The 90,310-nt window shown below is 69.9% G+C and carries 87 protein-coding genes and 4 pseudogenes (1 of these 91 only partly in view); 45 read left to right on the top strand and 46 right to left on the bottom strand.

The window, feature by feature from the left end; all coding sequences use genetic code 11:
• A pseudogene (locus tag ACFY04_RS33725) lies at nucleotides 1–1,471 on the top strand (phosphoketolase); the annotation flags it as partial.
• A gap of 109 nt (nucleotides 1,472–1,580) precedes the next feature.
• Here the strand turns inward: ACFY04_RS33725 and ACFY04_RS33720 are convergent.
• Both ACFY04_RS33720 and ACFY04_RS33715 read right to left on the bottom strand, forming a co-directional pair.
• The gene (locus tag ACFY04_RS33720; RefSeq protein WP_389122732.1) at nucleotides 1,581–2,111 is read right to left on the bottom strand and encodes a hypothetical protein; all 531 of its coding nucleotides are present in this window, start codon (nucleotides 2,109–2,111) and stop codon (nucleotides 1,581–1,583) included.
• A 381-nt stretch (nucleotides 2,112–2,492) separates the two neighbouring features.
• Nucleotides 2,493–2,777 carry an SHOCT domain-containing protein gene (locus ACFY04_RS33715; RefSeq protein WP_328793024.1) on the bottom strand — a complete coding sequence of 95 codons (285 nt, stop codon included), beginning with the start codon at nucleotides 2,775–2,777 and terminating at the stop codon, nucleotides 2,493–2,495.
• A 379-nt stretch (nucleotides 2,778–3,156) separates the two neighbouring features.
• Between ACFY04_RS33715 and ACFY04_RS33710 the strand changes: the two genes are divergently transcribed.
• Nucleotides 3,157–3,822, top strand: coding sequence for a class I SAM-dependent methyltransferase (locus ACFY04_RS33710; RefSeq protein WP_389122728.1), 666 nt, complete (start codon nucleotides 3,157–3,159; stop codon nucleotides 3,820–3,822).
• Between the two features lie 106 nt (nucleotides 3,823–3,928).
• On the opposite strand, the gene ACFY04_RS33705 is transcribed toward ACFY04_RS33710, so the two are convergent.
• Nucleotides 3,929–4,789 (bottom strand): universal stress protein, encoded by an 861-nt coding sequence (locus ACFY04_RS33705; RefSeq protein WP_319194432.1) that lies wholly within the window; start codon nucleotides 4,787–4,789, stop codon nucleotides 3,929–3,931.
• Complete coding sequence (locus tag ACFY04_RS33700; protein WP_389122726.1) at nucleotides 4,786–5,688, bottom strand: universal stress protein; 903 nt, start codon at nucleotides 5,686–5,688, stop codon at nucleotides 4,786–4,788. Before ACFY04_RS33700 ends, ACFY04_RS33705 begins: the two co-directional genes overlap by 4 nt.
• Nucleotides 5,689–5,950: 262 nt before the next feature.
• Here ACFY04_RS33700 and ACFY04_RS33695 point away from each other — a divergent pair, with 262 nt between their 5' ends.
• From ACFY04_RS33695 to ACFY04_RS33640, 12 genes and pseudogenes are all read left to right on the top strand, one after another.
• Complete coding sequence (locus ACFY04_RS33695) at nucleotides 5,951–6,646, top strand: CBS domain-containing protein (RefSeq protein ID WP_389122724.1); 696 nt, start codon at nucleotides 5,951–5,953, stop codon at nucleotides 6,644–6,646.
• 158 nt (nucleotides 6,647–6,804) lie between these two features.
• A pseudogene (locus ACFY04_RS33690) lies at nucleotides 6,805–6,957 on the top strand (alpha-ketoacid dehydrogenase subunit beta); the annotation flags it as partial.
• Entirely contained in the window at nucleotides 6,937–7,410 is a 474-nt protein-coding gene (locus tag ACFY04_RS33685) for a transketolase C-terminal domain-containing protein (protein WP_389122757.1), read from the top strand. The pseudogene ACFY04_RS33690 and the gene ACFY04_RS33685, both read left to right, overlap by 21 nt.
• A 1-nt stretch (nucleotide 7,411) precedes the next feature.
• Complete coding sequence (locus ACFY04_RS33680; RefSeq protein ID WP_389122721.1) at nucleotides 7,412–7,942, top strand: biotin/lipoyl-containing protein; 531 nt, start codon at nucleotides 7,412–7,414, stop codon at nucleotides 7,940–7,942.
• Between the two features lie 119 nt (nucleotides 7,943–8,061).
• Entirely contained in the window at nucleotides 8,062–8,736 is a 675-nt protein-coding gene (locus ACFY04_RS33675; RefSeq protein WP_389122755.1) for a 2-oxo acid dehydrogenase subunit E2, read from the top strand.
• Nucleotides 8,733–8,984 (top strand): acyl carrier protein, encoded by a 252-nt coding sequence (locus ACFY04_RS33670; protein ID WP_328793016.1) that lies wholly within the window; start codon nucleotides 8,733–8,735, stop codon nucleotides 8,982–8,984. Before ACFY04_RS33675 ends, ACFY04_RS33670 begins: the two co-directional genes overlap by 4 nt.
• Before the next feature lie 109 nt (nucleotides 8,985–9,093).
• Nucleotides 9,094–9,963, top strand: coding sequence for a universal stress protein (locus ACFY04_RS33665; protein ID WP_389122718.1), 870 nt, complete (start codon nucleotides 9,094–9,096; stop codon nucleotides 9,961–9,963).
• Between the two features lie 28 nt (nucleotides 9,964–9,991).
• Entirely contained in the window at nucleotides 9,992–10,678 is a 687-nt protein-coding gene (locus ACFY04_RS33660) for a CBS domain-containing protein (RefSeq protein WP_389122716.1), read from the top strand.
• A 238-nt stretch (nucleotides 10,679–10,916) separates the two neighbouring features.
• Nucleotides 10,917–11,525: a CBS domain-containing protein gene (locus ACFY04_RS33655; RefSeq protein ID WP_389122752.1), complete on the top strand. Its 609-nt coding sequence runs from the start codon at nucleotides 10,917–10,919 to the stop codon at nucleotides 11,523–11,525.
• A gap of 12 nt (nucleotides 11,526–11,537) precedes the next feature.
• A complete protein-coding gene (locus tag ACFY04_RS33650; protein WP_386089257.1) occupies nucleotides 11,538–12,164 on the top strand; it encodes a CBS domain-containing protein in 627 nt (208 codons plus the stop codon).
• A 9-nt stretch (nucleotides 12,165–12,173) separates the two neighbouring features.
• Complete coding sequence (locus ACFY04_RS33645; protein WP_386089255.1) at nucleotides 12,174–12,830, top strand: CBS domain-containing protein; 657 nt, start codon at nucleotides 12,174–12,176, stop codon at nucleotides 12,828–12,830.
• A gap of 77 nt (nucleotides 12,831–12,907) precedes the next feature.
• Nucleotides 12,908–13,783: a universal stress protein gene (locus ACFY04_RS33640; protein WP_389122712.1), complete on the top strand. Its 876-nt coding sequence runs from the start codon at nucleotides 12,908–12,910 to the stop codon at nucleotides 13,781–13,783.
• Nucleotides 13,784–13,807: 24 nt separating this feature from the next.
• Here the strand turns inward: ACFY04_RS33640 and ACFY04_RS33635 are convergent, their stop codons facing one another.
• Nucleotides 13,808–14,227 carry a CBS domain-containing protein gene (locus tag ACFY04_RS33635; RefSeq protein ID WP_389122709.1) on the bottom strand — a complete coding sequence of 140 codons (420 nt, stop codon included), beginning with the start codon at nucleotides 14,225–14,227 and terminating at the stop codon, nucleotides 13,808–13,810.
• Between the two features lie 335 nt (nucleotides 14,228–14,562).
• Between ACFY04_RS33635 and ACFY04_RS33630 the strand changes: the two genes are divergently transcribed.
• Nucleotides 14,563–15,438, top strand: coding sequence for a universal stress protein (locus tag ACFY04_RS33630; protein WP_389122707.1), 876 nt, complete (start codon nucleotides 14,563–14,565; stop codon nucleotides 15,436–15,438).
• A 27-nt stretch (nucleotides 15,439–15,465) separates the two neighbouring features.
• Complete coding sequence (locus tag ACFY04_RS33625; protein WP_389122705.1) at nucleotides 15,466–16,455, top strand: Acg family FMN-binding oxidoreductase; 990 nt, start codon at nucleotides 15,466–15,468, stop codon at nucleotides 16,453–16,455.
• 630 nt (nucleotides 16,456–17,085) lie between these two features.
• Here ACFY04_RS33625 and ACFY04_RS33620 read toward each other — a convergent pair.
• The 10 genes from ACFY04_RS33620 to ACFY04_RS33575 all read right to left on the bottom strand — a co-directional run bounded on the left by ACFY04_RS33620 (nucleotide 17,086) and on the right by ACFY04_RS33575 (nucleotide 26,778).
• Complete coding sequence (locus ACFY04_RS33620) at nucleotides 17,086–18,561, bottom strand: AAA family ATPase (protein ID WP_389122749.1); 1,476 nt, start codon at nucleotides 18,559–18,561, stop codon at nucleotides 17,086–17,088.
• 103 nt (nucleotides 18,562–18,664) lie between these two features.
• Nucleotides 18,665–19,540: a universal stress protein gene (locus ACFY04_RS33615; protein WP_389122703.1), complete on the bottom strand. Its 876-nt coding sequence runs from the start codon at nucleotides 19,538–19,540 to the stop codon at nucleotides 18,665–18,667.
• 248 nt (nucleotides 19,541–19,788) lie between these two features.
• Entirely contained in the window at nucleotides 19,789–21,153 is a 1,365-nt protein-coding gene (locus ACFY04_RS33610; protein ID WP_389122700.1) for a Ni/Fe hydrogenase subunit alpha, read from the bottom strand.
• On the bottom strand, nucleotides 21,150–21,968 hold the full coding sequence (locus ACFY04_RS33605) for an oxidoreductase (RefSeq protein WP_389122697.1): 819 nt from the start codon (nucleotides 21,966–21,968) through the stop codon (nucleotides 21,150–21,152). Before ACFY04_RS33605 ends, ACFY04_RS33610 begins: the two co-directional genes overlap by 4 nt.
• Before the next feature lies 1 nt (nucleotide 21,969).
• Entirely contained in the window at nucleotides 21,970–22,776 is an 807-nt protein-coding gene (locus ACFY04_RS33600; RefSeq protein ID WP_389122695.1) for an FAD/NAD(P)-binding protein, read from the bottom strand.
• Nucleotides 22,773–23,258, bottom strand: a complete 486-nt coding sequence (locus ACFY04_RS33595; RefSeq protein ID WP_389122693.1) for a cyclic nucleotide-binding domain-containing protein — start codon at nucleotides 23,256–23,258, stop codon at nucleotides 22,773–22,775. The genes ACFY04_RS33600 and ACFY04_RS33595 overlap by 4 nt, the downstream gene beginning before the upstream one ends.
• Nucleotides 23,255–24,424, bottom strand: coding sequence for a 4Fe-4S dicluster domain-containing protein (locus ACFY04_RS33590; RefSeq protein WP_389122690.1), 1,170 nt, complete (start codon nucleotides 24,422–24,424; stop codon nucleotides 23,255–23,257). Before ACFY04_RS33590 ends, ACFY04_RS33595 begins: the two co-directional genes overlap by 4 nt.
• A 42-nt stretch (nucleotides 24,425–24,466) precedes the next feature.
• Complete coding sequence (locus tag ACFY04_RS33585) at nucleotides 24,467–25,003, bottom strand: hydrogenase maturation protease (RefSeq protein WP_389122689.1); 537 nt, start codon at nucleotides 25,001–25,003, stop codon at nucleotides 24,467–24,469.
• Between the two features lie 372 nt (nucleotides 25,004–25,375).
• The gene (locus ACFY04_RS33580; protein WP_389122687.1) at nucleotides 25,376–26,242 is read right to left on the bottom strand and encodes a potassium channel family protein; all 867 of its coding nucleotides are present in this window, start codon (nucleotides 26,240–26,242) and stop codon (nucleotides 25,376–25,378) included.
• 101 nt (nucleotides 26,243–26,343) lie between these two features.
• Entirely contained in the window at nucleotides 26,344–26,778 is a 435-nt protein-coding gene (locus ACFY04_RS33575; protein ID WP_389122686.1) for a pyridoxamine 5'-phosphate oxidase family protein, read from the bottom strand.
• A gap of 231 nt (nucleotides 26,779–27,009) precedes the next feature.
• On the opposite strand from ACFY04_RS33575, the gene ACFY04_RS33570 reads away from it, so the two are divergent.
• From ACFY04_RS33570 to ACFY04_RS33560, 3 genes are all read left to right on the top strand, one after another.
• Nucleotides 27,010–27,474: a Crp/Fnr family transcriptional regulator gene (locus tag ACFY04_RS33570; RefSeq protein ID WP_389122684.1), complete on the top strand. Its 465-nt coding sequence runs from the start codon at nucleotides 27,010–27,012 to the stop codon at nucleotides 27,472–27,474.
• Nucleotides 27,475–27,519: 45 nt separating this feature from the next.
• Nucleotides 27,520–28,164, top strand: coding sequence for a CBS domain-containing protein (locus tag ACFY04_RS33565; protein ID WP_319194487.1), 645 nt, complete (start codon nucleotides 27,520–27,522; stop codon nucleotides 28,162–28,164).
• A gap of 114 nt (nucleotides 28,165–28,278) precedes the next feature.
• Nucleotides 28,279–29,007 carry a response regulator gene (locus ACFY04_RS33560; RefSeq protein WP_386120612.1) on the top strand — a complete coding sequence of 243 codons (729 nt, stop codon included), beginning with the start codon at nucleotides 28,279–28,281 and terminating at the stop codon, nucleotides 29,005–29,007.
• Nucleotides 29,008–29,020: 13 nt separating this feature from the next.
• Here the strand turns inward: ACFY04_RS33560 and ACFY04_RS33555 are convergent, their stop codons facing one another.
• The 15 genes and pseudogenes from ACFY04_RS33555 to ACFY04_RS33485 all read right to left on the bottom strand — a co-directional run bounded on the left by ACFY04_RS33555 (nucleotide 29,021) and on the right by ACFY04_RS33485 (nucleotide 47,527).
• Complete coding sequence (locus tag ACFY04_RS33555; RefSeq protein WP_389122682.1) at nucleotides 29,021–30,769, bottom strand: GAF domain-containing protein; 1,749 nt, start codon at nucleotides 30,767–30,769, stop codon at nucleotides 29,021–29,023.
• An 87-nt stretch (nucleotides 30,770–30,856) separates the two neighbouring features.
• The gene (locus tag ACFY04_RS33550; protein WP_107470136.1) at nucleotides 30,857–31,087 is read right to left on the bottom strand and encodes a DUF1918 domain-containing protein; all 231 of its coding nucleotides are present in this window, start codon (nucleotides 31,085–31,087) and stop codon (nucleotides 30,857–30,859) included.
• Between the two features lie 5 nt (nucleotides 31,088–31,092).
• Nucleotides 31,093–33,675, bottom strand: a complete 2,583-nt coding sequence (locus tag ACFY04_RS33545; protein ID WP_389122680.1) for a cation-translocating P-type ATPase — start codon at nucleotides 33,673–33,675, stop codon at nucleotides 31,093–31,095.
• Between the two features lie 7 nt (nucleotides 33,676–33,682).
• On the bottom strand, nucleotides 33,683–34,540 hold the full coding sequence (locus ACFY04_RS33540; protein ID WP_389122677.1) for a universal stress protein: 858 nt from the start codon (nucleotides 34,538–34,540) through the stop codon (nucleotides 33,683–33,685).
• Complete coding sequence (locus ACFY04_RS33535; protein WP_389122676.1) at nucleotides 34,540–35,442, bottom strand: universal stress protein; 903 nt, start codon at nucleotides 35,440–35,442, stop codon at nucleotides 34,540–34,542. Before ACFY04_RS33535 ends, ACFY04_RS33540 begins: the two co-directional genes overlap by 1 nt.
• Nucleotides 35,443–35,620: 178 nt before the next feature.
• On the bottom strand, nucleotides 35,621–35,920 hold the full coding sequence (locus ACFY04_RS33530; RefSeq protein WP_389122673.1) for a DUF1876 domain-containing protein: 300 nt from the start codon (nucleotides 35,918–35,920) through the stop codon (nucleotides 35,621–35,623).
• A gap of 21 nt (nucleotides 35,921–35,941) precedes the next feature.
• Complete coding sequence (locus ACFY04_RS33525) at nucleotides 35,942–38,695, bottom strand: cation-translocating P-type ATPase (protein WP_389122671.1); 2,754 nt, start codon at nucleotides 38,693–38,695, stop codon at nucleotides 35,942–35,944.
• Nucleotides 38,688–39,281, bottom strand: coding sequence for a hypothetical protein (locus ACFY04_RS33520; protein WP_389122669.1), 594 nt, complete (start codon nucleotides 39,279–39,281; stop codon nucleotides 38,688–38,690). The genes ACFY04_RS33525 and ACFY04_RS33520 overlap by 8 nt, the downstream gene beginning before the upstream one ends.
• Before the next feature lie 103 nt (nucleotides 39,282–39,384).
• Entirely contained in the window at nucleotides 39,385–39,888 is a 504-nt protein-coding gene (locus ACFY04_RS33515) for a flavodoxin domain-containing protein (protein WP_326586559.1), read from the bottom strand.
• Entirely contained in the window at nucleotides 39,885–40,343 is a 459-nt protein-coding gene (locus tag ACFY04_RS33510; protein ID WP_389122667.1) for an Hsp20/alpha crystallin family protein, read from the bottom strand. Before ACFY04_RS33510 ends, ACFY04_RS33515 begins: the two co-directional genes overlap by 4 nt.
• 50 nt (nucleotides 40,344–40,393) lie before the next feature.
• Nucleotides 40,394–42,841: a phosphoenolpyruvate synthase gene (ppsA, locus tag ACFY04_RS33505; RefSeq protein WP_389122666.1), complete on the bottom strand. Its 2,448-nt coding sequence runs from the start codon at nucleotides 42,839–42,841 to the stop codon at nucleotides 40,394–40,396.
• 385 nt (nucleotides 42,842–43,226) lie between these two features.
• A pseudogene (locus ACFY04_RS33500) lies at nucleotides 43,227–45,630 on the bottom strand (glycoside hydrolase family 65 protein).
• Nucleotides 45,627–46,385: an HAD family hydrolase gene (locus ACFY04_RS33495; protein ID WP_389122664.1), complete on the bottom strand. Its 759-nt coding sequence runs from the start codon at nucleotides 46,383–46,385 to the stop codon at nucleotides 45,627–45,629. Before ACFY04_RS33495 ends, ACFY04_RS33500 begins: the two are co-directional and overlap by 4 nt.
• Complete coding sequence (locus tag ACFY04_RS33490) at nucleotides 46,382–47,062, bottom strand: helix-turn-helix domain-containing protein (RefSeq protein WP_389122663.1); 681 nt, start codon at nucleotides 47,060–47,062, stop codon at nucleotides 46,382–46,384. Before ACFY04_RS33490 ends, ACFY04_RS33495 begins: the two co-directional genes overlap by 4 nt.
• Nucleotides 47,063–47,083: 21 nt before the next feature.
• Nucleotides 47,084–47,527, bottom strand: coding sequence for an alcohol dehydrogenase catalytic domain-containing protein (locus ACFY04_RS33485; protein ID WP_389122747.1), 444 nt, complete (start codon nucleotides 47,525–47,527; stop codon nucleotides 47,084–47,086).
• Between the two features lie 175 nt (nucleotides 47,528–47,702).
• Here ACFY04_RS33485 and ACFY04_RS33480 point away from each other — a divergent pair, with 175 nt between their 5' ends.
• The 3 genes from ACFY04_RS33480 to ACFY04_RS33470 all read left to right on the top strand — a co-directional run bounded on the left by ACFY04_RS33480 (nucleotide 47,703) and on the right by ACFY04_RS33470 (nucleotide 49,542).
• The gene (locus ACFY04_RS33480; protein ID WP_389122662.1) at nucleotides 47,703–48,314 is read left to right on the top strand and encodes an MBL fold metallo-hydrolase RNA specificity domain-containing protein; all 612 of its coding nucleotides are present in this window, start codon (nucleotides 47,703–47,705) and stop codon (nucleotides 48,312–48,314) included.
• Nucleotides 48,315–48,417: 103 nt separating this feature from the next.
• On the top strand, nucleotides 48,418–48,879 hold the full coding sequence (locus tag ACFY04_RS33475) for a cyclic nucleotide-binding domain-containing protein (protein ID WP_389122660.1): 462 nt from the start codon (nucleotides 48,418–48,420) through the stop codon (nucleotides 48,877–48,879).
• A gap of 9 nt (nucleotides 48,880–48,888) precedes the next feature.
• Complete coding sequence (locus ACFY04_RS33470; protein WP_389122657.1) at nucleotides 48,889–49,542, top strand: CBS domain-containing protein; 654 nt, start codon at nucleotides 48,889–48,891, stop codon at nucleotides 49,540–49,542.
• A gap of 14 nt (nucleotides 49,543–49,556) precedes the next feature.
• Here ACFY04_RS33470 and ACFY04_RS33465 read toward each other — a convergent pair whose 3' ends face one another.
• The 4 genes from ACFY04_RS33465 to ACFY04_RS33450 all read right to left on the bottom strand — a co-directional run bounded on the left by ACFY04_RS33465 (nucleotide 49,557) and on the right by ACFY04_RS33450 (nucleotide 52,456).
• Nucleotides 49,557–50,378, bottom strand: coding sequence for an ABC transporter permease subunit (locus ACFY04_RS33465; RefSeq protein WP_389122656.1), 822 nt, complete (start codon nucleotides 50,376–50,378; stop codon nucleotides 49,557–49,559).
• On the bottom strand, nucleotides 50,375–51,286 hold the full coding sequence (locus tag ACFY04_RS33460) for an ABC transporter ATP-binding protein (protein WP_389122654.1): 912 nt from the start codon (nucleotides 51,284–51,286) through the stop codon (nucleotides 50,375–50,377). Before ACFY04_RS33460 ends, ACFY04_RS33465 begins: the two co-directional genes overlap by 4 nt.
• Nucleotides 51,287–51,734: 448 nt before the next feature.
• Nucleotides 51,735–52,190, bottom strand: a complete 456-nt coding sequence (locus ACFY04_RS33455; protein WP_389122652.1) for a hypothetical protein — start codon at nucleotides 52,188–52,190, stop codon at nucleotides 51,735–51,737.
• On the bottom strand, nucleotides 52,151–52,456 hold the full coding sequence (locus ACFY04_RS33450; protein ID WP_389122650.1) for a hypothetical protein: 306 nt from the start codon (nucleotides 52,454–52,456) through the stop codon (nucleotides 52,151–52,153). The genes ACFY04_RS33455 and ACFY04_RS33450 overlap by 40 nt, the downstream gene beginning before the upstream one ends.
• 210 nt (nucleotides 52,457–52,666) lie before the next feature.
• Between ACFY04_RS33450 and ACFY04_RS33445 the strand changes: the two genes are divergently transcribed.
• From ACFY04_RS33445 to ACFY04_RS33435, 3 genes are all read left to right on the top strand, one after another.
• Nucleotides 52,667–55,081, top strand: coding sequence for a heavy metal translocating P-type ATPase (locus ACFY04_RS33445; protein ID WP_389122647.1), 2,415 nt, complete (start codon nucleotides 52,667–52,669; stop codon nucleotides 55,079–55,081).
• Nucleotides 55,082–55,128: 47 nt separating this feature from the next.
• On the top strand, nucleotides 55,129–55,554 hold the full coding sequence (locus ACFY04_RS33440; RefSeq protein ID WP_389122644.1) for a DUF6153 family protein: 426 nt from the start codon (nucleotides 55,129–55,131) through the stop codon (nucleotides 55,552–55,554).
• Nucleotides 55,555–55,630: 76 nt separating this feature from the next.
• Nucleotides 55,631–56,272 carry a DUF305 domain-containing protein gene (locus ACFY04_RS33435; protein WP_326586578.1) on the top strand — a complete coding sequence of 214 codons (642 nt, stop codon included), beginning with the start codon at nucleotides 55,631–55,633 and terminating at the stop codon, nucleotides 56,270–56,272.
• 165 nt (nucleotides 56,273–56,437) lie between these two features.
• Here ACFY04_RS33435 and ACFY04_RS33430 read toward each other — a convergent pair whose 3' ends face one another.
• The 3 genes from ACFY04_RS33430 to ACFY04_RS33420 all read right to left on the bottom strand — a co-directional run bounded on the left by ACFY04_RS33430 (nucleotide 56,438) and on the right by ACFY04_RS33420 (nucleotide 57,888).
• Nucleotides 56,438–56,863, bottom strand: a complete 426-nt coding sequence (locus tag ACFY04_RS33430) for a hypothetical protein (RefSeq protein ID WP_158711884.1) — start codon at nucleotides 56,861–56,863, stop codon at nucleotides 56,438–56,440.
• 385 nt (nucleotides 56,864–57,248) lie between these two features.
• A complete protein-coding gene (locus ACFY04_RS33425) occupies nucleotides 57,249–57,509 on the bottom strand; it encodes a DUF6119 family protein (protein ID WP_326593446.1) in 261 nt (86 codons plus the stop codon).
• A gap of 103 nt (nucleotides 57,510–57,612) precedes the next feature.
• Nucleotides 57,613–57,888 (bottom strand): isoamylase early set domain-containing protein, encoded by a 276-nt coding sequence (locus ACFY04_RS33420; RefSeq protein WP_326586580.1) that lies wholly within the window; start codon nucleotides 57,886–57,888, stop codon nucleotides 57,613–57,615.
• A gap of 512 nt (nucleotides 57,889–58,400) precedes the next feature.
• On the opposite strand from ACFY04_RS33420, the gene ACFY04_RS33415 reads away from it, so the two are divergent.
• The 4 genes from ACFY04_RS33415 to ACFY04_RS33400 all read left to right on the top strand — a co-directional run bounded on the left by ACFY04_RS33415 (nucleotide 58,401) and on the right by ACFY04_RS33400 (nucleotide 61,881).
• Nucleotides 58,401–58,877, top strand: a complete 477-nt coding sequence (locus tag ACFY04_RS33415) for a cupin domain-containing protein (protein WP_189970037.1) — start codon at nucleotides 58,401–58,403, stop codon at nucleotides 58,875–58,877.
• A 1,043-nt stretch (nucleotides 58,878–59,920) separates the two neighbouring features.
• The gene (locus ACFY04_RS33410; protein ID WP_389122641.1) at nucleotides 59,921–60,871 is read left to right on the top strand and encodes a 1-phosphofructokinase family hexose kinase; all 951 of its coding nucleotides are present in this window, start codon (nucleotides 59,921–59,923) and stop codon (nucleotides 60,869–60,871) included.
• 171 nt (nucleotides 60,872–61,042) lie between these two features.
• A complete protein-coding gene (locus ACFY04_RS33405) occupies nucleotides 61,043–61,243 on the top strand; it encodes a DUF5988 family protein (RefSeq protein WP_326586582.1) in 201 nt (66 codons plus the stop codon).
• Between the two features lie 302 nt (nucleotides 61,244–61,545).
• Entirely contained in the window at nucleotides 61,546–61,881 is a 336-nt protein-coding gene (locus tag ACFY04_RS33400) for a YnfA family protein (protein WP_389122639.1), read from the top strand.
• Here the strand turns inward: ACFY04_RS33400 and ACFY04_RS33395 are convergent.
• Nucleotides 61,809–62,372 (bottom strand): universal stress protein, encoded by a 564-nt coding sequence (locus ACFY04_RS33395; RefSeq protein WP_389122637.1) that lies wholly within the window; start codon nucleotides 62,370–62,372, stop codon nucleotides 61,809–61,811. The two genes, ACFY04_RS33400 and ACFY04_RS33395, sit on opposite strands and share 73 nt — an antisense overlap.
• A 296-nt stretch (nucleotides 62,373–62,668) precedes the next feature.
• On the opposite strand from ACFY04_RS33395, the gene ACFY04_RS33390 reads away from it, so the two are divergent.
• Nucleotides 62,669–63,031 carry an SAV_915 family protein gene (locus tag ACFY04_RS33390; RefSeq protein ID WP_389122635.1) on the top strand — a complete coding sequence of 121 codons (363 nt, stop codon included), beginning with the start codon at nucleotides 62,669–62,671 and terminating at the stop codon, nucleotides 63,029–63,031.
• A gap of 13 nt (nucleotides 63,032–63,044) precedes the next feature.
• Nucleotides 63,045–64,379, top strand: a complete 1,335-nt coding sequence (lysA, locus tag ACFY04_RS33385; RefSeq protein WP_389122633.1) for a diaminopimelate decarboxylase — start codon at nucleotides 63,045–63,047, stop codon at nucleotides 64,377–64,379.
• 94 nt (nucleotides 64,380–64,473) lie between these two features.
• Here the strand turns inward: lysA and ACFY04_RS33380 are convergent, their stop codons facing one another.
• Nucleotides 64,474–64,758 (bottom strand): hypothetical protein, encoded by a 285-nt coding sequence (locus ACFY04_RS33380; protein WP_389122631.1) that lies wholly within the window; start codon nucleotides 64,756–64,758, stop codon nucleotides 64,474–64,476.
• A 6-nt stretch (nucleotides 64,759–64,764) separates the two neighbouring features.
• On the opposite strand from ACFY04_RS33380, the gene ACFY04_RS33375 reads away from it, so the two are divergent.
• Entirely contained in the window at nucleotides 64,765–65,544 is a 780-nt protein-coding gene (locus ACFY04_RS33375) for a MerR family transcriptional regulator (RefSeq protein ID WP_389122629.1), read from the top strand.
• A gap of 205 nt (nucleotides 65,545–65,749) precedes the next feature.
• Here the strand turns inward: ACFY04_RS33375 and ACFY04_RS33370 are convergent, their stop codons facing one another.
• Nucleotides 65,750–66,940 (bottom strand): cytochrome P450, encoded by a 1,191-nt coding sequence (locus ACFY04_RS33370; RefSeq protein ID WP_389122627.1) that lies wholly within the window; start codon nucleotides 66,938–66,940, stop codon nucleotides 65,750–65,752.
• Nucleotides 66,941–67,123: 183 nt separating this feature from the next.
• Between ACFY04_RS33370 and ACFY04_RS33365 the strand changes: the two genes are divergently transcribed.
• On the top strand, nucleotides 67,124–67,798 hold the full coding sequence (locus ACFY04_RS33365; protein WP_389122625.1) for a helix-turn-helix domain-containing protein: 675 nt from the start codon (nucleotides 67,124–67,126) through the stop codon (nucleotides 67,796–67,798).
• 248 nt (nucleotides 67,799–68,046) lie between these two features.
• Here the strand turns inward: ACFY04_RS33365 and ACFY04_RS33360 are convergent, their stop codons facing one another.
• The 4 genes from ACFY04_RS33360 to ACFY04_RS33345 all read right to left on the bottom strand — a co-directional run bounded on the left by ACFY04_RS33360 (nucleotide 68,047) and on the right by ACFY04_RS33345 (nucleotide 74,871).
• Nucleotides 68,047–68,220, bottom strand: coding sequence for a hypothetical protein (locus tag ACFY04_RS33360; RefSeq protein ID WP_237545442.1), 174 nt, complete (start codon nucleotides 68,218–68,220; stop codon nucleotides 68,047–68,049).
• Nucleotides 68,221–68,295: 75 nt separating this feature from the next.
• Complete coding sequence (locus ACFY04_RS33355; RefSeq protein WP_389122622.1) at nucleotides 68,296–70,233, bottom strand: APC family permease; 1,938 nt, start codon at nucleotides 70,231–70,233, stop codon at nucleotides 68,296–68,298.
• A gap of 343 nt (nucleotides 70,234–70,576) precedes the next feature.
• Nucleotides 70,577–72,727 (bottom strand): potassium-transporting ATPase subunit KdpB, encoded by a 2,151-nt coding sequence (gene kdpB, locus ACFY04_RS33350; RefSeq protein WP_389122620.1) that lies wholly within the window; start codon nucleotides 72,725–72,727, stop codon nucleotides 70,577–70,579.
• Between the two features lie 257 nt (nucleotides 72,728–72,984).
• Nucleotides 72,985–74,871 carry an APC family permease gene (locus tag ACFY04_RS33345; RefSeq protein ID WP_389122617.1) on the bottom strand — a complete coding sequence of 629 codons (1,887 nt, stop codon included), beginning with the start codon at nucleotides 74,869–74,871 and terminating at the stop codon, nucleotides 72,985–72,987.
• A gap of 241 nt (nucleotides 74,872–75,112) precedes the next feature.
• Between ACFY04_RS33345 and kdpF (ACFY04_RS33340) the strand changes: the two genes are divergently transcribed.
• The 9 genes from kdpF (ACFY04_RS33340) (at nucleotide 75,113) to ACFY04_RS33300 (ending at nucleotide 85,777) form a co-directional block, all read left to right on the top strand.
• Nucleotides 75,113–75,202 (top strand): K(+)-transporting ATPase subunit F, encoded by a 90-nt coding sequence (gene kdpF, locus ACFY04_RS33340; RefSeq protein WP_389122616.1) that lies wholly within the window; start codon nucleotides 75,113–75,115, stop codon nucleotides 75,200–75,202.
• A 34-nt stretch (nucleotides 75,203–75,236) separates the two neighbouring features.
• Complete coding sequence (locus ACFY04_RS33335; RefSeq protein ID WP_389122614.1) at nucleotides 75,237–75,995, top strand: DUF4118 domain-containing protein; 759 nt, start codon at nucleotides 75,237–75,239, stop codon at nucleotides 75,993–75,995.
• Nucleotides 75,996–76,235: 240 nt separating this feature from the next.
• A complete protein-coding gene (gene kdpF, locus ACFY04_RS33330) occupies nucleotides 76,236–76,325 on the top strand; it encodes a K(+)-transporting ATPase subunit F (protein ID WP_033223114.1) in 90 nt (29 codons plus the stop codon).
• A 6-nt stretch (nucleotides 76,326–76,331) separates the two neighbouring features.
• Nucleotides 76,332–77,996, top strand: coding sequence for a potassium-transporting ATPase subunit KdpA (kdpA, locus tag ACFY04_RS33325; protein WP_389122612.1), 1,665 nt, complete (start codon nucleotides 76,332–76,334; stop codon nucleotides 77,994–77,996).
• A complete protein-coding gene (gene kdpB / locus ACFY04_RS33320; protein WP_389122610.1) occupies nucleotides 77,993–80,095 on the top strand; it encodes a potassium-transporting ATPase subunit KdpB in 2,103 nt (700 codons plus the stop codon). The genes kdpA and kdpB (ACFY04_RS33320) overlap by 4 nt, the downstream gene beginning before the upstream one ends.
• 7 nt (nucleotides 80,096–80,102) lie before the next feature.
• Nucleotides 80,103–80,819: a potassium-transporting ATPase subunit C gene (locus tag ACFY04_RS33315; RefSeq protein ID WP_389122608.1), complete on the top strand. Its 717-nt coding sequence runs from the start codon at nucleotides 80,103–80,105 to the stop codon at nucleotides 80,817–80,819.
• 120 nt (nucleotides 80,820–80,939) lie between these two features.
• On the top strand, nucleotides 80,940–81,629 hold the full coding sequence (locus tag ACFY04_RS33310; protein WP_389122606.1) for a response regulator: 690 nt from the start codon (nucleotides 80,940–80,942) through the stop codon (nucleotides 81,627–81,629).
• A gap of 58 nt (nucleotides 81,630–81,687) precedes the next feature.
• The gene (locus ACFY04_RS33305) at nucleotides 81,688–84,231 is read left to right on the top strand and encodes an ATP-binding protein (RefSeq protein ID WP_389122603.1); all 2,544 of its coding nucleotides are present in this window, start codon (nucleotides 81,688–81,690) and stop codon (nucleotides 84,229–84,231) included.
• 739 nt (nucleotides 84,232–84,970) lie between these two features.
• Nucleotides 84,971–85,777, top strand: coding sequence for an SDR family NAD(P)-dependent oxidoreductase (locus ACFY04_RS33300; RefSeq protein ID WP_389122602.1), 807 nt, complete (start codon nucleotides 84,971–84,973; stop codon nucleotides 85,775–85,777).
• A 682-nt stretch (nucleotides 85,778–86,459) separates the two neighbouring features.
• Here the strand turns inward: ACFY04_RS33300 and ACFY04_RS33295 are convergent.
• A pseudogene (locus ACFY04_RS33295) lies at nucleotides 86,460–86,888 on the bottom strand (response regulator transcription factor); the annotation flags it as partial.
• 577 nt (nucleotides 86,889–87,465) lie between these two features.
• On the opposite strand from ACFY04_RS33295, the gene ACFY04_RS33290 reads away from it, so the two are divergent.
• Complete coding sequence (locus ACFY04_RS33290) at nucleotides 87,466–88,278, top strand: GNAT family N-acetyltransferase (RefSeq protein ID WP_389122600.1); 813 nt, start codon at nucleotides 87,466–87,468, stop codon at nucleotides 88,276–88,278.
• A gap of 55 nt (nucleotides 88,279–88,333) precedes the next feature.
• Here ACFY04_RS33290 and ACFY04_RS33285 read toward each other — a convergent pair whose 3' ends face one another.
• The gene (locus ACFY04_RS33285) at nucleotides 88,334–89,896 is read right to left on the bottom strand and encodes a Na+/H+ antiporter (RefSeq protein WP_389122599.1); all 1,563 of its coding nucleotides are present in this window, start codon (nucleotides 89,894–89,896) and stop codon (nucleotides 88,334–88,336) included.
• A gap of 210 nt (nucleotides 89,897–90,106) precedes the next feature.
• On the opposite strand from ACFY04_RS33285, the gene kdpF (ACFY04_RS33280) reads away from it, so the two are divergent.
• Complete coding sequence (gene kdpF, locus ACFY04_RS33280; protein ID WP_326586603.1) at nucleotides 90,107–90,196, top strand: K(+)-transporting ATPase subunit F; 90 nt, start codon at nucleotides 90,107–90,109, stop codon at nucleotides 90,194–90,196.
• A 2-nt stretch (nucleotides 90,197–90,198) separates the two neighbouring features.
• A protein-coding gene (locus ACFY04_RS33275) for an ATP-binding protein (protein ID WP_389122596.1) crosses the window boundary here: on the top strand, nucleotides 90,199–90,310 show its 5' portion. The gene runs 2,459 nt beyond the window's last position; only the first 112 of its 2,571 coding nucleotides appear in the window; its start codon is at nucleotides 90,199–90,201; its stop codon lies beyond the right edge, outside the window.

Genomic DNA, 90,310 nt, shown 5'->3' with positions numbered 1-90,310 from the left:
CGAAGGCACCTGGCGGGCGCACCAGGTCCCGCTCGCCGGGGTACGCGAGAACCCCGCACACCTGAAGCAGCTGGAGGACTGGCTGCGCTCGTACCGGCCGGACGAACTCTTCGACGCAGACGGCCGCCCGACGGCGCAGGTCCTGGCCTGCGTCCCGGAAAGCGAGCGCCGCCTCGGCGCGGTCCCGTACGCGAACGGAGGCCGTCTGCTGCGGCCGCTGCCGATGCCGCCGCTCGACGCGCACGCCGTCCCCGTCGACAAGCCCGGCGGGACCCTCCACGAACCGACCCGCGTCCTGGGGCACTTCCTCACCCAGATCATGCGGGAGACGGCCGGGCGGCGGGACTTCAGGGTCGTCGGACCGGACGAGACCGCCTCCAACCGGCTGGACGACCTGTACGAGGCCACCGGCAAGGCCTGGCAGGGCATCACGGAGGCCACGGACCGAGATCTGTCCCGCCACGGCCGGGTCATGGAGATCCTGTCCGAACACGTCTGCCAGGGCTGGCTGGAGGGATACCTGCTCACCGGCCGCCACGGCCTCTTCTCCACCTACGAAGCCTTCGCGCACATCGTCGACTCCATGGTCGGCCAGCACATCAAGTGGCTGAAGACCTCGCGCAAACTGCCCTGGCGGGCGCCGATCGGGTCCCTCAACTACCTGCTCACCTCGCACGTCTGGCGCCAGGACAACAACGGCTTCTCCCACCAGGACCCCGGCTTCGTCGACCACGTCCTCAACAAGAGCCCGGAGGTCGTGCGGGTCTACCTGCCGCCGGACGCCAATACCCTCCTCGCCGTGGCCGATCACGCCCTGCGCAGCCGTGACCAGGTCAACGTCATCGTCGCCGGCAAACAGCCCTGCTTCGACTGGCTGCCGATCGACGCGGCCCGCACGCACGTGACGCGCGGCGCCGGCGTGTGGGAGTGGGCGGGTACCGACCACGGCTCCCGCGAGCCGGATGTCGTACTCGCCTGCGCCGGCGACGTGCCCACCATGGAGGTACTGGCCGCCGCAGCCCTGCTCCGCGAGCACCTCCCCTCGCTGGCCGTCCGCGTCGTCAACGTCGTCGACATCGCCCGCCTGATGCCCCACGAGGAACACCCCCACGGCATGACGAACGCCGAGTACGACGCGCTCTTCACCACCGACAGGCCGGTGATCTTCGCCTACCACGGCTACCCGTGGCTCATCCACCGCCTCGCCTACCGCCGGACCGGCCACCCCCGGCTACACGTCCGCGGCTACAAGGAATCCGGCACCACGACCACCCCCTTCGACATGGTCGTGCGCAACGACATGGACCGCTACCGGCTCGTCATGGACGTCCTCGACCGCGTCCCCGGCCTCGCGGGCCGCACCGAGGGCCTGCGCCAGGCCATGACCGACCAGCGCATCCGCCACCACGACTGGATCCGCAAGCACGGCACCGACCTGCCAGAAGTCGCGGACTGGTCCTGGCCGTACTGAGCGGCACGGGAACCAGTGCTGCACGTTCTGAGACGCCGGCACCCAGATGGGGTGCCGACGCCTCAAGCTCCCTCCCAGACCGCCCGCCTCCGGAGCGGCACCACGACCGTCAGCGCACGACCCCACCGTGGTGGGAGCACGTGCCCCTCCCCCTGGACCGGGAAGCCCAGCCGTCCCCGCAGAGCGTGCCCGGGTACACGGGCGCCGGCGTGACAGCCGGCGCAGAGGGCCTGCGCCCCGGCGTCACCGCGCAGTTCCCGGGGTCGCCGAGCCAATATCCCTGAGGAGATCCACTGGGACACGCTCCGTACGGAGTGGTGGACGGAATCGCTCCAGCCCGTACGAGGGCTCTCACCAAGACGTCCACGGCCGTCGCCGGTGGCGATGCCTGAGGCTCGACGGACGGTGCGTCGAACAACCCATGCTCCCATCGAAGAACCCTCACGCCGACGCCGTCTCCCATCGCCGGCCTGGCGACAGCCACATCCCTCTTTGCCTGCTTGCCGGGTTCGACCCTCCCGAGGTAAGCCGTCTCGGTGGCAAACACGGCCCCCTCCGATGTCGTGAACTGCAGCGTCACCTCGTACCAGGCCGCTCGGGTGGCGTGCGGATTGAGAACGCTGACTTCGATGAGCGACATGCCCGTTTCTGGGTCGGCGCACTTCAGCGAGCCAAGCGAGACCTGACTCGTTGGCCCGACATCTCTTGAGGGTGTGGCCGTGGCCGTACGCACCTCGGGTGGACAGAGGGTCTCTTGCTCCGGCCCTGCTGAGGTCCGCGCGCAACCCGTGGTGAGCAAGAAGAGGAACGCTGCTACCGATACTGACTTCGCGCCGCGCATGGTCTACCCGATTGCTGGGAGGAGGCAAAGGCCAGGCATTCCTACCACTCTGACTGCGCGATGCGCGCCGGGAACAACCCACTGCGCCACCTGAGAGGGATGGACACGAGCGGGATCAGGCGACGAACAAGATTCCGCAGGTCCTCAGTCGCGGCCTGCCACCCTCCCGGAAGGGTGGGTTCAGTTCTCTCCCGATCCAGGCCGGCCTTGACCCGGCCCGTGCGCACGCAGGGCGGTCAGACGTTGTTCGTACTCTTCCTCGTCGATCTCGCCTCGGGCGAACCGTTCGGCGAGCACCTGCTTGGCGGAAGGCGCAGCCGGGGGCTGCACTGGGCCCGAGGGGAAACGGTCGACACTGCGGAGGAGCAGCACGACTCCCGCGATGGCCAGGGCCACGAGGAGGACCATGCTGAACGACATGGCGACCCAGCCCCATCCGCCCATTCCGTGGTCGTACCAGAACATGGCTCACGCTCCTGTTGCGATGGTCTGGGACACGGCCCTCAGGGCATGTCCCCCATGTCCTCACTGTCCGTCGCCCCGTGTCGTCCGGGCATGGGCCGCTCGGGGTCACGACCAGGGCCGATAGGCCCATGCCCATGACCGTGTCTGCCCCCAGACGGGAAGCGGGGAACCGAACGGAGGCCGCAATGAGCACACCTTCCCGCCCTGGGCGCCACCGCAAGGTTGGCTCTTCACCACAGAAGTTGTGCCAGAAGCCGAGTATCGACAGCAATGACGGCCGTGGCGCAGCGGGCGGGCGCGGTGACGACATGGTGTCCCTCTAGGGTGGCCTGGCGGGGGCCGCTCGGTTCGATGCCGGCCTGGTGAGGAGGGCGTCAGCATGTCGGAGTCGGAGCAGGGGCTGGCCGATGTTCAGCGTGCGCACTGGCAGCAGACCTACGGCGATCATCCCGGCATGTACGGCGAGGAGCCGTCCGATCCAGCGGTCCATGCCGCTGCCGTCTTCAGGACCGTCGGTGCCCGGAAGGTGCTGGAGCTGGGTGCCGGCCACGGCCGTGATGCGCTGTACTTCGCCCGCCAGGGATTCTCCGTATTGGCCACTGACTTCAGCCCGGCGGGTCTGGAGCAGCTGCGCGAAGCCGCCGCGGCCCAAGACGTCGCGGGGCGGGTCACCACAGCGGTCCATGACGTCCGCGAGCCTCTGCCGCTCGCGAACACCTCGGTGGATGCCGTGTTCGCGCACATGCTGCTCTGCATGGCGCTGTCCACCCAGGAGATCCACGCCTTGGTCGCCGAGGTGCGACGGGTACTGCGGCCGGGCGGAGTCTTCGTCTACACCGTCCGTCACACCGGGGACGCGCACTACCAGGCCGGTGGCGGGCACGGAGACGACATCTGGGAACACGGCGGCTTCGCCGTCCACTTCTTCCCCCGCGACCTGGTCGACGCCCTCGCCAGAAGCTGGACTCTGGACGAGGTCGCCGCCTTCGAGGAGGGCGGCCTCCCCCGGCGGCTGTGGCGCGTCACGCAGACCGTCCCTCGGTGAGTACCGCCTGAGGGCTCAGCGCTGTCCGATCTCGGGTTCCGGTTCGACTTCTGTCGTACCGCCACGATGCTCGGTGCACCGGGCGGCAGGCGTCGTCACGCAGTCCTCACCGCACAGGAACCGTGATCACCGGGCAGTGCGCCCGGTGCAGCAACCCGTGGACGACTGATCCGAGTCGCATGCCCGTGTAACCGCCCTTGCCTCGACGGCCCACGACCACGGCGAGGGCGTGCTCGGCGGCACCGGCGAGCTCCTCCACCGGGTGCCCGGTCAGCACCTCGTGCGTCAACACGACGTCCGGGTACTCCTGCGACCAACCTGCCGTCGTCTCGGACAGCATGCGTCGTTGCCCCTGGAGCGCGGCCTCCTCGTCGTGGTGCAGGAACAGCGGTGGCTGCCACACCGACACGGCACGCAGCTTGGCCCCCCTGAGGTCGGCCTCTTCGAACGCAATCGCAAGGGCCGCCTTCGAGGACTCGCTTCCGTCGATGCCCACCACCAGGTAGGGCGGCTGTTGAGTGACGTGCTCGGCGTCGCCCACGACGACGACCGGACACTGCGCCTGCGCACTGACGGGGACGACCAGGGAGCCGGCGCTGAGGAACTCCGAGGTCCGGCTCAGGTGACGGGAGCCGAGCACGATCATGCGGGCCCGCCTCGACAGTCGACCGATCGCCGGAGCGGGGAACCCCTCGACGAGATCCACGACCGCTTCGACCTCCGGGTGTCGCTCCCTGCTCCAGGCGGCAGCCGCGCCGAGGGCGTCCGAGGCCTCCTGGTGCAGGGCGATGCTGCGCGGCGTGTCGTCGACGTGTTGCGTGTCGTGCTGGGGAGGTACGGCTACGACGAGTCGCAGCCGTAGCCGGCGTCGCCCGGCCTCGTCCACCGCCCAGGCCACGGGCAGACGCCAGTCCCTGGCCGGGTCGATGCCGACGACGATCTCCTGGTGTTCGCCCGCGTCGCTCACGATTCGCTCCCGTGCTTGTCCGTGTGGCGCGGAATGAGCTGCACGGGGCAGTGGGCATGGTGGACCAGGCTGTGCGTGACCCGCCCGAGGGTGGGCCCGAGGTAGCTGGGTGACCGTCGGCCGCCCATCACCAGCAAGTCCGCCTGGCGCGAGGCCTCAACCAGTACAGAAGCCACTGACGTGCTCTTGTCCGCGTCCACCTGCACGGTCAGGTCCGGGAACTCCTCGCGGATCCGGTCCGCCACGGCGTTCAGGTGATGGACCTGCTCGTTGGCGATTTCCTCCACGTCGTCGAGCAGGGTCACGACCTCGCCGACGGACTGCAGGATGTTCCACACGTGCAGCAGCCGTAGCGAGCCCTCGCGGATCTGTGCCTCGCGTGCGGCGTACCGTGCGCAGTCGAGGTCGTGTTCGTCGCGGACAGCGGCGAGCACCGCACCCGTGTCGGCGCCGTTCTCGGTGCCTCTGACGATGATGACGGGCGTCTTCGCTCCCGCTGCGGCCTTGAGGCCGACCGATCCGAGCATGAGGGAGCTGAAACCGCCCAGCCCCCGGCTGCCGACCACGATGGTGCCATCGGGGCCCGCGGCCTGGTGGAGGCTCGGGACAGGTGCCCTGCGGCTGAACTCGGCGTTGACCTGCAGGCCGGGAAACCGCTCCGTGACCGCGGCCGACGTGGCGTCCAGCAGTTCGCGACCCGCCTGGCGGACGCTTTCGATGCTCTTCGCCGAGACGTAGAGGACCCGGCCGTCGGTGTCGGACCCGTGCACGATGTGCAACGGACGCTCGCGGCGTACGGCCTCCGCCGCTGCCCACATCGCTGCCTGGCGGGCCGGTTCGGAGCCGTCGACGCCGACGATGACGGCGCCGAGTTCAGAGCTGCTCGTGGTGCCTTCCATGGTTCCTCCTCAGAGAGCCGCCAGGGGTCGGGCTCTCCGGTCGGCTCTTCGGGCTCCTCCGCCAGAAGGGGATTCAGTCCCCGGCGGGGACCAGTGGTCCTGGTTCACGCGATACCGCATCGCGGGTGCGGCACGGGGTCCGATCGGGCCCGGCTCCGGGCCATTCGGCCCTCCTCCTCTCGAGGCATTCGTCGGATCGTGGTTATCGGCGTCCTCCGGCCCTCCCGTCCGGGTGGATCGCTGTGACGGCAGGAGGTGCCTCATGAAGCACATCAAGGTCGGAGACCTGATGACCGACGAGGTCGTCTCGGTCCTGACGTCCACCCCTTTCAAGGATGTCGCCAAGCTGCTCGCTCAGCACGACATCAGCGGACTGCCGGTCCTCGACGACGAGGACCGAGTGCTCGGCGTCGTCTCCGAGAGCGACCTGATCGGTCGCGTAGCCTCCGATCACCCACCGATGGGCGAAGAGCCCGGTGCCGGCCGAGGTGGGGCCGTGTTCCCGTCCAAGGTGACGTTCACCGCTGGTGAGGCCATGTCCGCACCGGCCGTCACGGTTCACGCGGACGAGACCGCGGCAGGAGCCGCCCGGCTGATGGCCCGCCGAGGCGTGGAGCGGCTGCCGGTCGTGGACGACGAGGACCGCCTCGTCGGTATCGTCACCCGCCGCGACCTTCTCTGGCTCTTCCTGCGACCGGACTCGGAGATACGACACCGCGTGGTCGCGGACATACTCGTGGACACCATGGGGCTGGGCGCCGATGCGGTCACCGTCCACGTGGTCGACGGCATCGTGACGCTGGAGGGCCGGCTGGAGAGACAGAGCCAGGTTCCGGTCCTGATCCGCCTCACCAGCCAGCTGGACGGTGTGGTCGCAGTCGCCCCCCGCCTGACGGCCCGCATCGATGACTCCCTGCTCACCCCACCACACCGAAGCGCCCTGGGGATGTCTCTGTAACCGCGACGTCCGGTGTGGACCGTCCGGGGGACGCCCGGAAAGCCACGCGCCGCGTTTACGCCCGTCACCCAACGTGACGCTGTCTCCTTGAAGATTCCCAGGCGAGGAGAGGGACCCGGCCATGGATCACGTGATCATCCACAACCGGAGCAGGCCGGCAGCTCGGCGCCCAGCACTCTCACAGCCTCGAAGGCTGGTACGCCCACATCCCCGGCATCCGGGTGCTGGCCCCCGCGACGGTCGATGACGCGCGCCACATGCTCGCAGCAGCCCTCGCCGACCCCGATCCGGTGCTGATCTTCGAACACGGCAGCCTGTACAACGCGGAGGGCACCCTGGACGAGACCGTCGAAGCCGTCGAACTCGACACGGCGGCCGTACGCAGGTCAGGCACGGACGTCTCTGTGATCACGTACGGCGGCTCCCTGCCGAAGGCTCTGGCAGCCGCGGAAACCCTTGCCGGGGAGGGCATCAGCGCGGAGGTCGTGGACCTACGCACCCTGCGCCCCCTCGACGACGCCACCGTCATGGCATCCATCGGCCGAACTCACCGGGCCGTGATCATCGACGAGGCATGGCGCAGCGGCAGCCTGGCCGCGGAGATCTCATCCCGCATCACCGAGCAGGCGTTCTACGAGCTCGACGCCCCCGTTCAGCGCGTCTGCAGCGCGGAGGTCCCCATTCCCTACGCCCGGCAGCTCGAAGAAGCGGCGCTGCCCCAGCCCGCGACCATCGTGGACGCCGTCCGACGGACGGTGAGCTGACATGGCTGAATTCACCATGCCCTCCCTCGGCGCGGACATGGACGAGGGCACCCTCGTGGAATGGCTGGTAGGGCCCGGTGACACCGTCACAAAGGGCGATGTCGTCGCCGTCGTGGAGACGGCAAAGTCGACGATCGAGGTCGAGTGCTTCGACTCGGGAACGGTCGGTGCACTCCTCGTCGAACCGGGGACCACCGTGCCGGTCGGCACACGGATGGCCGTCATCGACTCGGGGGCCGAGCCTCTGGCCGCTGCCCCTGCGCCTGCGCCTGCGCCTGCGAAGCGGCCGACGGTCCCGGCCTCCGACCTGCAAGCCTCTCCCGGCCGCACCACGACCCGGGGCGGGGGCGACGTGTCCACGCCCTTGGTGAGGCACTTGGCCGAGCAGAAGGGCATCGACCTGTCGTCCGTGCACGGTTCCGGCAAGGGCGGACGGATCACACGTTTCGATGTCGAGCACACACCGGCGGAGGGCCCGCATCGGGTGAAGGCCTCGCCGGTCGGCTGGCCCGGTCGTCGGGCGTCGACCTGAGTGCCCTGAAGGGAACCGGGCGGGGCGGCACGATTCGGGCTGACGATGTACGCGCCGCCACGGGGAGCCCTCCGGCCTCTACGGTCGAAAGCCACGAACCGGCGCGCCGGTCGTCGGCAGTGGCCGAGCCCCAGCATCCGGCGCGCGCGGCGATCGCGGCTCTGATGAGCCGCGCCAACCGCGAGATCCCCCACTACTACTTGTCGACGACGATCGACCTGGCCGTCGCGATGGCGTGGATGCGCGACCGGAACCCGAGCAGGCCCGTGGTGGAACGGCTCGTGCCGGCGGCCCTGCTGCTCAAATCGGTTGCCCTGGCAGCACGCCAAGTGCCGGAACTGAACGGCTATTGGAAGGACGAGGCGTTCGTCCCCTCGCCTACTGTGCGGCTCGGTGTCGCGGTGTCCCTGCGCGGCGGCGGCCTGGTCGCACCGGCGCTGGCGGACGCCGACACCATGCCACTGCCGGAGCTGATGGCGGCGCTGAAGGGTCTGGTCTCGCGGGCTCGCAGCGGCCGTCTGCGGGCTTCGGAGACGGCAGATCCGACACTGACGGTGACCAACCTCGGCGATCAGGGGGTCGAGGCCGTTTTCGGGGTGATCTACCCACCTCAGGTCGCCCTCGTCGGCCTGGGGCGTGTCATCGAGCAGCCGGTGGCCGTGGACGGGATGCTCACGGTGCACCCGACCGTGACGGCCACGCTCGCCGCCGACCACCGCGCGAGCGACGGTGCGACCGGGGCGCGATTGCTGACGGCCATCGACCGTCTGCTCCAACGACCGGAGGAACTGTGAACCGTGACGAGGCCCTCGTACTGATCAAGGATGTCCTGACAGACGTGGTTCCCGGCGCCGACGCAGGCGCACTCTCGCCGGACGAGAACTTCCGGGAGAGCCTGGAAATGGACTCCCTGGACTTCCTCAACTTCATCGAGGCACTGAGCGAGCGCACCGGCCTCGCCCTGCCCGAGTCCGACTATCCGGCATTGAACACCCTGGACGGCTGTGCGGACTACGTCGCCTCGCGCGCCTCCATGGAGTAGCGGGGCTGATCGGCCCCATATGGGGCCACTCGGCCCCTCCTCGGTCATCGCGCCGCAGGCCACGCTGGAAGAGGACCGCGGCCCCGCGCCGCCCAAGGAGGTTCTGGCCATGAAGCACCATGTGACCGTCGGCGTGGACGGCTCTCCAGAGAGCCGGGCTGCGGCCCGTTGGGGCGCCCGGGAGGCGGCCTTGCGCGAAGTGCCGCTGAGGCTCGTCCACGCCGTCGACTGGCTGATCAGCCCTGCGGTACCGAGGCCGGGCCGCGAAGCGGCCGACCGTTGGGCCGACGAGGCGCTCACCGAGGCATTGGAGGACGTGCGACGCCGGCATCCCGGCCTGGAGGTCTCGACGAGATGCCTCTCAGGCAGGCCGGCGGCAGCCCTGGCCGCGGAGGCGGTGGACGCCGGGCTGCTCGTACTCGGCTCCCGTGGGGTGGGAGGCCTGGTCGGATTCCTCATCGGCTCGGTGAGCTTGTCAACACTTGTGGCCACCGAGACGCCTGTGGTGCTCGTACGCGTGTCGCACGCGCCCGAGGAGGCCTTGCCCATCCGGTACGGGGAGATCGTCCTGGGGATCGACATCCACGAGGCAGCGGACAAGGTCTTGACCTTCGCCTTCGAGGAAGCCGACCGTCGCGGCTGCGCCCTGCGTGCGATCCACGGCTGGAAGATGCCCTCCATGTACCAGTACGCGCCCTTCTTCGACCCGGAGAACGAGCGGGAGGTCGGCCGGAGTGTCACCGTGATGCTCGACGACATGCTGATGCCGTGGCGGCACAAGTTCCCGTCCGTGAGCGTCACCCACGAGGCGTTCATGGGCCCCGCCGGAGACCAGCTGGTCCAGGCCGCAGCGAGCGCGGACCTCGTCGTGGTGGGCCGCCATCAGCGCCACTCCCCGCTGGGGGCGCATCTGGGCTCCGTGGCCCATGCGGTCCTGCACCACGCCGCCGCCCCCGTCGCGGTCATCGCTCACGACTGACGGCCCTACTCACAAGGGAGATCGGACCATGTCTCATCGCACCGTCGCAGACGTCATGACCCGGAACGTGGCCACGGCGAGCCCCGAAGCCTCGCTCAAGACGGTCGCCCGGAGCCTCGACAACAACAAGGTCTCGGCCCTGCCCGTCGTGGACACCCGTCGCCATCCGATCGGCATCGTCTCCGAAGCCGACCTGCTTCGCAGGCAGGCCGGGCTGCCCGATACCGAAGGGCGCGACCCCATGCGCGCCGCGGCGCCCATGGACCGTGCCTCCATGGGCGCCCGGACCGCCGGCGATCTGATGTCCACCCCGGTCCTGACCGCCCGTCCGGAGTGGGGCATCGTCGAGACGGCCCGCTTCCTGCACGAGCGAGGTGTCAAGCGTCTGCCGGTGTTCGACGAGACCGGAACCCTTGTGGGCATCGTCAGCCGCACCGACCTGCTGCGCCCCATGCTCCGCCGTGATGACGCCATCCGCGACGAAATCGTCGACGACGTACTGGGCCGGACCCTCAGGATCACCCCGGGAGGCGTTGCGGTGGACGTAAGCGAAGGGGTCGTCTCCTTGAGCGGTCGGGTCGAGGAGCGGTCGACGATTCCGGTTGTCGAAAGGCTGTGCCGATCGGTCGACGGGGTCGTCAGCGTGGACCAAGCCCTCGGCTACGCGGTCGACGACCTGTCTCCGGTCGCCGACCCTCACCGTGCGACGCATTGACTCCTCAGGACAAAGGGCGGAAAGAGCCCGCCCGCTTCTCGCGGATCCCGATCGTGCGGTGCACGGCCGCCAGCCGCTTCTCCGCATCCTCTCAGGGACTCTTTCCGTCAATTTCATAAAAGCACGCCCGATACCTGAACAACAGGGCTGATCAGCCAGAAGTGACCCCCTGACGGCCCTACCGCCGACGGGCACAGGTGCCCACGCTCGGACGTATCAGGACTCCGCTTCTGGAGGCATCATGAAGCAGCTTCGCACCGTCGAGGACGTGATGACTCATGCCGTCATCTCCGTCGACCGCAGAACACCGTTCAAGGACATCGTGGAGGCCATGCGGCAGTGGCGGATCAGCGCTCTGCCCGTCCTGTCGGAGGAAGGACGGGTCGCCGGCGTGGTGTCCGAAGCGGACCTGCTGCTCAAGGCCCAGGGCGCGGACGAGTCCCGCGCAGTCAGCGCCGGGCAGCTGATGACCGTACCAGCGGTCACCGTGACCAAGGACGCCACCATCCCCGGCGCCGCCCGCCTGATGGCCCGCGGCCACCTCAAGCGGCTCCCCGTCGTCGACGGCGACGGCCGCCTCGTCGGCGTGGTCAGCCGGGGCGATCTCCTCAAGATCTACCTCCGCCCCGACGCGGACATCGCCGAGGAGCTCCGCCGGCTGATCATGGCCGAGCTCATCCCCGTCGGCTCGGCCATGGTGCAGGTCCACGTGGCCGACGGCATCGTCCAGCTGGACGGCTCCATCCCGGACCCGGCCCTCAAAGACGTGCTGGTCCGAGTCGCTCGCACCGTACCCGGGGTCGTGGACGTCACGGCCGTGCGCCTCGACACCGAAGTCCGCGCGTGAAGGAGGCCGACGATGAGGCACCGCAGCGTCGCCGACCTGATGACCCCGACAGCCGTCAGCGTCCGGCGCGGCACCCCGTTCAAGGAAATCGCCAGACTCTTGAAGGAGTTCGACATCTCCGCCGTACCCGTGGTGGACGAGGCCGAACGCCCCGTGGGCGTCGTCTCCGAAGCCGACTTGCTCCGCAAGCGCAGCTCCGGCAGCGGCGCGAACACCGCCGCCGATGTCATGACCAGCCCCGCCATCACCGCTCGGACCGAATGGAGCGTCGTCCGCGCAGCGCGGGTCATGCGGGGGCGCCAAGTCAAGAGACTGCCCGTAGTGGACGCCGCCGGCCGACTGATCGGCATCCTGAGCCGCAGCGACCTGCTTCAGCTCTTCCTGCGCAGGGACCACGCGATCCAGGAGGAAATCCTCGAAGACGTTCTGACCCGCACCCTCGGGCTCAGCCCGTCGTCGTTGACCGTCGAGGTCACCGACGGGCTGGTGACCCTCAGCGGGACCGTCGGCCGACGCAGCCTGGTCCCCATCGTGCTGCGCCTGTGTCAGAGCGTCGACGGCGTCGTGGACGTGGTCAACCGGCTCGACTACGAGCAGGACGACGTGTCGGTCGGCGCTGGGCCGACCGCGGAGCGGTAGGAGAAGAGCATGAAGCATCGGGAAGTCCGCGAGCTGATGACCCGCGAGGTCGTCACCGTCCCCAACAACGCCCCCTTCAAGGAGATCGCCCGCACCCTGACGGAACACAAGGTGTCGGCCGTCCCGGTCGTCGACCATTCCGGCCACCCGCTCGGCGTGATCTCGGAGCGGGACCTGCTGCCGAAGTCCGCAGGCCAAAGCGACTACTTCCGGTCACTTCCCGAACGGGAGGCCTGGCAGGAGGACAAGGCCGCGGGTACGCGTGCCGAGGAGCTGATGTCCTCGCCCCCCGTGTGCGCCAGACCGGACTGGACCGTCGCCGAAGCCGCCCGATTGATGGAAGCCCAAGGAGTCAAGCGGCTCCTGGTCGTGGACGACTCGGACGTACTGATCGGAATCGTCAGCCGACGGGACCTGCTGCGGATCTTCCTCCGGGACGACGAGGACATCCGTCACGAGATCATGGGTGATGTGCTCGAACTCGGCGTGCGTCAGAGCCCCTCAGCCATCACCGTGGCCGTCACCGACGGCCGGGTCGAACTGCACGGAACCGTCGACTTCAGGAGCCTCATCCCGCTCATCGAACGCCTCTGCCGGACCGTGGACGGCGTGGTCTCCGTAACCCAGCATCTCGGATACGCCATCGACGACACGAACTCAGTCTGAAGAAGCCGGCGCTCCGCCTCGACACGGGCGGAGACGAACTCCCTGACCGATGCGGACCCCTGCCGAGAGAAGCCATCATGAACGGTCGAATCGTCGTCGGCCTCGACGGATCCGCGGAAAGCCTCGCGGCCGCCCACTGGGCGGCGCGAGAGGCCCTCCTGCGCGGCGTGCCGCTCCACCTCGTCCACGCCGAGGAATGGTCATCTCCCCGCGACCGCCCGGTGCCGACGAGCGATGTACGCCGCCACTGGGCTCAGGCGCTGCTTAATGAGACCGCCGACGAACTGCGCGCGAGCCACCCCGAATTGGAGGTCGGTATCCGATCATTCGACGGCAGGCCGGCCGCCGAGCTCGTCGGCGTCGCGGCCGGCGCGGACATGATCGTCCTGGGCTCTCGGGGACTGGGCACCGTCACGGGCTTCGTCCTCGGTTCCGTCGGCATGGCGGTCATCCAGGCGACGGTACGGCCGGTGGTCATGGTGCGGGCGAGCGAGGACGCGGTGCCGCACCCCGACCACCGGCACGCAGCCCGTGAGCTGCTGGTGGGCGTTGACATCAGCCGGCCGTGCGATGCGCTGCTCACCTTCGCCTTCGAGGAGGCGGCGCGACGGGCCTGCGCCCTCCATGTCCTGCACAGCTGGTCACTGCCTCCGCTGGTGGGGTACGGCGCGGCGTACGACCCGAGAGTTCACGCCCAGCTCGAAATGAGCGCGGAGGCCTCTCTGGGCGACGTCCTGGGACCCTGGCGGGACAAGTACCCGGATGTCGGCGTCATCTCGCGCGCGAGCGCCGGGCACGCCGCTACAGAACTCGTCGAGAGGTCTTCCGAAGCGGGTCTCATCGTCGTCGGCCGCCTCATCCGAAAGTCCTCGATCGGCGCGCACATCGGACCGGTCACTCACTCGGTCCTTCACCACGCCAAGGCACCCGTCGCCGTCATCGCGCACGAATAGCGGTGCAAGACGACGCGCTGCGGCTTACCGCTCCGCGCAGATCGTCTCGACGAAGTGGCCTACCTGCTCCTCGGACAGGTGCCTGGCGAGATCGGCCTCGCTGATCATCCCGACGAGGCGGTGGTCGGCGATCACCGGGACACGCCGGATACGGTGATCCTGCATCGTCTGCAGCACCTGGCTCGTGTCAGCGCTAGCGTCGACCGTGATCGGCTTGCCCTGCGCGAGCTGCCCGGCTGTCATGTGGTGCGGGTCCTTGCCCTTGGCCAGGCACTTCAGCACGATGTCACGGTCGGTGATGATGCCGTGCAGACGGTCGTCGGGCCCGCAGATCGGCAGCGCACCGACGTCCAGTTCGCTCATCCGCCGGGCCGCGTCCATGAGCGTCTCGGTCTCCTGTACGCAGGTGGCACCGCTGTGCATGATGTCCCGTGCGGTGGTCATGGCTGCCTCCTCACGTGCGTATCCCTGTCCGCCTCCAGTCTGGGCTTGGGCCCAGCGCCGCGCTCGTCGACGCGAGATCATGGGGGCGTGGCTTCCCTGCGCCATGGAGAACAGCCCAAGGCCTTCCGGGCTCTTGCCGGACGCCGGGCCAGCCGACAGACCGCCTGACGTGACCGCCCTGGTTGATCAAGGCCCCAGACCTCTCGTCCACCGCACCGGAGACGGGGCCGGTCGGTCCCACGGGGGGCCGACCGGCCCCTCAACAGGAGACCGTCGGGCAGTCAGGCTGAAGTGGGCGGGAGAAGCGCCGACCCATGCAGAAGGAAATGGAGACCATGGCGAACCGAGTGACCGTCGGTCTCGACGGGTCCCCGGAAAGTACGGCGGCTGCCCGCTGGGCAGCCCATGAGGCCGAGCTCCGCGGTGCCTCCCTGGACCTGGTCCATGCAGAGGAATGGCTGGAGAATCCCCCCCTTCCCGTAACGACCACCGAGGAACGTCGGCAGTGGGCAGAGGCCGTCCTCCGCGACACCGCCGATGAGACGCGCCGCGTACATCCGTCCCTGAAGGTCGACACACGCCGAGTGGGCGGGCTGCCTTCCCTGGCGCTCACGCACGCCGCCGAGGACTCCGACATGCTCGTACTCGGCTCACGCGCGCTCGGCAGCATCGCGGGATTCCTCGTCGGGTCCACCAGCACTGCCACCCTCATCGAGGCCGTTCGCCCCGTCGTGCTGGTCCGGTCGGTGGACCGCGCGGGCAATCCGCCGGACGGCACCCGCGACCGCGGGCTCATCGTGGTCGGCGTGGACATCCACCAGCCCTGTGACAAGCTGCTCGCCTTCGCCTTCGAGGAGGCGTCGCACCGCCACTGCCCGCTCGTGATCATCCACGGCTGGTCGCCACCGCCCATCCTCAGCTACGCACCAGCCCTCGACCCGGGGGTCCAGCAGGAAATGGCCCACGGCATCACCACCGCACTGGACGAGATGATCAGCCCCTGGCACGAGAAGTACCCTTCGCTGCAGGTCGACTCCCGGGCCACCATCGGCCAGCCGGCGATTCAAATCCTCGACGCGGCCTCCACCGCCGCCCTCGTCGTCGTCGGCCGCCGTATCCGCCACTCCGCATTCGGCACTCACATCGGCCCCATCACACACGCCGTGATGCACCACGCGGTCTCGCCGGTGGCCGTCATCGCCCACGAGTGAGGCCCACCGCACAGGCAGGAAAGTCTCATGACCGCATCGCTTCCGAACCCGGCAGAGATTATTCCGCTCATCGAGGATGCTGTCACGGCTCCGTCCATGCACAACGCCCAGCCATGGAAGTTCCTCTACCGACCGGCCTCCGGGCTCATCGAGCTGTACGGCGACCCTGGCCGTGCCATGCCCCATGCCGACCCGGACCACCGCGCCCTCCATGTGGGCTGCGCCGCCGCTCTGTTCAACCTACGGGTGTCCGCAGCCTCGGCAGGCTGGGGCGCTGACGTACGGCTGCTGCCCGACCCGGACGTTCCGTGGTTGCTGGCCGCTGCCAACCTCCGGGAACCCGGGCCCACGGACAGCGAACTCGGAACCCTCCATCCAGCCGTACGGCGACGTCACTCCAGCCGTTTCCCTTTCGCGGAGGAGGAGATCGCTCCCGCACTATTGGACGGTCTGCGAGCCGCCGCCCTTCTCGAAGGGTGTCGCCTGGCCGTGCCGGACGCCTGGCACACCGACACGGTGTTGGGCCTGGTACACGACTCCGAGCATCGCGAGGAGATGGATCCCACGATGACGGCGGAGACGATGGCGTGGACACATGCCGACACTCCGGAAGGCCAGACCCGTCCAGACGGAATCTCCGTGGACGCATTCGGTCCGAAGCACGCGGGTCGCGGTGGGGTCGTGCGCGACTTCGGTCGCTCCCGGCGCGTTCCCGGGCGTGGGTGGGCCACCTTCGAGCAGAACCCGCACATCGTGCTGCTGGGTACTTCGGGTGACGGGCCCGAGGACTGGCTACGAGCAGGACAGGCCCTGCAGCGGGTTCTCCTTCAAGCCACCGCCGACGGACTGGTCACGTCCATGACTTCGCAGCCTCTCGAATGGCCCGCGCTCCGCTGGACGGTGCGCGATCCGGGCTCGGCGATGACCCATGTCCAGATGGTGATCCGGCTCGGCTACGGACCGCAGGGCCCGGTAACGCCCCGGCGCCCGGTGGCCGAGGTGCTGGACATCCGCTGAAACAGGAGATGAAGCTGCCTTGTGCCTCGGCACGTACCTCGGCGATCGGCCGCTTGTCCCGACAATCATGACTCTGGGTAGATACCCCGGGCCGTGGCCGCGGCGCCTGCCCGAACGGCTTCGACAGCGCTCTGGTGCACGGTCCGACTGGCTCGTTCGCTACAGGACAGGGGGCTTCCGGTCATGGTGCACCACTGGGGGGCACCGCCGTACTGCACCGCGATGTGGGCTTGTCCGTCCTTCCAAATGGTGCGTACGCTCACCTCGCCGGTGATGACCCCGGCCTCGTCGGTGCGGACGCCACCCGCGCCGGTGAACACTCCTGTGGTCGTCCACGTCGGTGTCATGTCCCGTGTCCCCTTCCTCCCCGCTTCGCAAGGACCCCACAGGGCCATGCTCCACCGGGCGGAAGGGGTGGTGCAGGGCTGAATGGCCCCCCGACCAGGGCCGCACGGCCCAAACAGCGCGGCACCTCCTGCGCGCAGATCCGAGGCCCAGGGCAGGGAAACGGTTCAGTCGGCCCGAGCCATGGCCATGTCTCGGGACTCGGCCATGCACGACATGCGGCAATGCTCCGGCAGGACGTCCGTCGCGGCGAGCGTGCCGCTGCACGCTGCATCGCCTCACGCCTCAGTCCGGTTCCATGTAGGGGCGGCGGAAGACCGGGGCCTGGCCGGCGCCGTACGGGCGTACGGCCGCCATCGCCTGGATGACCGCGGCCTCCAGAAGGCCGCCTGTGTCGATGGGGACGGCCTCCTCCCACGGCGGCTCCGCGGCTGCCATGGCCTTGGCCACCTCATGGGTGGCGTCGGACGCCCCGGGGGCGCGGGTGCTCAGGCGCGCTGCCGACACATCTCCCGGAGCCTGGCAGTGCAGGGCCACCAGGTCGGCGCTGGTGCGTCCGGCCATGAGCAGGGCGGCTTCACGCTGTCCGGCATCGGACCAGGTGGCGTCGAGGACGACGGACTCGCCCCGGGACAGCAGGGCGGACGCCCGGTCGAGCAGGGCCGCGTACGTCCTCGTGGTCCACTCGGGCGTGTACAGCCCTTCGCCGTAGTCGGAGGCCGCGGATTCCTCCGCCGACATGCCTGCCAGCTCCTTGCGGAGGCGGTCGCTGCTGAGCAGCGTGACGCCCAGGCGATCGGCCAATGCGCCGGAGAGCGTGGACTTTCCGCTGCCCGGGAGGCCGCCGACGAGGGTCAGGCCGACAGCGGAGGTACGCAGGTGGCGCAGCGTCGTGGTGACCAGTCGCCGCGCTGCCGCCTGCGCGCCGCGGGCGCCTTGAGCTGCCTGGATCAGGGACACCTTGGCACGGACGAACGCGCGGTAAGCGACGTAGTGGTGCCACAGGGACGGCGGTGCGGGGTCGCCGGAGTACTCGCTGTACTGGGCGAGGAAGAACGCCGCGGCCTCCGGGGCACCCGTCTGCTCCAGGTCCATGGCGAGGAAGGCCGCGTCGTCGAGACCGTCGACGTAGCGAAGGCGGTCGTCGAATTCCAGACAGTCCAGGACGCGGGGGCCGTCGTCGAGACAGAAGATGTCCTGGGCGAGCAGGTCGCCATGGCCGTCGACCACCCGCCCCTGCCCAATACGCGCGTCGAACAGTTTCTCGCGGCCGGCGAGATAGCGACGCACCAAGCGCTCGGTCTCCTCCACCCCGTCGAGCAGCTGGCCGTCTTCGGTCAGTCCCCTGACCTGCGTGAAGCTCGCTTCCCAGCGCGCGGACAGCGCGTCCCGCCTGCCCTGCTCGTCGATGTCCGGGCCGCGGAGCGCGTCCGCGTGACGGGAGGCGAGGAGGCGTGCGACAGACCGCAGGGCTTCGTCGACGTCGGCGCCTTGACTCACGAGCAGGGACAGGCGGCGTTCCGCCGGCATGCGGCGCATCACCACGAGAGGTTCGGGCGTGTCCGCGTCCGGTCCGCGAAATTCACCCAGGCCCAGGTAGACATCAGGGGCGAAGCGACGGTTGAGGGCGACTTCTCGTTCGCACACGGCCCGCCGGGCCGCCGTGGTCGTGTAGTCGAGGAACCCCAGGTCGACCGGCTTCTTCAGCTTGTAGGCGCGGTCACCGACGAAGAACAGGACCGCGGTGTGCGTCTCGCACACCTCTGCGCGCGGTAGTGGCGGAACCTGGAGGCCGGTGCCGGTCCGGAGCGCGGACGCGTCGGTCCGGTGCGCCGGCACCGGCGGCTCCTCGTGGTGGCTCGGCTCAGTCATGGGGAATGACAGCGACGGGGCAGCGCGCGTGATGGATCGCGGCGGTGGCCACGGAACCCAATGGGGGTGCCAGGGCAGGGCGGTGCCTGCGTCGGCCGACAACCAGTAGTCCTGCCCCCTCGGCGGTCCGGACCACGACCTTGGTAGGGCTTTCAAGACCGATACCGGGAGTTACCTCCACGCTCGGAAACTTCTCGCGCCAGCGGCGGAGAGCGTCACTCAGGACCTTCTGCGCGTCCTGCCTGATCTTCTCGGTCACGTCGTGGTCCACGCCCCAGGGAGCGTGAGCGTGGAGGGGCATGCTTCGGCCGTGGACGGCTTGCAGGGGAACGCCCCGTGCCGCGGCGGCGGCGAAGGAGAACGCGAGCAGGTCGTCGCACGGACCGTGCAATTTCAATGCCACCACTACGCCGCCTGAGGCACCTGGAGCGGACGGCGGACCCTCTTCGCGCGTCCCGGCGCGCACCAGGACCACCGGCCGCTCGGCCCGTGCCACGACGGGCATGCTGATGTCGCCCAGGAAATAGCTCTCGACGGGCTCCAGCCCTCGCGAACCGAGCACGGTCATCTCGGACTCTGCTGACGCTTTCAGCAGCGCCTCCTGAGCATCCTCGGCGACCAGGTTGCCGACGATGGTCAGGCCCGGGTGGCGCGCTTGGAGCTCCGCCTTCGCGTTGTGCACGATCCGCTTCGCCCAGTAGTTCTGATCCATCTCGGAGGGGAGGTGGGTCGGTTCCGGCGCCAGCAGGGGCCACGCGTGCAACAGGCGCAGCGTGAGTTTGCGGCGGTCGGCTTCGTCAGCGGCCCAGCGGGCAGCGGCGAGGCTCTCGGGTGAGCCGTCGAGGCCCACAGTGACGACTGGCTCCATGCCGGCTGCTCCGTCTGGTAGGTGACTGGAATGGCGGTGAGGTGTCCGGTTCCGGCCGGCCGGCCGGAGCCCTGTCGTCCCCGCGCTCGCGCTGGTAGCCGTGAAGCGACCGTAAGCGGTACTCGATGAAGCATCTGTGCCAACGCGCCGAGCACACGGCCGTATGTCATCCGAGGAGCACTTTGAAGCCTTCCACAGCGCGCAGGAGGCAGATGCGAGCCCGACCGTTGAGGTCACTCCTGGGGTGATCACTGAGTGTGCTCGATGTCCAGTTCCAGGAAGTGGGCCGAACACGAGATGCACGGGTCGTGGTTGCGGACGGCTCGCTCGCACAGCCGGGTGAGCTCGGCCTCGGAGCCCTCGCCCCGATCGAGGCCGGCTTGGACCAGCCGACGCAGGTCCTCCTCGATGGCGCCCTGGTTCTGGGCGGTCGGTGGCACGATGCGGGCGTCCGTGACACGCCCCCCGTCGTCGAACGCGTAGCGGTGGTAGAGCAGGCCGCGTGGCGCCTCCGTGGCACCGTGGCCGGTGCCGGCCCGGGCCGGCACCTCCACGTACGGGCTGGCCGGACGCTCGTACTCCGCGATGATCCGGAGGGCCTCTTCCACCGCGTACAGGACTTCCACCGCCCGGACGAGGATGCTTCGGTACGGGTTCCGGCAGACCTCTCCCCGCCCGGCACCCGCTCGCGACGGGGCGTCACCCAGTCCGGCCTCCCGTGCCGCTTGCAGGGCCAGCGGGGACAGCAGGTGGCCGCTGACCGCCCAGCGCGCCAGGGAGCCCGTGAGATGCCTACGGCCGTCCAAACGGGAGTGGAGGGCTGTGGAGTGGGAGACCTGCTCCTCGGCCAAGTGGTCGGTGAAGTCCCGCAGGGGGAAGCAGTAGGGCGGGAGCGTCTCGTCGTACGGGAGCACGGTGGGCACGCCGGACTCGATGGCGTAAGTGCCCTCCTCGGCGAGGGCGAGCAGGTCGGCGTCGCACTCGGCGTCCGGGAATTCGAAGCCGGCGACCCAGCGCACCGTGTCCCAGGCGTCGTCGAGGGCGGTGCGCAGCCGTTCTTCCAGGGGGCGGAGTTCGGCGCGGGTCGGGGCGCGGTGGAAGCCGCCGAGCCGGACGTTGACGGGGTGGATGGCCCGGCCTCCGAGCAGTTCGACCACGGCGTTACCGGTCTGCTTCAAGCGCAGTCCGCGCTTGACGTGCTCCAGATGGGAGCGGGACAGACCGATCACGTCGTCCTCGCCGAGGAAGTCCGGTGCGTGCAGCATGTGGATGTGCAGCGTCTGGCTCTCGATCCATTCGCCGCAGTACAGCAGTCGGCGCAGGGCGGCCAGTTGTCCGTCGACGACAACGCCGCACGCGTCCTCGATGGCACGGCAGGCACTCATCTGGTAGGCGACGGGGCAGATCCCGCAGATGCGGGAGGTGAGGTCGGGCGGCTCTGTGTGCGCTCTGCCCCGGAGGAAGGCTTCGAAGAACCGCGGTGGCTCGTAGATCTTGAGCCGCGCCTCGATGACTGTGCCGTGGTGGATCCTCAGGTGCAGCGCGGTCTCGCCCTCGACACGGGCGAGTGAGGGGATGCGCAGCTCCTGGGACCGGGGCGTGGGATCGCTCATCCGGGTCCTTCAGCGTCGGTCACGCCGGGCTGTCCTTGCTCCTCCACGGCGGTGAAGGCGGTCACGTTGAAGGTGTGCAGGAACCTGCCGATGTCTTCCTCGCTCATCCCGTCGCGCTGCATGAGCGGGACCAGCGCGGGAAGGTTCGTGGTTCCGGCCGGCCCGAAGCAGCCGTAGCAGCCGCGCCCGTAGGTCGGGCACAGGGCCCCGCAGCCCGCGTGCGTGACGGGGCCGAGGCAGGGCGTGCCGTGGGCGACGGTGACGCAGACGTTGCCGCGCCGCTTGCAGGAGAAGCAGACGCTGTGGTTCGGGATGGCGGGCTTGCGTCCGGCGAGGAAGGCGGTGATGACCTCGACGAGCTGGCCGCGGTCGATGGGACAGCCGCGCAGTTCGAAGTCGACGGGTACGTGGGCGGAGATCGGTGTGGAGGTCGCGAGGGTCTCGATGTAGTCGGGGCGGGCGTAGACGGTCGCCAGGTACCCCTCGACATCGGCGTAGTTCCGCAGCGCCTGCACGCCGCCGGCCGTGGCGCAGGCCCCGATGGTGACGAGGTGGCGGGCTTCGGCGCGGATGCGCCGGATGCGCTCGGCGTGCTCGGGTGTGCTGACCGACCCTTCGACGAGGACGAGGTCGTACGGGCCGGGAGCAGCGGCGCTGGACGCTTCCAAGAAGTGGGCGATCTCCAGTTCGGCGGCGATGCCGAGCAGTTCGTCCTCGCAGTCGAGGAGGGTGAGCTGGCAGCCGTCGCAGGAGGCGAACTTGAACACGCCGAGGCGGGGGCGGGCAGGGGGCTGGGGTGGGGTGGGGGTGCTCATCTCACAGTTCCCGGACGGTGAGCAGGGGCTCGGCCTGGTCGTAGCCGACGACCGGGCCGTCGCGGCAGAGCAACAGGGGTCCGAGCTGGCAGTGTCCGCAATGGCCGGTGGCACAGCGCATGTTGCGTTCGAGGGAGACCCGGATGCGGTCAGGACGTACCCCTTGGTGGATCAGCGCGCGTGCGGTCGCGCGCATCATCACCTCGGGACCGCAGACGAAGGCGACCGTCTCCGACGGTGTGAACCGGGCCTCGCGGAGCAGCGTGGTGACGATGCCGACCCGGCCGGTCCAGCCGCCGGAAGGCCGGTCGACCGTGACGGCGCCGAACGGCTTTTCCCAGGCGGGGAACTCGTCCCCGTACAGCAGATCGGCGGGGGTCCGGGCGCCCGCGAGGACGTTCAGCCGCCCGAAGGCGTGGGGCTCGGCCAGAACGGCGTCGACGAGGGGACGGAGCGGAGCGAGCCCGATGCCTCCGGCGATGACGAGCAGATCGTTGCCGTGAGCGGCGGCCGAGTCCCAGGCAGTGCCGAAGGGGCCGCGCACGCCGACCCACCCGCCGATCCGCAGCCCGCACAGTGCGCGGGAGACGGCCCCGACGGCGCGGACCGTGTGCGTCAGTCGGTGCCCGTCCGTGATCCGGGACACGGACACCGGGATCTCGCCGACACCGAACGCGTACAGCATCGCGAACTGGCCGACTGCGAAGGGCTTCAGGGCATCCGCGGCAGGCTCCAGTACGAGCGTGACCGTGTCGTGCGTCTCGTCGCGGCGGTCCACCACGCGGTAGGAGAGGGGCGTGAGCGTCATGGCACCGGCCCGCTCCCCTGCGGTCCCGGCGGTCCGTACAGGTCGAGCAGCCGGGTGCGGGTGGCTCGGAGCCGGTCGCCGATGGTCTCGGCGACGACGGTGACCAGCGACAGGCCCAGCGCCGTGTCCTCGGCGCACAGGTCGTGGACGGCCGCGGCATCGAATTCCCAGGCGCGGACGGGGTCCCGGGTCTCGGCCGCGAGGTGCCACTGCCGCGGCGGGCACAGCCATGACCAGCCAAGCAGGCTGCCCGCACCGATGGTCTCGACGACCACTCGCCCCCGGCCGGGCATGTGGACATCGAGCGCGACCGTGCCCGAGCGGATGATCCAGAAGCGGTCGGCCTTCTCCCCTTCCTCGAAGATCCGCGTGCCGCCCGGAAGAGCGACTTGCCGGGCGAGGGCCATCAGCTTCCCGCGGTGCTCCGCCGTCAGAGCGGCGAACACCTCCTCGCCGGGAGGCCCGCCCGGTTGCGAGGTCACGGCGTGTTCTCCCGCTGCGTGGCTTCCTGGTGCAGGGCGTGGGCTTCCTCGGTGAGGTCGATGCCCGTGGGACACCAGACGATGCACCGGCCGCAGCCGACACAGCCGGAGCTGTCGAACTGGTCGTGCCAGGTGCCCAGCTTGTGGGTGAGCCACTGGCGGTAGCGGCTGCGCGGGGTGGACCGGACCGGGCCGCCGTGGAGGAGCGAGAAGTCCAGGTCGTAGCAGGAGTCCCAGAGGCGCCAGCGCTCGGCGTGATCGCCGGTCAGGTCGGTGACGTCCTCCGTGGTGGTGCAGAAGCAGGTGGGGCAGACCATGGTGCAGTTGCCGCAGCTGAGGCACCGGGCGGTGACGTCGTCCCAGCGCTCCGCTTCCAGGTTGTCCCGCATCAGCGTGCGCAGGTCCACCGGCGGCATGGAGCGGCCCATGCGTTCGGCGGCGGCGCTCACCGCCTGGGTCGCAGCCGCTCGGGTGGAACCATCGGGGCTCCGGCGCGGTAGTTCCGCGAGGACCGCGGCTCCCTCCTCGCTCCCGCTCCGGCACAGGAAGCGGTGACCCGCATCGTCCACGACCTCGGTGAGGGCGAGGTCGTATCCGGCGTCCGCGGCCGGCCCGCTCCCCATCGAGACGCAGAAGCAGGTGGCACCCGGCTCGGTGCACTCGGCCGCGATCAGGAAGGCGCCCGTCCGCCGGGACAGGTAGGCGGGATCCCGGTACCTGCCTCCGCTCATCACACGGTCCAGGATCTGAATGGCACGCAAATCGCAGGGCCGCACGCCGAGGAACGCGTACGAGATGCTCTCCTGCTTCTCCTCACGGACGACCGGCGCACCGTCCGGGCCGCGGTCCGCCGACCACTGACGGACGCGCTGCGGATGCAGGAACGACTTCCACGACTGGGGTCCCGCGCTGTGCGCGAAGGCCGCCCCGTCCTCGCGGCGGCGGAGCCGGTACCGCCCCGCCTCCAACTCGACCCCCCACCCGTAGGGAAGCGCATCGGCGGATTCCAGCTCTTCGAGGACGATCGCTCCGTCGCGCACGGTCGGGCCGATCACCGTGCGGCCGCGCCGCTTCAGGACACGCACGAGCGCGGCCAGACCGTCGCGGTCGAGAACCGCCTCGTCCTGGTGGCCGAGGACGGCTCCGGCGTCCGAAGCGTCGGTCATGGTGCACCTCTCGGTCTCCACGTGCCTAGATCCGGCAGCATGTCAGACCAGCGGGCTCCCGGGTTCGAAGCTGGTCCGGCGAGTTCTCCAGCTGTACTGCCGGACGTCTTCCTCGATGCGCCGGACCAGATACGGCAGGGCGGCCGCCACCGCCGGCGTGAGCCCCGTGCCCAGCGAGCGGTCCGCTCCCTCGACCGCGTACACGATGAGGCGGCCCGGGCCGCACCCAAGGCTGTCGGCGAGACATAGGGCCTCGGCGAGCCCGAGCCCGTGCGTGCTCTGCCTGCCTGCGGAAGCCGGGTGCAGCATCTCGCCCGGGGCCACGCACCACCGGTGCGTTCGCCCGGGCTGTCCCGAAAGAGGGAAGCAGGCGTCGACGACGATGGTGAGGGCCGTGTTCTCCCAGAGGGTGATCAGCCTGCCGGGGTCTCCGTCGCACCGAGCGAGCCCGGTACCGGAGGGCAGCGGTCGTTGTGCGGCCCGTTCGCACAACAACGCGATGGCGGCCCACCCCACCCCGTCGTCGCGCCGGAACTCGTTGCCGACCCCGATGACCGCCGTACCGGCGAGCGGCTTCATACGTACCCGCTTCCTTCGTCGGGCGTCTCCAGGTACAGCCTGCCCTACGCGCGGGACGCGGTCCTGCGCCATGGGGCAAACGGCGCACGGCGCAGCCCCCTGCCCGGGGTCCTCGCCCGGTACCGCGAAGTACCGCTGAGCGACGAGGCCCGCAAGGAGACGGCGGAGCTGCTCATGACCGCTCCGGCCTCATCGTGCGACCAGGCGCGACCGTTGCGGAGGCGGCCTGGCCCGGCATGTGTCACCACGAGCACATCGCCGGTCCGGACCTCGACGGAGTCTTCCGGGCAGCGCGGTGTCGACGCCGCGGCGTCGAAACGGGGTGACGGTCGAGGTCGTCGTCCACGCCGGAAGACTCACGGCAGGGCGTGGTCACCGGTGCCCGTGGTCGCGCGCGAACGCGTCGAGAGCTTGCCTGGGCGGGCCATGGGTGTGCAGGAAGCGCTCGTCCAGGATGCTCGCGAGGTCTTCCAGGGCGGAACGCAACACCGTGGAGGCGAGCCGGACATCCCGGTGTCCGGCTTCCGAAGCCTCATCGGCGATGTCGAGGGCATAGCCGATCTGGTGGGCGAGGGAGGTCCGGTCGTCGCCGTCGTGGAAGTAGTAGGACTCCGAGTACTGGAGGAAGTCGACCGCTGCGACGGACAGCGCCGTGGCCAGGCTGTCCAGCATGGCGGCCCCGGCCGGGGAGTCGATCTGTTCCTTCGAGGGATGGGTACGGGAGAGGTGGGAGAGCCGCAATGCCAGCGCCCTGCGGCGCGCCAACGCCGGATAGATGCCGAGGATCCAGGAGACCGTCGCGGTCAGAAGGGCGAACCCGACCAGCGCCTCCAGGGGTGCGAGGAGGCGCAGCCACCCCTCGGCGGGTGCGACGTCACCGAGGCCGAGCGTGGAGAGCGTGACCAGCGAGACGTAGGTCGCGTCCAGCAGGCTCGCATGATCGTCGGGGTGCAACCCTCCCGCGTACACGAACGCCTCGGGCATGTGAGGCCAGTAGATCAGCGCCCAGCCCGCCGCCACGATCAGGGCCCACAGGGCGACGACGGACACCATGGCGAGCGGGCCGGCCAGGCCGGCTGCCGTGCGACGGGTGCCCAGGACGGACGAAAGCCGCCACAGTGTGGTCATGACCAGGCGGCTCAGCCCGCCGTGACGCGTCGGGTGCCACAGCGTGTGGAACACGTCCCGCAGGATCAGCAGGACCAGGGCCGCGCCCGTGACCGTCACCAGCCAATCCATCCGGCACCTCTTTTCCACCGCGTTTCGCCCAGGTTCGCGCACCTCCGTAGCCGCTGATCGCAGCCCACGCCGTCGCCAGGTGTCAGAAGCAGTGCCGGGCCTCACCCGGCGGCGGAAATCGGCCGAGGTTCCGGCCCCAGGCGAAACCCTGTGACGAGTTCGGCCCGGATGCGCAGCACGCCGGCCATCGGCTGGTTCGTCCACGGGTCGAGCAGCGCCTCAAGCCGTTCGGCGTCCTTGCGGTTCTCGACGAGCTCGGCGTAGCCGATCACCACGACACCCCAGCCGAAATGCGTGTCGGGGTCGATGGCGTCGGCTTCGTAGGCGAGGACGATGCCGGGTGTGCCGGGGATCGCCACCAGCGACGCGCGTGAAGCGCCTTCGTCGAGCCGGACGATCACGTCCTCCCCCTCGACCACGTGGTTCACCGGTCGGATGGCCGGCAGCGCCTGGTGGGTGAAGACGATGCGGCCCAGCGGCACGGTGCCCAGGAGCCGCAACGCTTCGGAGCGGTCCAGCTGCTCCGTGGACCGCATCGGGTCCAGGACGGGGCCGCGGTCGGGCCTCCAGGCGGTTTCGTGATCCATCACACGGCCCTCCGCTCCGACCGCATCGTGTCGGTGTCGGCTTCACCCAGCGTCCTTGCCTCCTCGCGTGCCGTGCCAGGGCCGAACGGTCCCCTGTCCTGCGGAATCGGGGGCTGGTCGGCCCATACCCAGCGCCTCTGGAGCCGCCCAGAATTGAATCGGAATCGACCGGAGGCCGCCATGAGGACCACTCCCCCTACAAAGATCGCCGGCGCGCTGCCGGCTGAGCACCGTTCCCGGCTGATGGACATCGCACGGGAGGTCAACTTCCCCGAGGGGGCGCGCCTCTTCAACGAGGGCGGCCGGGCGGACAGGTTCTGGATCGTCCGAACCGGCATCGTCGCCTTGGACGTGCATGTGCCCGGCAGACAGCCGGCAGTGATCGAAAAGCTCGGACCGGGCGAACTCGTGGGGTGCTCGTGGATGCTGCAGCCCAGTGCCTGGAGACTGGGCGCGGTGGCCACGACGCCGGTGCGCACGTACGAATTCGACGCCGCCACGGTGCGCACGATGATGGATACCGACCCTGCTTTCGGCTCCGCGATGGGCCACTGGGTCGCGCAGGTGCTCGCGCACCGGCTGCACGCCGCCCGTATCCGGTTGCTCGATCTCTATGCCCCGCACGGCAGTGGCAGCTATCTCTGACGGCCGGTGTCCCGCACCTGAACCCCCAGCAGTGAGGAGGGCGTCATGCCCGCGTCCCGGTACACCGTTAGCGACGTCATGACCCATACGGCCGTGGCCATCGGCCGTGAGGCTTCGTACAAGGAAATCGTCGAGCTGATGGACCAGTGGAAGGTCAGCGCCGTTCCCGTCCTGGAGGGCGAGGGGCGTGTCGTCGGAGTGGTCTCCGAGGCGGATCTCCTGCCGAAGGAGGAGTTCCGGCGGGACGACCCCCGGCTTCCCGATCAGATGGAAGAGGCTTCCAAGGCGGGGGGTGTGCTGGCCGAGGAGCTGATGTCGAGTCCGGCCGTGACCGTGCACCCCGACGCCACGCTCGCCGAAGCTGCCCAGATCATGGCCCGCAAGCACGTGAAGCGCCTCCCCGTGGTGAACGGCGTGGGGATGCTGGAGGGGGTCGTGAGCCGGAGCGACCTGCTCAAGGTCTTCCTGCGCACCGACGAGGAGATCGAGGAGGAGATCCGCGACGCGGTTCTCGCCGAGCTCGCTCCCCCGGTAGATCTACAGGCATCGGTGAAGGACGGCGTCGTCACCCTGCGGGGATCTCTCCGTAGTCGCGCCCTGGTGCCGCTGGTGGCCCGCGCCATCCGTGCCGTGGAAGGCGTGGTGGACGTCCGGATGGAGCTGGAAGGGCAGCCCGCCGGAGCTGCCTGAAACCCTTCACCGCCGCGCCGGCTCTGGGACGCACCACAAGGTGCGTCCGCCCGCTCCCCTGAGACAATGCGTACGACAAGACGTACGCACAGCCGATCGATTACAGGGGCGTACATGTCCGACGCATCAGCACCCTCTGTCTCGTCCGGGGCGCCCATCAGGGTCTTCCTCCTGGACGACCACGAGGTAGTACGCCGCGGCTTGCACGATCTGCTGGACGCGGAGCCCGACATCGACGTCATCGGCGAGGCATCGACCGCCGAGCAGGCATTGACCCGCGGGCCGGCGCTGCGCCCGGACGTCGCCGTGCTCGACGTCCGGCTGCCCGACGGCGACGGGATCACCGTGTGCCGCGAGTTGCGCTCGCGGATGCCGGATCTCGCCTGCTTGATGCTGACCTCGTTCGATGACGAGGACGCGCTGCTCGACGCGATCATGGCCGGAGCGGCCGGCTACGTCCTCAAGCAGATCAAGGGGTCGGACCTGGTTTCGGCCGTACGGACCGTGGCGACCGGACAGTCCATGCTGGACCCTGCGACGACCGCTCGGCTGATGCACTCGCTGAGGGACCCGGAGACCGTCAAGGCTCCGGACGACGATCGGCTGGCGGCTCTCTCCGAGCGGGAGCGTTCCGTGCTCGAACTGATCGGCGAGGGCCTCACGAACGCGCAGATCGCCAAGCGGCTGTACCTGTCCGAGAAGACGGTCAAGAACCACATCTCGCGGCTGCTGGGCAAGCTGGGGGTGGAGCGCCGGGTGCAGGCCGCCGTCATCGCCGCGCAGGTCCACGAACACGAACACGGGCGCGGGCACGAGCCGGAGCACGGCATGGGCCGGAGCTGAGTGTCGACGGGGGTCACCCGGAGGGTGGGAAGTCGCCTCCATCCAGCGGTACCCGCCATTCCAGTTTCGTCCCCCGCCCGGTCGACCCGTGCGCCGATACGGAGAGCTCGCCGCCCAGGCGTTCGGCCCTCTCGGCGAGATTGCGGAGCCCGCCGCGACGGCCTCCCTGTGCCACTCCCACTCCGTCGTCGGTGACCCGTACGGTCAGTACGCCCTCGACGGCCGAGAGGGAAACTTCCGCCCGGCCCGCCTTTGCGTGCCGTGCCACGTTGGTGAGCGCCTCCCCGATGACGGCGAGCGCCGCGTCCGCGGTCTCGAGGGGTACGTCGGTGTCGATCAGGCCCTCCATCCGCAGGGCCGGGGCGAAGCCGAGTGTCCGGGCGGCCTCCTCCACGGCTTGGACAGCACGCAGCCGCAGCTTCGGCGTAACCCCGGGCGCCTCGTGTTCGCGGAGTCCGAAGATCGTCGAGCGAATGATCTTGATGGTGGCATCCAGGTCGTCTACGGCTCGGGCGAGCCGTTCCGAAGCCTCGGGATGCTCGACGAAGCGTCGGGCGCTCTGCAGGGTCATGCCTGTGGCAAAAAGGCGCTGGATGGCGAGATCGTGCAGGTCGCGGGCGATGCGGTCGTGGTCCTCCAGCATGCTCATCTGCTCGGCGTCCCGGCGCCGGTCGGCGAGCTCCAGGGCCAGGGCGGCCTGGCCGGCAAAACCGGGCAGGGCTGCGATCTCGGCGCGGGCGAACGCCGGGCGGCCGCACCTGCGGGCCAGGATGAGGACGCCGCTCAGCTTCTCCTTGGTGCCGACCGTGACGGCGACGGCGGGGCCGAAGCCCTTCCAACGTTCCGGCTGCACGGTGATCCGGACCTCGGTTCCGACGTCGGCAACAGTGATCAGTCCGTCCTCCTCGCCGAGGGCGGCTGCTGCCAGGGTTCCCGCGCTGCTGGGCAGCACGATGCCGCGATGCGCCTCGGCGCCGTCTCCCAGCGCCAGCGAGCCGCGCAGTTCCCCGCCCTGGCCCACGAGGTAGAAGACACCGATGTCGGCTCCCGTGATGTCGCGGGCCCGCTCCAGCATGCCCTCCAGTACCTCCGCTTCGGCCAAGCCGGAGAGCAGAGCACTGGTGAAGTCGGAGCTGGCGGTAAGCCAGCGTTCCCGGAGACGCACTTCCTCGAAGAGGCGGGCGTTCTCGATGGCGATGCCGGCTGCCACCGCCAGCGTGGACAGGACCCCCTCGTCCTCCTCGTCGAAGTCGATGCCGCCGCGCTTCTCGGTCATGTAGAGGTTGCCGAACACGTCCTCGCGGACGCGGATGGGGACGCCGAGGAAGGAGTGCATCGGGGGGTGGTGGGCCGGGAACCCGTAGGAGGCGGGGTGATCGGACAACTCCGACAGCCGTAGGGTCTCGGGGTGGCGGATGAGTTCGCCGAGGATGCCGTGGCCGGAGGGCAGGTCGCCGATCTCGGCCCGGAGGTCGTCGCTGATGCCGACGGGGAGGAACTGGGCGAGCTTCTGGTCGTCGCCGATGACTCCGAGGGCGCCGTACTCCGCGTCCACCAGGACGACGGCGGCTTCGACGATGCCCCTCAGGACCTGCGGAAGGTCGAGCTCCCGGCCGACGGACATCACGGCTTCAAGGAGCCCGTTGAGCCGGTCCCTGGTGCCGCGCACTTCGTCGATGCGGACCTGGAGCTCTTCGAGCAGTTCGTCCAGCCGGAGCCGCGGCAGCCCCGAACGCTCGGCACCCTGCTCGTCCCCGCCCATGCGTTACCTCCAAGCGGCGCCCAGGGGAAGTCCGGCCTGCCTCTTCACCGTATCCCCGCCACCGCCTTCCCGCGCAGGCTGAAGGCGTCAGCCGGAGTCGTCGGTGCCGAGATGCCGGACGTGTGCGTCCGGTCCGGGGAAGAAGAGGGTCGTCCTGCCGGTGTCCGACCAGCGGACGTCGTAGGGCGGGGTGCCGTCGTCGTGGTGCAGACCGACGACTTCGCCGTCGCGACCCGCTTTGCCCACCGAGGGCCCGCCCACCACGATCTCGTCGCCCACGCGGGCGTGGGGACCGTGCTCGGACGTGTGCGCCTTCACGATCATCAGCTCCTTCGGAAAGCGTGCCGTGCGAGTCGGGCTGCCGCGAAGCCGCTCACGAGGGCGGCTGATGCCAGGGCAAGGCCCGGCCATCCAAGAGGTGCGGTCTCCAGAACCGACTGCAGCGGCGGGAGGTAGAGCGCTGCCGCCCCGAGCAGGGCGGAGGCGAGGACGGACAGGGGCAGGAAGAGGTTCTCCCGGGTCAGCAAGCGGGTTCGCAGGCCCAGCACGACGCCGAGCTGCGCAGCGAGCAGGGACAGGAAGAGGACGCTCTGCCAGGGCAGGTCCCAGGCCCGTGCGACCGTCCCGGCGGTGAGGCAGGCGGCTGTGACGACTGCGGCGAGCACCACGAGGCGCTGCCAGGCGCCCGCGCCGAGGATGTGCTGGCCGGACGGCCTCGGGGGCCTGTGCATCGCCTCCGGGTCCACCGGTTCGGCGCCCATGGCCACCCCGGTCAGGCCGTGGGTCAGGAGGTTGATCCACAGGATCTGGCCCGCCCGGAGCGGGAGCGGAAGACCGAGGAGGGGGCCGATCAGCATGACGAGGATCTCGGCGGCGCCGCCGGCCAGGCCATAGACGAGGAAGCGGCGGATGTTGTCGTAGACCCGTCGGCCCTCCTCGACGGCCGCCACCACGGTCGACAGGTCGTCGTCGGTCAGCACGAGGTCGGCAGCCTGGCGGGCGACTTCGGTCCCCCGCTGTCCCATGGCCACCCCGATGTCGGCGCGGCGCAGGGCGGGGCCGTCGTTGACCCCGTCGCCGGTCATGGCGGTGACGGCCCCCTTGGCCCGCCAGGCGTCGACGATGTCGAGCTTCTGCTGCGGATCGGTCCGGGCGAAGACGCGTGCGGCGGTGAGGTCGGCCACCCGGCCTGCCGCCAGATCGGGGCCGTTGACCACGGTCTCGTCATCGCTGTCCGCGCCGGACAGGCCCACGCGGACGGCGATCGCGCGTGCCGTGGCCGGGTGGTCTCCAGTGATCAGGACCGGGGTGATGCCGGCCGCGTGGCAAGCGGCGAGAGTGGCCGCTGCCGCGGGCTTCGGCGGATCGCTGATGGCGACCAGGCCCAAGAGCCTCAGCCCCGCCTCGGCCGTCTCCGCGTTATCCGGTTGCTCGGCGTGTTCGGCGGACGCCACGGCGAGCACCCGGTATCCGCGGGAGGCCAGGATCGCCGCCTGCTGCCGGGCGCCGGCCACCAGGTCGGTGCGGTCGGCGAGAACGGCTGCGTCCAGCACCACCTCCGGGGCACCTTTCAGGCACACCAGGGCGCCGCCGGACGGCAGGCGGTGGACTGTCGTCATGCGCTTGCGTCCACTGTCGAACGGGATCTCCCACGTCCTGGGGTGGGTGCGCCTGAGAAGCTCCGGCTCGTCGCACCCGGCCTTGACGGCGGCCGACAGGAGGGCGGCCTCCATGGGGTCGCCGACCGCGGTCCACCGGTCCTCGTGCGGGGGCTCTCCCTGGGGCGGCCGCAGGGAGGCGTCGTTGCAGAGCGACGCGGCCGTCAGCAGCTCCCGTACGGGGCCGAGCTCGGCCGCCGTCGGCTGCCTGCCCTCGACCAGGACGTCTCCCTGCGGTTCGTACCCCACTCCGAAGAAGTCGACCGCAGCCCGTGGCGTCCACACGTGCTGGACGACCATGCGGCCTTCGGTGAGGGTGCCTGTCTTGTCCGTGGCGAGGACCGTGACGGAGCCGAGGGTTTCCACGGCGGGGAGCCGACGGATGAGGGCGTGCCGGGCCGCCATGCGCCGGGCTCCCAGTGCGAGGGCCAGGGTCACGACAGCCGGCAGGGATTCCGGGACCGCTGCTACGGCGAGGCTGATGGCCGTCACCGCCATGATCCCGAGCGGCAGGCCCTGTACGAGCCCGAGGCCGAAGACCACCAGGCAGAGGGCCAGGGTGACGACGGCCAGGATGCGCCCCAGCGAGGCGAGACGGTGTTGCAGGGGTGTCGGCTCCCGCTTGGTGTCGAGGAGCGCGGCGATCCGGCCGAGCGCGCTGTCCGGGCCGGTGGCCCTCACCGTCGCCACACCCCGGCCTCGCACGACCACGGTCCCCGCGCCCACCGTCGAATCGTCCGCCTTGTCCACGGCGACGGATTCCCCGGTGAGCATGGATTCGTCGATCATGAGGGCGGACGCCTCGGTGACATCGGCGTCGGCCGCCACGATGTCGCCCTCGGCGAGGAGCAGGACATCGCCGGGCACCACGAGGGCGGCGGGGACCTCACGCGGGGCTCCGTCCCGCAGGACCCGTGCCTTCGGTGCCGACATCGCGGAGAGAGCGGCCACGGCGTGGTCGGCACGGGTCTCCTGCACGACGCCCACGGTTGTGTTGACGACGATTACCACGGCGATGACCACCGCGTCGGCGTGGTCGCCGATCGCGATCGTCAGTACCACCGCGCCCAGCAACACCATGATCAGCGGATCGCGCAGCTGGGCCAGCACCCTGGCGTACCAGGGTGTCGCCGGGGCGGGCGGGATCTCATTGCGGCCGTGCTCGGCCAGCCGACGTTCTGCCTCGAGGTCGGTGAGCCCGCTGAGCGTGCGTACCGGTGCCTCTGCGGTGGCCGGGGTCATAGCCATGGCGGTCCTATTCGGCCGGAACCGTGATCACCGGGCAGAACGCCCGGTGCAGCAGTCCGTGGACGACGGAACCCAGGCGCATGCCGGAGTAGCCTCCGCGTCCGCGGCGGCCCACCACCACGGCCAGGGCGTGCTCGGCGGCCTCCGCGAGCTCCTCCACCGAATGCCCGATCGGGATCTCGTGGGAGAGCTTCACATCCGGGTATTTCTGCGACCAGCCGGCCGTGGCCTCGGACAGCATCCGCCGCTGGGCCTGCAGTGCGACCTCCTCGTCGTGGAGCAGGAAGACCGGCGGCTGCCATACTGCGATGGCGCGCAGTGCGGCGCCGCGCAGGTCGGCTTCCTCGAAGGCCAGCGCGAGCGCCGCCTTCGAGGACTCGCTGCCGTCGATGCCCACGACCAGGTAGGGCGGCTGCTGGGTGATGTGCTCGGGGTTTCCGACCACGACGACCGGGCAGTGCGCCTGGGCCGTGACCGGGACCACCGTGGAGCCGGCGCTGAAGTGCTCCGCGGTCCGGCTCAGGTGGCGGGATCCGAGTACGAGCATGCGGGCCTGCTTGGACAGGCGGCCTATGGCGGGGACGGGGAGTCCTTCAATCAGGTCTGTGGCCACGGCGGCCCCCGGGTGCCGTTCCCTCGCCCAGTCGGTACCGGCCGCGAGGGCTTCCGAGCCCGCCTGGCGCAGGGCCGTGGTGCGAGGGGTGTCGTCGACGCGCCGTGTGTGGTGCGGAGGAGGCACGGCCACTACGAGTCGGAGCCCGAGCCCACGGCGGTGGGCCTCGTCCGACGCCCAGGCCAGGGGCAGGTGCCAGTCCCTGGCCGGGTCGATGCCGACGACGATCTCGCGGCGTTCGGCGGCGGCCATCACGATTCGTCTCTGTGCTTGTCCGTGTGGCGCGGGATGAGCAGCACGGGGCAGTGGGAGTGGTGCACGAGGCTGTGGGTCTGCCGCCCGAGGGTGGGTCCCAGGTACGCGGACGCCCGCCGTCCGCCCATGACCAGCAGGTCGGCGTGGTGGGAAGCCTCGACCAGGACACCGGCGACGGACACGCTCTTCTCGGCGTCCGCCCGCACGGTGAGGTCCGGGAACTCCTGGCGGATCTGCTCGGTCACCGCGGTCAGGTGCCGGACGTACTCGTCGGCGATCTCCGTGACGTCGTCCATCATGGTCACCACGCTGCCGACGGACTCGAGCACGTTCCACACGTGGAGCAGCCGCAGCTCGGCCTTGCGCAGCTCGGCCTCCCGCGCCGCGTGACGGACGCAGTCCAGGTCGTGCTCGTCACGGACCCCGGCGAGCACCGTCCCGCTCTCGGCGCCGCCGTCGGTTCCTCTGACGATGATAACGGGCGTCTTCGCGCCGGCCGCGACCTTCAGGCCCACGGATCCGAGCATGAGCGAGTTGAATCCGCCCAGCCCCCGGTTGCCGACCACGATGGTGCCGCGAAGGCCGGCCGCCCGGTGCAGGCTGGCGACGGGGTCGCCGCGGCTGAACTCTGTGGTGGCGACCAGACCAGGGTGCTGTTCCTTGACCGCGGTGGCAGTTTCGTCGAGCAGTTCGCGGCCGGCGCTGCGGACGCGCTCGATGGTCTCGGCGGATACGTAGAGGGCCCGGCCGTCCGTGTCGGCGCCGTACACGATGTGCAGCGGACGCCCGCGGCGTTCGGCCTCTGCCGCTGCCCAGAGCGCGGCCTGACGGGCGGGCTCGGAGCCGTCGACGCCGACGATGACGGAGCCGAGTTCCGAGCCGCTGACGGTGTTGTTCATGATGTCTCCTCGCCCGGGGCCAGTGGGGGTCTGTTCTCACGCTGACACCGCGGACCCCGTCAGGAAGAGGGCCGCTCAGGACCTTCATGGGGGCCAAAGGTCCCTGCCGAGGAAGGTGTGCAAGATCCCCTGATCGCCTTCGAACGCACTGGTCGGACCGGCCCCCAGTCCTTGCTGTTCACGCTCCGGTGTCCAGCCACCCGGGGTACGGCTTGAGGGACTCCGGGAGGGACGGGGCACTGGCGGGCCGCATGTCACCGTAGGCGGCTCGCTTCATCTGGAGGGCGAGATCCTCCATGGCGCGAGCGACCGCGAGTTCGTCGCCGATCTCCGGGACGTCGGTGTCCTCGGGTGCGCAGCGGGCGGTGCCGTGGCCCGTGAGCCTGTTCGTGCCCGTGTCGAGCTCCAGGCGGGCCTTGGTCGTGTGGTCCTCCTCGAAGAGGTAGAGACGGACCTTCCATTCAGCGGTGTGCGACATGGCGTGCCTCCGGTAAGGGTGTCAGGGCGTCGTGTGCCGGTGAGTGCGCCGGACCCATCGCCGCAGTTCGTCGGTGCCCCAGACAATGACGGGGAAGGTCGCGATGAGGGCGACGACGTCCAGTGGCAGGGCGGCGGTACCGAACAGGCCCTGCAGGGGCGGCGCGTACACGAGGGCCGCGGTGAAGGCGAGCTCGAAGGCGATGCCGGCCAGGAGCAGGGGGTTGGTGAACAGGCCGATGTCGCGCAGGGCCGCATGGTCGGTGCGGGCGGCGAAGGCGGTGCCGACCTGGCAGGTGACGATGCCGGCGAACGTGGCTGTGGTCGCGGTGACGTACGCGTGGTGCAGGGGGCTGCCCGTGCCGGTGGGGTCGCCCGGGTGCCAGCCCGCGCGCCACAGTACGTAGAAGAACGCGCCCATGACCAGGATGGCGGAGACGGTACCGAGGTAGCCCCAGCTGCGGATGAGCATGTCTCGGGAGATGACTCCTTGCGAACTCGGGCGGGGCGGGCGGCTCATGGTGCCCGGCTCGGCTCGTTCGCGGCCGAGGGCGAGGGCGGGGAGGGTCTCGGTGCCGAGGTCGATGGCGAGGATCTGCAGGACGGTCAGCGGGAGCGGGACCGTGCCGGCCGACAGCGCGAAGACCAGGAAGGGAACGACCTCGGGGGTGAGGTGGGCGAAGATGTAGACGATGAACTTGCGGACGTTGTCGTAGACGCGGCGGCCGGATTCGATCGCGGTGACGATGGTGGCGAAGTTGTCGTCGGTCAGCACCATGGTGGATGCCTCACGGGCCACGTCCGTGCCGGAGAGTCCCATCGCCACTCCGATGTGGGCCCGGTGCAGGGCGGGGGCGTCATTGACCCCGTCACCGGTCATGGCGACGATCTGCCCGTGGGCGCGCAGGGCGTCGGCCACCTTCAGCTTTGTCTCGGGTGAGGAGCGGGCGAAGACGACTTCGGTGTCCGCCGATGCGAGAAGCGCGTCGAGTTCGTGGTCGCCGATCGACTCGGACTGCGCCACCACCTGCAGACGAGGCAGGCCGATGCCGACTTCGCGGGCGACGGCCGCGGCGGTGGCGCCGTTGTCGCCGGTGACGATGTGCACGCGGAGTCCTGCCTCGTGGCAGCGCCGGACGGCGGCGGCGACTTCGGGGCGTGGCGGGTCGTACAGGCCGACGAGCCCGAGCAGGCGGAGTCCGGTTTCCGCGTCCTGGCGACGGGTCGGTACCTCGGCACCGGCCGGCAGTGTTCGGACGGCGACGGCCAGGACGCGCATGCCTTCGTGGGCGAGTTCCTCCGCCGCTGCGGCCGCGGACTGCGAACTGCCTTCCAGGGTTTGCAGCACCGTCTCCGGCGCGCCCTTGACGATGACGCGCAGACCGTGCACGCCATCGGCTTGGACGACGGACATCAGACGCAGCCTGGGGTCGAAGCGGAAGAGGGCGCGGCGCCCGGTGTCACGGCCGTCGAGGTCGACGGGAGCGGCGTGGGCGGCGTGGGCGGCGTGGGCGGCGTGGGCGGCGTGGGCGGCGTGGGCGGCGTGGGCGGCGTGGGCGGCGTGGGCGGCGGCACCTTCTACCAGAGCCGTTTCCGTCGGGTCGCCGTGAAGTTCGCCTTCTTCGCCGCGGGTGACCGTGGTGCACAGCGCGCTGGTGCGCATCAGCTCTCCGTCCCAGGGGCCGGGCTCCCTTCCGTGCTCCGGCGTCCACACGGCTTGGAGTCGCATGCGGTTCTGGGTGAGGGTTCCAGTCTTGTCGGTGCAGATGACGTTGGTGGAGCCGAGTGTTTCGACGGCGCTCAGACGTTTGATCACCGCTCCTTGGCGGGCGAGGACGCGTACGCCGACGGCGAGTGCGAGGGTGATGGTCGGCAGCAGGCCCTCGGGGACGTTGGCGACGAGGAGACCGATCGCGAACATGAGGGTGTCCGTCAGCGGCAGGCCCACGGCGACTCCGGCCGCCAGGAACACGCCGCCCATGGCGACCGCTACGGCGGCGATGAGCCAGGCGACCTTCTTGACCTGCTGTTCCAGGGGGCTGGGGTCGCGGCGGGTGCGCTGACTCAGTGCGGCGATGCGGCCGAGCTCCGTGTGGTCTCCGGTGGCGAACACGATCGCCTGGGCCTGGCCCCCGGTGCAGACGGTGCCGCTGAACACGAGGTTGGGTTCCTGCAGCAGCGGTGCTCCGATGAGTCCGGGGCCGGCGATGCGTTCGGCGGGGGTGGACTCCCCCGTCAGCATCGACAGGTCGACCTCGATGCCTCCCTCGGTCAGCCGTGCGTCGGCGGGAACCTTGGCGCCCTCTTCGAGAACGACCAGGTCGCCCGGCACCAGTTCTCTTGCCTCCACCGCCGAGGGCCGGCCGTCGCGGATCACCAGGGCGTGCTCGGGCAGGTACTTCGCGAGAGTCTCCACCGCCTGTTCGGCCTGCCGTTCCTGGAGGAGCGCGAACGCCGCATTGACGAGAACCACGGCGATGATGGCCCATCCGAGCACGGGGATGCCTGCGACGAACGCCAGCGCCGCGGCTGCCCAGAGCAGCAGGGCCAAGGGGTGGACCAGCTGCCGTACGAGTTCACGTCCCAGTGACGTACTCGCCTTGCGGCGGACCTCGTTGGGGCCGTAGACGGCAAGGCGGCGGGCTGCCTCGCGTGCGGAGAGTCCACTCGGCCCGGTGCCGAGTTCGCGCCTCAGGAGCGGCAACGGTTCCAGCGGGTCAGGGCTCGGGGGCAGCCCGACCGCGGGGGACGGGGGCCGGGTGGCTGCCTCAGTCATCGCCAGGTCCCTGTTCGGGCCGCAGCCTGCCGGACCAGCGCGGCTCCACGGCCTCCCACTCGTGCTCCCACTGGGCCAGTGTGCGGGTCTCGACGAGGTGGAGGCGAAGACGGATCACTGCTCCCGAGGCAAGGGCGAGCAGTCCGAAAGCTCCGGCTCCCGCAGCTGCGGCCGTGAACGCGCGTCGAGCTTCGGACGAAGGCGTTTGCGCTTCCGTGCCCGCGTCATCGACCCAGATCGTGACCGGCCGGCCTGCCGGAGTGCCGAGCGGGACGGAGATCGTGCCGGAGTGCTGGTGAGCGGCCGGGTACTCCCAGACGGCTGGTGCAACCACCCGCAAGTTGCCGCTGGAACGGCTGGAGACCGCGCGCTCCGCGGAGCCGACCGTCGTCGCCTCGATCCGGTGCCGGTGGCGGGCCGTCTCCCTGGCGGTCCGGCTTTCGGAGTCCCAGACGGCCGTCGTGACGACGACGCCGCAGAGCAAGGCGATCAGGAAGGACAGTACGACGACGACGCTCCAGCGGCGCCGGGTCCGGTCGACCGGCCGACGCAGCTCGTTCGGACGTCCGTCGAACAGCCGACGCACCCGACCGGCCCTCGCCGGACGCGATCGCGTGGGCCCGTCTCCGGGCGTGGCGGCCTCGGACATCGTGCACCTCCGCGCGCTCTGATCCTGCCCGGCCGGCCGCTCAGCGGGGAGCGGCGAGTTCGGCGCTGATGTGGTGGGCCCACGTCCGGATCCGCTCGGGATTGCGGAAGTCCCCGCCCTTGCCCGCACGGACCATGGCCCGGGCGATGAACCCGGGCGTACTGGAGGTGATGCTGCCGCCGAACGTGACGTGCTCGCGTGCGCCGAGGCGCTCCATCTCCCGGGCCACCGCCGGCACCGGCGCGATGTCGTGCTGCTCGGCGGAACTGTCGACGGGGCCGCTGCTGAACAGGTAGACCGGGCGGTGCTTGAGGAGGTGCTCGTTGCGTTCGGCGCAGCGCTTGGCCTTGCCGCTCCAGTGCCCGGCGTACAGGGCCCCTCCGAGCACCACGGCGTCGTAGCCGCGTACGTCGTCCACGTCGTCGGCGGGGACCACGACGGCGTCGAGGCCGTCCTCACGCAGGGTCCTGCCGATCTCGGACGCGATTCCGGCGGTCGCACCGTGCTTGGTGCCGTAGGCGACCAGGACGCGCTTGGAAGTCATGACGACTCTCCCTTGCCATCTGCTGTGGTGCGCTTGACGGGGATGCTGCGCCTGGACTCCTCGGGCGCGGCCGGCATCGGCACGCGCACGGTGAGTACGCCGTCCTCGTACGCTGCCTCGACCCCGTCGGAGGGGATCGGCCCGGGCAGGCGCACAACTCTCTGGAAGGAGCCGTAGCGGAACTCCGAGTGATCCTTCTCCTCCTTGCTCTCGGTGTGCTCGGCACTGACGGTGAGGGTGTCCCCCTCAACCGTGATCCGGATGTCCTTGTCGGGGTCCATCCCGGGAAGTTCGGCACGCAGCGTGTACTGCCCGTCCTTGTTGGTCACCTCGATCGCGATCGGGTGGGTGTCGAACGACGTCCGCCACAGCGGGAACCGGGGGAAGTCGGTGCCGAACCAGTCCCTCACGTCGGGGAACGGGCTGCGCCTGCGCTCTGGGTGCGTTCCTGGCATGGTGTGCTCCGTTCCGGCGCCTGGTCAGCGCCTTCCCGTGCTGCTTTCTTTCACTGTCGCGAGGGGGACGGCTGCTCCGCTTGGGGCCATCGGGTCCCGGATGGGGCCGTTCGGCCCTCCCCGTACCGGGCCAGTTCGGCGGCGGCCACGTGCTGCTTGACCGCGGCGAAGCTGTCCGGGGCGACGGAGATGGAGTCGATACCGGTCTTGACCAGGAACTCGGTGAAGGCGGGGTCGTCGCTGGGACGCTGGCCGCACAGGCCGACCGTGCGGCCGACGGACTGGGCGCGCGGGACGAGGGTCTCGATGCTGCGGGTGACGGCCGGGTCGGTCTCGTCGAAGACGTGGGCGAGGGCTTCGGAGTCGCGGTCGACACCCAGGGTGAGCTGGGTGAGGTCGTTGCTGCCGATGGAGAAGCCGTCGAAGCGTTCGGCGAAGTCCTCGGCCAGGATGACGTTGGCGGGGATCTCCGCCATGACGTACGCCTTCAGCCCGTTCTCCCCTCGTCTGAGGCCTTCCTCGCCCATGACCTCCAGGACCCGGTCGGCCTCTTCGAGGGTGCGGCAGAAGGGAATCATGACGATCACGTTCGTCAGGCCCATCTCGTCGCGGACCCGGCGCAGCGCCCGGCATTCGAGAGCGAATCCTTCCCGGTATCCGTCGCTGTAGTAGCGGCTCGCACCCCGCCAGCCGATCATCGGGTTGGCCTCGACCGGCTCGAACGGACGGCCGCCGAGGAGGCGTGCGTACTCGTTGGTCTTGAAGTCGCTGGTCCGTACGACGACGGGGGCGGGCCAGCGGGAGGCGGCGATCCGGGCGATGCCGTACGCCAGGCGGTCCGTGAAGTAGCGGGTGCGGTCGAGGTGGCCCTCGGTGAGTTGATCGACGGCGCAGCGGTCGGCGTGGTCCAGGCGTTCGGGGTGCAGCAGGGCCATGGGGTGGACCTTGACCTGGTGCGCCACGATGAACTCCAGCCGGGCCAGGCCGACACCGTCGGCCGGCAGGCGCCACCACCGGAAGGCGGCGGAGGGGTCGGCGAGGTTGAGCATGACGCGCGTCCGGGTGGCGGGGATGCCGGCGAGGTCGGTCTCGGTCTCCTCGTACGCGAGCAGCCCTTCGTAGACCTTGCCGCGTCCGCCTTCGGCGCAGGAGACGGTCACCTTCTGTCCGTCGGGCAGGGCCTGAGTCGCCCGGCCGGTGCCGACGACGGCGGGGACGCCGAGTTCGCGGCTGACGATCGCTGCGTGCGAGGTGCGGCCGCCGTGGTCGGTGACGATGGCGGAGGCACGCTTCATGATCGGTTCCCAGTCCGGGTCGGTGATGCCGGTGACGAGCACCCCGCCGGACGGGAAGCGGTCGAGGTCGACGGGAGTGTCCAGAACGACGACCGGTCCGCTGCCAATGGCTTCGCCCACGGCGGTGCCGTCCACGAGAGGCGTACCGGGCGTGGCCGTCAGGCGGCAGCGGCGCAGGGTGGAGGCGGCGCGGCGGGACTGTACGGTCTCGGGCCGGGCCTGGACGATCCACAGGTCTCCGGTGAGGCCGTCCTTGGCCCATTCCAGGTCCATGGGGCAGCCGTAGTGCCCTTCGACGGTCAGTGCCCAGTCGGCGAGGAGCCGGACCTCGGTGTCGGTCAGGACCCTTTGCGAGCGCTCCTCGGGGGTGGTGTCGACGGTCCGGGTCAGTCCGTGCTCCGCGTAGACCGCCTTCCGCCGCTTCGCTCCGACGCGTACGTCGATCAGCGGATCCAGCTCCGGGTCCTTCAGGCTGGGCTTGAAGACGGTGTACTCGTCGGGGTCGACCTGCCCGCTGACGACTGTCTCACCGAGCCCGAACGCCGCGCTGATGACGATGACCTCGGGGAATCCGCTCTCGGGGTCAAGGGTGAAGATCACGCCGGCGCCCGCCAGGTCCGAGCGGACCATGGTCTGGACGCCGACCGAGAGGGCGACCTGGAGGTGGTCGAAGCCCATCCGCTCCCGGTAGTCGATGGCGCGGTCGGTGTAGAGGGACGCGTAGCAGCGGTGCACCGACTCCAGCAGCCGGGCGGTCCCACGCACGTTCAGGTACGTCTCCTGCTGGCCGGCGAAGCTCGCCTCCGGCAGGTCCTCGGCGGTGGCACTGCTGCGCACGGCGACCTCCGGGTCCGCGCGTCCTTCGTCGCGCCCCAGCTGCTCGTACGCGGAGACGATCTCGGCCCGCAGCCCTGGGGGCAGCGGCTCGGCGAGGGTCATCGACCGGATCGCGGCCCCGACCTCGTCGAGCGCGGCGCCTTCGCGCAGGCGCACGATCTGTTCCTCGATCCGCCCGCGCAGTCCGTGTCCGTCGAGCAGCTCTCCGTACGCGTCGGCCGTCGTTGCGAACCCCGGGGGGACGCGCACACCGGCACCGGCCAGGTGGGCGGTCATCTCCCCCAGGGAGGCGTTCTTGCCCCCGACACTCCCGACGTCCTGTCGGCCGAGTTCCGCGAACGGAATGACGTGCCGTGTGCTTGCCATGACGACCTCCGGACTCAGTACGGGAGCGGGCGGCCGGACGGCGTGCGGAGGTCCAGCGGCGCGGGCTTGTGGGGCTGCTTCTTGTGGGGCTGGATACGGATGCGCTGCATCGTGGCCACCTCTTCCGGAAACGGAGCCTGGATCGGCATCGGGCTTCCACGGTCACGCCTGGAGGTGGCTGCGCCGCAGTGCCGAGTGGGACAGGAGCGAGGGGCCGACCTGCCCATGGCGGGCCGGGCAGGGGACCGCAGGGCTCATGCCCGACAGGCGCAGGCCGTGCAGGCGGCGGGCAAGTCCGAGACGACCACCGCCGACGTCTACGAGGCGACGATGGCGGTGCCGTGCCCGCGAGAGGGTGTGTGCGCTCCTGAACGGTGTTCACTGGTCAGCCGGCTTCCATGTGGAACCACCTCTGCCGACCTGCGGGCAGGTCCGCAGTCACGCCGTCGGGCAGGCACAGCGGAAGGGGAGGCGCCGTTCGGGATGAGGGGACCTCGATGCCCAGCTTTCCTGGGACGAACCGGATATGAATGCCGCGGTGACCCAGGCAGTCGACGGTGAAGGAGCAGCGCGGCACCTCCCGGAGCGGGACGGGGTCGATGCGCAGTCCGTCCGGGCCGACCTCGAGCCCCACGATGCCCCGTTCGATGAGGTCGAGGGTGCCGGCCATGGCTCCGAGGTGGATGCCTTCGCCGGTGGTGCCGCCCTGGATGTCCATCACGTCGCCGAGCAGTGCTTCCTCGCAGTACCGCCAGGCGTCGGGTCCCTTGTGGCGGGCCAGGACCCAGCCGTGGACGAGGCTGCTGAGCGTCGAACCGTGGCTCGTGCGCTGCAAGTAGTACGCGACGGTCGCCCGCCAGAGGTCGTCGTCGAGCCGGTGGCCGAGCCGGGCGAAGATGTCGTGCAGCTCGTCGGGGCGGAAGAGGTAGCCGAGCATGAGGGTGTCGCCTGCTTCGACGCCTGGTAGCGGTTCACCGTGTCGTCCTCGGACTCCAGGATCCGGTCGAGGCGGCGGATGTCCGTGTACCGAGCGCGATAGGCGTCCCAATCCAGCTCGGCCAGATCGCCGTAGCCCTCGAACTGGCTGGATGACATCGCCGTGCAAGGGGACGTGGAGACGGCGTGACACGTCCTCCCAGCGGTTCAACACCTCTGCATCGACGTCCAGTTGTTGCTCAAGTTGACGCATGCGCGTCCTCGGCAGCTCTGCGGCCAGCTCGAGTGCGCGGGCCAGCACCCATGCGGCGGTCACGTTCGTGTAGGCGTTGTCGTCTATCCCCGGAGTTGCGGCCCCGGGGTAGGCGTCGTGATATTCGTCCGGGCCCACGACCCCGCGGATCCGGTAGCGCTCCCGGTCGGTGTCGTAGTCGGCGGCCGCTCCCCAGTAGCGGGCGATGCTCATGAGCAGTTCGGCGCCGGGGCCCGTACAGGAAGCCGGTGTCACCGGTGGTCTGCGCATAGCGCCAGACGTTCCAGGCGATCGCGGAGCCCACATGGCGCTGGAGGTGGGAGTGGTCCGGGAGCCAGCGGCCGGAGCGCGGATTGAGGTGCAACGTCTGCGTTTCCTCGTGCCCCGAACTGGCGCTCTGCCAGGGGAACATCGCGCCCGGCCGCCCGGCCCGCCGCGCTGCGGCACGGGCCGCGGGCAGGCGCCGGTGGCGGTACATGAGCACGGCGCGTGCCACCTCGGGGAGGTGCAGGGTGAGGTAGGGGGTGACGAACAGCTCGTCCCAGAAGACGTGACCCCGGTATGCCTCTCCGTGCAGGCCTCTGGCGGGTACGCCAACGTCGAGCTCCGCCGTGTGCGGGGAGAGGGTCTGCAGGACGTGGAAGGCGTGGAGGCGGAGGATCCGGCCGGCCTCACCGGGCACCTTTACCTCGCCTCGGCTCCACAGGTCTTCCCAGGCGGCCTGGTGGTCGGCGAGCGCGGTCGCGAAGTCCGGTGCGTGCGTGACGTGTTCGACCGCAGACGTGAGCGGATCGCCCGCGGGTCGATCCAGCGAGCTGTAAAGGGCGGCTGCCTTGAGGACGACGACGGGATGTCCGCGGGAGATCGGCAACCGGAAGGTCTGCGCGGTCGCCGCCTCCGTGCAGCTCTGGTTCATGGCGGCCAGGGGGCGGGAGGATGTGCGTACCGCGATGCCGATCCGGGTGCGGAGCGATGTGGTCTCGCAGGAGAGCCAGGCGATGCCGTCCGCGCCGACGCCGGCGCGGTGGCCGGTGAGGTGGCGCCCGTTGAGGGCCCGGTACCGTGCTACGCCGGCATTGGTGACGTCACCGTCGAGTACGGACTGGATCTCGATGGTTCCGCGCCATCCGGACGCGCGGAAGGTGCTCTGCTGAGCGGCGAGGTAGGGGTCCGCCATGTGAACGAGCCGGGTGTGGGTGACGCCGAGCCGACGGCCGTGGCCGTCCTGGAACAGCATGCGGCGGGTGAGGGTCCCCGCGTGCAGGTCCAGAACGGCGCGGTGGTGGCGCAGGCTCGCGTCGTCGGGAGTGAGCCACTCCCCCGCCGGCCCGTCCTCCGGCAGGCAGCGGTAGCGCACCCGGGTCCAGTCGGGGAGGTTGACCATGTCCTCGTTGCCGACCTGTTTGCCGGCGACCTGCGAGGGGAGCCAGTTGTAGCAGCCCGCCGCGTAAGTGCCGGGATAGTGCACGGCGTCGGCGGGTGATTCGGGGGCGGCTCCGCGCGTGGCGAACCGGCCGTTTCCCAGCGTGCACAGGGCCTCGACGACCCGCTCCGTCTTCGGGTCGTAGCGGTCGAAAGTCCAGGTCCACGCGGTGTTCACGGCCGCGCTCCGGCAACGGTGTCGACGACGGCGGTGAGGTCATGGAGGACGACATCCGCGCCGCGATCCCGCAGGTTCGCTGCGGCGGACGTGCCGCCGGACCGGTCGAGGCCGATCACCAGGCCGAAGTGCCCGCGTCGGCCTGCCTCCACCCCCGCCAGAGCGTCTTCGGCCATCGCCGCGTCGGCCGGGTCCACGTGCAGCCGGCGTACCGCTTCCAGGAACAGGGCGGGGTCCGGCTTGCCCGCCAGGGTCAGCCGCTCGGCATCCGCGCCGTCCACGAGCACGTCGACGAGGGGGGTGATCGCGGCGGACTCCAGCAACGGGCGGGCATGTCTGGATGCGGAGACCGCGGCGCACCGCATCCCCTGGGCACGCAGCGCTTCAAGTGCGGGCCGGACTTCCGAGAACGCCTCGACGGCTCCGGCCTGGAGCGCTTCCGTGAACGCGCGCTCCTTCCGGGCGGCGACCGCCCACGCCGTACCGCACCCCGGCGGATCCGCGGCGTCGCCCGGCGGGAGCTCGATGCCGCGCGCGGTCAGGAAGGCGAGAGCGCCGTCGAGACGGGGTTTCCCGTCCACCAGTTCCCGGTACTCCCGCTCGGCGTCGAAGGGCGGCTGAGCTGCGTGGCCGGGGACGGCCGCCCAGGCGTCGAGGCAGCCGTCGAAAGCCGCCTTCCACGCTGCGGCGTGCAGCACGGCGGAGTCGAGAAGGACCCCGTCGGTGTCAAGGACGACGGCGCGCAGCGGGCTCACTGCCGGATCACCCGGCGCCCGGTGATCCGGATCGCAGTGAGCTTCATCCAGTGGGTCCGCGGACCACCGGCCCAGGGCAGGGAGTACGCGACGGCATCGAGCCGGCCGAGTTCCTCCGCATCGGTGACGCCTTCTGCCTCGCCCACGGCCATGACGCTCCAGCCCAGGCGCGTGACGTCGTCGATGCGGTCGACCTCGAAGGCCGCTTCCGTCCCGGCGGCCCGCGCGAGCACCGCGTCACCCGATGTCCTGAAGGCGATGTCGCGGCCCGCCACTACGTAATTGACCGGGAAGATGGCCGGACCGTCCGGAGTGAAGACGGCGATCCTGCCGACGCCGTGCGTGGAAAGCAGCCCCCGGCACTCGCCGTCGGACAACTCGACCAGCTCGGCGTCCCGCACGGCCGTTCCTCTGCCGGGTGGGTATTCCGTCGTCGCGCCGGAGAGTTCCGCCGTGGTCGTCCCCAGCGCGTCGGCGAGACGCAGGAGGGAGCCGGTCGCCGGCGCTGCCGCGTGTTCCTCCAGGTAGGTGATGTACGCGCCGTCAGCCCCGCAGCGCTCACCCAGTTGGTCCCGGGTGAGGCCGAGTTCCTCACGGCGCATGGCGATCCGCCGTCCGAGGTCCGTGCGTCCGGCCGGCGCCTCCGCGGCGCCCGGCCTGTGCTGGGTTCTACTCATCGTCTTCACGTCCTCTCGGTGTCACGGCCGGGTGGCCGGGACGGTGACGGCGTCGTGCCGGGCCCCACCGAGCGCGACCTTGAGGGCACCGGTGTCGCCCGCACGGGCTGCGCCGGCGATCGTGTGGCCCAGCACCCGCCCGCTGCTCCCGCAGCACTGGCCGTAGTGGCTCTCGCGGCAGAAGCGGCAGCGGCCGCAGGCCGAGATGCAGGAGACGAGCACCCGGTCCCCGGGCCGCACCGTAGGGACGTCGCCGCCGGTCTCGACGGCGGTGCCGACCGCCTCATGGCCGAGGATCCTGCCCGGGGTCCCCTCGGGCACGTCGCCCTTGACGACGTGCAGGTCGATACCGCAGATGGTGACGTCGTCGACACGAACGATCGCGTCGGCGGCGTCCTTGATGCCCGGGTCCGGTAGGCCCTGCCATGCGGTCTGTCCGGCGCCGTGGAAGACCAGTGCCTCCATGACGTCCCTTTCTTCCATTTCCCACCGCTTGAGGTGTCACCGCCAGGCTGGACCGGACTCGACCGGCCGCGCATGGGCCGATCGGTCCCCTGCCGGGGCCTGTCGGCCCCCTGCCGGCCCCCGCACCCGGTGCGATGGTGAGAACCGGATCCCGTTACCGAAGGGAGGGTCGGTCGTGTCCGAGACAGCCCAGCGCCCCGCCACCGCCTCGCCCAGACCCGCACTCCTGCGTCTGCTCGGTGCGGTACGCACGGTCACCGGCAGCAAGTTCCTCGTCGAGAGCGACCACGCCCGCATCCTGGTCGACTGCGGGCTCTTCCAGGGTTTCGCGGACCTGCGCCGTCGCAACTGGGAGAAGCCCGGCTTCGATGCCTCCGACCTCCACGCCGTGGTCGTCACCCATGCTCACCTGGACCACTGCGGCTATCTGGCGCGCCTGGTCCGGCACGGCTTCCGTGGTCCGATTCTGAGCACCGCCCCTACCGCCCGGCTCGCCGAGATCGTGCTCCGTGACAGCGCCCGCCTCCAGATGGAGGCAGCCGAGCACGCCAACAGCCACGGCTGGTCCAAGCACCGCCCCGCCAAGCCGCTCTACGACGACACGGACGTCCCCCACGCCGACGCCGACCAGATCATCGACTGGCTGCGCGCCGCCCCCGCCCCGCACACCACCTACCTGGTCCACGGGGAGGAAGCAGCGGCCGGGACCCTCCGGGACCGCATCGACCGCGAGCTGGGCTGGACGGCCGTCGTACCCAAGCCCGGGGAGGCCGTCCTGGTCCGCTGACCAGGGCCGTATGGGCCCTGCGGTATGCACCGCGAGGCACTCCCGCACCCCGAGGACCGGCGCGAGCCTGAAGGGGAAGGGCTGGAGGCACACCATGACCACCATGAACACTCTCCTGGGCGCGATGGAACCCGAAGCGCGTGAGGCCCTGCTCGCCCACGCCCACCGCGTGGACATCCCCGCCGGAACCCGCATCTTCAAGGAACGACAACGGGCCGACCGCTTCTGGATCATCGAGAACGGCACCGTCGACCTCGACATGCACGTCCCCGGGCACAAGGTCGCCGTCATCGACACCCTCGGTTCGGGAGATCTCCTCGGCTGGTCCTGGATGGTCCCGCCCTACGCCTGGCACCTGGGCGCCGTCACCACCCACCCCGTCCGCGCACTCGAATTCGACGCGGTGGCCGTACGGAAGCTCTGCGAAGAGAACCCGCCCGTGGGCCGTTGCATATCCACCGCTGTTGCCGCAGTCATCGCCCGTCGGCTCGACTCGGCCCGCACCCGGATCCTCGACCTGTTCGCACCCCACCACAGCGACATGCCCCTCGCCTACGCCCGCTGAGGACCAGCCATGACCTCCACCCCGTACACCGTCAACGACGTCATGACGAAGACCGTCGTCACCGTCACGCCCGCCGCCGAATTCAAGGAGATCGCCACCGCGATGGAGCGCTGGAAGGTCACCGCGGTCCCCGTCATCGAAGGCGAAGGCCGTGTCGTCGGCGTCGTCTCCGAGGCCGACCTCCTCACCAAGGAGGAGTTCCACGAACACGGACCGAGCCTCATCGAGCAGATGCGCCGCCTCGGCGACACCGCGAAGGCCGGATCGGTCCGCGCCGAGCAGTTGATGACGAGCCCGGCCGTCACCATCCGCCCCGACGCCACGCTCCCCCAGGCCGCCCGCCTGATGGCCGACCGCCGCATCAAGCGTCTCCCGGTCGTGGATGCCGATGGCACCCTCCTCGGCATCGTCAGCCGCGCCGACCTCCTGAAGGTCTTCCTTCGCTCCGACGACGACCTGGCCGCCGAAGTCCGCCGCGAGGTCGTCGAGCGACTCTTCCCGCTCTCGCAACGTGACATCACGGTTGAGGTGACGCACGGCGTCGTCACCCTGAGGGGAAGGACCCGCGACCCCCACCTCATCCCCGTGGCCACTCGCCTCGCCCGGGCTGTCGAAGGCGTCGTCGGTGTGCACTCCCGCCTCGAAGGCCCTGCATCCCCCTGACTGCTGTCCCTGCGCTACGGGGCCAGGTCCCGCCTCATCAGCAACGCGTGGCCCAGGATGAGCCCCACCACTCCGACCCCGACCAGAACGCCCAACTGCGGCCACAGCACGTGGCCCTGCGCCAGTGCGTCACCCGGTGTGTAGTAGTGGAAGGGACTGATGAACCGCAGGGGTGCCGCCTTGGACCAGGCCAGCGCGATGAAGTTCAGCGCGAAGCCGACCGCCCCGATCGCGATCGTCGCACCGATCACCTGGGCGCGCCGGCTCCCCCATGCGGACACGGCCAGGGCCGGTCCGGCCAGGCACAGCGCGAAGCCGCACCCCATCAACCCGGCGGCGAAGACACCGCTGAGCGGCACGTCCCGGTGGATGTCCGGCGACAGCCAGACGCCTGCCGCCACGGTCAGCGTCGCCGCGGCATTGAGGGCGAGAGCGGCAATCACCACGGCGGCCGTCCGCTCGGCCAGCAGTCGATTGCGGCTCACGGGACGCACCATGATCAGCTCGATCGTCCCGGATTCCACGTCGGCCGCCACCGCCGCCGCGGCCAGGGCGCCGATCGCGGTCAGCTGCATGGCGATCCAGAACGGATGCACCAGTCCGGCCCCGAGCAGCCCCGGATAGCTCGCGATCGACACGTCCCCGCCCGACCCGCTGAACGCGCGGTACGCCGACGGCGGGCCCTTCCCGCCCGCCGAGAACAGCTGCCCCGGCGCGATCGTGTTCGCCACCACCACGATCAGCGCCTCGAAGACGACCATCCCCACCACCAGGGCCATCAGCATCCGCCGGCGCCGATGCAGTGCCAGCCACAGCAGGGGCCACCGCGTCTTCACGGCGCTGCCCCCTCCGCCTTGCCGTTGCGGTACAGGTCCAGGAACGCCTCGTCCAGCCCCGCCTCCTCCACGAAGACGTCGGCCACCCCCAGGGTCAGCAGCTCGCGCAGTGCCCCCACCACCTCGCTCGGGGGTACGAGCAGCTCCACCCGGTCGCCTTCCCAGCGGGGCGCCCACTGCTCCGCGCGCCCCAGAGGGCGTGCCCCCTTCCCGTCGCCGAAGGTCAGGCGGATCCGCCGCGCACGCGCCTCCCGCAGGGCGGCCACGCTCTCCACCGTCACCAGGCGCCCGTCCCGGACGATCGCCACGCGTCCGCAGGCCCGCTGCACCTCCGGGAGGACATGGCTGGACAACAGCACGGTGCGGCCGTCGGCCGCTCCCTGCTCCATCAGCTCGAAGAACGTCTCCTGCACCAGGGGATCCAGCCCCTCGGTCGGCTCGTCCAGTACCACCAGCCGGGGATCGTGCTGCAGCGCCTGCACCAGGCCCAGCTTCTGCTTCATGCCGCGCGAGTACCCGCCGACCGTGCGGCGCAGGACCGCGGGCGTCAGTCCCAGCCACTCGCACAGCTCGGCCCGCCGTGTGCAGGGTCGGCCCTGGAGGGAACACATGAGGTCGAGGGTCTGCGCCCCGGTGAGCTCCGGGTACAGCCGCAGCTCACCCGGGAGATAGCCGAGTTCCCGGGCCACCCGGCGGTGATCGGCGAGCGGGTCCATCCCCAGCACCCGGACCTGCCCGGCGGTTGGGCGCAGCAAGCCCGTCAGGCACCTGAGGGTGGTGGTCTTGCCCGCCCCGTTCGGCCCGAGGAAGCCGAACACCTCGCCCGGACCGATGCCGAGTGTGAGTTCCTCCACCCCGACCACTGCCCCGTACCGCTTGGTCAGTCCTATGAGCTCGATCGCGTCCATGGCGCCCACCCCACCAGTCTGTGCCCTGGCCCGGACCGACGCGCAGTGAGCCGAGAACGGGCCCCACGGCGCCACCGAAAGTACCCCCGGGGGTACTAGTGCTACGCTCGAGATATACCTCCCGGGGGTAATTCTCGCGAGAAGCCATGCCCCCTGGCCTCGCGCGGTCCATGGTCGCCGCACCGGAGGTGACATCCGCGCCCGGGGGCCGGACGCGACGGAGGTCGCGCTGGGTCGTACTCCGCGAGCCCACGCAACGGGTCGGCCACGCGCCTCCATCCGATGGTCGCCAACCGGATGGTTGGTCGCGTACCAGCGGGCACATCATCCGGCCATCCGCGGGCAGCGCGATGAACGGATCTACAACCGATCCGACGCGGCAGGTACGCAAGCACACCGCAATCGTCCCTGGCTTCCCTCTCGGCGGCATCCCCATGAGGAACCCGCCTCATCCGGACCGCAGCCGGTGAATCCGTGTGCCGAACACGCGCCAGCGCCGCTCGTTGTCGCGCACGAGTGTTGCCGATTCCGCGAGGAGGTCCGCCGCTCGGTCGAGCAGCTCGGACGCCGAGTAGAGGTAGGCGGGGGCGTTCCGCTCGGACCGGAGGTCGGACCGCAGCGCCGCAGGAGAGAACGCGACCCGGTCCAACAGGTCAAGGGAGCGGCGCAGCAGCCTGGCCACTAGCGCCAGCAACCCCGCCGACTGCCAGTCGTTGGCGATGATGCGATGGCGCTCCCCGAGCAGATCGGCAAGCGCCGGATAGGCTGCCAGCAGGCCTACGGCCTCCCACGCCTGCTCCATGGCGTGCGCGAGCCAGATGCCGGTCTGGTCGCTGTCCTCCGCAAGCTCCCTGACATCCCGCTTCAGCCGCTGGAGCTCGACGGGCTCGTCCTCCCCTTCCATGAAGAGGATCCCCGACTCCGCGACGAGCCCGGGGCATTCAGATCCTCCGCACCGGCGAACGGATTCCCTGCCGACTCACCGACGTCGGTCACGCTCCACCGGCCTGCCAGCGACTTCAGTGCCCGGGACCTCGACTGAAGCTCGTCCGCCTGCCGCAACGGAGCCTGCGAGTAGAACTGCTCGTGTTCTCGATGGAACCGCGCGAGGTTGGCGATCACTTGCAACAGCGGTTCGGGAGGGATGGTCAGCGCCTCGTCCTCGGGCATGCGAGAAGTGTGCGCCCAGGACCCCGCCCACCCGAATGACAACACGCCGCCCGGTCAGGAGCAGGACCAGCGTCTCCCCGCTGCTGGTGCAGAGCAGGTCACGGCAGCGCCACCGGCTCCTGGCGCGGCAGCAGCCGTTGCGGCGCTCTCACCAGGAGCGCAGGCTTCTGTACAGGCGGAGCCGAACCCATCCGGGAGGCGAACGAGAGTATGGCGCACCCCGCAGACCACCGCACTACGGGCAAGGAGCGCAGCACGGCGGTGCTGGATGTGCGGGGCATGGTGCGCGCGAGCCAGCAGAGCACCGTCGCGGCCGTACTGGGCCGTCGGCCCGGCGTGCTCGACGTCGAGGTCAACCCGGTGGCGCAGTCGGCCACGGTCGTCTTCGACCCTCGGCGGACCTCGCTCGCCGAGCTGCGCGCATGGGTGACCGAATGCGGCTACCACTGCGCAGGCCAGTCGGTGCCCTCCCACATCTGCGATCCGATGCAGGAACCGGACCCGCCCGGCTTCACGGCTGCGCCGCAGCGCCCGCAGACGACGCCCGTGACTACAGCAGGCGCGCGCTCGCCCGACGAGGCGAAGGAGCACGACGGCCACGGCGAGATGTCTATGGCGGCGATGGTCGCCGACATGCGCCACCGCTTCCTGGTCGCGGTGGCGTTCTCCGTCCCGATCGTGGTCTGGTCGCCGATCGGCGAGGAGGTCTTCGGCTGGCACGCACCCGTTCCGTTCGGCTTGCGCCAGGACGTGTGGGCACTGTTGCTGAGCCTGCCGGTGATCTTCTACTCCTGCTCGATCTTCTTCGTCGGCGCAGTCCGGGCTCTGCGTGCCCGGACATTGGACATGATGGTGCTCGTGGCGGTCGCCGTCGGTGCCGGCTGGCTGTACTCGCTGATCGTCACCCTCACCGGGGGCGGGGACGTCTTCTACGAGGCGGCCACCGTGCTGGCCTCCTTCGTCCTGCTGGGCCACTGGTTCGAGATGCGTGCCCGCGGCGGTGCCAACGATGCCATTCGTACTCTCCTGGACCTCGCCCCGTCGAAAGCCGTGATTCTGCGGGACGGCGGGCCCGTGGAGGTCGCCACCGCCGAGGTGGTCGTCGGGGATCTGCTGCTCGTACGCCCCGGGACGAAGATCGCCGCGGACGGGGTCGTGGAGGAGGGTGAGAGCGAGGTCGACGAGTCGACCGTGACCGGGGAGAGCATGCCCGTGCACAAGGGCCCCGGCTCCCCGGTGGTCGGCGCCACCCTCAACGCCAACGGCACGCTGCGGGTGCGGGCGACCAAGGTCGGTGCGGACACGGCGCTGGCCCAGATCGTCAAGCTCGTCCAAGAGGCCCAGAACTCCAAGGCTCCCGGTCAGCGGCTCGCCGACCGGGCTGCCTTCTGGCTCGTGCTCGTCGCCCTCGTCGGCGGCGCGCTCACCCTGGCTGTGTGGCTGCTCGCCACCGACCGGCCCTTCAGCGAGGCCATGCTCTTCGCCATCACCGTGGTCGTCATCACCTGCCCGGACGCACTGGGCCTGGCCACCCCCACCGCGATCATGGTCGGTACCGGGCTGGGCGCCCAGCGGGGCGTGCTGTTCAAGAACGCCATGGCCCTGGAGGCGTCCGCAGGCATCCGCACCGTGGTCATGGACAAGACCGGCACCCTCACCAAAGGCGAACCCGAAGTCACCGACGTGATCAGCGTTCGCGGCGGCGACGAGGACGAGGTGCTGCGGCTGATCGCGGCCGTCGAGCAGGAATCCGAGCATCCGCTGGCCGCTGCGGTCGTACGGTACGCCGCCACGCGCGACATCGCCGCCGCACAGGCCCGCCACTTCGAGAACGTACCGGGCCACGGCGCGACGGCCGTGGTCGACGGCCACCGGGTCGCGGTCGGCAACCGCCGCCTGATCGAACGTGAAGGCGTCGACCTCGGGCCCCTGAGCGGCCGGCGCGAGGAACTGGTCGCCACCGGCCGCACCGTCGTCATCGCCGCTGTCGACGGCCGGGTGGCGGCCCTCATCGGGATCGCCGACGCCCTGCGGGAGACTTCCCCGGCAGCGGTGGCCGACCTCCACAGCCTTGGCATCGAGGTCGTCATGCTCACGGGCGACAACCGGGCGACCGCCGAACGGATCGCGCAGCGCCTGGGCATCACCACCGTCATCGCCGACGTCCTCCCCGGCGACAAGGCCGCCAAGATCGGCGAACTTCAGCAGGGCGGCCGCACAGTCGCCATGGTCGGTGACGGTGTCAACGACGCGCCCGCCCTCGCCCAGGCCGACCTGGGCGTCGCAATCGGCGCCGGCACCGACGTGGCCATCGAGACCGCCGACCTCGTTCTGATGCGCTCCGACCCCCTGGACGTCCCCACCGCCCTGCGTATCGGCCGGGGCACCCTGCGCAAGATGCGCCAGAACCTCGGCTGGGCCATCGGCTACAACGCCATCGCCCTGCCCATCGCCGCCGGGGTCTTCGAACCCTCTACAGGCCTGATCCTCCGCCCCGAGATCGCCGCCCTGTCCATGTCCGGGTCCAGCATCATCGTCGCGGTCAACGCCCTCGCGCTCAAGCGCCTCCACCTGCCCCGCCCTCAGCGAACGGATCCGGCGGGCGGAGGCGGCGAGCGGGGCTAACGGCTGTCCCGGGGCGCCATTCGCGGGCGCGCCCTACGCTGGGAGATATGACCGGCCGCGAGCCCCGCACGGCACCACGGGTGCTGATGCGGCTCACCATGATGCTCGTCCTGGCCCTCACAGTCGGGCTGCTCGGTATGCACGCCCTGGGCCCTGCGGCCGCTCTGCCGTCGCCGGTCACCGTCGAGCACACGTCCCACCACGTGCCGACTGCACATGCCGGTCCGCACTACCTGTGCCCCGACGACGACCACAACACGGGCCGCCACATCAGCCACGCGGACGCGATGTGCGCCTCCGCGTCCCTGCCCAGCGCCCCCGACATCACCGCACCGGACAACGCACCCATCACCGGCGCGGAGCACGAAGCCGATGCCGTTGCCCCGGTGCCGAACCTGCTCTCGGCGGCCTACAAAGCCGTCGGAAAGCGGGCGCCGCCGTCGCTCGCCGAACTCCAGCTCCTGCGGATATAGGGACTCCTCCTGCGGTGCGCCTCCCGCGACCGCACAGTGCCCGTTCCCTCCGCACTCGATCACTGGAGTCAGCGAAATGAACACGAACCGATCCGTACCGCGTCGTGCGGCCCTGGCAGCCACCGCGGCCGCCGTCGGCCTGGTCCTCACAGCCTGCGGCACCGACGACAGTACAAACACTGCCGGCACCGCTGCTGGTACTTCCACGACCGCCCCGGCTCCGTCCGAGGCCGAACAGCACAACAAGGCGGACGTCGCCTTCGCGCAAGGGATGATCCCCCACCACCGCCAAGCCATCGTCATGTCCGACATGGCCCAGTCGCACGGCGCGTCCAATGCGGTCAAGGCCCTCGCCGAGAGGATCAAGAAGGCGCAGCAGCCGGAAATCGACGCCATGGCCGGCTGGCTGAGGGCATGGGGCGAGAGAGTGCCCTCCGGCATGGAAGGCATGGATGGCATGGGACACGGCGATGACGACTCCACCCTGCCCGGCATGATGGATGACGAGGACCTCAACCGCATCGGGAGCGCGCGGGGCAACGCCTTCGACACCATGTTCCTGATCCATATGATCGAGCACCACGAAGGCGCGATCGACATGGCGGAAACCGAGAAGCGGCAAGGCCTCTACGGCCCGGCCAAGACCCTTGCCGACGACATCATCACCTCCCAGACCGCCGAGATCACCCAGATGCGCGAGATGCTCAAGAACGGCTGACCATGCGGTGTGGATGGCCTGAGTGCGCCTTGCCGGCCGACACCGTCACGGGCAATACGCACGGCGTGTGAGTGACCCGGGCACCGGCCCGAAGGTCCCCCGTGTCTTCTGGTGGTGCGGAGACACCGGACCGCCTTCGGCGTCCGGTGTCTCCGCACGGTCCGGTTAGAGCTTTGCGATGTCCTTGTGGATCACTTCGATCCCTCCGTCGTGGTAGGCAACCAGGCGGATCTTGAGCTGATATCCCTTGGGCGCCTTGATGATCTGGTTGATCGTCTCCCCGAGGCTGCCGCCGTGACATGGAGGCTCTGAATTGAGGGCGGTCCAGCCGTCCCCCACGTCCTTCGGGTCGTTCCACTCCACCCAGACGCAGTCGGGCTCGCCGGAGAAGGCCTGCAGCGAGATGATCTTGACCGAGTTCACCGCGCCGTCGACGCGCTCATAGGTCACAGTCGCGGAATTGCGGTGGAGGCCGGCGCCGGCCTCCAGGTTGACCGTACTGACCAACGTGTCAGCAGCGGCCGGGACTGCTCCTCCCGCTATCGTCGCGGCCATTGCCGCAGCGGTGACAGACAGGGCTGATATGCGCATGTTCCGTCTCCAAGAAGCTAGTTGAGGGAAATTCACCCTAGCCATGCATGCGGGCTCACGGTCCGACAACATCCGCCAATCGGCCGGAATCGAACCTCACCTCGCGTACACGGCGGGTCCGGTCCCCGACATCGCAAGGCGGAGGTGCTCCTGCGCACTGTACGGACTCGGGAACCTCCGACAAGGCGATCAGGTGCGGTGCCGGGCGGCCACGGACCACGAATTCCGGCTGCTCAACGACGTGACGTCAGGAAGTGACTGCGACCGCCACGTCTGACCGGCGGGCACCGCGTGACCACAAGCGGCACGGACAGCCCACAGTGCGAAGCCGGCCCCCTGCCGAGCGTCAGCTCTCACTTCGCCGGCGTCAGCCGGTCCCTGATGGTCACGCTTGCAGCAGCGAGACTTGAGCGAAGGCGAAGAGCGAGTCGACGGCAATGCCCTCGCCGTCCTTCAGCAGGATGCCGAAGACCACGCGGAGCGTGCCGAAGTCTTGGATGAGACGGTGGTTTGGGATTTGGGCAGCCACCTGCTTGAGGAGCTTGGCCCGTACCTCCGAATCGCTCAGCAAGGTCTCCACTGCGACCACGCCTTGGGCGAAGAGGTGGTTGAGGGGGCGGTACTGGAGGTGGCCTTCTTGACGCAGATCAGCTGATCGTCAGGGCCCAAGACATCGCAGATCTCCAGCCCTCCACCCTTGAATTTGCTGGTGTGGCCGACGGCCGGGGCCGGTCGCGGCGGAAGCTGGCTCAGGTGTGGAGGCGGCTGTTGGGGCCGTCCTGGTCCCGGGCGCTCTCGTCGTTGAACCAGTAGTCCCCGGCGGCCAGGTACCGGAAGGAATGGGTGCCCTCGCTGGGCAGCTCGACCGTGACGGCGCGCTTGCCGTCCTTGCGGGCCTTGAGCGTGTGCACGCCGGGCTGCCAGCCGTTGAAGTCGCCCACCACGCTGACCGGCCCCGACGGGTTGTCGGCGGGAAGGATGAAGGTGACCTCGGTGCGGTCCTTGCGCAGCGTGCGCTCCAGCATGGGTGCTCCTGACGGGCGGTAGTGGATGGGTGCGTCGCCCATCGTGGGTGGTGCGCGCACGGCCCGCACGCCGACCCGGCCACCCGCGTCCCGGTGTCACTCGCCCACCACGCCAGGTGACACCAATGGCGCGAAACATCACGCAAAGTGTCATCCTGGCGGGTAGGAGTCCTGTTCCGCGGTAGCGCCAGGAGCCGATAATCGATGCCCAGCAGGCTGTGCCGGGGGGTGCGTTGTCGCGCAACGACGCAGGCTCTGATTCAGGAGTCGGATTGTGCTGGAGTGCGCGGACAAGCACTCGATCATGGAGGTGCCGCGTCGGCGCATGGCCGGCAAGACCGTCATCGACTGCACGCACGGCGGAATGCGGCAACTGGTCACAACCGGTTGCTCGTGCGGTAGCAGCTCGCGCACTTGTGGCCAGAAACGCCCAGGGCTCTGCGAATGTCGACGTGCGCTGGCCAAGACCGCGACCGCGTACCGCGTACCGCCTTCGTTGACCGGGAGAGAAGATGACCATCAAGGACATCGGGCCGGAACCTCAAAGCTTCGACCTTGAGAAGGCGACGCTTGAAAACACGGACTATCGCGCCGTCGCCTGGTCTGGGAAGTATCTTCAGTTGACCCTCATGTCGATCCCGGTGGGTGAGGACATCGGCTTGGAAGCACACCCGGAGACTGACCAATTCCTACGACTCGACGCAGGCCGGGGCCGCGTCCAGATGGGCCGCGCGAAGGATCGACTCGACTTCGACCAGGAGGTCGAGGATGGTTGGGCAATCTTCGTACCCGCCGGCACTTGGCACAACGTCACCAACATCGGTGACGAGACCCTGCAGCTCTACGCCGTATACGCACCGGTCCACCACGCGTCGGGCAAGATCCACGCGACAGCCGCCGACGCGGAGCGCGACGAGGACTCAGGCGACGACGAGCCGGCAAGCTGGTCGGCCCAGCCTGACCAACAGCCATCGGACGAGCACGCCTGACCACCGAGGGCTTATCGCGACAGTAGTTCCTCGCCCAGAGGCGAGCCGGGAGAATCACCCTCCTCCCCTCCGCCCGTACACCCATCTGGCCCCACGGCACGCGACGTTCCGCACGACCTCTGAAGGCATGGACGTACCTCTGCGGCAGTCAGCGACCGGCTCGGTGCTCGATCTGTCCGCAAAGTGCGGAGCCCGCGTTCCTCCGCAACGGGCGTCGGCCTGCTTACAGCCTCGACCGTTCGTTCCCCAGTGCAAAAGCGTTCCAAGAAGGCCGATGCAACGCTGTCCCCGTCCGAGCTGGACGACGAGATGGCCAAGGCCGCACGTTCTTGCCCCGGGTGCCGCAGCTGTCACCGCCTACCCGATGCTCCTGTAGATCCAGATGCCGAGGAACAGCCCCAGCCGTGGGCCGGCATGCAGGTGACGTCAGGCTGTTTCAGTATGGAAGTCGGGTCGGACGTGTCGCTGTCCACGGAGGTGAGTGCGATGACGCTTCCCGCGCGGCGCCGGACCGGTGGCCCGGTGGAGCCGGACCCGTTCTTCGGCCGCACGCACCAGTTCTTCGGCGCGCCACGGGCGCGGCACACGCCGCTCCGGCCGATGCGGGTACCAGGCCACGCTCCCCTCGGCGGTGAAGAGCGAGGACGTCGGTACGGCTCCGGCCGACGATGCGCTCACGGTCACCGCTCCCAAGGCGCAAGCAGCCACGGCACGGGGCGGGAAACGGCCTCTGTGCATCTGTCCGATAGGACAGAGGGCATTGCCAGGCCCCACGCGTCCAACGGTCGGCACCGTGGTCAGGAGCCGAAACTGTTCCTGGCAGCGGCCGGGGTCGGGACCGACCGCAGCGCGTGGGAACAGGCCCCGATTTCCTCAGTCTGCAGTGAGCGGGGCCGTGCCCAGCGGACGGTGCGCCGGGAAAGGGTCAGCGCGACCACCTGGGTACCGCGATGAGGACGGCCGCGACGCCGGAACCCACCACAGCCAGGAGTACCGACGGCGCAGGGGGATCGGAGAGGGCGGCCAAGCCGTCGATCCTCACCTTGACGATGAATCCTGCGGTCGATCTCTGCTGGGAGGTCGGGCACCTGGAGGACATCGGCAAGAACCGCGCCCAGGTCAGGTCGGTGGCCGCCGGGGGCGGAGGCATCAACGTCGCCCGTCATGTCGTGCGGCTCGGAGGACGAGCCACCGCCGTCCACACCGCCGGAGGCGAGGTCGGCCTGCGCCTGAACCGACTGCTGGACGAAGAGGGCGTCGACCACGTCGCCGTCGACATCGACGACGACACCCGCGAAGCACTCGTGCTGTTCGAGGCCGAATCGAGCCGCGGCTACCACATCGTGCCGGCCGGCCCGCACCTGCACGACCACGAGGGGCGGCGATCCCTGGATGCTCTGGTGCAGGCCGTCGGCAACTGCCCGTACGTCGTGGCCAGCGGCAGCCTGCCCGGCGGCTTGCCCGACGACTTCTACGCGGTCGCCGCCCGCCGCATCAGGGAAGCCGGATCCCGACTGGTCCTGGACACCTCCGGGCCGGCGCTGCGCAGCGCACTCGCGGAGGGCGTGTTCCTGCTCAGGTGCAACCGGACCGAGGCCGAGAGCCTGACCGGCCGGCCGGTCCGCGGCTTCGACGACGCCCGGGCCCTCAACGAGCACCTGCTCACGACAGGGGCCGCCGAGATCGCCGTCACCACCCTCGGAGAGCTGGGCGCTTTGTGCTCGACCGGCCACGGCCACACCGAGCTCTACGCGCCGCCGCTGCCCGGCGAGCCCCTGAGCGACGCCGGGGCGGGAGACAGCATGGTCGCCGCCCTCATCACACAGCTGGCCGCCGGAGAGGATCCCGTCAGCGCCTGCGCGCTGGGGGTGGCCGCAGCCGCCGCAGCGATGCTCACCCCCAGCACCGAGCCCTTCGACCTGGACGTGGCCCGATCCCTCCGCTCCCAGGTGAGAACCAGGTCCCAGACCGATGCTCGGCGCCGGGGCGTTTGACCCTGCCCACCCCTGCCGTTCGGTCGGCCCCCCACCACATTGCGTACCCCGTGCCCACAAGCCGACCCTGCCCCGTCACCGCGTCGGGGCGGGGCCTTGCCGGTGGTGCTGAAGCGACGCCAGTGCCGACCTCGTGATGCGAGCGGGCCCGCGGTTGGGAAGACTGGAAGCATGGCGACCAAGGCAGTGCTTGAGGGCGGCCCGGACGATCTGCCCGAGCGGATCGTTCCGATCTCCGACCCCGGACAAGACCTGAAGATTCCACACCGCGGCGGGTACGAGCATTTCAAGAACACGTCGCGGCACCAGGACAGCCCGGAGGGACAACTGGCGGTCTACGAGTGGTGGGAACGGACAGAGATCGCCGAATGAAACGGACGGTCGAGGACGCTCGGCCTGTACCTCACCACGGCGGCCGGGATGCGCGGGCCGACACCGCTTGGTGGACTGGATCGCCGGCCTCGATCCAGTCCACCCGTTCCCCAACGGCTTCCGTCCTCCTGGTACTTCGCGACCGGCTTCCAGCCGCTGCCGCTCAAACGAATGGCGCGAAGGCAAAGCCGCCGCTCTTGCTCTTGCGGAGCGAAGAGCGCAGGCGAGGGCGGGTGCGGTTGCCGGGAGGGCGCCGTCCCGCTGGAGATCACGGGCAGCTGCCATCGGTAGGGTCAGCCGGTATGACCGTCGCTCGTTCCGTTGCCCTGTTCGCCGTGGCCGCCCTCTTCGAGATCGGCGGAGCCTGGCTGGTGTGGCAGGGCATCCGCGAGCACAAGGGCTGGGTCTGGATCGGCGCCGGCGTCATCACACTGGGCCTGTACGGGGTGGTGGCCACCTTCCAGTCCGACGACAATTTCGGCCGGATCCTCGCCGCCTACGGCGGGATCTTCGTCGCCGGGTCCATCGCCTGGGGCGTAGTCGCCGACGGGTATCGCCCCGATCGCTACGACGTCATCGGCGCCCTGGTCTGCCTCGCCGGCATGGCTGTGATCATGTACGCACCCCGCGGGAACTGATCTGCCGGAACCACGTTGCAGTTGCGTCGGTGCGCCGCGTCGAGCTCGTTCTGCAGGGGCGAGGGCGGCACGACGAGTACGGGGCAGGCCGTGCGCGCCAGGCAGTAGCGGGCCACCGACGGCCGCAGGGGGCGGCGCAACGGGGTACGTGAGCCGGTGCCTACGACCAAGAGGTCGTCCACGCCACGGGCGGTGTCCACCAAGACGGCGCCGGGAGTGCCCCGTACGGTGAGGCCCGCGAGGGCGACTCCGGGATTCGCCGCACGGAACGCCGTGTCGAGTACCTCGCGGAGTCTTTCGACGGCAGCGGTACGGCATTCCGCCAAGGCGGAGGGGCTGAGGCCGTTCCGGCTGCCGAGTTCACCGCCCGGTGATTGCCACGCCAGGACGACCCGCAGCTCCGCATCCCGTACACGGGCCTCTGCGGCCGCCCTGTGCAGGGCGGCCGGACTCCCCAGGGTGCCGGTCACGCCGACCACGACTCTTCGCACGACCTGTTCCCTCTCCTCGCCGTCCAGTCACCGGTCCCGAGGGAGAGGCCATGAGGCATGGCGGAGCCATGTCCTTCACGGACTTCTGGCGGAGAGGTCCACAACCCTGACGCCCTGCTGATGGACTCCAGGTCCTGCCGTCAGTGATGCGTATGGAGTGGGCCGGTGGCCGTATGGGTCCCGTTACGGGGTGGCCGCCGGGGCGCTGGGGCGGGGATAGCTTCGGTTGCACGTCCCGGACCGCCTCCCCGCGCCGGGGCGTGACCTGTCACTCGTGGTTCCCCGAGGAGGGCCCCATGTGCTTGTTCCAGTACGACGAATCCGACTCCGAGCCCGAGGAACAGAGCCCGGCCGGGCCTCTGTACGTGCCCGCCCGGCCGGGAGGAGCGCACGTCGTCGTGCGGCTGTTCCGCACCCCGCTGGGAACCCGTACCGCCGTTGGTTTCACCAGCCCGGAGCGGCTGGCCGCCACGCTCGGTACGGCCCAGCCCTGGATCCGGCTCTCCGAGGCCGCGCTCCGTGCGATGGCCCGGCCGCTCGGCGCGTCCCTGCTGACCGTGGACCCGGCTCTCACCGCGCCCCCGGTCACCGCGGCGGGCGCCGGACCCGCCGGAGCCCCGCTCACGCGGGTATCCGAGACCACGGCCCGTGCGGCCTGAAGGGGAGCGGAACATGACCATCGCCGTTCTCCCGGACATGCCCGCCGATGCCGGTGAGCTGTCCGTATGGCCCGCGTCCACGAGGCCGCTCCCGCACGGCGGCCTGTCCGTCGGCGGAGTCTCCCTCACCGAGATTGCCGAGCGGTTCGGCACCCCCGTCTACGTGCTGGACGAGGGCGAGGTGCGCGGGCGCTGCCGGACGTATCGCGACGCCTTCCCCGACGCGGACGTGCTGTACGCCGCCAAGGCGTTCCTCTCCCGCGCCATGGTCCGCTGGGTCCAAGCGGAGGGGCTGGGCCTGGACGTGTGCTCGGCCGGGGAGTTGGAGCTCGCCGTCACCACCGGGTTCCCGCCCGAGCGGATCGTGCTGCACGGCAACGCCAAGTCCCCTCACGACCTGGAGGCCGCCCTGCGCCTCGGTGTGGGACGGATCGTCATCGACAGCCCGTCCGAGATCGCCAGGATCGCCGCCGCCGTCGGCCCGGGCGGCCGCCAGAAGGTCATGGTGCGGGTGGTCCCGGGCGTCTCGGCCGGCGGCCACGACAAGATCCGAACCGGAACGGAGGACCAGAAGTTCGGGCTCTCCCTCACCGACGGCGGCGCACAGCACGTCGTCGCCCGGATCCTGGGCCAGCCGCGGCTCGAACTGACCGGCTTGCACTGCCACATCGGATCCCAGATATCCGAGGTGAAGCCCTACCTGGTCGCCCTGCGCCGCATGATCGGGCTCATGGCCCGCATCCGTGACACCCACGGCGTGGTCCTGCCCGAGCTGGACATGGGCGGCGGCCACGGCATCGCCTACCGGCCCGGCGAGCCCGCGCTCGACCTCACCGCGCTCGCCCGCCGGATGCGTACCGAACTCGTCGACGGCTGCGCCGCCGCGGGACTCCCCGTGCCCCGGCTCGCCGTCGAACCCGGACGGGCCGTCGTGGGCCCCGCCGGAGTCGCCCTCTACCGGGTGCTCGCCGTCAAACACACCGGCGAGAACGTGTTCGTCGCCGTCGACGGCGGCATGAGCGACAATCCGCGGCCCGCCCTGTACGGGGTGCGGTACGCGCCCCGGCTCGTCGGCCGCCACTCGACGGCCGGGCCCCGTACGGCCACCGTCGTCGGGCGGCACTGCGAGGCGGGCGACATCCTCGCCTCCGACGTCCCGCTGCCGGGCGACATCCGCCCCGGCGACCTGCTCGCCGTACCAGTGGCCGGTGCCTACCAGCTGTCCATGGCCTCCGGCTACAACCTCGTCGGCCGCCCCGCCGTCGTAGCGGTCCACGAGGACACGGCCCGGCTCCTCGTCCGGCGCGAAACCCTGGAGGACCACCGGCGCCGGGACATCGGCGCCTAAGGCCACGTCAGGGCACGTTCGCCGCCGCTTGGGATTCTCCATATCGTCACGGTGAGATACAGGATGGCGGCAGGTGCGGCAGCCGGGCGGATCGTCAGTCCTGACGACCGCCCGGTGCACGCAGCAGCCGCTCCAGCTCCGTTCCGGCCTCTTCATATCCGGCGTCGGAGATCCGTTGCAGCTCGCGCAGGTCACCGGCCGCGGCCGCGCGTCGCGTGAGCAGCATTCCGGCGTGCCGGGATCCCTCGTCCAACAGGTCGCTCAGCTCCGCGACGTCGCCGGCCGCGTCCGCGAGATCGGCCAGCCGGTCCAGCGCGGTCTCGTTGCCCTCGTCGGCCAGGTCGCGAAGGGTCTCCCGATCGGGGTTCGTGTTCTCCATGACGCCATGCTGCAACCCTGCCCCTGGGGCAAGGTCAAGTGGGACGATGACGAGGTGATCACCATCGGACAGCTGGCCGGCTACATCGGAGTGTCGATCAAGACCGTCCGCGTCTACCACGACAAGGGGTTGCTCCCCGAGCCCGACCGCGACGCGTCCGGCTACCGGCGGTACGGCGCGAACGACGCTGTCGACCTGATCAAGATCCGGACACTGACAGAAGCCGGTGTCCCCCTCGCTCGTATCCGGTATCTGAGAGCGGCGGGCGAGGAGGAATTCCGGCAGGCGCTGGGCGAGATCGACGTCGAACTCGACGCCCGCATCCGCAGCCTGCAGGACACTCAGGAGCGCCTGCGCCGGCTCGCCGCCGGGCGTCTGGTGCCACTGCCCGGCGAGGCCTTCGCCCATCTGGAGGATCTGGCCCGATGGGGATTCACGCCTCGATGGGTGGACCTGCAACGCGACTTGTGGATCCTCGTGTTCGCCACCCACCCGGACCGTGCGACCACCCTGTTTCACGAGCAGGCCGAGATCTTGGCCGACCCGACTCTACGGCGGCTCTTCCTCGGCTACGACCACGCACACGACCTCGACGCCGACGACCCGCGGCTCGAGGACCTCGCCCGCAGGATCGCCGAGGCGAATCGGGAGCGCTACGGGCCCGACGAACGGCCCGGGCTGGATACGGGCTCTGAGATCCCCGCCCTCATCCAGAGCCGGGTCAACGCTTCGTCCCCGGCATGGGAGCGGCTCGACTCCCTCATTCGCGCCCGACTGGACGCATGACGTGAGCGCCCCCGGAGCGGCCTGCGAGGTGTGTCCCTCCTCGGACCCGTCGCGATTCCCGACGCGCACGTGAGCCCCTGCCAGATCGAGCGCGGCCAGGACCCTCTCACTGCCCAGCCGGCGCCGCGGACGCGATCCGCGCAGGCCGGCAACCACAGCTCGGCCGCGGCGGCCGTACGCGACCTCTCCCGTCACCGGCCGGTGGTCACACCTCCCAGGTGACCGGGAGGCTCTTCACCCCGTAGATGTCCGCGGTCTCCGGGCGCAGGGCGACGTCTTCGGCCGGTACGGCCAGGCGCAGCGTGGGAAAGCGCTTGAGCAGCGCGGAGAACGCGACCCGCATCTCGACACGGGCCAGCTGCGCGCCCAGGCACAGGTGGATGCCATGTCCGAAGGCCAGGTGCCCGCCAGCGTCCCTCCCGAGGTCGAGCGTGTGGGGATCCGGGTACCGCTCGGGGTCGCGGTTGGCGGTGTTGTACGACAGGACGACCGTCGTGCCGGCCTCGATGGTCTGACCACCCACCTCGACGTCCTCCAGCGCCGTCCGCATGAACGACTTGGCGACGCTCAGATACCGGAGCAGCTCCTCGACGGCCTGGTCGATGAGCGCGGGATCGGCGCGCAGCGCCGCCAGTTGCTCCGGGTTCTGCAGCAGCGCGAAGGTCCCGAGGGACAGCATGTTGGCAGTGGTGTCGAAGCCGGCCGCCAGCAGGATCAGGCTGATCCCCTGCAGCTCCTCATCGGTCAGGTCGCTGTCGGTGAGTTCGCTGAGCACGTCGTCGGTGGGGTTCGCGCGCTTGGCGGCCACCAGTTCCGCGAGGTAGGTCTGGGTCGCGGTGTAGGCCGCCATCAGCTCCTCGTCGCCCGTCTCCCCGTTCATGAATTTGTCGATCTGTTCCTGGAAGGAGGCCCGGTCCTCGTACGGCACCCCCAGCAGCTCACAGATGATGATGGTGGGGATGGGCTTGGCGAACGCGGTCACCAGGTCCGCCGACGGCCCCGCCTTCTCCATGGCGTCCAGGCAGTCGGTGGTGATCTGCTCGATGCGCTCGGAGAGCAGTCGCATCCGCCGCGCGGTGAACTTGCCGACCAGCGGCTTCCGGTAGCGGCTGTGCTGGGGGTCGTCCATGAGGAGGAACTCGCCGGGCGGCGCCGGAGGGATCTCGAAGTCGACCACGTTCAGGAGGTCCTTGCGCGAGCTGAACCGCGGGTCGGCCAGGACCGACCTGACCAGGTCGTATCCGGTGATCATCCAGCCGGGTTTCCCGCCGGGGTGGGTGTAGCGGCTGATGGGGCCGTGCCGGCGGGCGTCGATCAGCTCTGCCGGAGGGTTGAAGGGACAGCCGGACTGACGCTCCGTCGGCAGCGTCGTAACAGTGTGGACCGATTCATCCATGACCATTCCTCACCTCGCGATAGTGCGTGTTTGATACAACTCGAAAGCTACGTTGCATTCAGGATTGCTGCAATCCACTGGAACGCATAAGTGCAGGTGAAGAGTGCCGAATTGATGCAATGACGCTGCGCTCGAATGCAATGGTGCGTTGCACTGAGTGGCGGCGAAGGCAATACTGGCGGCATGCCTGGAGGACGGTTGACCCAGCAGGAACGCCAGCGCATCGCGGCCGGACTCACCGGCAAGCTCTCCTACGCCGAGATCGCCAGGCGGCTCGACCGGCCGACCTCGACGATCAGCCGGGAGATCGCACGCAACGGCGGTCCCGGCGGCTACCGGCCCCAGCAGGCGCAGCTGGCTACGGTCCAGCGGGCGCAGCGCGGCACACCAGCACCCCCACGCGCGGCCGAAGCGCCCGGCGGAACGATGGAAGAGGAGATCATCGAGCTGGCGGTCAGATCGGGACTGCCGAGGATGACAGCACGCGTGCACGTCGACCTGTTGCTGTCCGAGGACGGCAGGCGCACAGCAGCCGAGCTGACCCGCAGACTGAAGGTCAGCCCGGCCTCCGTCTCCGTAGCCGTGAACTTCCTGGTCGAGCATGGGTATGTCCGGCGCGAGCGCGATCCGCAGCGGCGTCGCGACATCTACGTGGTCGACGACGACGCCTGGTACCACTCGATCGTGATCAGCTCGCGGCAGACGCTCGAGGCAGCGCGGGCCTCGACGGCCGCGGCGCAGACGTACGGGCCCGAGAGCCCCGTGGGTCAGCGGCTGGCCAAGGTGGGCGCGTTCCTGGAACAGGTCAGCCTGGACATGCTGGAGTCGGCCGACCGATGCCGCCGCCTCCTGGCGTGACGGGTCTCAGCGGGACCGTCTGGTCCGCCGGCGGACCAGTTCCTGCCGAACGTCACCGACCCATGCCATCTGACCGGCCGGCACCGCAGCGGCACGGCGGGTACCTCTGGTTCCCCGCTGGCGTCGACAGCATGACCCCTGAGACGCTCGTCCGCCCTCCCGCGGTTGGCAACGGTCCACTAGGGCGCGGCCCGGATCCTTGTACGGCGCGAAACGCCGGAGGGCTACCGCAACCGGGACATCGGCGGCTAGGGCCGGTAGACGAGCTCGATCACCATCGCTGCGATGACCGCCCAGACCCCGATGCCGAGCAGCCACAGGGCATCGAGGATCGCGCCGGTGGCGATGACGGTCAGGCCTGCCGCCCCGAGGACGAGTACGGTCCGGCGGACGGCGCGATCGGGGCGCCAGGAGATGGTCACGACAGCGAGCATCCCTCCGGATCCGCGTGGGGGCGAGTATCCGGAGGGTTTCCTGTCGGCATCTTGGCGCTGATGTCAGCCCGCGTGGACGTGGGGACGGCGGGCGCGGTCCGGTTCGGCCTCGCGGATGACCTCACGGGTGACGGGGGCGACCTCGCCCTGGCCGAAGAGGAAGAAGCGGAAGAAGTTGGCGAAGGGGTTGCCCTCGGTCCACTCGAAGTAGATGTGCGGCCGCTGACCGGTCTCGTCCCGGACGTGCAGCAGGAGGGCGGCCAGAGCGTTGGGGATGCTGGAGCTCTCCAGGGTCAGGACGCGGTAGCGGTCGTGCAGCACTTCGCCGCGTACGCGCATGCCCGATTCGAACTCGGACGCGTCCAGGACGGTGACCTCGACGAACATGACGTCGTCCCCGGCGGGGATGTCGTTGTCCGCGCGGATCTGTTCCTTCTTCTGCCGGTACTCGGCGAGGTCCCGGTTGTCGGGCTCGTTCGCGATGAACCGGATCGTGCGGTTGGCGGTGTCGCGGATGAACCGCTGGGCCATGTCGTCGAACTCGATGTGCGTGACGCGCAGCTCGAAGACCCGGGCCAGACGGGAGAGGAGGGAGAGGGCCATGATGCCGGCGATGAAGCAGGCGCCGATCTTCACGCCGTCGGGACGTTCGACGATGTTGACGCCGGTCGTGTAGATGAAGACGGCCGAGATGACGCCGAAGCCGATGGTCCAGCCGCGCTCCCCCGCCCGGCGGGCGGCGATGGTCACGGCGACCGCGGCCGAGGTGATCAGGACGAGGACACCGGTGGCGTACGCGCCGCCCTGCGCGTCCACGTCGGCGTTGAAGATCCAGGTCACCAGGAACGCGACGAGGGTGAACACGATGACCATCGGTCGCAGGGCGCGGGCCCAGTGCGGGGCCATGCCGTACCGGGGCAAGTAGCGCGGCATCAGGTTCAGCAGACCGGCCATCGCCGACGACCCGGCGAACCACAGGATCAGGATCGTGGAGATGTCGTAGACCGTGCCGAAGGCCGATCCCAGGTACTCGTGCGCCAGATAAGCCAGGGCTCGTCCGTTGGCCTCACCACCTGGCTGGAATTGGGCTGGTGGGATCAACAGCGTCGTGATGAAGCTGCTGGTGATCAGGAAGACGCTCATGATGATGGCCGCGGTCGTCAGCAGCTTCTTGGCACCGCGGATCCGGCCCGCCGGCTTGTCCTCGGTGTCCTCGGGGTCGCCCTTGACGTGCGGCATGACCGCCACGCCGGTCTCGAAGCCGGACAGGCCGAGCGCGAGCTTCGGGAACACGATGAGGGCGATGGCGACCATCATGAGCGGGTTGCCGTGCTCGGCGGTCAGTGCCTCGGTCCAGTCGGTGACGACATGGGGTTCAGCGGCCACCTCCCACAAGCCGCGCGCCACCACGACGACGTTCAGGCTGAGGTACGTGGCCACGAGGACGACGGCGACGCCGATGGCCTCGCTGAACCCCTTGAGGAACACAGCCCCGAGGAGCGCGATCATGATGAGCGTGATCAGCACCTCGTGGCCGTGCAACGTGCTGGTGAGGTGCGGGTTCTCCACCAGGTGCGCGGTAGCGTCCGCGGCCGAGAGGGTGATGGTGATCAGGAAGTCGGTCGCCGCGAACCCGAGCAGGGTCAGGACGAACAGCTTCCCCTTCCAGAACGTCAGCAGCCGCTCCAGCATGGCGATCGAGCCCTCGCCGTGCGGGCTCTCCTCGGCCACTCGCCGGTAGACCGGTAGCGCGCCGAAGAGAGTGAGCAGGACCAGCACGATGGTCGCGAGCGGCGACAGCAGCCCGGCCGCCAGCGCCGCGATGCCGGGCTGGTAGCCGAGGGTGGAGAAGTAGTCCAGACCCGTCAGGCACATGACCCGCCACCACGGTCGGCCGTGGGGCTGGGCCGCCGCCTCCTTGGCGGCGGGCGAACTGTTCTCGGCGGTCAAGCCTTCCAGCATCCACGCGCGCAGGCGCGAAGAGCGGGCCGGGGTGGCCATCGTGGGGAGCTCCTGTCGTACGGCAAAGAATCAGCCATCGACACCGACGGCGGAGCAAGCGTACGCAGATTGATCTCATATGCCTGCGGCTGAGGCAATCCTGACGCGTCCTTAACGCGGACATCGCCACCTGTGGAGTAGCGAACGTCCGGTGGTCAAGGACGAGGAGCGGGGGCGGCCCGGACGGAGGCCGCCCCCGCGGGGAACCGGCGGAGTGTGGATCAACGCCGGCCGGCCTGGAGGGCCGTGGTCCGGGGGTGGGAAGAGCCCTGCGGGAAGCGGAGGCTGCGATGGCTCGTGGGACAGGAGCCTCGCGTTCCCCTGACGAGCCGTTTACCCGAGGTCAGCCGAGGCCGGGAATGGTGGACACCACCAGGTCGATGAGCTTGATGCCTACGAAGGGCAGGATCAGCCCGCCGAGGCCGTAGACACCGAGGTTGCGGCGCAGCAGGTCGTGCGCGGAGGCGGGCCGGTAGCGGACACCGCGCAGGGCGAGCGGGATGAGGGCCACGATGATCAGCGCGTTGAAGATGATCGCCGAGGTGATCGCAGAGGTGGGGCTGCTCAGGCCCATGATGTTGAGTGCTTCGAGTCCCGGGTAGGCCGCGGTGAACATCGCCGGGATGATCGCGAAGTACTTCGCGACGTCGTTGGTGATGGAGAAGGTGGTGAGCGCACCCCGGGTGATGAGGAGCTGCTTGCCGATCTCGACGATCTCGATGAGCTTCGTGGGGTTGGAGTCGAGGTCCACCATGTTCCCGGCCTCCTTGGCGGCCGAGGTGCCGGTGTTCATCGCCACGCCGACGTCGGCCTGCGCGAGGGCGGGGGCGTCGTTCGTACCGTCACCGGTCATGGCGACCAGCTTGCCGCCGGCTTGCTCCCGCTTGATCAGCGCGAGCTTGTCCTCGGGCGTCGCCTGGGCGAGGTACTCGTCCACCCCCGCCTCCGCGGCGATGGCGCGGGCCGTCAGCTCGTTGTCGCCGGTCACCATGACCGTACGGATCCCCATGCTCCGCAGCTCCGCGAAGCGCTCCCGGATGCCTTCCTTGACCACGTCCTTGAGGTGGATGATGCCGAGGACCCGCGGCCCGTCCCAGTCGTGGACCGCCACCAGCAGAGGGGTCCCGCCGGATTGCGAGACCTGGGCGGACCATGCGGCGGCCTCCGCCTGTACGGTCCCGCCGCGCATCGCCACCCAGTCCATGACCTCCGTCACCGCGCCCTTGCGGATGGCGCATCCCGCGCCGTTGTCCCAGCTCAGGTTGACGCCGCTCATCCGGGTGCGGGCGCTGAACTCGGTGAAGCGGGGGTTGCTGAGGTCCTCGGCGGCGGCCGGCTGGAGCCCGTACCGCTGGGCCAGGGCCACGACGGACCGGCCTTCGGGGGTCTCGTCGGCGAGGGAGGACAGCTGGGCGGCGTCGGCGAGCTTGGTGTGGTCGATGCCGGGGAGCGGGATGAAGGCGGCGGCCTCGCGGTTGCCGTGCGTGATGGTGCCGGTCTTGTCGAGGAGCAGGGTGTTGATGTCACCCGCGGCCTCGACGGCGCGGCCGCTCAACGCGATGACGTTGCGCTGCACGAGGCGGTCCATGCCGGCGATGCCGATCGCGGAGAGCAGGGCGCCGATCGTGGTGGGGATGAGGGTCACCAGGAGCGCGACCAGTACGGTCGTGGACTGGGCGGCGCCCGCGTACGCGGCCATCGGCTGGATGCTGACCACGATCAGGATGAAGATGACGGTCAAAGCGGCCAGCAGGATGTTCAGCGCGATCTCGTTCGGGGTCTTCTGCCGGGACGCACCCTCGACCAGCGCGATCATCCGGTCGATGAAGCTGTTCCCGGAGCGCGAGGTGACCCGTACGACGATCGAGTCCGACAGCACGGTCGTACCGCCCGTGACACCGGACCGGTCACCGCCCGACTCCCGGAGCACGGGGGCCGATTCACCGGTCACCGCCGATTCGTCCACCATCGCCGCTCCGTCGACCACGTCCCCGTCGGCCGGTACCGGCTCCCCCGCTTCGACGAGGACGAAGTCGAAGGGCTGGAGCTCGGCCGGGGTCACCACCTCGGTCTCGGCATGGCGCAGGTTCGTGCCGTACGTCCAGTGCTTCAGCCGGAGAGCGACGGTGTCGGTACGCGCCTTGCGCAGCGACTCGGCCTGGGCTCGGCCGCGGCCCTCGGCGACGGCCTCGGCGAGGTTGGCGAACAGAACCGTCAGCCAGAGCCAGACGCTGATCACCCAGGTGAAGACGGACGGGTGGATGAGCGCCGAGAGCGTCGTCAGGACGGAGCCCACGGCCACGACGAACAGCACCGGCTTCTTCACCAGTTCGCGCGGGTGGAGCTTGGCGACGGCCTCCCGGGCCGAGGTGGCGAGGAGCTCGGGCTCCAGCACGTTCACCTGGCCGGAGCGTTTCCGGGACGGCCGGTTGACCGGGGTCCGCGGAGGTGTGCCGAGACCCGGGGGAACGTGCTGCGCGGCGGCGGGAGGCATGAAGCGACCTTCTGGTGAGTTCGGCTGGGCACCCCTGCCGGGCCGGTCGGCACGCGGCGGATGCGGTTGAGGGGTGTCGCCGCCGGGGACTGTCTCGCATGGACCCCCTCGGCCGTCATGTGAGTGGTCGAGGTCCCCGGCGGCGCAACAGGCAGGAAACTACTGCCCGTTCCGGCGGCAATTCCCATGTGAGCCGGGGAATTGGCGCCTTCTTGACGGCAGCGCACGAGTCGCGTCAAGCCACCGTCAACAGCCCGTCAACGCCCGTCGGCAGTGATGCGGAAGCGCAGTCGGCAGATGACGGCGTCGGTGTCGCGGCGTACCGCGTGGGCGACCACGGAGCCACGCTGGTTCTGCAGCATCCGCTGCCACAGGTGAGCGGGTTCCGTTTCCGGGATGAGGACGGTCACCTGGGCATCCGGGTGTTTCTGCATGAGCTCGCGCACGTACGCCGACACCGGCCGGCCGAGCGAGCGGGTGTCGGAGGAGACCTTGATCAGCTCGATGCCGGGCTTCCACAACTCCCAGTCCCGGCAAAGTGCTTCGGCCGCCTTCCGGTCCTCCGGACCCGCGTAGGCGACGGTCACGGCGAGGACCTCGTCGCCGAGCGAGCGGGCCGCGGTCAGCGCCTGGCAGGTCAGTCGGGACAGCCCCGACACGGGCACGACGACCAGCGAGCGGGAGCGCTGGGGCGGCTGAGGGATGCGGCCGAGCTCCAGGCGTGAGCCGATCTGGGCGTAAGCCCGCTGGATCTTCTCGAAGGCGAGGACGATCAGCGGCAGGGCGAGCACGATCAGCCAGGCGCCCTCGGTGAACTTGGTGGCGGTCACGACGACCGCCGAGACCCCGGTGAGCAGGGCACCGAAGCCGTTGAGCGTGGCCTTGGCCTGCCAGCCCCTGGGGCGTTCGCCGTACCAGTGGCGGACCATGCCGACCTGGCAGATCGTGAAGCCGACGAGGACGCCGATCGCGAAGAGCGGGACGAGGGTGTTGGTGTCGCCGCCGGAGAACACCAGCAGGGCGGCAGACACGAGCGCGAGCCACACCACGCCGTGTCGGTGCACCTGGCGGTCCGCCTTGAGGGCGAAGACGTGCGGCAGGTAGTTGTCCCGGGCCAGCAGGCTCATCAGCACGGGAAGCCCGCCGAAGGAGGTGTTCGCGGCCAGCGCGAGCAGCACCATCGTCGCGAACTGGACCACGTAGAAGGCGAGGTTGTGGCCGAAGGAGGCGTCCGCGAGCTGGGCCAGCACGGTCACCCCCTCGACCGGCTGGAGGTGGAAGCGTCCGATCAGGACCGACAGGCCGATCAGCATGACGCCGAGCAGGGCGCCGAGGGCCACCTCGGTCCGCTGGGCTCGGCGGGTGGCGGGGGCGCGGAAGGAGGGCACGGCGTTGGCGACGGCCTCGACGCCGGTCAGGGCGGAGCAGCCGGCCGCGAAGGCCTTCAGCAGCAGGAGCGCGCCGACCCCGGTGGCCCCTTCGCCGAGCGCGGAGGCGTGGCCGGCGGCCGAGGCGGTGCTGACCGGGCCGTCGCGGAAGAGACCGACCGCGACCATGGTGAGGATCGACCCGACGAACACCGCGGTCGGTACGAGGAACGCCTTGGCGGAGTCCACGACCCCGCGCAGGTTCACCGCCGTGACCAGGAGCAGGACCCCGAGGCAGATCCACACCCGTTCCCCGTACAGCTCGGGGAAGGCCGAGGTCAGCGCGGCGACACCGGCGGTGATGGAGACGGCGACGTTCAGGACGTAGTCGAGGATCAGCGAGGCCGCGGCCACCAGACTCGTGCGCCGGCCGAGATGCTTCTTGGCGACGGCGTACGAACCGCCACCGTCCGGGAACGCGGCGATGACCTGCCGGTACGAGGCCACCAGCACGGCGAGCAGAGCTGCGATCGCGAGGGTGACGGGGAGGGTGAACCCGAGGCCGTAGGCACCGGCTGCCGCCAGGACCAGCACGATCGACTCGGGCCCGTACGCCACGGAGGCCATCGCGTCGAGCGACAGCGCGGCCAGGCCCTGGAGGGCGGTCAGCCGGTGCCGGTCCCCCGCCTCGTGAGGCGTCCGCACGCCGGTATCAGGAGGTTCCTCCGTGCCCGGTGCCTGCCCGGCCGCGGTCGTCTTTCCCATGTCTATGGTCATCTTCGCTGTTCCTCCGATTGGGCAAAGTGAGGACAGCGTCCGGATGGCGTGGCCGAATGACCAGTGCTCTTGGCGGATTCCATATGACCGCCGCGCCACTCTTCACGTGCTCCTGACGCCGGGGCCGCAAAGTCGTACGAGGTGCGTCAAGATCTCAACAGGGCACGTGGCTCCTTCATCGGCCGGGGGCACGCTTGAAAGGCGCGACAAACGTCCGCCGAAGTCAAGGGAGTACACGCTGATGAACACGGAAAACGTGGTCGGGCTCATCGTCGCCGTCGCTCTGCTCGGCTACCTCGTGGCCGCCCTGATCAGGCCCGAGAGGTTCTGATTCAAGACCGCCCCGTCCGGACGGGAGGCATCACATGTCCGGATCCTCGCACTGCCTGCACGACCGTGCCGTTCTGCTCGCCGCCCTCGTGGTGCCGTTCCTCGTGGCGCTCGCCCTCGTGCCGTTCCGCACGGGCATTTCAGCGACGAACGAAGCTCTGATCATGGTCGTCGCGGTGGTCGCCGTCGCCGCGCTCGGGACCCGGGCGGCCGGGGCGCTGGCCGCACTCTCTGCGGCTGCCTGGTTCGATTTCTTCCTCACCAGGCCCTACCAGCAGTTCGCCATCGCCGACCGTGATGAGATCCAGACGGCTGTCCTCCTGCTCGTCGTCGGCCTGATCGTCTCGCAGCTGGCCGTTCGGGTACAGCGGCTCCGGACGGTCGTGGTCACCGACGCCTCGCATCTGTCGAGCCTCCAGGGAACCGCCCGTCTGGTCGAGGACGGCGCCTCACCGGAAGCGGTGGTCGAGTACGTGCGCCGGGAGCTCGTGGGCCTGCTGGGGCTGCGCGGCTGCCGCTTCGAGTACGGCAGGCTGCTCGGGCACCGGCCGCGCCTGGAGCACGACGGTGGCTTGTGGTTGCGCAGCCGCAGCCGGATCGTCGAGTACGCCGACTGGCCGGACGGAGAGACCGAGCTGCGCGTCGTCGGCGGCGGGCACTACTACGGCCGCTTCCTCCTCGATCCGCTCCCGGACCGTCCCCTGCCTCCCGAGGAGGCCCGCCTGGTCGCGGTCGCGCTGGCCGCTCAGGCCGGTGCCGCGCTGGACACGGCCGGCCTCTCCCACCAGGGCTGACCGGCGGTTCGCGACCACTCGCGTATGCGCCGCGTTAAGAGTTCCCCTGCTTCCGTATGGACCCCATCAAGGTGTCTTAACGCCGGGATGAAGACACGGTTATCTCGACATCGGCCATCTGGCCGATTCAATTCCTTCCTCATTCATCCAGGAGCTCACGGTGGCCGATCTGGCCTTCGTCGTCACCACGGTCGCGGTCTTCGCGCTGGTGGCTCTCATCGCCCGGGGGGTGACCAAGCTGTGAACGCCGAAAACATCATCGGCCTCGTCGTGGCCGTCTCCCTGCTCGGATACCTCGTCCTCGCCCTTGTGTACCCGGAGAGGTTCTAGCCACCGATGAGTCCCGTTCTCGCTGGTGTGCTCCAGCTCCTCGCACTGATCGCCGCGCTCGCGCTGGCCTACCGCCCGCTGGGCGACTACATGGCCCGCGTCTACTCCTCCGACAAGCACTACAAGCCGGAGAAGTGGATCTACAAGGCCATCGGCGCCAATCCGAGCGCCGAGATGCGCTGGCCCGCCTACCTGCGCGCCGTCCTCGCCTTCTCCGCGGTCTCGGTCCTGTTCCTCTACGGCCTCCAGCGGGCCCAGGGCATCCTGCCCGGCTCGCTCGGCTTCTCCGCGATCGACCCCGACCAGGCCTTCAACACCGCCGCCTCCTTCGTGGCCAACACGAACTGGCAGTCGTACTACGGCGAGCAGGCCATGGGCCACGTCGTACAGACCGGCGGCCTCGCGGTCCAGAACTTCGTCTCCGCCGCGGTCGGCATGGCCGTCGCCGTGGCCCTCGTACGGGGCTTCGCGCGCTCCCGCACCGGTGAGCTGGGCAACTTCTGGGCCGACCTGGTCCGCGGTGTCTTCCGCATCCTGCTGCCCATCTCCGTGATCGGTGCGGTCATCCTCGTCGCGTGCGGCGCCATCCAGAACTTCGCCGGCATCCACGAGGTCGGCCAGTTCCTCGGCGGCACCCAGCAGTGGAACGGCGGCGCCGTCGCCTCCCAGGAGGTCATCAAGGAGCTGGGCACCAACGGCGGCGGCTACTTCAACGCCAACTCCGCCCACCCCTTCGAGAACCCGACCCCCTTCTCGAACCTCTTCGAGATCTTCCTGATCCTGCTCATCCCCTTCGCCCTCACCCGCACCTTCGGCCGCATGGTCGGCAACCTGCGCCAGGGCTACGCGATCCTCGCCACGATGGCCACCATCTGGATCGGCTTCACCGCGCTGATGATGTGGACCGAGTTCGCCCACCACGGCCCGGCCTTCGACGTCTCGGGCGGGGCGATGGAGGGCAAGGAGACCCGCTTCGGCGTGGGCGCGTCCGCGATCTTCTCGGTCGCGACCACGCTGACCTCGACCGGCGCGGTCAACTCCTTCCACTCCTCGTACACGGGTCTGGGCGGCGGCATCCAGCTGCTCGGCATGCAGCTGGGCGAGATCGCGCCCGGCGGCGTCGGCTCCGGCCTCTACGGCATGCTGATCATGGCGATCATCGCCGTCTTCATCGCCGGCCTGATGGTCGGCCGCACCCCCGAATACCTGGGCAAGAAGATCGGCACCCGCGAGATCAAGTTCGCGGCCTGCTACATCCTCATCACGCCCGCCCTGGTGCTCGGCTTCACCGCCGCGGCGATGGCGCTGGACACCCCGGCGAACTCGATGACGAACTCCGAAGCGCACGGCTTCTCCGAGATCCTCTACGCCTACACCTCGGGCGCCAACAACAACGGCTCCGCCTTCGCGGGCCTGAACGCCGACACCCAGTGGTTCAACAGCACCATCGGCATCGCCATGCTGCTCGGCCGCTTCCTCCCGATGGTGTTCGTCCTGGCGCTGGCCGGCTCGCTCGCCGAGCAGAAGCCCGTACCGGAGACGGCAGGCACGCTCCGCACCGACAAGCCCCTCTACACGGGGCTGCTTGTCGGCACCATCCTCATCGTCACCGGTCTGACCTACTTCCCGGCCCTCGCGCTGGGCCCGCTTGCCGAAGGGCTCGCCTCATGAGCACCATCACCCCCACCCGCGCACCACACGAAGACATCCCGACAGGCCACAAGCCGGCCGGGCGGGTCGGCGGCGGTCTCTTCGACCCCAAACAGCTCCTGAAGTCCTTCCCCGACGCGATCCGCAAGCTCGACCCCCGCATCATGATCAAGTCGCCGGTCATGTTCGTCGTCCTGATCGGCTCGGTGGTCACCACCGTGCTCGCGATCAAGGACCCGACGGACTGGTTCGGCTGGGCGATCACCGCCTGGCTGTGGCTGACCACGATCTTCGCCAACCTCGCCGAGGCCGTCGCCGAGGGCCGTGGCAAGGCCCAGGCAGACACGCTGCGCAAGGCCAAGACCGACTCCGTCGCCCGCCGCCTGACCAAGGACGGCAAGGGCGAGGAGCAGGTGCCCGGCGCTGAGCTCCGTATCGGTGACCTGGTGGTCTGCGAGGCCGGCGACATCATCCCCGGCGACGGTGACGTCGTCGAAGGCGTCGCCTCGGTGGACGAGTCCGCCATCACGGGTGAGTCCGCCCCTGTTATCCGGGAGTCCGGCGGCGACCGCAGTGCGGTCACCGGCGGCACCAAGGTCCTCTCCGACCGGATCGTCATCAAGATCACGACGAAGCCCGGCGAGACCTTCATCGACCGCATGATCGCCCTCGTCGAGGGCGCCGCCCGGCAGAAGACACCCAACGAGATCGCGCTCAACATTCTGCTCGCCTCGCTGACCATCGTCTTCCTGCTCGCCGTGGTGACCCTGCAGCCGTTCGCGATCTACGCGGGCGCCGAGCAGTCGATGATCGTGCTGACGGCCCTGCTGGTCTGCCTCATCCCCACGACCATCGGCGCCCTGCTGTCCGCCATCGGCATCGCGGGCATGGACCGCCTGGTCCAGCGCAACGTCCTCGCGATGAGCGGTCGTGCGGTGGAAGCCGCCGGCGACGTCTCCACCCTGCTGCTCGACAAGACCGGCACCATCACCCTCGGCAACCGCCAGGCCTCCGAGTTCGTGCCCGTCAAGGGCACCACGGCGGCGGAACTGGCCGACGCCGCCCAGCTGTCCTCCCTCGCGGACGAGACCCCCGAGGGCCGCTCCATCGTGGTCCTGGCGAAGGAGAAGTACGGGCTGCGGGAACGCCACCAGGGCGAACTGTCCCAGGCCGAGTGGATCGCCTTCACCGCGCAGACCCGTATGTCGGGCGTGGATGTGGACGGCAAGCAGACCCGCAAGGGCGCGGCCGGATCCGTCATCACCTGGGTCCGGGAACAGGGTGGCCAGGTCTCCGACGACGCAGACACCCTCGCCAACAAAATCTCGGAGGCCGGCGGTACACCGCTCCTCGTCGCCGTCAAGGACGAGAAGGGCGCTCGCGTGCTGGGCGTCATCCACCTCAAGGACGTGGTCAAGGAGGGCATGCGCGAGCGGTTCGAGGAACTGCGCCGCATGGGCATCAAGACCGTCATGATCACGGGTGACAACCCGCTGACCGCGAAGGCCATCGCCGAGGAGGCGGGTGTCGACGACTTCCTCGCCGAGGCCACGCCCGAGGACAAGATGGCCCTCATCAAGCGGGAGCAGGCGGGCGGCAAGCTCGTCGCGATGACCGGTGACGGTACGAACGACGCACCGGCGCTCGCGCAGGCGGATGTCGGCGTGGCGATGAACACGGGTACCTCGGCCGCCAAGGAGGCCGGGAACATGGTGGACCTGGACTCCAACCCCACCAAGCTCATCGAGATCGTCGAGATCGGCAAGCAGCTCCTCATCACCCGCGGGGCTCTGACCACCTTCTCCATCGCCAACGACGTCGCGAAGTACTTCGCGATCATCCCGGCCATGTTCGCGGTGGTGTACCCGGGCCTCGACAAGCTCAACATCATGGGCCTTGCCTCGCCCGAGTCGGCGATCCTCTCCGCGGTCATCTTCAACGCGCTGATCATCATCGCGCTGGTGCCGCTCGCCCTGAAGGGCGTCCAGTACAGGCCGACCAGCGCCGACAAGATGCTCCGCCGCAACATCGGGCTGTACGGCGTGGGTGGTCTGATCGCCCCGTTCATCGGCATCAAGCTCATCGACCTGCTCATCTCCCTCATCCCCGGAATCGGCTGAGACGACAATGAACAACTCAGTAGGCAACACCGTCCGGCTGATCGGCGCGGGCCTGCGAGCCCTGCTCGTCCTGACCGTGATCTGCGGGGTCCTCTACCCGCTCGCCGTCACCGGCGTCGCCCAGGCCCTCTTCAACGACAAGGCCAACGGCTCCGAGATCAAGGACCAGAGCGGCCAGGTCGTCGGCTCCTCCCTCATCGGGCAGAGCTACAACCTGCCGAAGAACGACCCGAACGACGCCGAAGAAGCCGCCAGGCCGGACCTCAAGTGGTTCCAGCCGCGCCCCTCCAACGGCCTCGGCTCCAACAGCGTCAACACCCAGTACTCGCTGATCCTCTCCGGAGCCACCAACCGGTCCGCCGACAACGGTGCCGTGAGCGGCCGGTGCACCAAGGACGCCGAGGAAGGCACCCTCTGCGCGCAGGTCGTCGCCGCCAAGGAAGCCGTCATCGCCGACAACTCCACGACGGGCCACCAGGTCGAGCCCGAGGACGTCCCGGCCGATGCCGTCACCTCCTCCGGCTCCGGCCTCGACCCGAACATCTCCCCGGAATACGCCAAGCTCCAGGTCCACCGCGTCGCCGAGCAGAACAAACTCGACGTCAAGCAGGTCGAGAAGCTGGTCGAGGACCACACAGAGGGCCGCACGCTCGGCTTCATGGGTGAGCCCCGCGTCAATGTCCTGGAGCTGAACATCGCCCTGAAGTCGCTCTCCAAGAGCTGAGCTCCACATCGCACGGACCGGGAGCCGGCAGGGCGCGGAGTCTCCCCCAGCTGCCGCTGGGCGGGGCCCCGCCCCCGCCGGCTCTCACCGTGCCCGTTACGAAGGAAAGGCTGCACACCGATGACCCGGGTGCTGGTGGTGGAGGACGACCCTCAGCTCGTCCGCGCGCTGAAGATCAACCTCCAGGCGCGCAAGTTCGAGGTCGAAGAGGCCTCCGACGGCGGCTCGGCCCTGCGGCTCGCGGCCGCACGCAAGCCGGACGTCATAGTGCTGGACCTCGGCCTCCCGGACATGGACGGCATCGACGTCATCAAGGCCGTCCGCGGCTGGAGCAAGGTCCCCATCCTGGTCCTCTCCGCCCGCCACACCTCCGAGGACAAGATCCGGGCCCTGGACGCCGGCGCTGACGACTACGTGACGAAACCGTTCAGCATGGACGAACTCCTGGCACGGCTGCGGGCGGCGGCGCGGAGACATGAAGCGCCCACGGCTTCGCAGGCCGACGAAGTCACCGTGGTCACGACCGACGGGTTCACCGTCGATCTGGTCGCGAAGAAGGTTCGCCGTGGCGAGCGCACCGTACGGCTCACCCCGACCGAGTGGCACCTGCTGGAAATCCTCATCACCCACCCGGGCCGGCTGATCACCCAAAGTCGGCTTCTGCTGGAGGTCTGGGGCCCGACCTACGGCGAGAACACCAATTACCTGCGCGTCTACATGGCCCAGCTACGGCGCAAACTGGAAGCGGATCCTTCGCATCCGCGGTACCTGATCACCGAACCCGGCATGGGCTACCGCTTCGAACCTTGATCACCCGCCCGATCCACGGCACGGACCCCCGTCGTCAGCAGAGAAGAAGAGTCGGAACATGGGACGCGGCAAGCTCCGCATCTACCTCGGCGCGGCACCGGGCGTCGGCAAGACGTACGCGATGCTCTCCGAGGCGCACCGCCGGATCGAGCGGGGCACCGACTGCGTCGTCGGCTTCGTCGAACACCACAACCGGCCGCGGACCGAGGTGATGCTGCACGGCCTGGAACTCATCGAGCGACGCGAGATCGAGTACCGGGGCAGCACCTTCACCGAGATGGACGTGGACGCGATCCTCGCCCGCCGCCCCGCCGTGGCGCTGGTCGACGAGCTCGCCCACACCAACGTCCCCGGCTCGCGCAATGCCAAACGGTGGCAGGACGTCGAGGAACTGCTCCAGGCCGGCATCGACGTCGTCTCGACCGTCAACATCCAGCACCTCGAATCCCTGGGTGATGTGGTCGAGACGATCACCGGGGTGCGGCAGCGCGAGACCGTCCCGGACGAGGTGGCCCGGCGCGCCGACCAGATCGAGCTCGTCGACATGTCCCCGCAGGCGCTGCGCCGCCGCATGGCACACGGCAACGTCTACAAGCCGGACAAGGTCGACGCGGCGCTTTCGAACTACTTCCGTCCCGGGAACCTGACCGCCCTGCGTGAGCTCGCGCTCCTGTGGGTCGCCGACCGCGTGGACGAGTACCTCCAGGAATACCGCGGCGAGCACAACATCCGCTCCACCTGGCAGGCCCGCGAACGCATCGTCGTCGGTCTGACCGGCGGCCCCGAGGGGCGTCAGCTCATCCGACGCGCCGCGCGCCTCGCCGAGAAGGGGGCCGGCGGCGAGGTCCTCGCCGTCTACATCGCAGCCAGCGACGGACTGACCTCGGCCTCGCCCAAGGAGCTGGCCGTTCAGCGCACCCTGGTCGAGGATCTGGGCGGCACGTTCCACCACGTGATAGGCGAGAGCGTCCCCGACGCGCTGCTGGAGTTCGCCCGCGGCTGCAACGCCACCCAGATCGTCCTCGGCGTCAGCCGCCGCCGCTCCTGGCAGTACGTGTTCGGACCGGGCGTGAGTGCCACGGTCGCCCGCGAATCCGGACCCGACCTCGACGTCCACATCGTCACGCACGACGAGGCCGCCAAGGGCCGCGGCCTGCCGATCGCCCGCGGTGCCCGTCTCGGCCGGTCCCGCCTCATCTGGGGCTGGCTGACCGGTATCGCCGGACCCGCGCTCCTCACCGTTCTGCTGAACCAGGTCCTTCCCGACCTCGGGCTCGCCAACGACATGCTGCTGTTCCTCACCTTCACGGTGGCGGCGGCCCTCCTGGGAGGCCTGCTGCCCGCCCTGGCCTCGGCGGCCTTCGGATCCCTGCTCCTGAACTACTTCTTCACCCCGCCGCTGCACGAGTTCACCATCTCCGACCCGAAGAACATCGTCGCCATCGCGATCTTCGTCGGCGTCGCCGTGTCGGTGGCCTCCGTGGTCGACCTGGCCGCCCGCCGGACCCACCAGGCCGCCCGGCTGCGCGCCGAGTCCGAGATCCTCTCCTTCCTCGCCGGCAGCGTCCTGCGCGGCGAGGACTCCCTCGACGCCCTCCTCGAACGGCTCCGCGAGACCTTCGCCATGCAGTCGGTCGTCCTCCTCGAACGAAGCAGTGAGGTCGATCCCTGGAACACCGCCTCGTCCGTCGGCACCAGCCCTGTCAGCCGGCCCGAAGACGCGGACGTGGACCTGCCCATAGGCGACAACATGGCGCTCGCCCTCACCGGCCGGGTACTGCCCGCCGAGGACCGGCGCGTGCTCGGCGCCTTCGCCGCCCAGGCCGCAGTCGTACTCGATCGCCAGCGCCTCGTCGACGAGGCGGGCAAGGCCAAGGAACTCGCCGAGGGCAACCGCATCCGCACCGCCCTGCTCGCCGCCGTCAGCCACGACCTGCGCACCCCGCTCGCCGGGATCAAGGCCTCCGTCACCTCCTTGCGCTCCGACGACGTCGACTGGTCCGAGGAGGACAAGGCCGAACTCCTCGAAGGCATCGAGGACGGCGCCGACCGCCTCGCCGCCCTGATCGGCAACCTCCTCGACATGTCCCGCCTCAACACCGGCACCGTCGTCCCCCTCATCCGGGAGACCGACCTCGACGAGGTCGTCCCGATGGCGCTGGGCGGCGTACCGGAGGACAGTGTCGACCTCGACATCCCGGAAACGCTCCCGATGGTCGCCGTCGACCGGGGCCTGCTGGAGCGGGCGGTCGCCAACATCGTCGAGAACGCCGTCAAGTACAGCCCCGACGGACAGCCGGTCAAGGTCACGGCGAGTGCCCTGCACGAGCGGGTGGAACTGCGCGTCGTCGACCGTGGCCCTGGCGTCCCTGACGAGGCCAAGAGCCGGATCTTCGAACCCTTCCAGCGCCACGGCGACGCCCCACGGGGCGCCGGAGTCGGCCTCGGCCTCGCCGTAGCCCGCGGCTTCACCGAGGCCATCGGCGGCACCCTCACGGCCGAGGACACCCCCGGCGGCGGCCTCACCATGGTCATCACCCTCCCCATAGCGGGCGACGCACCGCCGGTCACCGCGGATCTCCCGACCTCGGCGGTCACCTGAATCGGCCCGCGGGCGGGCCCGAAAATCGAGAGCCACGACGACCGACAGACGCACAACCGGCGCGGGAAGGGCCGCGAGTCCACTTCGGCCGGTGCACACGTCGACGACCGAAACACGCGAGCCGCCCAGCTCCGGTATCCCCACACCGAGAGCTGGACGGCTCATGTGTTGTGCGACGGTTGACCAGCACGCGGTCGCACCGGCCCGTACCCCCACGGCCGGACCGTGCGCGTCTTGGTCGATGTTCAGGTCACCGGCCTCCAGCCGCGTGCCACCGGACCGTCACCGGCTCCGTCACTCCGCCAGTCTGCTCCCGGCCGACCTCGGTGACAACGCTCCTTGACGCGTTCCTTCCACCCGGCTGCCGATCTTTGACGCGCCCCTGATGACCTGCGCGAAAGCCGGATTCGCACCGTCACCCGACATACATCAGAAGGCCGTCAAGGTCCCGTTCGGGATCTTGCCCCGGTATCCCTGATGCGCTGGGATGGGCTCATGAACAGCGGTCCGCGCTACGACGATCGGCCACCGAATCAGGTGCAGCCGACAGCGCCCGCTGTCCGCCCGGCCCTCTGACTTCGGCCGCGCGTCCTGCGCGTACCACCCGCCGCCGGCGTCCCGAAGGACTCCGGCCGGGGCTCCGTACGCGTCCTCCCCTTCACCGCATGACCTGAGCCCTCGCCCCTGCCGACGCCGGGGCGCCGGGCGCGTCAGCCATGCCTGCTTCCAGGAATCCGACATGTCTTCTTCCCTGTCCGGACGTACCGTCCTCGTCACCGGCGCCACCGCCGGCATCGGCTGCGAGACCGCCCGCCAGCTCGCCGAGCGGGGCGCCACCGTCCTCCTCCACGGCCGCACACCCGAGGAGGCCCAGGCCGCCGCCGACCGGCTCGTTGCCACCGCCGGTGTGGACGGCGCCCGTCTCCGACCGCTCGCCGCCGACTTCGCCCGCCTGGAGGAAGTCGAGAACCTGGCCCACGCCGTCGTACGGGAGCACCCGCGCCTGGACGTACTCGTCAACAACGCGGCCATCGCAGCCCCCGAGCGTCACACGCTCACCGTCGACGGCAACGAGGTCGCCTTCCAGGTCAACTTCCTCGCCCACTACCTCCTCACCAACCTCCTGGAATCCGCCCTCACCACCGACCCCGGCGGGCGCGTCGTCAACGTCTCCTCCTCCCTCCACCGCACCGCGGCCATCCAGTGGAGCGACCCGAACCGGGAGCGCCGCTACTCACGGCTCGCCGCCTACGCGCAGTCGCAGCTGGCCCTGACCGTCTTCGCCTCCGACCCGCGCGTCACCGCCGTCTCCGTCCACCCCGGTGTCTGCGCGACCGGTCTCCTGCCGCTGTACGGGAACGAGGGCGAATCCGCCGCCGAGGGCGCCCAGCACGTCGTTCGTCTCTGCGACCCGGCCACCGAGATCGTCAACGGCGCCTACTACGACCGCTCCGAGCGCGTCGCCCCGGCCGCCGCCGCCACCGAGGACCGCACGATCAAGCGCCTCAACAAGCTCGCCGACCTCCTCGTCGGCCACACCGCCTGAAGGGATACCCGCACATGTCGAAGCGCGCACGCAAGAAGAGGGCCCGCCGCAAGAAGGGCTCCAACCACGGCAGCAAGCCCTCCTGCTAGCCATAGGCCCCATCCGCGGGGCGGCCCACCGAACCGGGCCGCCCCGCCTCCATGTCCCGACAGGAACCCTCGTGATCAACTTGCCGTCCCACCGACTCCCGGCGCTCGTCCGCTGGTTCCCCACCGGGGCCCCGGCTCGGCCGCCCTGACCGAGCACGTACTGACCACCGAGGCCGGCCGCTGGTGGGTGGACCGCGTCATCCAGCCGCGCGTGATCGCCGCCGAGTGCGGGGACCACGTACTCCTGCGCGGAGACCCGCAGGCCCTGACGCCGACGGATCTCAGGGTCTTCGCGGACCGCTCCATCGAGGCACCGGGCCGCTTCCTTCCGCTGATCGGGGCCGCGTTCGACAGGGTCGCGCCCTGGCAGCGCGTGGTGTACGTCAAGCGCTCCCCCGTGCCCGCCACCCGGCCGCCCAGGGGGGTGACCGTACACAGGCTGACCGCCCGGGACACGCGCGCTCTCAGCCCAGCTGGACCTGCTCGGCGGGCAACCGCCCCGGCCGCCTGCTCGCCTGGACCGCCGGCTTCCGCCCCGAGCTGGAGTACGCCCACTACGCCGTCGGCAGACCGGCGGCGACCGGGAAAGCGGCGGCAGGCCGGTCGACGGTGAACTCGTCGGTCTCGACCACCGCTTCCTCCGCGGCGGCCGGCTCCTGACGCGGCGTGCGGCGGATGACGGCTCCCAGGCGGGCCAGCAGTTCGTCCATGCTGAAAGGCTTGGTGACGTAGTCGTCGGCGCCCGCGTCCAGGGCCCGGATCTTCTCCTCGGAGCCGTGGCGGGCGGAGACCACCAGGACCGGCACCTTCGACGACCTACGCAGTTTCTTGATCACATCGATGCCGTCCATGTCCGGCAGCCCGAGGTCGAGCAGGACCACGTCCGGGCGGCACGCCGCCACGGCGTCCAGGGCCGCGCCCCCGTCCTGGGCGGAGTCCACTTCGTACTTCCGCGCCTTCAGATTGATGACCAGCAACCGAGCCAGCTGCGGTTCGTCATCCACCACCAGCACCCGGGTCATCGGCGTGCCGCCTTCCTGTCGTACGTCCCCTGGAGATCCGGCCGTCGTGAGCTGCTGACGAGCTTCGGACAGGGCAGTCAACTGGAGGAAACAGCGGCTATCGGCCGCCTCGGCAGGCGTTGACGACGTCCATACGACCGTGGGCGCTACTTTGACGCCCTTGTTACGCCACGACTCGCCCGGCGGGCGGGGCGTGAGCCGCGTACGACCGGGTCAACGTTCCTCATCAGAGCGGCGTCAAGGACTCGCATACCTCCTTGAGCCCCGCCTAGTGAACCAGTTGGATGAGCGATGTGAACAGCGCTCTGCGCCATGACGACCGACCGCCGCATACGGTGCGCCCGGCCTCGCACGCTGTTCACCTGCCGGTGCGCTGACGCACCGCCCCATCCGCGGCCGCCCGCCCCGCCCGTTGCGCGGGCGGCCGCTTCACCCCGCGCCTGCCCCCGCTCCGGGTCGGCGCGGGGCCTCACCCTTCGCCTCCTCCCGTTCGCCCGCCCGGTCGGCGATCGGACCCGCGTGCCCGCATGGGCCCCGCCTCCCCGCTCTCGTAGCCGAGCACCATTTGGAGAACGTCGTGATCGAAATCGCACCGCGGCAACTTCCGGCCCTGAGCCGCTGGTTCCCCACGGGCTCGCCCGGTCCCGGCGCCCTCGCCGAGCACGTGCTGACCACGGGCGTCGGCCACTGGTGGGCCGACCGCCCGGATCAGCCCCGTGTTCTCGCCGTCAGCTGCGCGGACCACGTGCTGCTGCGCGGCGACCCGAGCGTCCTCGCACCGGACTCGTTGAAGCGGTTCGCCGGCCAGTACGTCGAAACTCCCGCGCGCTTCTGGCCCACGCTCGGCCCTGCCTTCGAGCGCGTCGTCCCCTGGGAACGGATGCTGTACGTCTACCAGGCCCCTGCGACCCTCACCCGCCCGCCGCGCGGCGTCACGGTGAGACGCTTGACGTCCGGGGACGCTGCGGCGTTGGCCGAACTGCACTCCGGGAACGCCTGGATCCACGCCAGTTGGGGCGGACCCGGCGGCCTCGCCGCCTCCGGCCACGGCTGGGCCGCATTCGCCAAGGGCCGGATCCTGTCCGTCGCCTGCACCTACTTCCTCGGCAGCGCCTACGAGGACATCGCGGTCGTCACCGTGCCGGATCGCCGCCGCGAACTCCCCCAGCTACCGCTGGGAGGGGCCCCCACCGCGCTGGCCTGTGTCGCCGGCCTGACGGCCGACATCCAGGCCCGTGGACACACGGCGAGCTGGTGCTGCTCGCGCGACAACCGGCCGAGCCGGCTGCTGGCCTGGACGGCCGGCTTCCGGCTGACCCGCGAATACGTCCACCACGCCACCGGACGCGCCGTGGCATCCGAGGCCCGGGCAACGCCAGTACCCGCGTAGCCGGGCTCGCCGTGCCCGTTCCGCAACGCACGGCGTCGGCGCTGGGGAGCACGGCTCAGGTCACCAGGTCCAGCCGCGCCTCCTCCAGGTCCAGTGAGCGCTGCAGCCGTTGGCGGGTGGTGTCGCTGATGCGGTGTTCGTCGTACAGCCGCTGGAGTTCGACGGCTTCCACCCGGATCAGGTCGCGGCGCAGCAGCCGGTAGACATGGTCTGCGGACTCCGCCAGGTCGGCTTCATCCAAGCGGTCGCGGGCATGGTCGAGGCGGGCCTGCAGGCTGCGTCGCAAACGGTCCGCCACGACGTCCGGTACGGCTTCGATGTCGGACATCTCGTCCAGGCGCCGGATCCCGGCGGCGGCAAGGCTGCACCGGGCGGATGCCTCCTCGCGTTCGGTGTGGTCCGGTTCGAGGGCGATGCCGGAGCGGCGGACCACATCGGCCAGGGTGAAGCCCTGGGCGACCAGGGTGACGACCACCACCGATGTGGTCAGTACGAGGACGAGCGGGCGCTGGCCCAGCAGGCTGCCGTCGTCCGCCGCGGCAGGGATGGAGAGAGCCGCGGCCAGCGGGACGACGCCGCGCGTGCCCGCCCAGGTCAGCACGGCCGGCACCCGCCAAGAGGGCTGCGTACCCGCACTGCGCTGGACGATGACCGAGAGCGGCAGTACCCACAGCAGGCGCACGGCGATCAGGGTCGCGGCGACGACGAGGGCGTACAGGGGCCAGAGTCGGTCGGCATCGGTCAGCGCCGCGACCTGTCCGGGCAGGGTGAGGCCGATGAGACTGAAGACGACGCTCTCCAACAGGAAGACAACGGTGCCGTTGACGGCGTGCAGCTGGATCCGGATGCGGGCGTTGGTGAACCGGCCCGCCTGACCGCCGAGCACGACGCCCGCCACCACGACCGAGGTCACGCCGGACGCGTGCACCTCCTCGGCCAGCACGTAGGCGGCGTACGGGGTCACCAGGGCTATGACGGTCTCCAGTACCGGGTCCTCGGTCCTGCGGCGGATCAGAGCCACCACACCCGCAACCACTCCCCCGGCCAGGACGCCGCCGCCGGCGAGCAGCGCGAACTCGGTGCCCGCGGCCTGCCAGGACACCCCGGCGGAGGCCACGGCTACGACGACCGCGACTCGGAAGAGCACGAGCGACGTCGCGTCGTTGAAGAGGCTCTCAGCCTGTACCAGGACCTGGACGCGGGGTGGCAGGGCGAGGCGGCGGCCGAGGGCAGTGACGGCGACCGGGTCCGTGCTCGCGAGGACGGCACCCAGGACCAGCGCCATCTGCCAGGTCAACGGAGTGAGCAGCGACGCCACGGCCCCGACCGCGGCTGCCGAGGCCAGCACCAGACCGACCGCGAGCACACTGACCGGCTTCCACACCAGGCGCAGCTCGCGCCAGGACAGTTCCTCCGCGCTCGCGTACAGCAGGGGCGGGAGGACGACCAGACCGATCACTTCGGGGCTGACCCGTATCTCCGGAGTACCTGGTGTCAGCGCGACGACGAGGCCCGCCACAACGAGCAGTGAGGGCGCGGGAATCCGCCAGCGCCGGGCCCCTGTGGCCACGACCGTGGCCAGCACCACGAGGAACAAGACCGTACCGACACTGCGCATGACGCCCCCACCGAGTCGACGCAGGCCACGCGGCCCGCGACGCCGACCAGGCTTCCCGGCACACCGCCTTCACCCTATCGGCCTCCTGGCCGTCAATGCACCGTCAAAGTCCCGGCGGAGGGGCGTCAGGAGTGCGTCAGGGGCGTTCTCCTCATTGCGTCACTGGTGTTCGCTGGTGAGGTCGAGGGCGCACGGAGGAGTCGGGTACGGGTGAGCACGGAAACTGTCGTAGGCGTCATCGTCGCGGTGTGTCTGGTCGGCTATCTGGTCCTGGCGTTGTTCTTCCCGGAGAAGTTCTGACGATGGCATTCACGCGAGAGGCCACCCCGGAGGCGGGGCGGCCCGTCGTTCCCCCCGGCAGGCTCAAGGTGTTTCTGGGCGCGGCCCCCGGAGTCGGCAAGACGTACCGGATGC

The sequence above is a fragment of the Streptomyces sp. NPDC001549 genome (assembly GCF_042894025.1).
Taxonomy (GTDB): Bacteria; Actinomycetota; Actinomycetes; order Streptomycetales; family Streptomycetaceae; genus Streptomyces; species Streptomyces kutzneri.
The sequence above is the reverse complement of the archived record's forward strand: the minus strand, read 5'-3'. Positions and strand labels throughout refer to the sequence as shown.

Coding starts and splice junctions, on each gene's coding strand:
- ACFY04_RS33720 (WP_389122732.1), bottom strand. CDS start 2,111: ATGTCGCTCATCGAAGTCAGCGTTCTCAATCCGCACGCCACCCGAGCG.
- ACFY04_RS33715 (WP_328793024.1), bottom strand. CDS start 2,777: ATGTTCTGGTACGACCACGGAATGGGCGGATGGGGCTGGGTCGCCATG.
- ACFY04_RS33710 (WP_389122728.1), top strand. CDS start 3,157: ATGTCGGAGTCGGAGCAGGGGCTGGCCGATGTTCAGCGTGCGCACTGG.
- ACFY04_RS33700 (WP_389122726.1), bottom strand. CDS start 5,688: ATGGAAGGCACCACGAGCAGCTCTGAACTCGGCGCCGTCATCGTCGGC.
- ACFY04_RS33695 (WP_389122724.1), top strand. CDS start 5,951: ATGAAGCACATCAAGGTCGGAGACCTGATGACCGACGAGGTCGTCTCG.
- ACFY04_RS33680 (WP_389122721.1), top strand. CDS start 7,412: ATGGCTGAATTCACCATGCCCTCCCTCGGCGCGGACATGGACGAGGGC.
- ACFY04_RS33665 (WP_389122718.1), top strand. CDS start 9,094: ATGAAGCACCATGTGACCGTCGGCGTGGACGGCTCTCCAGAGAGCCGG.
- ACFY04_RS33660 (WP_389122716.1), top strand. CDS start 9,992: ATGTCTCATCGCACCGTCGCAGACGTCATGACCCGGAACGTGGCCACG.
- ACFY04_RS33650 (WP_386089257.1), top strand. CDS start 11,538: ATGAGGCACCGCAGCGTCGCCGACCTGATGACCCCGACAGCCGTCAGC.
- ACFY04_RS33645 (WP_386089255.1), top strand. CDS start 12,174: ATGAAGCATCGGGAAGTCCGCGAGCTGATGACCCGCGAGGTCGTCACC.
- ACFY04_RS33640 (WP_389122712.1), top strand. CDS start 12,908: ATGAACGGTCGAATCGTCGTCGGCCTCGACGGATCCGCGGAAAGCCTC.
- ACFY04_RS33635 (WP_389122709.1), bottom strand. CDS start 14,227: ATGACCACCGCACGGGACATCATGCACAGCGGTGCCACCTGCGTACAG.
- ACFY04_RS33630 (WP_389122707.1), top strand. CDS start 14,563: ATGGCGAACCGAGTGACCGTCGGTCTCGACGGGTCCCCGGAAAGTACG.
- ACFY04_RS33625 (WP_389122705.1), top strand. CDS start 15,466: ATGACCGCATCGCTTCCGAACCCGGCAGAGATTATTCCGCTCATCGAG.
- ACFY04_RS33615 (WP_389122703.1), bottom strand. CDS start 19,540: ATGGAGCCAGTCGTCACTGTGGGCCTCGACGGCTCACCCGAGAGCCTC.
- ACFY04_RS33610 (WP_389122700.1), bottom strand. CDS start 21,153: ATGAGCGATCCCACGCCCCGGTCCCAGGAGCTGCGCATCCCCTCACTC.
- ACFY04_RS33605 (WP_389122697.1), bottom strand. CDS start 21,968: ATGAGCACCCCCACCCCACCCCAGCCCCCTGCCCGCCCCCGCCTCGGC.
- ACFY04_RS33600 (WP_389122695.1), bottom strand. CDS start 22,776: ATGACGCTCACGCCCCTCTCCTACCGCGTGGTGGACCGCCGCGACGAG.
- ACFY04_RS33590 (WP_389122690.1), bottom strand. CDS start 24,424: ATGACCGACGCTTCGGACGCCGGAGCCGTCCTCGGCCACCAGGACGAG.
- ACFY04_RS33585 (WP_389122689.1), bottom strand. CDS start 25,003: ATGAAGCCGCTCGCCGGTACGGCGGTCATCGGGGTCGGCAACGAGTTC.
- ACFY04_RS33580 (WP_389122687.1), bottom strand. CDS start 26,242: ATGGATTGGCTGGTGACGGTCACGGGCGCGGCCCTGGTCCTGCTGATC.
- ACFY04_RS33575 (WP_389122686.1), bottom strand. CDS start 26,778: ATGCGGTCCACGGAGCAGCTGGACCGCTCCGAAGCGTTGCGGCTCCTG.
- ACFY04_RS33570 (WP_389122684.1), top strand. CDS start 27,010: ATGAGGACCACTCCCCCTACAAAGATCGCCGGCGCGCTGCCGGCTGAG.
- ACFY04_RS33565 (WP_319194487.1), top strand. CDS start 27,520: ATGCCCGCGTCCCGGTACACCGTTAGCGACGTCATGACCCATACGGCC.
- ACFY04_RS33560 (WP_386120612.1), top strand. CDS start 28,279: ATGTCCGACGCATCAGCACCCTCTGTCTCGTCCGGGGCGCCCATCAGG.
- ACFY04_RS33555 (WP_389122682.1), bottom strand. CDS start 30,769: ATGGGCGGGGACGAGCAGGGTGCCGAGCGTTCGGGGCTGCCGCGGCTC.
- ACFY04_RS33545 (WP_389122680.1), bottom strand. CDS start 33,675: ATGGCTATGACCCCGGCCACCGCAGAGGCACCGGTACGCACGCTCAGC.
- ACFY04_RS33540 (WP_389122677.1), bottom strand. CDS start 34,540: ATGGCCGCCGCCGAACGCCGCGAGATCGTCGTCGGCATCGACCCGGCC.
- ACFY04_RS33535 (WP_389122676.1), bottom strand. CDS start 35,442: ATGAACAACACCGTCAGCGGCTCGGAACTCGGCTCCGTCATCGTCGGC.
- ACFY04_RS33530 (WP_389122673.1), bottom strand. CDS start 35,920: ATGTCGCACACCGCTGAATGGAAGGTCCGTCTCTACCTCTTCGAGGAG.
- ACFY04_RS33525 (WP_389122671.1), bottom strand. CDS start 38,695: ATGACTGAGGCAGCCACCCGGCCCCCGTCCCCCGCGGTCGGGCTGCCC.
- ACFY04_RS33515 (WP_326586559.1), bottom strand. CDS start 39,888: ATGACTTCCAAGCGCGTCCTGGTCGCCTACGGCACCAAGCACGGTGCG.
- ACFY04_RS33510 (WP_389122667.1), bottom strand. CDS start 40,343: ATGCCAGGAACGCACCCAGAGCGCAGGCGCAGCCCGTTCCCCGACGTG.
- ppsA (WP_389122666.1), bottom strand. CDS start 42,841: ATGGCAAGCACACGGCACGTCATTCCGTTCGCGGAACTCGGCCGACAG.
- ACFY04_RS33490 (WP_389122663.1), bottom strand. CDS start 47,062: ATGAGTAGAACCCAGCACAGGCCGGGCGCCGCGGAGGCGCCGGCCGGA.
- ACFY04_RS33485 (WP_389122747.1), bottom strand. CDS start 47,527: ATGGAGGCACTGGTCTTCCACGGCGCCGGACAGACCGCATGGCAGGGC.
- ACFY04_RS33475 (WP_389122660.1), top strand. CDS start 48,418: ATGAACACTCTCCTGGGCGCGATGGAACCCGAAGCGCGTGAGGCCCTG.
- ACFY04_RS33470 (WP_389122657.1), top strand. CDS start 48,889: ATGACCTCCACCCCGTACACCGTCAACGACGTCATGACGAAGACCGTC.
- ACFY04_RS33460 (WP_389122654.1), bottom strand. CDS start 51,286: ATGGACGCGATCGAGCTCATAGGACTGACCAAGCGGTACGGGGCAGTG.
- ACFY04_RS33455 (WP_389122652.1), bottom strand. CDS start 52,190: ATGGAAGGGGAGGACGAGCCCGTCGAGCTCCAGCGGCTGAAGCGGGAT.
- ACFY04_RS33450 (WP_389122650.1), bottom strand. CDS start 52,456: ATGCCCGAGGACGAGGCGCTGACCATCCCTCCCGAACCGCTGTTGCAA.
- ACFY04_RS33445 (WP_389122647.1), top strand. CDS start 52,667: ATGGCGCACCCCGCAGACCACCGCACTACGGGCAAGGAGCGCAGCACG.
- ACFY04_RS33440 (WP_389122644.1), top strand. CDS start 55,129: ATGACCGGCCGCGAGCCCCGCACGGCACCACGGGTGCTGATGCGGCTC.
- ACFY04_RS33435 (WP_326586578.1), top strand. CDS start 55,631: ATGAACACGAACCGATCCGTACCGCGTCGTGCGGCCCTGGCAGCCACC.
- ACFY04_RS33430 (WP_158711884.1), bottom strand. CDS start 56,863: ATGCGCATATCAGCCCTGTCTGTCACCGCTGCGGCAATGGCCGCGACG.
- ACFY04_RS33420 (WP_326586580.1), bottom strand. CDS start 57,888: ATGCTGGAGCGCACGCTGCGCAAGGACCGCACCGAGGTCACCTTCATC.
- ACFY04_RS33415 (WP_189970037.1), top strand. CDS start 58,401: ATGACCATCAAGGACATCGGGCCGGAACCTCAAAGCTTCGACCTTGAG.
- ACFY04_RS33405 (WP_326586582.1), top strand. CDS start 61,043: ATGGCGACCAAGGCAGTGCTTGAGGGCGGCCCGGACGATCTGCCCGAG.
- ACFY04_RS33400 (WP_389122639.1), top strand. CDS start 61,546: ATGACCGTCGCTCGTTCCGTTGCCCTGTTCGCCGTGGCCGCCCTCTTC.
- ACFY04_RS33390 (WP_389122635.1), top strand. CDS start 62,669: ATGTGCTTGTTCCAGTACGACGAATCCGACTCCGAGCCCGAGGAACAG.
- lysA (WP_389122633.1), top strand. CDS start 63,045: ATGACCATCGCCGTTCTCCCGGACATGCCCGCCGATGCCGGTGAGCTG.
- ACFY04_RS33380 (WP_389122631.1), bottom strand. CDS start 64,758: ATGGAGAACACGAACCCCGATCGGGAGACCCTTCGCGACCTGGCCGAC.
- ACFY04_RS33375 (WP_389122629.1), top strand. CDS start 64,765: ATGCTGCAACCCTGCCCCTGGGGCAAGGTCAAGTGGGACGATGACGAG.
- ACFY04_RS33370 (WP_389122627.1), bottom strand. CDS start 66,940: ATGGATGAATCGGTCCACACTGTTACGACGCTGCCGACGGAGCGTCAG.
- ACFY04_RS33365 (WP_389122625.1), top strand. CDS start 67,124: ATGCCTGGAGGACGGTTGACCCAGCAGGAACGCCAGCGCATCGCGGCC.
- ACFY04_RS33355 (WP_389122622.1), bottom strand. CDS start 70,233: ATGGCCACCCCGGCCCGCTCTTCGCGCCTGCGCGCGTGGATGCTGGAA.
- kdpB (WP_389122620.1), bottom strand. CDS start 72,727: ATGCCTCCCGCCGCCGCGCAGCACGTTCCCCCGGGTCTCGGCACACCT.
- ACFY04_RS33345 (WP_389122617.1), bottom strand. CDS start 74,871: ATGACCATAGACATGGGAAAGACGACCGCGGCCGGGCAGGCACCGGGC.
- kdpF (WP_389122616.1), top strand. CDS start 75,113: ATGAACACGGAAAACGTGGTCGGGCTCATCGTCGCCGTCGCTCTGCTC.
- ACFY04_RS33335 (WP_389122614.1), top strand. CDS start 75,237: ATGTCCGGATCCTCGCACTGCCTGCACGACCGTGCCGTTCTGCTCGCC.
- kdpA (WP_389122612.1), top strand. CDS start 76,332: ATGAGTCCCGTTCTCGCTGGTGTGCTCCAGCTCCTCGCACTGATCGCC.
- kdpB (WP_389122610.1), top strand. CDS start 77,993: ATGAGCACCATCACCCCCACCCGCGCACCACACGAAGACATCCCGACA.
- ACFY04_RS33315 (WP_389122608.1), top strand. CDS start 80,103: ATGAACAACTCAGTAGGCAACACCGTCCGGCTGATCGGCGCGGGCCTG.
- ACFY04_RS33310 (WP_389122606.1), top strand. CDS start 80,940: ATGACCCGGGTGCTGGTGGTGGAGGACGACCCTCAGCTCGTCCGCGCG.
- ACFY04_RS33305 (WP_389122603.1), top strand. CDS start 81,688: ATGGGACGCGGCAAGCTCCGCATCTACCTCGGCGCGGCACCGGGCGTC.
- ACFY04_RS33300 (WP_389122602.1), top strand. CDS start 84,971: ATGTCTTCTTCCCTGTCCGGACGTACCGTCCTCGTCACCGGCGCCACC.
- ACFY04_RS33285 (WP_389122599.1), bottom strand. CDS start 89,896: ATGCGCAGTGTCGGTACGGTCTTGTTCCTCGTGGTGCTGGCCACGGTC.